Source organism: Neolewinella aquimaris, assembly GCF_014197245.1.
Classification (GTDB): Bacteria; Bacteroidota; Bacteroidia; order Chitinophagales; family Saprospiraceae; genus Neolewinella; species Neolewinella aquimaris.
Map to the genome: position 1 here is coordinate 58,250 of NZ_JACIFF010000002.1, position 115,343 is coordinate 173,592.

The window sequence follows — 115,343 nt, forward strand, 5'->3', positions numbered from 1 at the left end:
ACCCCCCCCCCCCGAACCCCCGTGGTGCGGGGGGGTGGGGGCGGCAAATAAACTACCTTCCCCCCCCACTACTGTACTGCCCGACTACCGTACTTCTAAATATCCAGTCCCTCAAACACCTCCATCACCTCCCGTACGTGGTCGGCGCTGGTGTTGAGGAGGTCCATTTCCTGGTCGTTGAGTTTGAGTTCGATGACTTGGGCGATGCCGTCCTTGCCGAGTTTGACCGGGACGCCGAGGAAGATGCCCGAGATGCCGTACTCTCCGTCGAGTTGGGCGCAGCAGGGGAAGATGCGGTTTTCGTCGCGGACGATGCTGGCGACCATTTGGGCGGCGGCGGCGCCGGGGGCGTACCAGGCGGAGGTCCCCATCAGTTTGACGAGCTCTCCCCCACCCGACTTGGTGCGGTCGACGATGGCGTCGAGGTCTTCGTCGGAGATCATTTCCGTTACGGGGATGCCGCTTACGGTGGTGTAGCGGGGCAGCGGGACCATCGTGTCGCCGTGGCCGCCGAGCAGCATGGCCTGAATGTCCTTAGGGCTTACGTCTAGTGCCGTGGCGAGGAAGGCGCGGTAGCGGGCCGTATCGAGGATTCCGGCCATTCCGAAGACCCGGTTGCGGGGCAGGCCGCTGGCTTTGTGGGCCGCGTGGGTCATCACGTCGAGCGGGTTGGACACGACGATGATGATGGGGTTTTTGGAATGCTCCATGATGGACTTCGTCACCATGGTTACAATTTTGGCATTGGTGGAGATCAGATCGTCGCGGCTCATGCCGGGCTTACGGGGGATGCCCGCGGTGATCACCACAATGTCACTGTCGGCGGTGGCGGCGTAATCTTCGGTACCGACCAGTCGGGTGCTGTAGTTGTCGATACTTGCCTGTTGCCAGGAATCGAGGGCTTTGCCCCGGGCCATGTCGCCCTTGATGTCCAGTACTACAACTTCGCGTACCAGGTCTTTGTGGGCGAGCACATTGGCTACGGTAGCACCGACATTTCCGGCGCCGACAACGGTTACTTTACTCATTATTCTGTTTCGTTTTGTTGTTTCGTTCTATTCCTAAAGGATAGGGTGTTCTGTTGAAAGATAGATTCAGGAGGTGGGCGAAAGTAGCCAAATTTGTGGTGACCCCCGCAAATGCCGTGCCTCTGACCGTTTGCCACGGCCGCTAGCGTTACTTTTACCCAACCCTAGAATTCCCCCGATGATTGCAAGGCTACTCGCTATTTTTTTCTGTTTTCTCTGTTTGGCCACGCCGGCCCTCCTGGCACAAGGATCATTCGCCACCGACGGCTGCGGCACCACGGAACGCTCCCCGTGGCTAGACAAATACCAATCGGGCAAAATCGCTCCGGTACCCAAATCCGCGGAAACACAGTACATCCCCATCCACCTCACGATCGTCGGGGAAGACGGTGGCTCGGGCTACGCCGACCCGCTGACCCTGATTCAGAGCTTTTTGCTGCTGAACCAAGACTTTCAAAACGTCAACGTACAATTCTACATCGACGGAGACATCGAGTACCTGAACAGCAGCATTTATTTTGACCACGACTTCGCAGACGGGCGCGACCTGCTCGCCAATTTTAACCGCCGCAACGTCTTCAATAATTATGTGGTCGGTAATCCGGCCGGCAACTGTGGATACTACAGTTCAGCGGAGGATGCCATCGTATTAGGGGTCGGTTGCATCAACGGCGGCGACCGCACCTGGAGCCACGAAGTAGGTCACTTTCTCGGACTGCCCCATACGTTCTACGGTTGGGAGGGGGTCGGTGACCTTGATGAGGTGGACGCCTTCAATAAACCCGCCCCGGCCACGGTGCAACTGGGCAGCCGCGCCGTCGAAGTCGAACGGGTCGATGGAAGCAATTGCGAAGATGCCGCGGATGGATTCTGCGATACGCCCCCCGACTACCTACCCGAACGCTGGCAGTGTAACGGCGCGGGCATCTTTGCTGACAGCCTGCTCGATCCGGATTCAACCCGTTTCGCCGTAAGGGGCGAGAACATCATGTCGTACGCCAATGACATCTGCGTGAATAAATTCTCCGAAGAGCAAATTACGGCCATGTCGACCAACCTCACCGGCCGGACCGATCTTGCCCGCGACGACATCCCCGAATTCCGCGCCGCCCGCGGTGAAGATCTTTCCCTGCTTTCCCCCGCTAACCGGGCCGTAGCTCCCTACTCCGATGAGGTCGAACTAAAGTGGAATTCCGTTGCCGATGCAGATTTCTACCTGGTACAACTCAACATCAGTTCCAACTTCAACGGCAGCGTGTTTACCTCCTTTTTTACGTCCGACACCAGCGCCGTTATCCGGGACATTCTTACCCCCAATCGCCGCTACTACTGGCGGGTGCGCCCCCTCAACCGCTTTGACCTCAACAGCACGTTCAGCGAAGTCAGTCAATTTCGTAACGGAGCCACCACCACCGCAACGATCGATGTGGCCCTAGATGCGGCAATTTCGGTCGCACCCAACCCCGCTACCGGTGGCCGGGAAGTAGCGATCACCGGCACTGGCGTGGGCACCGGGGAACTGAACTACCAATTATTGGATCCCAGTGGTCGGGTACTTCTGCAACGAAGCGGAATTCGCGTGGTCGGTGGCAACTTTCGGGAAAGCATTCCGACCTCCACCCTCGCCTCCGGCATCTATTTTTTACGGCTTACCCTCGACGGCAAGCTGGTGACCAGACGAATCGCCGTCACGCCGTAACCGGGCACCGCACCCAACGGGGTTAGTCGACCAGCGTCATCTCCGCCACCAAATGCGGCGCTCCACCGAATTTGTCGATCAGGAACAGCACGTAGCGAATGTCAACCATGATGTTGCGACAGATCGCCGGATCGTAGTAGACGTCCGACATCGTGCTCTGCCACGTACGGTCGAAATTTAGTCCGACCAGCTGCCCCTTCCCATTAAGCGCGGGACTGCCACTATTTCCGCCGGTAGTATGGTTGGAGCCGAGGACGCAGACCGGCATTTTTCCATTTTTATCGGCGTAGGCACCGAAGTCCTTATCCCGGTAGAGCTCACGGAGTTTTTCCGGCACGTCGAATTCATAATCTCCGGGAACGTACTTCTCCAGTACGCCCTCCAGGTAGGTCATGTACGCGTTGTCCGCTCCGTCCATCCCGGTAAATCCCTCAAACTTACCGTAGCTGACGCGGAGGCTGCTGTTCGCGTCGGGGTACATCCGTGCCTCCGGAAAGAAACGGAGCAAGCCGTCCATATAGGGACGTTGCAGGGCGTTGATCCGTTCCGCATAGGCATTGTACCGGTCGCTTACGTAGCGCTCGCTGTGGCGGTTCAGCTGGCGCACGAACTGGAAGCCCCGATCGGCGCGAATATGCTCGATAAATTCGGCCGGGTCGCGTTGTAGCATTTCCAGCAGTAACGTGCCGCGCGTCAGGTAGCTTTCCGCGAATAACCCATCCACGAGGGCATCGTACGAAGCGGCAAAACTGAGCTGATCCCGTACGTAGGTGGACTGATCTTCGGGCGGTACGGCATCGAAGTAAGCGCTCAGCAACGCCCGGGCTACTTCCCGATCGACCTCGGAGTGGTAGCCCTCGTAAAACGATTGCAGGTCGTCCACTAGACTAGGGATTCGCTGGTTGAAGGCCTCGATGCCGTTGTTATCGGCGATGCGGAAGCGGGCATCGAGCAGGTTGGCGATCCGGAAGAGGTCGACGTTGTAGTTGATCTCTCCGATGTAAGCCCGGCTTTTCTCTACGGGAAGTCGTTCGGTGTAAAGCCGATCCAATTGGGGCAACAGATCGCCGTATGCTGCCTTCGCGGTCGGTTTGGACTCCAGGCGGTGGGCAAAATCGCGTTCGAGGGCGCGACGTTTTTCCACGGCGTTGACGGCCGCAACGCCCTGGCTTTCCCCCCGCCACTTCTTCCAGGCATTAGCGATGCGCGCCTGTTTGGAAGCGTAGTCGATCCTCACCTGTGGGTCGGATCGCATGGCACTGTCGATGACGGTCAGGCTGCGGTCACGCATGCCGATACGGATGGGATTGATCACTTCCGTCCGCTGGGCCATCGCGGTAGCTGGCAGATAGAGATCGGTGGTGCCAGGAAAGCCGAAAATCATCGAGAAATCGCCCGGCTTGACTCCCGCGGTACTCACTTCCAGATGACGCTTGGGTACCAGTGGAACATTATTCTTTGAGAATTCAGCCGGACTACCGTCGGGTGCGGTATAAATGCGGAACAGGCTGAAATCTCCCGTATGCCGGGGCCATTCCCAGTTGTCCGTATCGGCACCGAATTTTCCGATGGAAGATGGCGGTGCACCCACCAGGCGGATGTCGCGGTAGGTTTTGGTCACGAATGCGTAGTACTGATTCCCTTCGTAAAATGGCTTGATTAACAGCTCGGTAAAGGGGGGCAAGTCGTAATTGCTCCGCAGGGCCTCGGTGTTTAATTGAATCAGCCGCGTACGTTCCCTTGCTGATGTCGTGTCGCTTACCCCTTCCAGCATACGGTCGGTCACGTCCTCGATGCGATCGATAAAGGTGACGAACAGGCCAGGGTTGGGCAGCTCTTCGCCGGCGTTCATTGCCCAGAATCCATCGGCCAGGTAATTATCTTCGAGGGTAGAGTGGTCCTGGATCGCGCCGAATCCGCAGTGGTGATTCGTCAGCACCAGCCCCTGGCTACTGATCACCTCCCCGGTGCAAAAGCCGCCGAAGTGGACGATGGCATCCTTCAGGCTGCCTTCATTGATGCTGTAAATGTCTTCGGCGGTGATCTCCATTCCCATCGCCCGCATCTCTTCCTCATTGAGGTTTTCCAGGAGAAGCGGCAGCCACATGCCTCCCCCGGCAGACAGGCCATTCGATAGAAATCCAAGGAAAACCAAAGAAAAGAATAAGCGCATGTAGTTAAATTTTGGTAGGTATTAAACGAAGGCCTCGGTGATCTTCCGGTACAGGGTACGGGCGTGTCCTTCTTCCGCTTCGTAGCTCCAACCCGCAATGTGGGGCGTCAGTACGGTGCGATCGCTTCTCCGTAAATACTGGTAGGGCCCGGGCAGTTCGTCGGGATTTAGCTTAACGAAACTTTGTTCCTCGTATTCGTTCACGTCGAGCGCCGCTCCGAGGATGCGATGCTGCTCCATGGCCCCGACCAGCTCGGCGGTGTTGACGACTTGTCCGCGGGCCGTATTGATCAGGTAGAACGGTTTCGCGAAGCGGTCGATCCACTCGCGGTTTACGTAGTTGTGGTTGCCCTCCAAAAAGATGTGGAGGCTCACGACATCCGCCTCGGCCTGCAATTCCTCCAGGCTCGCCTGGGTGGCGTACTGATCGCCGTAGTTTTGACGGAATTTGTCGTGGGCGATCACCCGGCAACCGAAGCCGGATAAGCGTCGTGCCGTCATCTGCCCCATGTTGCCGTACCCGATCAGCCCTACGGTGAGGTACTGGAGCTCGGTCCCGGTGTTCTGACTGCGCACCCACTTTCCCGCACGAACTTCACGGTCGGCCCGTCCGAGGTGGTTCAGCAGCATCAGCATCATGCCCACAGTGTGCTCGGCAACCGTATGCTTACTCCCCTCTGGACTATTAAAAACGGTGACGCCCAATTCTCTGGCATACTCCAGATCGATGTGGTCGGTACCGACGCCCCACCGTGCGACGAAGCGCAGGCGGGGGCCTGCCGCATCCAGCAATTCGCGATCGACGTTAAAGCGGGAGCGCAACACAATGCCGTCGTATTCGGCCAACAACGGCAGTACCTGGGCGCGGGCGCAGGAGCTGTAAATATCTACCGAATGCCCGGCAGCTTCTAGGGCTTCTTGCAGGAACGGGTGAGCTGCTTTATCAAGAAAAATGATTTTCATAGCAGCCAAGGTAAATCACTCTCCGAGATACACTCGGTGTACGCGCGGACCGATGCCCGTAAGTATCTCGTAAGGAATGGTACGGGCCGCGTCGGCAAGCTCCTCAATCGGATGGTCGGGGCCGAATATGATCACCCGGTCACCAACTTTTACGTGGGCAATTTCGGTTACGTCCACCGTAGTCATATCCATACAGACCGACCCGATCGTCGGTGCCAACTGCCCGTGAATCAGCACGGCGAACCGGCCCTCACCGGCCAGGCGGGGCAGGCCATCCGCGTATCCGATACTGAGTACGGCAATCCGGCGATTACGGTCGATGATGCCCCGCCGTCCGTAACCGATGCTGTCACCGGAGGTGCGATCCGTGATCGCGGTAACCGTCGTGGTCAGGCTAAGTACCGTATGCAGTTGTGGCTTCAGGACCGTATCCCCGATTCCGAAAAGCCCGATCCCCAGGCGAACCATATCGTACACCCCACGGGGAAAACGGGTGATGCCATTGCTGTTCAGGGCATGACGTTGCACCCGCGCGCCGCCGCCCTGTAGGTAGTCCTGATAAAGTCGGTCGAAAAGGTCGAGCTGGCGGTGGGTGTATTCGTCCAGTAGTTGATCTTCCGAAGCGGCTAAATGGGTAAAGATGGAGCGCACCACGGTGCCGGCCACCAGCGAAGTTTCGGTGTAGAGCTTCCTGAATTCCTCCGGCCGAAATCCGAGTCGCCCCATCCCGGTGTCGAGTTCCAGGTGGGCCGGAAGGCCGAGGGCCGCGGCAAGACGAAGCTGCTCGGGGTTGTGAACGACGGGTTCGAGGCGCTCCTCGACGAGCAGGGGATAACTGAACGCCTCCGCATTCAGCACCATGATTGGCAGCGTGATGCCCCCGCGACGCAAGTCCCTCCCCTCTTCGGGATAGGCGACGGCGAGGTATTCGGCCCCCGCGTCCTGTACGGCCTGGGCTACGGGCAGCGCACCACTGCCGTAAGCGGATGCTTTGGCCATCACAATTACTTTGGTGTGCGCGGGTAGCCTACTGCGATAGGTCCGGAAATTGTGGCGTAGGGCGGGCAAATTTATTTCCAGCACGGTACGGTGTACCTGCCCGGTCAACAGGTCCGCGACGCGTTCGAAATGCTCGTAGCTCGCACCCTTTATGAGGGTGGTTTGTCGGTGAAAATCCAATCCGGGAAGCACCTGGATCAAATCCTCCACGCTAGAATAATACTCTGCGCCGGGGAAAATTTCCTTCAGTTCCCCATTTGACTCCCCCACCAGAATAAGGCGGTGGATGCGACCTTCGAACAGGGCCTGCAACCGGGTGGCCAACTCCGCGATGGGCTGAACGGTGCCCAGGATGAGGGTCACGCTGCCGTAAGGATCGTGAGTATTCGCAAACTGGATGGCGGCCGCTAGCGCGCTAAAGTCGTTGCTGTAGCTGTCGTTGATGACCGGACCGCCGTCCTTACCCTCCCTTCGCTCCAACCGGTTTGTGAGGGGAACGAGGTGCTGGACACGCGTGGTAAGCACCTCCGCCGGCACACCCAAGCGATACGCACAGGCTACGGCGGTGCGGGCATTGTCGAGGTAGGGAGCCGGCCAATCGGGGAGACTGATGTCGATCGAAACCCCGTCGGTAGTGAGTCCGTGCCTCCCCTCGCCGCTCCACCGCAGCACGTTTAAATTTTCGCCTTCCGCCGCTGTCGGAGAATCGGGAAACAGAGCAATCGGTGCCACGAGCCATTCCGTATCCCGGAAGAGGGCAAGTTTTTCCTTTCGCAGTTCTTCCGGCGAAGTGAAATTTGCGAGGTGAGCCGTGCCTAAACTCGTAAGTGCGCCGCAGGTAGGTTGAATGACGTCACGGAGCAGTTCCATCTGCCCCGGGCGGCTGATTCCGGCCTCGAAGACGGCTACCTCGTGGGTATCGTCCAATTGCCAAACGGAAAGCGGCACGCCGATGGCTGAATTATAGGACCGGGGACTCGCGCACACACGGAAGGTGCCGGAAAGCAACTGGGTCAGCCAATCCTTGACGATCGTTTTGCCGTTGCTGCCCGTGATCCCCATCACCGGAATAGAGAACTGCCTACGGTGGTATGCAGCTAGCCGTTGCAACAACTCGAGTGGCTGCTGGACGATCAGAATGGTCACGGAACTTCCGGATTGCGATTTCTCAACGGCCTTCGCTACCGCTTCAATTTCCGTACGATGGGTATCCAGTTGGTCCGCCGCCACCGCGAAATGCCGCACGCCACGGTGCAGAAGCGGGGCGATAAATGCGTGACCGTCACGGCGTTCGCCAGAAAGTGCGAAGAAAAGTACGCGGTCGCCCTGTCCGACGAGCCGGCTGTCGACTACCAGTTCGTGCTTCCGATAGGTCCGGTAAAGTTCGGGCAGCTGACTACGGATATTGGGAATATGCCACTCTCGCATTGTCGAAGATCGTAAATTTGGCCGATGCAAGTGCCCAAGATTCAGAAAGCCGTAGCGGAATTCAAACGTTGGATGTTAACCGAGGAGGCCGGTGAGCTTCTTCCCCTCTGGGAGACACAGAAGAACTGGCAAGATCACTTCTATGTGGAGTCCAAACAGCTCGCGAATGCCTACGACGATGCCCTAGACAGCAAAACCAATCGCCGCCACTACCGCCGCGGTGGGTATGATCCGAAGCGCAGCATGCAGGCCATTATGGAGTGGGAACCCGACTTCGTACGGGATGCCTTCCGCGACTTGTTCAGCGAGGACCGGGACCTGGAAGGCAGAATTCAGCGCTTCGTGTTCTACATCAACGAGCTATTCAATCGCTACCGCGACGCTAAGCCAAAGGCACGGATACCCACTCACTACCACAACGACGACTACAATATGGTATCGCTCTACCTGATGGGGCAGTATCCGGAAAAGTACGCGCCCTACTCCACCGAATTGCTGCAGACGGTATGCCGCAAACTGGGGGCAAAGGATGTACCCCCCGCCGCAGATTTTCCGCGGTACACCAAATTGTTACAGACGCTTCGTCCGTTCCTCGAGAAAGATCCGGAGGTAATGGAGAATTACCAACAAAGGCTGCGGGACATCGATTATCAGGGTGAGAGCGCCCTTCTGGTGTACTGGTTCTTCCGCTACGTAGAGTCGACTACGCAGCAGCCCGTTGCAACTGCCGGATAAGCTCAACGTCGGCGGGGGTGGTGAATAGTCCTTCCCCCTGGCGGTCGTCGGTTACTTCCAGCCGCATCGTGTTAGCGAGCTCACGGGCTAGTTTGCCCAGTTCGAGTGCGTAGGGAATGCTATAGCCCTGGGCCGCGTAGTGATCGACGATCCCGACGCGGATGCACTCTACCGGATCGAAGCGCATGAGAAGTTCACGTACCCGGTGGTTGCGGTTAAAGGGAATGTTGCGATCCCGCAGTTTGGCCCGAAGCTCGTCTACGGTGATCTTAACCACGTTATCGACGCGGTATCGGTTCCAGTAATCTGCCGAACCGGTGCGGCGGGTATACTGCTTCAGGTGACGCTCTTCGGCGGCGGCCTGACAACTGAAGCGGGTCATGGCTTTGGTCTGTTCCAGTAATTCCATGGTTTGCTCCGCCGTAAGCTGTACGTGCTCGGGATATACTTGCTCTTCCTTGCTCAACTTGGTAGCGATGGCCTGCTTCACCTTCGACTTGGTAGCCAGGGCGACCAGCCGGGCCAACTCAAGATTGAAGTAATACTCGTGGACTACATCGGTTTTCGTATTCGTGGAACGGGCATAGTCCTGCATTCCGACGGGTTTCCGGATACCGTCAGCAAACTGATACACGTCCTTGATCCAAACCCGCACATTGGCCTGGTAGTGGTGATCGGCGAGGCCCAGCGCGCGGTGCAGCTCGGAAGCCTTGACGACTCGTGTTCCTTTTTTACTTACCCTGATTGTGAGGTCCATGTTTGAAACCTGATGATGATGCAACAAATTTACTGCTTGTTGGAATACAAAACAAGTTTAAAACAAATTATTTGTAATTATTTTGCTAAATATGGTCCTGCATTTGCTGTTTACCAGACAATTAACTCCACCATAGTAGCAAATAGGTTACACCTACTGCCACTCCACGACTGTCCTTGCCCGCCGAACGTGTGTTATAAACAGGATGGTTTGTTGTTATAGGCTTATCTTCGTAGAAATTCAATTCCCGTGTTCCGGACATTATTTAAGCTTGGCCTGCTGTTGGTGATCGGTCTCGTTGCCTACAACTACTTCTACGGTACACCCGAGGAGCGGGAGCAGAGTCGCGCGATCGTAGACAAGGCCCGCGACCTCGGCAAGGACGCCTGGGACCTGCTCCGAAGCGAACGGGAGAAAGTCAGTGACGGCAAGTACGATGAGGCGCTGAGTCGACTGGAATCCCTCTATACGGACCTTAAGGGGTCGGCGGCAAAGCTGAATAACACGGACCTGGACCGAGAAATATCCCGGCTGGACGACCGCCGACGGGCCCTCGTCGATGCGCTGAACGACGACAATGAACTAAGCCGCAGTGCCCGACGTAAACTCGAAGAACTGACCGCCGACACCGAAGCGCTCATGCATGAAATGGAAGCGAAAAGCCAACCGGCGGCCCCCTACTGAACTGAGAAAGATCATCCACATCGATATGGATGCCTTCTTCGCGAGCGTAGAGCAGCGGGATAATCCGGAACTCCGCGGTAAGCCCATTGCCGTGGGTGGCAGTAAAATGCGGGGAGTGGTAGCCGCGGCAAGTTACGAGGCCCGGGTGTTTGGCGTACGTTCGGCCATGCCCAGTGTAACGGCTAAGCGGCTCTGCCCCGACTTGATTTTCGTCAAATCGAGCTTCGATAAGTACCGGGAAGTATCGGATCAGATCCGGGAAATCTTCTACTCCTATACGGACCTGGTCGAACCCCTGAGCCTCGACGAAGCCTACCTCGACGTCACGGAAACCAAGCGTGGCCCCGCCTCCGCCACCCTGGTCGCCCAGGCCATCCGCCAGGAAATTTTCGAAGCAACCCAGTTAACCGCATCGGCGGGAGTAAGCTTCAATAAATTCCTCGCCAAGGTCGCCAGCGATATCAATAAACCCAATGGCCTGAAGGTAATCATGCCCGATGATGCCCCGGCCTTTCTCGCCGCGCTACCGGTAGAAGACTTTCACGGCATCGGCAAGGTCACGGCCGCGCGTATGCACAAAATGGGCTACCGAAGTGGTGCCGATTTGCTTACACTATCGGAAGTGGAAATGGCCCAACGGTTCGGAAAGGTCGGCCGGCACTACTACCGTATCGTCAGGGCACTCGACGACCGTCCGGTGAACCCAAACCGGAACCGCAAGAGCGTCGGAGCGGAACGTACCTACAGCGAAGACGTCACTGCCCTCTCGGAAATGAAGGACAAACTGGACTGGCTGGCGGAAAAGGTCTTCGACTATCTCGTGGAACGCGACAACTTCGGCCGCACGGTCACCCTGAAAATGAAAAGCCCGGAGTTCGTCATCCACACCCGGAGCCGCAGCTTCAACGGAGAAATCAGGAAACTAGTCGACCTGAAGGAAATCGCCCACCAGCTCCTAACGGAAAATATCGACGACGTACCGGTTGTCCGCCTACTCGGCCTTAGCGTCAGCAATCTGGAACGGGAGGGGGGTGAGGGGCTGCAGTTGCTGTTACCCTTTGAGGAGGAGTGAGGTGTCGGGTTGTTGAGTTGGTGAGTTAATGCAATATCATCATCCAATTAATTCAACAACTCAACAATCCAACATCTCAACAACCCATCAACTCAACAATCCAAACACCCAACAACTAACCCCTTAATCATTCATCTTCTGGAACATCAAAATCCCCCAGTCCAGACAGCCATCTTCGGCCAGGCGGATGAAGTTCTTGTAGGTTGAAATGCGGTCGTCAACGAAGCGTTTGCTGCTCTGCTCCACCAGCTTTTCCTTGTTGGCCTGCAGGGTGTAGAGGACTTTGGTGTAGTGGTGTACGAGCTGGTCGGATAGCTCTATGCTGTAGATTTGCTGGAGGAATCCGCGTTTTGCGTCGCTGCCGTACTGTTCTTCGGTGATCAGTTCTTCGAGGGGGAGTTTCTTGATGAGCTTTTCGGCTTCGGGCTCCTCACATACTTCACTGCGCATGAGGGCGCTGATGATGAGTCGGCCTTCCGGTTTCAAGACGCGGTGGATGGCACGGAACGTCTCGCGCTTTTTCCCGGTAAGACTGAAGGCGTCCTGGGCGATTACGAAGTCGAAAAAGTCGGGATCGTACGGCATATATTCCACGAAACCCTTGCTGACCTTTACCTTTTTGCTCAGTTCGAGTTCTTCAATCTTGCGTTCGTTGTATTCGTTCTGCTTCTCGTCGTCGTTGAGGCACCAGACCTTGCAGCCGTATTTTTCGGCGATGTAGCGGGCCGCGCCACCGAAGCCCGATTGCACCACCAGCACCTTGGAGGCGCGCTTGATGCGGGGCAGCAACTTGAGCATACGGTCGGTCGTCTTCCGGTTGGCTTCGTACAGGCTCAGGCTCTTGGGGCGATAAATTCCGATGTGCAAATCGTCACCCCCCCACACATTATGGTAAATGTGTTGGCCTTTTTTCTCTTCGACGAATAGGGGGTTGGGATTGTTAGACATAGGTATGGTTTACCTAATTCAACCGGAAAACACCCACATTGTTCGCAATTTGATTATGAATTGCTAGTCCCGTTTCGTCAATTCTTGTTGCCAGGTGCGCACCTCTCCGAGTCGAAATCGAACGGGGAAACGGGTGGCTTCCTCGATGTGCAGCTCAAATCGGCAGAAAAAAGCTAGGTACGGCTTCGCCGAAGCAAAATCAAAGCGGGGAGCATTACTGTCGATCGCAAAAGCGGCGGGGTCGCGGGTGCCGGGCAAACTAGGCGAAAGCAAGGTCTTCGGGTCATCCACCAGCAGCAAGGGTCGGACCAGAAGCACCGGCTCTGTTTCTATATTCATTGCACCTGCGGCCCCGCCCACCCGGAGCTGTGCGGTAGCCAAAGACGAGACGTACAACAGCAAAAAAAGAAGCAGTACGCGCATCATTTTTTCTTGTTGCGCTTGTAGTCGCGGAAGACGAAATCGCCGAGGCCCTTGAGGCCGCTGTAGTAAGCTTTGCCGCCGTTGGTTTCGGTAAAACTTTGGACGAACTGGACAAGGTAGGGGTCGCGGGCGATCATAAAAGTGGTGACGGGGATGCTAATTTTGCGGAGGCGGGCGGCGAGATTGAGCGTGCGGTTGACGATGGTGCGGTCAAGGCCCATGCTGTTTTTGATGTAGCGCTTACCGCGTTTGATGCAGGTGGGCTTGCCGTCGGTGATCATGAAGATCTGCTTATTGGGGTTGCGACGGCGGCGGAGGATGTCCATGGCGAGCTCGAGCCCGGCTACGGTGTTCGTATGGTAGGGGCCGACCTGGAGGTACGGAAGGTCCTTGATTTCGACCGGCCAGGCGTCGTTGCCGAAGACGATGATGTCGAGGGTGTCCTTGGGGAAGCGAGTGGTGATGTACTCGCTCAGGGCCATGGCGACCTTTTTGGCCGGGGTAATGCGGTCCTCGCCGTAGAGGATCATCGAGTGGCTGATGTCGATCATCAACACCGTCGACATTTGGGCCTGGTAGTGGGTTTCGTAGACTTCTAGGTCGTCGGTCGTGAGGCGGAATTCATCAATGCCGTTGTTGATCTGGGCGTTGCGGAGGCTTTCGCTGACGGCCATTTTATCGAGGGCGTCGCCGAATTCGAAGGGGCGGCGTTCGCTAGTGGTTTCGTCACCGCGACCGCTGTAGCGGGTGGAGTGATTGCCGCGTTTGGTCTTTTTGATCTCGCCGAAAATGTCCTTCAGGGCCTTCTGGCGGAGTTCGCCCTCCATCTTGGCGGTGGGGACGTAGCCGGGCTTGCCGTTGCCGTCGCCGGGTTCGATGTAGTTTTTATCGATCAGTTCCTGGATGAAGTCGCCGATGCTGTAGTTGTCGTCGGTGAGTTCGTACTGGCGATCGAGGTTGGTGAGCCACTGCAGGGCTTCGCCGACGTTGCCGGAGGTATGGGTGAGGAGTTCCTGAAAGAGTTTGAGGAGCTTTTCGAAGGGGGTTTCGTCGCCCTGTCCCGCGATGTAGTTTGAGAATTTCCAGCCGATCATACTGGGGGAACAGGTGGGGGTGGGGATGGTTTTGGAGAAAGCGGTGGGTGAAGCGGTCGGACCACTATAGCCGTCGGACCACTATAGCCGTCGGACCGCTATAGCCGTCGGACGGGGTGACCCCGTCGGTAAATTCAATTGGTGGACGGGGTATAGGTGATCCTGTTAAATTCTGCCAAAACCAAAATTTTAACATTATTCCACCCCCAGTAGAGTGGTGAGCTATTTCTTGCGGCCATGTACGAATCCAATACCATTTATCACGTCTACAACCAAAGCATTAATTATGAAATCCTCTTTCGATCGGATGGAAATTACCGATACTTCATGGAAAAAGTACGGAAGCACATCTGCCCGTACGCTGATATCCTGGCCTTCTGTTTGATGCCCGATCACTTCCATTTTTTACTTAAACCGAAGGTGATCGGCTGCGAAGAGAGCACGAGTGGTCGCTACCTCAACAATAGCGAAGTCCCTTCAGGCATAGTGTTTCAACAAAACCTAAGTAATGGGATCAAAACCGCGTTGAGCAGCTATACCCAAGCTTACAATCGGATGTATAGCCGCCGTGGCTCTCTATTTAAAGCTAAAACCAAAGCGAAACCAGGGTACCACAACTTCTTCCCAGATGCGGCAGCACTCGAAGGAGTCGAACCCTTTACGCGATTTATTCCCTATCTGAAGGTTTGCTTCTTCTACATTCACGATAACCCGGTAAAGGCCAAACATGTGAACTTCGCAGAGGAATGGGAGTTTTCGTCCGCATTGGATTACGCGGGTTACCGGGATAGCGGCATTTGCAATTTTGCGGCGACTGAACAGCTGCTTGGTATTACGAGGCAGAAACTTGGGGGACTGACTGATTCGGCCGGTTTAGCGCCAACGGGATGACCCCGTCGGTAGATTCAATTGCCGGACGGGGTGACCCCGTCCGACCGCTTAAGCCGTCCGACCGGTATTCCCCCCCTACCCCAGCAACCCCACCAGCCCCGCCTCACTCGCCTCCTCCGGCCACCGGCAATCCACCCCGCGACGCAGCAACTCCGCACCAGTGCTCGGGCCAATGGCAAAGACCCGCGCACCCGGCCGCAGGGGCCAGTGATCGAGGTAAGCCGCGACGTTGAGCGGACTGGTAAAAATGTACGTATCCGCGTCGATTGCTGCCGCCGGGGGATTCGGGCGGTTGTCGTAGCACACCGCGTCCAGCACCTCGATGCGGTCTTGGAGGGAGCGCTGGATACTGAGCCTGGACTGCCCGGCCCGGGGAAAAAACACCCGTAAGCCCTCCCCCACCACGAGAAAATCTTCCGCTACGCGGTCCGGATGGCCGTTGCCGCAAAAGTCGACCCGGCCGCAGGCTTTCAGCAGGGCTGCCGCAGTGCTGGTCCCGATGGCAGCGACCCGCACGTCCGGTGGAATGTCGCCGGCAAACTGTACGGCACGTTTGCTGTAGAAAAACCACCAGTCGGCCCGCTGGGGAGCGGTAAAGGCTACCGGAGCGAAAGTGAGTAGCGACCGCCCCACGATCTCCTGACCCCGATCGGTGGCCCAGCGCAGCAAGGGGCTATCGGGTGCAAGGCGGCGGCTGATGAAGATCATGGTTACTCCTGTTCGGAAGCCTCTTCTTCGAGTTCTCCCAGAAAGTAAACCTCCTGGGCGACGAGCTTGCCTTTATCGCTGTGGGTGAGCATGAATTCCACCGGATCACCCTCCATAAGGTCCTCGAAGCGGACGTTCTTGACGTTGGTGTGGTGAAAGAAGAGATTGTTGGGCGGGTAAACGATGAAGCCGTATCCCCCCTTCAGGCTGAAGATCTCACTTTCCATCATCTCCCCGATCTGGCCGTCAATGGGTTCTTCGAGCACGACCTTGTCGGTTTTCGCTTCGGGGACCGGCGCCTCCTTTTTCTTTTCCGAGACAAAGAGGTCATCCACCAGTCGCGACTCGATTTCGGAAGAGGGGTGATCGATGATGTCCGACATCATAAGCGGGTAGCTGGCCTCTCGCAGGAGATCCTGACTGGTGCGGGTAACCATGCCACTTCCGCTGTCGGTGGTAAATTCAAAATCCCACCCGACGACCATCACGCGGCTGCCCAGGGAGCTGAGCTTCCTTACGAGCGGTACGTAGTCTCCGTCACTGGCAATGAGCACCACTACATCGAATTTCCGCAGCACCGTCTGCTCGTACGCCTCGAGTGCGTACCACACGTCGATACCTTTCTCGTGCCGCCGACCGCTGTTGGTACGGAGGGGAGAATAGTGGGTCGTAATGCCGCTGGACATCAGTATGTCGTCGAATACCCGGTCGTAGTAGAGCGCGTTGCCCCGCTGCTGGGCTTCGGTCGCATTGAGTCGGCCCCGAAAGTAGTGGCTGTCCACGATCTTGGCCCGACTCAGGGGCACGCCCTCCTCGCGGGCCACCCGCGCTTCGATGAATTGGTGCAGTCCGGTGATGCTGAGTCGCCGACGCTGCGGGTGATCGTAATTGTAGTAATTGCTGACGTGCAGGAAGTAATTGCCGTCGTAAAAGACCCCTATTTTCGTGAGTTGTGGCATTTGCTATGTGGTATTCTATTCGGCAAACTTACGCTCGCTGGGGGAACCTCTCCGTCCGGCACCCGCACCAATGAGAAAGCCCCATCCACGCTAAGCGCGGACGGGGCTTCAAACCGTGAGCCCCCAGGGGCTCGAACCCTGGACCCCCTCATTAAAAGTGAGGTGCTCTAGCCAGCTGAGCTAGGGGCTCTGGAGGTCGCTCTATTTCTAAAGCGACGCAAAGGTAAGCACGGCGTTTCTACTTATGCAAACGCCGTGCGAATAATCTTTGCAACTTCCTACTTACGGATGCCCAACTTAGCGATCAGCGAGCGGTACCCTTCCAGGTCCTTCCGCTTAAGGTAGTTGAGCATTTTACCGCGGCTGCCCACGAGGCTCAGCAGGGCCTTGCGGCTGCTGTGGTCCTTGGGGTGGTTGCGGAGGTGGTCCGAAAGGGACTTGATGCGGTAGGTGAACAGAGCGATCTGTCCTTCGGTGCTTCCGGTATTCTGAGCGGAGCCGCCGTATTCGGTGAAGATTTCATCCATCTTCTCCTGTGGGAGATAAACTGGCATAGTAAAGGCCTTTAGTAAATAGCCTCCCACGCGGGAGACCAATCAGTTAAAGCGAAAAATTTCGGGACGCAAAGGTAATGATTATTTAGTTGCTGATCACCGCCGACAAAGAAGACGGGAAAATGCGCCGCGCTTTTCCTACATTCAACCGTATGAAACACCTGACTACCCTGCTATTAATCCTGTTTGCCTGCACCTGCGTCCCCGCCCAAACCTACGTCAGCGTGGAGGAGCAAGAAACGGTGACCGCCGCGCAACTGGGACTCATCCTGCCCATCGCCACCGAGTACGACGTAGTGAATTATAAAGTGCGCTACACGACCCTAGACGCGTTCAACCAACCGGATACGGCAAGCGGGCTGCTCTCCATCCCCAAAGATCGCACCCTCCGCTTCCCCATGGCCGTCTACATGCACGGCACGGTCACGAATCGCGATGCGGTACCGAGCCGGCAGGGGACCGGAGAACGAACCCTGGTCAGTGCCCTGACCACCAGCGGCTACATCGTGGTGGCCCCGGACTACATCGGTCTGGGCGACAGCGACGGCTTCCACCCCTACGTCCACGCGGCCAGTGAATCTTCGGCCGGCCGCGACCTCATCCTGGCCGCGCAGCAGTGGATGGAGGAGCAGGAGATTGCCTTCAACGATCAGCTATTCGTCACCGGCTACAGCCAGGGGGGACACGCCGTGCAGGCCCTGCACCGGGACATTCAGGCCGATCCGGGCCCTGACTCGCTGGTCGTGACCGCCGGCGCTCACCTCTCGGGCCCCTACAGCATCAGCGGCGTGATGCGGGAGGCAACCCTCTCCGAAGACCTTCCTACCCTACCGGGATACATTATCTATACCTATCTGAGCTACAACAACGTCTACGGCATCTACGACAGCCTGGGCCAGGCCTTCGTGCAACCTTACCTCGACGTGATCAAGCAGTACAATGCCGAGGAGATCGACGGCAGCAGTTTCAACGCTGCACTGACCGACCTGCTGGAAGAGAGGGACGAGCGGTTGATCGATATGTTCCGGGATTCGATCGGCCAGCAAATCGCCGACGACGATGACGACAGCCGTATCGTGCAGGCACTCCGCGAAAACGACACCTACGAATGGGCTCCCTCCGCTCCAACCCTGCTGTACTACTGCACGGCCGACGAACAGGTACCCTTTCGCAATGCCATCGTAGCCGACAGCGTAATGCGTGCACTGGGCTCCACTACGGTGATCATTCAGTCGGGAGGAGAACGGACCCACGTCGGTTGCGTCCCCTTTGCTCTGCTCACCACCCTAAACTTCTTCGATCAGTACGCTACCCGGGATGTGATCTCTTCGGTAGGGCGGCCGGTTCAACTTAACTCCTTCGGCGTCAGCCCGAACCCGGCCGGGATCGGCACTCCCCTGCGCCTCACGGGACTATCCGCCGATGGCACTTACCCTTACGAGCTTTACGATGCGACCGGCAGAACCGTCCAACGTGGTTCCCTCGGATTGTCGCGCAGCCTGACCGTCGACGGGGGCGCCCGGACGGGAGTTCACCTGCTGCGGGTGACCCTGCCCGACGGAAATTTCGTGGTGCGCAGGGTGATGCTTCGGTAGCGGGGCCCTTACCTTGGCCCGCATGAACGTACAGATACGCCAGGGTACCGCCGAAGATTTGCCCGCCGTCCACCACCTGGTGGGCGAACTGGCCCGCTTCGAACGTGCTTTCGACAGCTTTACCGCCACCATCGAAGATTACCGGGCCGACTTTGAGGAAAAGTTTTTCCACATGATCGTCGCCGAAGACATGGGCAGCGGCAAGATTATCGGGATGGCACTCTATAACTTTGTCTACAGCACCTGGAAGGGACGCATGATCTACCTCGAAGACTTCGTCGTCGACCCGGACTACCGCAGCCACGGCATCGGGCGGCGGCTGTGGGACGTACTAAAGGAACGCGGGCGGGAACGCGGGTGCCGGCTAATGAAGTGGCAGGTGCTCGACTGGAACACCGACGCCATCCGGTTCTATAAAGCTCAGGAAGCCACCATCGAAGACGAGTGGCTGAACGGAAAGCTGACCCTCTGACCTAATTATCGCGGCTGAGCAATTCCTCCGTTAGCTGACGTAGGGCATCTTTCCACGCGGCGTCGCCATTCACCGCGGCCAGGTGGGCGTAGGCTTCCTTCTGGAATTGATCGCGCAACTCGGCCACGAGGCGGGGAATATCGCGCAGGCGCATCAGTTCCGTCACGCGGGCCACTTTGGGTGCGGGATCCTCGGGTGAGTGACTGAACCATTCGACCAGTTCGCCCCGCTGCGTCTCGTCGAGACTTTCCAGGGTCTTGATGTACAGGAAGGTCTTCTTGTTTCGGATGATGTCGTTGCCGGTGAGTTTACCGGTCTGCTTACCGTCGCCGAAGGTGTCGAGCAGGTCGTCGTGCAACTGAAAGGCCAGCCCGGTGAGGCGACCGAAGGCGTAGAGGTGATCGGCATCCTCGCGACCGGCACCGGCGGAGAGCGCACCCATTTCCAGGGCACCGCCGAGGAGAACGGCGGTTTTTAACTCGATCATGTCAAGGTACTCCTCGATGGTCACGTGGCTGCGCAACTCAAAATCGACGTCGAATTGCTGCCCCTCACAGACGCCCGTCGCGATCCGGTTAAAGGTGCACAACAGATCGTGGGTACGTCGCTTGTCGGGGGCGCCGCAGAGGTGAGCGTAGGCCTGGATGAGCATTAGGTCGCCGCTGAGAATGGCGGTATTGACGTCCCACTTTTCGTGCACCGTGGGATTGCCCCGCCGCAGGGGACTGGCGTCCATAATATCGTCGTGCAGCAGGGTGAAATTGTGGAAGGTCTCTACGGCCAGGGCGACCGGCATGCCGGCGGTGAGTTCCTCGTCGTCGCCGAACATGCGGGCGGCGATCAGGGCCAGCAGGGGGCGCACCCGTTTGCCGCCGATGCCCATGATGTAGGAGATGGGTTCGTACAGTCCGCGGGGTTCACGGCTCGTGGACGATTCCCGTAGGCGTTGGAGGAAGCGGTCGCGAAGCTCGGCGACGGGGTGGCGGGTTGGCGGGGGCATGCGGGGCTTAAATTATTCGGTCCGGCAAACATACGAAGAAGGCGCTCCGGGCGAAATGCGCGGCGGCATGAACCAAGCCCCTCCCTCCAACGTCCTACTACCTGATTACCCGATTTGAATCACCTGCGATCCGCACCGGCTTCCACCTAAGTTGTTATGTACGACCTCATCATCATCGGCGGCGGCCCTTCCGGCATCAATGCCGCCATCAGCGCCAAACGTGCCGGCCTGGAGTACCTCATCATCGAGAAGGGGGTGATCGCGAACAGCCTGTTCCACTTCCCCATCAACATGACCTTCTTCAGCACTTCGCTGAAACTCGAAATACAGAATACCCCCTTCATCAGCCACCTCGACAAGCCCACCCGCACCGAGGCGCTGGAGTATTACCGCCGGCTGATCCAGCACTTCGACCTGCAAATCAAGCTGTACGAAACCGTGGAGAGTATGGACCAACTAGTGGACGGGGGGTACCGGGTGCATACCGACAAGGGCGACTACGCCACCCGCAACGTGGTAGTGGCAACGGGCTTTTACGACACGCCCCGTAGCATGGAGGTTCCCGGCGAGGACCTGCCCAAGGTGCTCCACTACTACAACGATCCCCACGCTTACATCGGACAACGCGTGCTGGTGGTGGGAGCGGCGAATTCAGCCTGCGACGCCGCCCTGGAGTGTTACCGCAAGGGAGCCAAAGTGACCATGGCCGTGCGCGGAAACGAGATCAACGACCGCGTGAAGTACTGGATCAAACCCGACATTGAAAACCGCATTAAGGAAGGCAGCATTACCGCCTACTTTAATACTACGGTAAGGGAGATCCGCGCCACTGAGGTCGTGCTCGACACCCCCGACGGTCCCATCACCCTGCCGAACGACTTCATGCTGGCCATGACCGGCTACGAACCGAACTACGCCCTCTTCGAGCGGCTCGGCCTACCCGTGGAGCCTACCGATGCCTGCAAACCGGTCTTCGACCCCGATACGTTGGAAACAATCCTACCGGGGGTGTACATGGCGGGCGTGGCGTGCGCCGGCAAGCAAACCAGCAAACTTTTTATTGAAAACACCCGGGACCACGGGGACATCATCGTGGAGGGTATCACCAAGCGCACCGCTTCAGCCCATTAATTTGGGCGGGAACGCAGGTGCAGTGCATACGTAAATTAGCAAAGAATGTCAACTAAGGAGTACGATGTAATCGTTGTCGGAGCCGGCAATGCAGGGCAATCCGTAGCCACTGCCGCGGCGGAAGCGGGAAAATCGGTCGCCATCACCGAAGGCCGCGACTACGGCGGCACCTGTCCGCTCCGGGGGTGCGATCCGAAACTCGTACTCCACGCTGTCGCGGAAACCGTCCACCGGTTCCACAACCTACGGGGCAAGGGCTTTACCGACGAGCCGGGCTTCTCCTGGCCCGACCTGATGGCCTGGAAGCGAACCTTCACCGAACCCATTCCGCCCAAGAGTCAGGAAAAAATGCGGGAGAACGGCGTAGAGGTATACGAGAGCTACGCCACCTTTACCGACGACCACACCCTCCGGCTCGAGGACGACCTTAGCATCCGGGGTAAGACCATCGTCCTGGCTACCGGAATGCGCCCGACGCCCCTCGATTTTCCCGGCAGCGAGCACCTGCTTACCAGCGACGACTTCCTCGACATGGATGACCTGCCGGAAGAGATGATCGTCATCGGCGGCGGCTACATCGGTACCGAAACCTCCCAGATCAGCCACGCGCTGGGTTGCCGGGTAACCGTGATCGTCAGCGATGAGGTGCCCCTCAGCAAGTTTGACCACGACCTGGCCGATATGCTACGGAAGGCATCCGAGGAAAGGGGCATCAAGTTTCACCTCAACAGCAAGGCCGGAGCCGTGCGCAAGGTCGGAAACCGCTTCGAGGTGGACATCGAAAATAAGGAAGGGCAAAAGTCCACCCTAACCACCGACCGGGTGATCCACTGCGCGGGGCGCGTCCCGAACATCGACAAGCTCGATCTGGAAGCCGCCGGCGTGAAGTACGACAAGAAAAAAGGCATCGCCGTGGACGGCAAGCTGCGGACGAATCTGCCTCACGTATACGCCCTGGGCGACTGCGCCGACAGTGGCCTTCCCCTCTCCCCGGTAGCCAGTTATGCCGGGAGCGTGCTGAGTGATATGCTGTTCGACGATCGGGAACGGGAGATATCCTACTTCCCCCTGCCCACTGTCGCCTTCTCCCTGCCCGGCATGGCGGCCGTGGGCATGACGGCCGACGAGGCAAAAGAAGCCCGGAAGGAAGGACGCGAGATTACCGAACGCTTCGCCGATGCAACGGACTGGTACCACGCCCGTCACCTCGGTAGCCCGGTGTTTGCCTATAAAATATTCATCGATGAGAAGGAAGACCGGATTCTCGGTGCCCACCTGCTCGGTCCGAACGTCACGGAACTGATCAACCTGTTCTACCTCGCCATCAGCGAAAAAACCCGTATTTCCGCGCTGAAGCAGCTGATTTTTGCCTATCCTACGGCCGCCTCCACCCTCAAATCGATGCTTTAAGGCCTATGACCAACCCCGAAATCGCCCGTCACTTTCGCGAACTGGGTAAGCTGATGGAACTGCACGGAGACAATCCGTTCAAGATCCGCTCCTACACCAATGCCTACAACAAACTGCGCAAGGACGAGCGCGATCTGGCGGGGATGTCCGAAGCGGAATTGCAGAAGCTGGAGGGCGTAGGCAAGGCCATCGCCGGCAAGATCCACGAACTGGCCACCACGGGGAAGATGGAAACGCTGGAAAAGTGGCGGGAAAAAACCCCCGAGGGCGTCCGTGAAATGCTGCACATTAGCGGCTTTGGCCCCAAAAAAGTGAAGGCAGTCTGGGACGGACTGGGGGTTACCACCGTGGGCCAGCTGCTCTACGCCATCAACGAAAACCGGCTTATCGAGCTAAAGGGCTTCGGACTTAAAACTCAGGAAAGCCTCAAGCAGAAACTGGAATTTCTGCAACGCAGCCGCGGCCGCTTCCTCTACCCCACGATGGCTTTGGCCGCGACGGCCCTGTTGGAACAGCTTCGGAATATCTTCCCTGACGAACGCTTTGAGCCGACGGGTGAGTTGCGGCGCTGTGGTCCTACCCTATCCGCCTTGCACTTGCTGACGACCCTTGCGCCCGCGCGTGCCGCCCAAATTCCCGGCCTACAGGTGCGCGAAGCGACGGACGACCGGACGGTGGCCGAAGTGGATGAGATACCCGTAATTCTACAGCACTGTAGCCCGGAAAATTTTGGGAGCAAGCAGTTTCGGTACACGGGGAGCAAAGATTTTTTGCGCTCCTTCGTAGCGCGGTTTCCCGGCCTAGATTTTTCGGGCCTGCCCGACGAAAGTGAGGTTTTTGCGCGGGCGCAGGTGCAGTGGATCCCACCGGAAATGCGGGAGGGTGAATGGGCGATCGATCTGGCCCGGGAGAATTCCCTGCCGGTGTTGATCGAGGAGAGCGACGTGCGTGGGGTGGTACACAGTCACTCTACGTATAGCGACGGCATACACAGCGTACGCGAGATGGCCCTGGCGGCCCGGGAGCGCGGCTACGAGTACCTGGTGATGAGCGACCACTCCCAGGCGGCCTTCTACGCCAACGGACTGAAGGAAGATCGCGTAAGGGAACAGTGGAAAGAGGTCGACGCCCTAAACCGGGAGCTGGCCCCCTTCCGTATACTGAAGAGTATCGAATGCGATATTCTGAGCGACGGTAGCCTGGATTACGACGACGAACTGCGAAAGGGGTTCGACCTGATCATTGCTTCCGTTCACAGTACCCTTAATATGGATGAGGAGCGGGCCACCGAGCGACTGCTGGCGGCGATCCGGAATCCGGACACCGATATTCTCGGCCACCCGACCGGGCGACTGCTGCTGAGCCGGGAGGGTTACCCGATCGATCACCGGCGGGTGATCGACGCCTGTGCCGAACACCGGGTGGCGATCGAGTTGAACGCCAATCCGTACCGGCTTGACCTCGACTGGTCGTGGATCCCCTACGCCGTTGAACGCGGCGTGCTGATCAGCATCAACCCCGATGCGCACGCCACCGGGGGCATCGACGACATCCGTTTCGGCGTGCTGGCGGCACGTAAGGGGGGGCTTACGGCGGCAAATTGCCTCAACGCTTATGGTTGCCAGGAAATGCTGGCTAAACTTGGTCGTTTGCCGTCATAATCTTCGGATGGTGCCGTAGACTCGATTGATCTGCCTATATTTGCGCCCCGGTCGTTGTTCCGACAATTATCTTCTCTATCCGTAAGTGCGGGCAGCGAAAAGATGGCCAATTCAGTTTTAGGGGAAATCGAAGACAGAATAATCAACTAGTAGACCAATTTTTCGCCCTTTCGGATGTCGAACCCGGTCCACCAAATCACCAACTTTTTTTTCAACAATCCATAGTATGAAGTCATTTAAACTTATTGTTTGGGTGCTGCTCCTTGGGAGTTTTAGCGCCCTGCAGGCCCAGCAGGCCATCACCGGTACGGTGGTGGATGAGAGTGGGGTCGGCCTCATTGGTGCCACCATTCTGGTGGACAATACCACCACCGGAACGGTCACCGATATCGACGGCAACTTCGAACTCGAAACGCCCGCGGGTGCAACGGGACTGACCGTATCCTATACCGGTTTCACCACCCAGCGCGTGCGCCTGACCGTCGGTCAGACCGTCTATGACATCGTTCTGGCGGAAGACGGCATCGGCCTCGACGAGGTTGTGGTAGTAGGTTATTCTCCCGTACGCCGGAAGGATCTCACCGGCGCCGTGAGCTCCATTAGCACCAAAGATGTGAATGCCGAAGCCGGTGCAACCGTACAGGGTGCCCTGCGTCAGGCTGCCGGTGTAGTCGTACAGCAGAGCAACGGTGCCCCGGGTGCCGGCTACAATATCCGCGTCCGCGGGGTAACCTCCATCAACGCCTCCAACGAGCCGCTTTTCGTAGTTGACGGTGTTCCGGTCATCTCCGGCGACTTCTCCCAGCAGGGTGTAGGCGGCCAGGGAACCAACGCCCTCGCCGACATCAACCCCGCCGACATCGAATCGATGGAAGTACTTAAGGACGCCTCGACTACCGCTATTTACGGTAGCCGCGCCGCCAACGGTGTAGTTCTGATCACCACCAAGTCGGGAAAATCCGGCAAAACGAAAATCAACTTCAACTCGTCTTACGGCTTCAACGAACTGCCCAATACGATTGACGTAGTGGACGGTGCGACGTACAACGATTACCTAGGGGAGCTCTTCGGACGTACTGCCAATTTTTTTGGAATGGATTCGACCGTCAGCAGCAACTGGCAGGACCTGATCTTCGCCAGCAACCCCCTCACCAGCCAGCAGCTGAGCATCAGCGGCGGTGACGTGAAGACCAAGTTTTACGGCTCACTCGGCTACGACGACAACCAGGGTGCCCTGAACGGCACGCGCTTTAAGCGCTACAGCGGTCGCCTCAACCTCGACCACACGGCTTCCGACAAGCTCGCGCTGAACATGAACCTCGGGTACACCAACTCGGACAACAAACGTATCCAGGGCGACAACAACATTTACGGTGCGGTTTCCGCGGCCATCCTGCTGCCCCCCACCGTTCCTGTCCGCAATGAGGATGGAACGTACGGTTCCGCCTTCGGTCTGGAGAACCCCGTAGCTGCTACCGAAGTGTACGACAACCACGCTCAGACCAACCGCATCATCGGTAACGCTTCTGCCACCTTCTTCCCCATCGACGCCATCGCGCTGAAGGCTAAGTTGGGCGTTGACAACGTCAACTACCGCGAGAATGTATTCGAGCCCAGCAGCCTGCAGTCGACCTCACAGGGTCAGATCGTAGAGAGCAGCAACGTACGTACCCGAATCATCAGCGAGTACACCGCCACCTACAACGGAAGCGTCGGTGCGTTCAAGCTGAACTCCACCGTAGGAGCTATTTTCCAGCGCGACGACGTTCGCCGCAACTACTTCGAGACCAACGACCTGCCGAGCGACAACTTCCCCAGTGCGGACGCCGCGGCTTCCCCCGCGACCGTCTCTGGTGACAAGTTTGGAAGTACGCTGCAGTCGTACATCGGTACTGTAAACGTTAACAACGGTGGCCTCTACGTTACCGCCTCCTTCCGCGCCGACGGTTCGAGCCGTTTCGTCAACAACCGCTGGGGTTACTTCCCCGGTATCGCAGCCGGATACGACCTGGCTTCTTCCGAGAAGGTAGGACCCTTCGAACAGCTGAAGCTTCGTGCCAGCTACGGACAGACCGGTAACAACAACATCGGTGATTTCCAGACCCGCCCCCTCTTTGCCGGTGGTGCCTCTTACCTGACCACCCCCGGTATCTCCCAGTCGCAGCTCGGTAACCCCGACCTCGTATGGGAAACCACGACCCAGTTCAACGCCGGACTCGACATCGCACTGCTGACCAACCGCATCGGTGCCTCCTTCGATTTCTACGTAAAGAATACCGATGACCTGATCCTGAACCGCCCCATCCCGACTACTTCCGGATTCGGTACCGTCGTTTCCAACGTCGGTAGTATGCGGAACACCGGTGTGGAAGCTTCGTTGACCTTCGTGAACGTGCAGCAGCCCGACTTCACCTGGAATACCACCCTGACCGGTGCCTTCAACAAAAACGAAGTGACCGCGCTGTTCGACGATCAGCCCCAGGACTTTGGTTTTGCTACCCGCCTTGCGGTAGGTCAGCCCGTTGGTTCCTTCTTCGGACTGGTAACCGATGGTATTTACCAGAACCAGGCCGAGATCGATGCTGATAATGCCCTGAACGACGACCGCGACTACATCGTTGGTGCGGGTCCTGGTGACTTCCGTTTTGTAGATCAAAACGACGATGGTATTATCAACGACGATGACCGCACCTTCATCGGTCAGGCACTGCCCGACTTTACCGGTGGAGTAAACAATAAGCTAGCTTACAAAGGTCTTGAACTTGATTTCTTCTTCCAGTTCAGCTTCGGCAATGATGTCTACAACAACAACCTTGGCTTCGCGGAAGGCCTGAACTCCGTCTTCGCTCCTACTGTCCGCTCCTACGAGGGCGCATGGCGCATGGAAGGCGACGGTGATGATTTTCCCCGGATCGTCGGTGGTGCTCCTTCCGACAACAACCGTCAGGACTCCGATCGTTACGTCGAAGACGGATCGTTCGTTCGTCTGAAGACGGCCACCCTGGCGTACAACCTGCCCCGCTCGGTCCTTGACCCCGCCGGAATCGACCGCCTGCGCATCTTCGTATCGGGAACCAACCTGGTTACCTGGACCGATTACAGCTGGTTCGACCCCGAGGTCAACGCCTTTGGCGACAGCAACGTAGCGCTCGGCACCGACTTCCTGACGCTGCCTATTTCACGTACCGTCGAGTTCGGTATCAACCTGGGATTCTAAGCCACCCCCCAAAAAATGAAAATCATGATTAAGCAACTATTTCGCATAACCTCGGGAGTGGCTCTCGCCGCCCTGACCCTGGGTTGTGACACTTTCTCTCTGGACGCAGTTCAACCCATTGACTCCGTTCCCCTTAACCTGGCCGTCACCGACGCAAAATCCGCCGGCGCCGCCCGTGCCGGTGTGTACGATGAGTTGCAGGATGCAACCCTGACCTTCGACGGGTACATAGCTTCCTACACCTACTTCAGTGACGACAGCGACTGGACGGGTACCTTCCCGACCCGCGCGCAGTTCGACAACTACAACGTGCTCCCTTCAAACAGTACGATGGCTGCCGTTTGGGCTGATTACTACGACGTCATCAATACGGCCAACAACCTGCTGGACGTACTGCCCGGTGTAGAGGACGCCTCCCTTACCGATGCTACCCGCAACAGCCTGCTTGCCGAAGCTCGCTTCGGACGTGCCATCGCCTATTTCCACCTCGTTACGGGATGGGGAGGTGTACCGATCGTCCTGACTCCTACCGTAGGTGTTGGTGAGGAACTGAATGTTCCTGCCTCCAGTGAGGCCGACGTCTACAGCCAGGTCATCCAGGACGCACAGTTTGCCGCCGACAACCTTGGCGCAGGCACCCTGGGTATGAATCCGGAAGCCGCTAACGCACTGCTGGCCCGCGTGGCCATGATGCAGGGTCGTTACGAGGATGCCGGACGCTTTGCCACCCTGGCAATCGGTGCTGACTATGACCTGACCGCCGTTCCTTACCTGGAAGATGAGATCTTCTACCTGAATTTCAGCTCCACCGACGGACAGAGCAACGCTTTCTTCTTCGGTGCCAGCGGCGTTGGCGCGAGCCGTTACTCCATCGCACCGAGCCAGGCCCTGGACGATGCTTACGAAGAGGGTGACGAACGTCGCGACCTCTCCATTGCTTTCACCGATGACGGTGTTCGTTATGGTATCAAGTACAATGATTTCGCCGCTGCCGCCGGTTCGCAGGATGATCCAATCTACTTCTTCCGTGCCGCCGAGCAGGTGCTGATCCTCGCCGAGGTAGCCGCCCGCAGTGGTGACTTCGACACGGCCGACAAGTGGATCAACCAGGTGCGCAACCGCGCCGGACTCGACGACATCGAACTCGACGACAGCAACTTCGAAGACGCGATCCTACAGGAACGCTTTGTCGAACTGGCTATGGAGGGTGGATTCCGTCTCTGGGACCTGCGTCGCACCGGACGTGCCGTAGAAAAGCTTGGAGCCGACGGCTACGATCCCTGTGACTCGGTATGGCCTTTCCCCCAGGACAATATCGACACCAATACCGCACTGCAGCAAAACGGTTGCTGTAACTGCTAATCCGGTCCTAGATCCGGTACTCAACGCCCCGCTTCCTCACTGGAAGCGGGGCGTTTTATTTACATTTATTTTATGGGCATACGTCAACGGCAGGCTGTACTAACTCTAGCCGGAGTACTGGCGGTTGCCCTTCTGGTGTACGGAATGGCTAAGAGTGAGATCGATCACGAAAATATAATCGGTAGCCACGGCAGCGGCTATATTGCGAGCTACCAGATATCCACCGCCCTCCCTTTAGGAATTTTCGGGTTGGTTGTCGTAGCGTTGGCCTACCGGTTTGGTTCGGCTCGGGGCTGAGTTGTCACTGCTCCCGCGCTCCCGCCCCAAAATTCGTTGTACGTTTGTGGGCCCCTAAAGCCACACCATATGATCACCGTCATCTCCGGAACTAACCGACCCGACAGTCGTACGCTGCTCTTCGCGACTCACTTTGCCGAAGCGCTCCGGGAAATGGGCCAGGAAGTGCAGTTGCTGGACATGCAGGAACTGCACCACGGGTACTTCGCGGGAGAGATGTACGATCCACTCGCCAACGACGAGCAGTTGGTGGAATGGCAGCGCCGCTACATCGAACCGGCCAGTAAGTTTGCCGTATTTGTTCCTGAATACAACGGCAGTTATCCGGGCGTAGTGAAATTATTTATTGATGGCATTTCGGTGATCGACTATGCCGGCAACTTTTCCGGGAAGTACGTGGCACTGGTGGGCGTGTCCTCCGGGCGGGCGGGCAACCTGCGCGGAATCGATCACCTGGCCGACGTTTTTTCCCACATGGGTGCGTGGGTACTGCCCAACCGACTGCCCCTGTCGAGCGTAGAAGGTCTGCTGACGGACGACAAGTTGACCGACGAGGAAACTAAAAGGACGCTTAAACTGCACGCCGAACAACTTATTGCCGCCTAGAATCGTAACCACAGAGGAACTTAAGCACCTATGACGAAGCATTTACTCATCGTTGAGTCCCCCGCCAAAGCGAAAACAATTGAAAAGATCCTGGGGAAGGAATACACGGTAAAATCCTCCTTCGGACACATCCGCGACCTGGACAAGGGCGACGGAGCCGTCGATGTCGACCGCGATTTTGCCACTAAGTACGTCGTCTCGCCCGAGAAGCGCAAGGTGGTCAAAGACCTTAAGGCCGCCGTAAGCAAAGTAGATACCGTCTGGCTCGCAACGGACGAAGACCGCGAAGGGGAAGCCATTAGCTGGCACCTGTGCGAAGTGCTGAAACTGCCGGTAGACTCCACGAAGCGCATCGTATTTCGGGAGATCACCCCGCCGGCCATCAAAGCAGCCATTAACAACCCACGTACCGTCGACGTCAACCTGGTCAACGCCCAGCAGGCCCGCCGGGTACTGGACCGCCTGGTCGGCTACGAACTTTCCGGGGTACTCTGGAAAAAAGTCAAATTCGGTCTTAGCGCCGGCCGCGTACAGTCGGTGACCGTAAAACTGGTCGTCGAGCGGGAACGCGAGATCATGAACTTCGAGGCGTCGCCCTTCTTCCGGGTCAATGCCATTTTTACGGTGCGCAACGAACAGGGTAAGGAAGTAGACCTGAAGGCCGAAAGTCCCGATCGCTTCAGCGACCGCCAGGGAGCGGAGGCTTTCCTGAAGCGGTGCATCGGTGCCGAATTCAGCATCAGCGATATCGAGGTCAAGCCCGCCAAGCGCAAGCCGGCCCCGCCCTTCACCACCTCCACCCTGCAGCAGGAAGCCAGCCGCAAGCTCTACATGAACGTGGAGCGTACCATGCGGGTAGCCCAGCGCCTGTACGAAGCCGGTCTGATCACCTACATGCGTACCGACAGCATCAGCTTGTCGGAAACCGCCCTGCAGGCCATCGAAGCCGAAGTAACCAAGGAATACGGCGCGAAGTACAGCAAAGTACGCCGCTTCAAGAGCAAGAAAAAGGATGCCCAGGAGGCCCACGAGGCCATCCGGCCGAGTTACGTCGACCGCCATACCATCAACCAGGGTGACCGCGACGAGCAGCGGCTCTACGAACTCATCTGGAAGCGTACCGTAGCCAGTCAGATGGCGGACGCCGAGTTGGAGAAAACGACCGTCAACATTGCCATCGACAAGGCACCGGACGCCCGGCTACGTGCCCAGGGCGAAGTGCTTAAGTTCGACGGATTCCTCAAGCTGTATATCGAGAGCGACGACGACGACGAAGAGGACGAAACCACCGAGGGAATCCTGCCCCCACTCACGAAGGGACAGATCCTGCCCCTGAGCGAGATGACGGCCATTCAGCGGTTTACCCGCCCGCCCGTCCGCTACACCGAGGCTTCGCTGGTGAAGAAATTGGAGGAGCTGGGCATCGGTCGCCCGTCCACTTACGCACCGACGGTATCCAAAATTATGGACCCGAAACGGGGATACGTAACCCGGGAAAACCGGGATGGGGAGGAACGCAGCTACGACGTGCTGACCCTAAAGGAGGGCTCCATTACCGCCGAGAAGAAGACCGAGGTGACAGGAACGGTAAAGAACCGCCTATTCGCCAGCGATATCGGCATGGCGGTGAGCGACTTCCTCGACGAGCACTTCGAGGATGTGATGACCTACGCGTTCACGGCGGAGATCGAAGACAAATTCGACGAAGTAGCGGACGGCAAGGTAACCTGGACGCAGATGCTACAGGACTTCTACCACCCCTTCCACGAAACCGTAGAAGAAACTACCGAGAGTGCCGACCGGGTGACGGGTGAGCGTATTCTCGGCGTCGACCCACTGACGAAAAAGACCGTACTGGTCCGACTCAGTCGCAACGGCCCGGTTATCCAGTTGGGTGCCCCCGACGAACTGGTCCCCGAAGAAAAACCCCGCTACGCCAACCTGCCGGCTAACACCAGCATGGAGGAGATCGATCTGGAAACCGCCCTACCCCTCTTCGACCTGCCCAAAGTACTGGGCGAAATCGAGGGAAAAGAAACCGTAGTGGGTATCGGCCGCTTCGGACCCTACGTACGGTGGGGGGAAACCTTTATCAGTCTGCCCAAGGGCGGAGATCCCCACAGCGTGACCATGAAGGACGCCCGGGAACTGGTGACCGAGAAGAAGAAGGCGGATGCGCCGGTCATGACCTACAAGGGTCAGGATGTTACCCAGGGTGCGGGCCGCTTCGGTCCCTTCCTGAAGTGGAACGGCATGTTCATCAACATTCCCAAGCGCTACGATCACGAAAACCTGAGCAAGGACGATATGATCGAGCTCATTCAGGCGAAGGAGGAGAAGGAAGCCAATCGCTACATCCAACGCTTCGAGGCGGAAAAGATCGACATCGAGCAGGGACGCTGGGGCCCCTTCATTCGTTTCAAGAAGAAATCGCTGAAACTCCCGACGGTGGAGGGAAAGAAGATGAGCCGCGAACAGGCCGCCGAGCTCTCCCTGGAGGAAGTCAAGGCCATCGTGGAGGAGCAGGTGCCAAATGCCTTTAAGACCAAGGCGAAAAAGGCCCCGGCGAAGAAGAAAGCGCCCGCCAAGAAGAAAGCGGCGGCGAAGAAGAAATAGCGGACCGCTCCGACGGACGCGCCAACTACATCGAGATGTCAGACGACAAAAAGAAACAAGCGCAGCAGAACCAACTCAGCATCGACCTGCCGGAAGATATTGCCGAGGGGGTGTATTCCAACCTGGCTATAATCACCCACTCCAGCTCGGAGTTCGTGGTGGACTTTGTCCGGATCGTACCCAACGCGCCGAAGGCAAAGGTAAAGAGCCGGGTGATCCTCACCCCGGAGCACGCCAAGCGTCTGCTGGCCGCCCTGGCCGACAACGTGCAGAAGTACGAGCGGCAGTTCGGGGTGATCAACCACAGCACGGGGGGAAACGGACCGCAATTTCCGCCGACGAGTTTCACCCCAACGGCCCAGGCCTAAGAAGGTGGAAAATATGCGCCCAGAACTTTTGCGCTACAGACCGTAGTTGTATATTTGCAGCCGCTTAGATAGTGACGGTCGATTAGCTCAGTTGGTTTAGAGCGTTGCATTGACATTGCAGAGGTCACTGGTTCGAATCCAGTATCGACCACCGTTAAAGAAGTATTCGGGATGTGGCGCAGCCCGGTAGCGCACACGCCTGGGGGGCGTGGGGCCGCTGGTTCGAATCCAGTCATCCCGACCACACCCATAAAGGTCAGCCTGCTTGCAGGCTGGCCTTTCGTGGTTTAACCAGCAGTAGTGTCCGGAATTCTTCAAACAGCATTTCGCACAAATTACTTACTGCTAAAGGGTTATACATTTTTAAGCGTCCGAACGGCGACGATTCTGTCGGAACAAAGTGGTGAAAACTGTCCTTTTTTCTTTCAAATTCAGGCCGCATCTTTGTAGTATCATTAAGCGAATTACCGCAAGCAGCCCGCCGCAAATCACTTTTCCGACGAGCAGCTTCCGCACCAGCATACGATTTTGACTATCCGTAACCCATTAAAATGTCAACACGTATGATTGAGGATGAAATGATTTGAGCGACACACCCAACCCGAACAACGCTCAGTGGGCGAAGCGGCATTTAGCCGCTTCGCCCTTTGCCTTTTTTCGCTTTTCCTACAAAATGTTTTGTAACTTGTGGTCGATATGAATCAGCATTTAGACCCCTCCTCCGCTAAGCTCAGTCCCGAAGACGGCGCCATGGAACGCGCCCTCCGGCCGGACAGCCTGAGCGAGTTCAGCGGGCAACCCAAGATCGTTGCCAACCTCAAGGTATTCATCCAGGCAGCCGTGCAACGGGGCGATTCGCTCGACCACGTCCTGCTCCACGGCCCCCCGGGACTGGGTAAAACCACCCTGAGCCACATCATCGCCAACGAGCTCGGTGCGGAACTCAAGCTCACCAGCGGCCCGGTACTCGAAAAGCCCGGTGACCTCGCCGGCCTGCTCACCAACCTGAACGAGGGCGACGTACTCTTCATCGACGAGATTCACCGCCTGAACAACGTCGTAGAGGAGTACCTCTATTCCGCCATGGAGGATTACCGCATCGACATCATGATCGACAGCGGACCCAACGCCCGCTCGGTGCAGATCAACCTCAATCCGTTTACGCTGGTGGGGGCAACCACGCGGATGGGTCTGCTCACCGCCCCGATGCGCGCCCGCTTCGGCATCAATTGTTTGCTGGATTACTACGACGTGCAGACATTGGTCAACATCATCAAGCGCTCCTGCGAGATCATGGCGGTCCCCATTACCGAAGAAGGGGCCCAGGAGATCGCCCGCCGCAGCCGGGGCACCCCACGGATCGCCAACGCCCTGCTGCGCCGCATCCGCGACTTCGCCCAGGTAAAGGGTACCGGAACCATCGATAAAGAGATCGCCGACTACGGCCTAGCCGCCCTGAACGTAGACGAAGGGGGGCTCGACGAGATGGATAATAAGATCCTTGACGCCATCGTCCACAAATTTAAGGGAGGGCCGGTAGGCGTTTCGACCATTGCTACCGCCGTCGGGGAGGAAACCGGCACCATCGAGGAGGTACACGAGCCGTTCCTTATCATGGAGGGCTACCTGATGCGTACGCCCCGGGGCCGGCAGGCAACGGAAAAGGCGTACCACCACATTGGTGCTACGCCTCCCGGTACGGTCAATACCCTATTCGAATTTTAGCAGCCTTCCATTAAGGCTTGTTTGCTATTCCTCCTCTCCGATCACCTGGGCGGTGGCCTTCACGGTGTCCACTACCTGCTGAACGGTGTGCTCCACTTCGTCGATGGCCTGATCGACCTTAGCGGCTGCCTGTCCGAGTAGAGACGGTGCTGGCGTACGCTGCTTTTTGTCCTTCCGGGGCGGGTCTACCTCACCGGCCAGCACCGCGCTGAAGGCGGCGAAGTTGGCAACCACGTCGGAGGGAGCGGCGTCGCGTAATTCCTTGCGGTTGGCCTTCGACTGTTTTTTGCCGGCTTTGATGGCGGCGGCCGCCGCGGCGAGTTTGGCTTCTTCTTCGGGCGATAGATTGCGGCTGGCCATGTCGGCGGCAATTTTTGCGCGCGCGGCCTCCTTAGCCTGACGTTCGGCCTGTTTGCGGGCCTGCTTTTCGGCACGCTGCTTGTCCTTCTCGATCCGGCCTTCCAGCATCGATTTGGTTTTAACCATGTCCGCCAGCTTTTCGTTCTTGCTGCTTACGCGGCTTTCGATCATGAGGATCTTGGCCTGGCGGATCTGGGCTTCCAGCTGCCCGTCGGTGCGCTCGATGCGGCGGCGTTCGAACTTCAGGTCCTCCTCGTCGCGGGCGATGCTTTTCTGCATTCGCTCCATGGCCTTGAGCAGCCCCTGGTAGCGTGACTCATTGCGGCTCATTGCCGCGGCGGCACCCGTGGAAGTACTGGCTCCCCCACCTTGTCCGCGCTTCTCCTTCACCAGTTTGAAGGCGGAGTCGATGCGTCCGTAGACTTCGTCGCGATCCTGTTTGGTGAATTTTACTCCGTGAAATTTGCGCTGCAGCTCCCGCAGTTCCTGAAAGACTTTATTGAGGTGGGTACCCTCCCCGATGCGCTTTTCGACGTCTTCGAGCAGGGTGGCAAATTTGGCTTTCTGTTTTTTTGATTCTTCCTCGTACTGGGCGTTGACGGCCTGCCGCAGTTCCTTCAACTTTGCGAATACGGCGTCGGATCGCTTGCGCAGTTCGTTGCCCTGTTCCCGCATGAGGGTTTTATCCTGTAGCTGAGATTGCACTTTCTGCCAGAAGGCCTTCGCCTGGTTCCAGAGGTCGCTGCTGTAGGCCCCGGCCCGCTCGATGCGGTCTTCCATCTCGGCCAGTTCGCTACGGTAGCTCTGGGCCAGTTTCTCGCTGAGGACATTGAAGTGCCACTCGGTCTGGGCGCGCACGATCATGTCGGTTTGCTCCGCGCGCAGGTCGTCAGGGAGTAGCGATTCAGTTACGCTCAGTTCGCGGGCGATGACGCGATCGGGCTCCGGAAGCTCGGCTTCCTCTCCCTTGCGCCACTTTTCCATGAAGGCGTTGTAGACTTCGTCGGTCACCACCTTCTCGGGGAAGGTATGGATGCGTACAATGTTGTCCTCTACCTGTAGTTCGATGGTAATTAGGACGCGTTTTTCCTGGGCGTCACGCCCCCAGACGGCAATTCGGTTTCGCATGGCGATGGTCGTCTCCACCGGGTGGAATCGGTGATCCGCCCCTTCCGGTGAGTATAGTGATGTAGTAAACGAAGGTACAACGTGCCCCCCGACTTAGTGTTTTGGCGGCAGGGTAACTCAGGCAGTCACCGCGGTACCGATCAGTTTATTCTCCAGTAGGTATTCGGCAATCTGCACCGCGTTCGTGGCGGCTCCCTTGCGGAGGTTGTCCGCTACGACCCACATATTCAGTCCGTTCTCGATGCTTTCGTCGCGGCGCAGTCGGCCAACAAACACTTCATCGCGGTGCTTAGCCAGTAGCGGCATGGGGTAGACGTTGTTGGCGGGATCGTCCTGTAGTACCAGACCGGGAACTTCCGCCAGCAACTCCCGTACCGCCGCGATGGTAAAGGGGCGCTCGAACTCTACGTTGATGCTCTCACTGTGGCCACCGTGTACGGGCACCCGTACGGCGGTAGCGGTGATGGCAATATCGTTGCTGCCCAGTATTTTGCGGGTCTCGTGCACCAGCTTCATTTCCTCCTTGGTGTAGTCGTTGTCGAGGAAGACATCGCAGTGCGGGATGCAATTTTCGAAAATTGGGTAATGGTAGGCGGGTTCTTCGCTCTTCCCACCGTCGCGCTCGGTTTCGTACTGCCGCACGGCCTTCACGCCGGTACCCGTAAACGACTGGTAAGTTGAAATAACCAACCGCTTGATCCCGAAGGCTTTATGCAGGGGAGCGAGGGCCACTACCATCTGGATGGTGGAGCAATTGGGATTTGCGATGATGAGATCCTCGGCCGTCAGTTGATCGGCGTTCACTTCGGGGACGACCAGTTTTTTTGCGGGGTCCATCCGCCAGGCGCTGCTGTTGTCGATCACCACCGTACCGACTTCGGCGAACTTAGGGGCCCATTCCAGGCTGGTGGATCCACCGGCGGAGAAGATGGCCACGTCACAACGGGCATCGACGGCATCCTGCAGGGATATTACGGTGTGTATCTTCCCCCGGTACTCGATCTCCTTGCCCACCGATCGCTCGGAGGCAACCGGCAGCAGTTCGGTGATCGGAAAATCGTGTGCTTCGAGCACTTCAAACATTACGCCACCGACCAGTCCGGTAGCTCCCACAACGGCAACTTTCATATCGCTTTGATTTCGCAGGTAGCAAAAGTAATACACGGGGCGGGGACGCAGGAGCCACGCCCTTCCAAACAGCAAACAAAAGCGGCCCCGAATTACAACTTCGGAGCCGCTCGATTAAACGATTGAAGTGGGGTAATTCCGCAGGTGGCTTAGCGCTTGCCCTGCAGCGCTTCGAGGTCAAAGCCTTCGGGAATCAGCACCTGATCGATGAGGTACACCTGGCCATTGCTGGCGGACAGGTTCTCCCCGATGGTGACTTCATCCCCGTTTAGCACACTGGAAAGCAGTTCGTTCGAGGCTGAATCGGAACTGTCGATCAGGTGATGCTGTAACAGGGTGACCAGGGCCTCCCCATTCTCCGGCAGGAGTAAAGCGTCCAGGACGCCGTCTGGGAGAGCAGCGAATGCTTCGTCGGTGGGAGCGAGCAGGATGAAACTGCCGTCGGCGTCGAGGGCGTCGGTCAGACCGGCGGACTCCAGCGCGGTAGCCAGGGTAGTCGTTTCAGCGTGTTGGGCTACGGCTTCTCCGATCGTATGATCACTGGTCATAGGAGCAGTCTCCTCAGTGGTCATCTCATCGGTTTCGGGCATGTCTTCCTGGGCGTGCAAACCGGAGGAAAACGTAAAGATGCTGGCAAGCAGCAGCAGGAAAAAAGATAAGGACTTCATACTCGGTTGGTTTAATGAAGAATAACGCAACCGGGGCTCGGGCCTCCCGTGATGGGATGCCAGTATAGTTCGCGGGATTAACGGCCCGGAATCGGGAATTGTTTGCTCTATTTTCGGGGTCGAATGTTAAATATTTACCCAAATGCTCCGCACTACTGGAATTGCTCGGCTCCTGCGCGCCGCCGCCCTAATATTTAACAACCTTCATGCTGCGGGAATGGCCGAACGATGTTATAGTCGATTTCCCTCGCCCGGAAAGGCCACCTTCGGTTCAAAAGCCAGTGCTTCCTCCGTGGTCATGTATCCGTAGGCAATGATGATGACGACATCTCCGACCTGGCACCTGCGCGCCGCCGCCCCGTTGAGGCAGATGATGCCGGTGCCCTCCTCCCCGCGAATGGTGTAGGTCTCGATCCGCTCGCCGTTGTTGTTGTTGACAATCTGCACCTTTTCGCCCTCGATGATTCCGGCCGCGTCGAGCAGCAGGCCATCGATGGTGATGCTGCCGACGTAGTTGAGGTTGGCCTCGGTGACAGTAGCGCGGTGAATTTTTCCTTTAAAACGTTGAATGAGCATGGTCGGGGGTAAGATTGGGCTAAAATGAGTGCCGGCTTGGAAACGCACGGCTAAGGCTAAGGGTTGGCGGGGCCGATGATGCGGTTGTCGATGAGTCGTACCCTGCCAACCTGCACGGCGGTGGCCACAATAAGTTCTTCGGCGGAATCGCCGTCCTGGTATGGCAGCAGCGTACGGCCGTCTACGACTTCGACGTACTCCGGCTCGAGCAGGGGTTCGGACCGCATGTTCAGTACAGCTGTTTTTTCCAGTTCGCGGGCGGGCCAGCCGGCCCGGATACCCGCGGCTACGGCGGCCAGATGCAGGTTAATGCGGCCGGCGGCGGTGCGTTCCTGCGGTTGGAGCAAGCGGTTGCGGCTGCTGAGTGCCAGACCGTCGGCTTCCCGGACGGTGGGAACGGTCACGACCTCGATGCCTAACCCGAGCAGTTCGATCATTCGGCGGACTACAGCGACCTGCTGGTAGTCCTTCTGACCGAGATAAAGGACATCAGGACCGACGATCTCCAGCAGGCGACTGACCACCTGGGCTACTCCGGCGAAATGGCCCGGGCGGTAGGCTCCCTCCATCCGGGCGGTCAGGCTGCCGAAATCGAGGTTCGCCGCCCGGTTTTCTCCGGTACCCGCGGGGTATACGTCCTCTATGCCAGGCATGTACAGCAGGTTACAGCCGTGGGCCGTGAGTAAGGCAGAATCCGCTTCGGGGGTCCGGGGATAGGCCAGCAGGTCGGATCCTACGTTGAACTGAGTGGGGTTGACGAAGATGCTGGCGACCGTGACCGCCTGCTCGGCCGCGCTGCGTTGGATCAGGGCGGCGTGACCGGGGTGGAGGGCTCCCATAGTAGGGACGAACCCGATGCGTTCTCCCTTCTTCCTGGCGGCGGAGAGGTAACCGGAAAGCTCGACGGCGGTGGTGAACGTTTGCAAGTCAGGCGCTGATTGGGGAGCGGGCAAGCCCGCTAAGGGCGGGCGAAGATAGGGGGTGTCCACAATATTTTGTAACTTTGCCACCCTTGGAGCCGGCGTATAGGCTCCCGTGCCGGGCCGCAATGGCGGTCCGACCCGTCAATAACCTGCAACGCGATCATAAGATATGAGCAAAACTAAGGTGCTGATTGTTACCCAGGAAATGGATCCCTATACGGAGCTGACTGAAATAGCAACTACCGTAAGGGCCCTGGCCCCCTACCTACAGAAAAACCAGATGGAAATTCGCGTGCTGATGCCACGCTATGGCACCATCAACGAACGTCGTCACCGGCTGCACGAGGTCGTGCGTCTGTCCGGCATGAATATTATTGTGGACGACGACGACTATCCGCTCATCATCAAGGTGGCTTCCCTGCCCGACAAGGGAGTGCGGATGCAAGTCTATTTCCTCGATAACGAAGATTTCTTCAAGCGCAAGTTCGTCCACGTCGACAAGGCGGGCAACCCCTTTGACGACAACGCCGACCGCGCCGTGTTCTTCAGTAAGGGCGTGATCGAAACGGTCCGCAAGTTCGGCTGGCCGCCCGACATCATCCACGTGCACGGCTGGATGACCAGCCTGATCCCCTTCTACCTGCGCACGGCCTATAAGAACGAGCCCCTGTTCAAGAACAGTAAGATCGTATACAGCCTGTACCAGAGCGGACCGGAGGATCACATCACCGACGACTTCGCCATGAAGGCCAGCATCAACGCCCTGAGCGAAGACGACCTAGCGCCCTACCTGGAAGACGGTAAGCCCGCCCTCCACCGGGGTGCGATCAAGTACAGCGACGCCGTGATTCGCGGCAGCGCGGAGCTGGACGAATCCCTGGAAGTTGCCCTGACCAGTTCTGATATCCCCGTGCTGAACGTCCAGGGTGAAGAATCACCCAAGGCAAGCGTGGAATTCTACCGGGAGCTGCTCGCCGCCGAAGTAGAAAAGTAACCAACCATACCGCAGTTCGGGCCCTCCCTTACCTCGAGACACGAGTCCTTCCCTTCACCGGGGAAGGACTCGTTTACTTTTTCCTAGACCAAGATTGTTGTCCCCCTCCGCCTAACTACCGTCTACAGATCAGACTAAATGAAGACTACGCTTAGCCTTTTTTCCCTCGCTATCCTACTGCTTGCCGGCTGTACGGATCCCATCACCGTGGGTTCCGAGCTCCTGGACGCGGACCGCGCCGACACCGGCGAAACCACCGACGTCACCTTCACCACGCGGGTGGTGCGGGAAGACAGTCTCTTTACCTTTAACGGATTGAATCCGACAGCACCGAGCACCTTCACCTTTGGCCAGATTGAGGACGCAAACTTTGGAGCTACGCGACACAGTGCCTACCTGGTCCCCAGACTTCCACGTAGCACGGCCAGCGGTCTGCCGCTCGTTCCCCTGTTCGCCCAGCGGACCGACATTACGATCGACTCGGCCGTTTTGATCCTCCCCATCGATACCGCGCGGGCGTTCTACGGCGCGGGCCGCACCTTTCCGGTACGGGGTACGGAAATCATCACCCCCATTCCCTTCGACGAGGATGCCTACAGCACCTTTACGACACCGACCAACATGGTCAACCTCCTGGCGCAGAGTAGTTTTACCGGTTCGCTAACCCCGACCGAGGTCAGAGATACCTCGATCACCGGCCGCTCCTTTCGCCGCGCCCATATCCGGATCCGGATGGCTGAACCCTTTATTGACTTGATTCGCAATCTTCCGGCAACGGCCTACGATGCCGATTCCACCTTCCGCGACAACTTCGCCGGGATCTACCTCGAGCCGGACGGAGTCAGCGACGGGCTGATTACCCTGCTGCCCGCAGAGGTAGCCTCCACTGCCGCCGATACTCTCTATAACGGCTTCAACATTTATTACCGCGACACTACCGGTGCGCCTTCGGAATATCGCATCAGTTTCCGGCAGATCCTGCCGAATTACGCCTTCGACTTCAGCAATTCGCTGGTGGGTGAACTCCTGGCCGATGGTGCCGACAACGACCTGACCGCCCTGGTCGGTCAGGGTGGCCTGGTCACTCAGCTCGACTTCACCGACCTGGCTTCCCTTAGTGATCGGGTGATCAACCGCGCCGTACTGGAAATTCCCATTGCGGACGTGGAGGGAGTAAGCTACACCGACTATCCGGTTCCGAGCCGGGTCGAACTGTGGTACCGCCCGAGCAGCGATGCGGAGCTGGCGTTCATCACCGACCGCGTCGAGCTCACGCGTACCGGTGCGGGAGCCACCGGATTCAATAGCTTTCTCGGTGGGCGCTTAAATACCGAAGACGGCATTCAGCTGTATTCCCCCGCCTTCACCGTCCACATGCAGCGCATCGTTGATGGAGAGGTGCCCCCTACGGTTTACCTTCGCGTTACCCCGTTGGCAAGTACCGAATTCCGGTCGGCGCGGGTGTTCCTTAACGGTCCCGATAGCGCCGAACATCCGGCCCGCGTCCGGCTGACCTTCACTAAGTTGGATTAGATAAAACAACTTACAATACTTATATTTCGTTTAATTTAACGGAACCGCGAGTACACCACCCACTCACCCTGATTATACGTCCGGGTTCCGTACCCATGAACACCCTTTAACACTCTCTTTATGTGTGGAATAGTTGGATACATCGGCCACCGCCAGGCCGACGCGCTCATTATTAAAGGATTAGAGCGCCTGGAATACCGCGGATACGACAGTGCCGGTATCGCCGTCCTCAGCGATAAGCTGTCAATCTGGAAGAAAAAAGGGAAGGTTGCCGCCTTACGCAAGGAGATTGCTAAAAACGATACCTCGGGTACGGTAGGCATCGGCCACACCCGTTGGGCCACCCACGGCGAGCCCAACGACATTAACGCACACCCCCATACGGGTGGAAACGGACGACTGGCCCTGGTGCACAACGGCATCATCGAAAACTACGCCGTGCTCAAAAATGCCCTTATCGCGGAAGGCCACACCTTCGAAAGCGATACGGATACCGAAGTGCTCGTGCACCTGATCGAAGAGATTCAGGACGAAGGTGACCTTGCCCTCGAAGAAGCCGTACGGCTTGCCCTCAACCGGGTCGAAGGAGCCTACGCGATTGCCGTAGTCGACAGCAGAAATCCGAGTGTCCTGGTCGGTGCGCGTAAGGCGAGTCCCCTGGTCGTCGGCATCGGTGAAGGAGAGTACTTTATCGGCTCGGATGCGTCTCCGTTTCTCGACAGCACCCGACGGGTCGTTTATTTGGACGACAATCAGATCGCCACCATCAATCTGGAGAACGGACTACAGATAAAGAATACGGAGAACGAAACCCAACCTCCCTTCATCCAGACGCTCGACATGCAGATCGAAGCCCTGGAGAAGAACGGCTACGAGCACTTCATGCTCAAGGAGATCCACGAACAACCGACCACCATCTACGACGCGATGCGGGGCCGTATCAGCAGTAAGGAAAATCGGGTTACCCTCAGGGGGCTCGAGGAGTACGCCAATCGCTTCGTGCGGGCCAACCGAATCATCATCGTAGCCTGTGGTACCAGCTATCACTCCGGCCTCATCGGCGAGTACCTCATCGAGGACCTGGCCCGTATTCCCGTAGAAGTGGAATACGCCAGCGAATTCCGGTACCGCAATCCGATCATCAACGAACGGGACATCGTGATCGCCCTCAGCCAGAGTGGTGAAACGGCCGACACCATGGCCGCGCTCGAACTCGCGAAGAGTAAGGGGGCCATGATCTACGGTATCGTGAATGCGGTCGGCAGCAGTATTGCGCGGCTTACCGACGCCGGAAGCTACATTCACGCCGGCCCCGAAATCGGAGTAGCCAGCACCAAGGCCTTCACCGGACAGGTGACCGTACTTACCCTGCTTGCCCTAAGCATGGCGCAGAAGCTGAGCACCATCAGCAAAACCACCTTCCAGACCCTCGTCACCGAACTGGAGCGCATCCCGGAAAAGGTCAAGGAATGCCTCAGCGCAAACGATCACATTCGCTACATTGCTAAGGAGATCAAGCACCACCACAACGCTCTCTATTTGGGACGTGGGTACAACTTTCCTGTAGCCCTCGAAGGCGCGCTCAAACTCAAGGAAATTAGCTACATTCACGCCGAAGGATATCCCGCGGCGGAGATGAAGCACGGACCGATTGCACTCATCGACGAGACGATGCCCGTAATCGTAACCGCTACCAACCGTTCGGCCTACGAGAAAATCGTCAGCAACGTACAGGAAGTACTCGCCCGCAAGGGAATGGTGATCGCGGTGGTGAACGAAGGCGAAACGGCCATCAGTGCGATCGCTAATCACGTCATTACGGTACCGAACACGGAGGAACAACTTTCTCCCCTACTCTCGGTGATCCCGCTGCAGCTCCTCAGTTACCACATTGCCGTGGAACTCGGGCGCAACGTGGATCAACCCCGCAACCTGGCCAAGTCGGTCACTGTTGAATAAGTAACGCCGGCAAGGCGTACAAAACTATAACTACCAAGCATGGAATGGGACATTGATTATAACACCAGCAACGCCGAACTCATCTACAGTGAGTACGGCCGTACCGTGCAGGAGTTGCTGCAGAAGGCCAACGAGATCGAAGGCGACGAAGACCGCCAGGCCTACGTCGAGCGAGTCCTCAAGCTCATGCTCCAGATGCAACCGAGCGTAAAGCAGCAGGAGAACTACGAAGAACGTCTGTGGAAGCACGCCTTCCGCATCGCCGGCGGTGAGCTCAACGTCACCATTCCGGAGGGAATCAACGCCACGCCGGACCCCGAGGGAGTCACCCCCGAGCCGCTCCCCTACCCCGATACCAACAAACGGATGCTTCATTACGGCAAGAACGTACTGGCACTGATCGAACAGGGCAAGCAAATGGAAGACGGGCCGGAACGCGACCTGGTAACCTATACCGCCGCCTACTACATGAAAGTGGCCCTGTCGGACTGGCGGGACGGGAAGTTCTACAACGAAGACATGATCCGCAAGGACCTGTACGAACTCAGCGACAAAGTACTGATGCTGCCCGCCGACGCCAAGATCGGTGAGCCGAACTCAAACCAGCCTTCCCAGGACAACGGTTCCCGGCGCAAGAAGAAAAAGAAGAAAGGCGGCGGAGGCGGTGGCGGCGGCAGCAGCAACAACCGCAGTAGCGGCAGTCGCAACTCCAGCCGCAGCAGCCGCAATCGGCGGCGTCGGTAAACGGATCCGTCCCCTACCGATTCCCACGAAAAAGCCCCGCTACATTCACTGTAGCGGGGCTTTTTATTTCCTTGGATGGGCGGTTAGCTCATCTGATTGACGTGAAGGGCCAAACCACTCTTCAGGTTAGCAGCCTTGTTGGCGTGCCACAGGTTGCGCTTGGCCAGACGATCGATCATGCTAAACAGGCGCGGGAGTTGCTTCTCGGCCTCGGTGCGATCCTCCAGGTCACGCAGTTTGCGGATGGCCGTACGGGTCGACTTCTTATAGTAACGGTTGTGCAGACGCTTTCTCTCGTCCTGACGAATGCGCTTCTTAGCAGACTTATGGTGTGCCATTGGTATAATTTTATTTCGTTTTACTCCGCCAGATGGATAGAGCTCAATCAGTCCGCAAAAGTACGCCTTTTAATTCAGCTTACCAACTGTAGGAGAGGCGAAAATTTATGCTCCGCCCGGGTGCATCCGCAAAATATCGCTGGCGATCGAGGTAATCGCGGTAGACCTGGTTCAGGGCGTTATCTACCTCCAGCGCAAGGTCTAAGGTATTCGTTCCAAGGGATAAGCGCTTGGACAGCCCGATGTCAAACAGGGCGTATGCCGGAGGCGGGGGCAGCAGGTCCTGTTCCGGTACCACGTTCGACTGTTTTTCGACAACCAGAGCAGCAAGGTTGAGCACCATCTCCCCTGGAAAAGGATACTGCAGACTGGTCCGCCAGTTGGTCGCAGGCAGGTAGATCAGCCCCTGGTCATCCGAACGATTATACCCCCTCAGGATGGCCAATCTACTGTCCACTTCCAAATCACCCAGCTGGCCGAACAGGTTCAGCTTGGCCCCGTAGAGTTCCGCGTCGATGCCACGGTAGCGAAATACGGGAAAGGCTCCGCGCAGGGTCAGGCGAAAATCCGGTTGCGGCTCGAGGTTAATGTAGTGGGCAATGCGCTGGTAAAATGCGCTGACCCCGATGGATAATCTACCACTGGCGGCGGTGAAGCGAACTCCTCCGGTAAGCTTCGCGCTTCGTTCGGGCACGAGGGAGCTATCCCCCTCCTCGATTCCGCTAACGCCCTGGTGCAGTCCCTGGCTGTACAATTCGTTGATCTGAGGTGCGCGTTCGCGGTAGGTGAGCTCGAGGTCGGTACGGATCCTTGCACTTATCCTATGGCTTGCTCCCGCGGCCCCGCCCACTGCATTAAAGTTGTGCCGGTACCGCAAAATGCGGCGGGGAAGGTCGCGACTAATGGTTATCGGCTCGTAAAACTGGTGATCGAAGCGCAGTCCAAGGTGATAGCGCAGTGCATCCACCTCCCTGCGGTACGTCGCGAAAGCGCCCGCCCGCTGCGCGTTGTAGTCGGGAATCAGGGGCAGAATGCCGGTGCCGGGTTGATTTTGGTTATCGACCCGTTCGTACTGTAGGCCAGCCTCCACCCGCTGCCGTCCGGGCAGGGTGCGCTGGTAAGTAGTCTGAACGTTGTGGGTAATCTGCACCAGTTTGAGGGCGGCACGGTCATCGTCTCCCCGCCGTACGTCAAACTCCTTGCGGTCGTCCAGTTGCCCCCCGTACAACAGGGTAAAACGGTCCTTTTCGTTGAGCTGGTATTCCAGTTCCGCCTTCGCCAGGTGGTGACTGACGGTCTGCCGGGGAGAAGCAATGGTGTAGCCGAAGCGGTCCTCGGTAAAGAAGGGTTCCGACCGCCCGATGGCCTCCTCCAGGTCACTGAGGTTGCCGATGTGGGATCCGCGAAGGACACCGATCTCCGCATTGAACAGGCTGTAATAGCCCCGGAGCGTGAGCCGTGGATTAAGGTACTTTGCCACCTGTAGGGCCAGGTTGGCCTCACGGTGACCGGTATTGGTGAGAAAGTAGTCGGGGGTACGTTGATCCCCGGCGTACTTAAGACTACCACTCAGGCGATAGGCGACAAAGGCTGAGTCCGTGACGCGGGCATTAAGGGTATGCCCCAGCCCATTGGAACGAAATCCGTAGGCAACCTTGCCCCCCGACTTGGTTCGCGGGCCCAGTTCCGCCGGCTCGATCAGGACGGTCGGTCCCAGGGTGCTACCCCCATACTGCAGGGCATCCACGCCTTCTACCACCCGGACGTACGCAGCTACCCAGGGGTCGATTTCGGGAGCGTGGTCGTTGCCCCACTGCTGGCCGGCCTGGGCCACGCCGTTGTTCTGAATGCTGAGGCGGTTACCGAATAGCCCGTCGAAAACGGGTTTTGCGGCGGCGGTCCCGGTTCTGAGGCTGCTTAGTCCGTTGATTCCCTCGAGCACGTCGCTCAGCTGGCGATCCGACTGCCGGTCCAGCCGCTCTTCGTACCCGACGTTACCGGCCGTGGAGGTGATGGTGACGGTCTGGGTGTAATTTTCGTGGTGGTGTAGGTAAACTTCCAGTACGGTATCGGTCCGAAAAGTAAACTTCATCTCCTCCGGGTCGCAGCCGATGTGGCTGAAGCGAAGGGTAACCGGCCCGGGACACTGGTTTTCAATGACAAAACGCCCGGTTTCGTCGGCTTCGACTCCTCTACCCTGTTCGACCAGGTACACATTCGCGAAGGCCATTTCCTCGGTCCCGTGGGCATCCTTCACGATTCCCGCAATACGGCCGGAGCAAGTTTGGGCGGGGACGCGGGAGCTGAGTAAACACAGAACAGCAAGGACGAAAAAAACGTAGGGCAGTGGCCGCATTTAGTTGCTGATCGATACGGGGAAGCTGATTTCGATGTCCGTCGCCCCGCCGGCACCAGCGGGATCGGAAATGCTGACACCGGTTGCCGACTTATCGGGTTCGTGCCGTAGGATGATGACGAGGTTTCCACTGGACGGATCGTTGGCCCGCAGTTCCGTGCGCAAACCTACCGGATTGCCGTCGCCGTCCGAATCCAGGTACGACAGGTCGACATTCAGCCCCTGACCGGGCACGAAGAAAAACTGGTGATCCCGGGCCTCCGCCTGTACTTCGGCAGTAACGTCCACGGTAGTATTATCGGAAAGATTCTTGATCGTGATACTTCCTTCGTAGGTCGTATTTGCGACGAGGTTGCGATTCACCTGGATAGCCGGATTGAGCCCGCCGTCGCCGTCGGGATCGCTGAAGGCCATGATCACCTCGTCTCCACCACCGACAGGCTGTAGGGTGTACACGAGTTCGGTGATCAGTTCTTCCTCATTCTCGATGACGGGGTCGTCGTCGCTACCGCAGGCCGACAGCAGTATCAGGGATAGGAAAAGGGGCAGATAAATACGGATCATGAATGCGGCATTATACACCAAAGGTAGCCTCAATCTTGTTAATGCGACAAATTTGCATTAACTTTATTCCATGTCCAGACGAAACACCGCCTCCCAGTCCGCCGTGCTGCAGTTGCTGCGCGAAAGCGATTGTGCGCTGAATCAGGATATGGTAGCGGAACGGCTGGATTCGGTAGTGAATCGATCGACGATCTACCGCATCCTCAATCGCTTTGTCGAGGACGGACTCGTACACCGTATCGTGGGAGAAGACGGGCGGCAGTACTTTGCGAAATGTAGCGACTGCACGGCCGAGGCCCACCATCACGATCATCCCCACTTTCACTGTGTGAGCTGCGAGCGCGTTGAGTGCTTGTCGGAACCCCTCCGCATCGGCGTCCCGGCCGGCTACCTCCCCCAACAGTTAAACGTAACCGTATCGGGCTACTGCCGGGACTGCAATCAGAATAGTTAGAACCTACCTAGCCGCCAGGGCTGGCTTTTGCCGGGCGAGGCGGTCCATGACGGCGCCGAGATCACGGATGATCTGCTCGCCGCTGGGATCTTCCACCAAGGCGGTCATGATGTAGTTCCGGCGAGGGCCCTGTACGAGGGCGCAATCGGCGTGGTAGACGCTCCAGGAGCCGGACTTGCGGTACACCTTCGCGTCCGGTGCGACCCGGTTGAGGGTATTGACGAACTTGTGGTGCAGTTCGGGGTCGACCAAATAGCTCATCATTTTGGCGCTGCTTTTTTCGCTCACCAGCTGGCCGTTCGCCAGTAGGTAGAAGTAGCGGCAGATCTGGTCGGTGGTGGCGGCGTGGCTGATGCCCTTCATGGGATCGGGGTAGCGGCGTCCGCCCGCAGCGTAGCGCTTACCTACCCACAGACCTCCGCCGAAGCTGGGATCGTATAGTTTATGCTTGGGATCGCGCATGGTCCGCTCGATGTGCTCGAAGCTTACCCGGTCGATCATGCGGGTGGTCGCGGCGTTGTTTGATTTGGCGATCATGAGCCGCATATCGCTTTTGATCTCGGCGGTCTCCTTCAGTTCGCCCCGCTCGATGGCATCGTGGGCGGCGGCGAGCACGGCGATCTTGGGCAGGCTCGCGGCGTACATCATGTTTCTGCCGTTGAGGGTTGCAAAGCGGGGGTTGTCTTCGTCCGACATGTCGACCAGCCCGACGGAGAGTTTTTTGTTGCGGTAGAGCTTGGCCCATACCGGGTTGGCCAGAATGACGGCCTTTAGCTGGGACTCAAACGTCTTGTCTTCGAAGTCGCGCAGGCGGAAGGCGGGTGCGGTGGCGGCTGCTTCAGCAACCGGGTCTTCGGTGGCGGGGTCTTCAATGATTACTGCTTCGGCATTCTCCGCTTCCAGATTGATGGGAACGAAAAAAGCGGAGGCGGTGGTGAATTCTCCGTTTACGTAACGGGAGATATCGAACTCGGAGCTACTGGTAAATAGGGCGGCGGCTACGGAGAGTAGGAGGAAAAAAGACTTCTTTAGCATAAGTTAGAAAGCGTGCTCGTGAAGAGATCCAGACCCTCCTCGAGGAAGATCAAATAGGGCTAAAGTCTTGTGTTGGTTTCTGGAAGGTCGCTCAATACAGGCCGGCGACAGGGCAAATCTACAAAACCCCGCAGGGTCGTTTGGCTAAATACAATACAAATATAGACATGGTTGGCCTGTAAGCAGGTAAAATGCGGACTTTCGCCCGTTTAACAGAATCTTAACGGCAGCCGGTCCGCCATTCGTATACCTCTTCTTCCAGAAAATTTTCGGGGGTCTCAGTGCTCCGAGGTAAGGTGGAACGCGATCTCGGGGTGGTTGTCCCGCGCCATCTGCAGGGTCCAGGCGCTGTCGGCGAGGTAGACCAGACGCCCCTCCTTATCGACGGCGATCTGTTGACGGCGGCGCTCCGAGAAGGCGCGGAGGGCGTCCTCGTCGCTAGAAGTTACCCAGAGTGCCTTGTAGAGGTTGATCGGTTCGTACAGTACCGTCGCGCCGTATTCGTGCTCCAACCGGTACTGAATGACATCAAATTGCAGGGCGCCGACCGTACCGATGATCTGAGCGTTGTCCACCTCACGGGTGAACAGCTGGGCCACTCCCTCGTCCATCAATTGGTCGATGCCCTTGGCGAGTTGCTTGGATTTGAGCGGATCGCCGTTCATCACGCGCCGGAATTGCTCCGGGCTGAAGCTGGGAATGCCCTTAAAGTGCAGCTCCTCTCCCTCCGTGAGGGTGTCACCGATCTTGAAGTTGCCCGAATCGTACAGGCCCACCACGTCGCCGGCGTATGCCAGGTCAATGACCTCCTTGCGATCGGCCATAAAACTGGTTGGGTTGGCGAACTTAAGCTTGCGCCCCTGGCGGACGTGCAGGTAGTTAGTGTTGCGCTCGAAGGTGCCCGCACAGATGCGCAGGAAGGCAATACGGTCGCGGTGCCGCGGGTCCATGTTGGCGTGAATCTTAAAGACGAATCCGGCAAACTGGTTCTCATCGGGCTTCACCTGCCGCTCTTCCGTAGGCCTGGGCTGGGGAGCGGGAGCAATGCGGACGAAGCAGTCCAGCAATTCTTTCACCCCGAAATTATTGACCGCGGAGCCGAAAAAAACCGGACTCACCTCACCGCGCAGGTAGGTATCATGGTTAAATTTTGGGTAAACGCCCCGGATCATTTCGATCTCTTCCCGCAACTCTTCGGCCGCGTCCTCCCCGATAAGCTTCTCCAACTCCGGATCCTGCAGGTCGGTAAATTCAATGGTTTCCTCCGGGCGCCCCTGCTTATTGTCGGGACGAAAGAGGACGATGCGCTCTTCGAAGAGGTTGTACACGCCCTTGAAGCGGTCTCCCATCCCGATCGGCCAACTCAGGGGTACCGCTTTGAGCAAGAGCTTTTGTTCTACCTCATCGAGCAGATCGAAGGCTTCCTTACCCGGTCGATCCATTTTATTGATGAATACGATGACCGGCGTTTTGCGCATGCGGCATACCTCGACCAATTTTTCGGTCTGCTCTTCCACTCCCTTCGCAACGTCGATGACTACGATTACGCTATCGACGGCCGTAAGGGTGCGGTAGGTATCTTCGGCGAAGTCCTTGTGGCCCGGGGTATCGAGAATGTTTATCTTTTTCTCCGCGTAATCGAAGGCCATCACCGAAGTGGCCACCGAAATTCCGCGTTGGCGTTCGATCTCCATAAAGTCGGAGGTCGTGCTTTTTTTGATCTTGTTGCTCTTTACCGCACCGGCTTCCTGGATGGCTCCGCCGAAGAGCAGCAGCTTCTCGGTGAGGGTTGTTTTACCGGCATCCGGGTGGGCGACAATGCCGAAGGTGCGTCGGCGCGCAATTTCTGAAGTTTGCTTGGTCATATTCGGCCGCAAAGATATATCTTTGCCGGCCAAATGCCATCCTAGCTCAGTTGGTAGAGCAATTCATTCGTAATGAATAGGTCGTCGGTTCGAGTCCGATGGATGGCTCCATAAAAAGCGCGGCTTCCCGGAATCGGGAAGCCGCGCTCGTTTATCGTAGTGGCCCCGGGAACCGTTACTGGTTCTTCTTCTGGTTACCGGGCGTCACGCCACCTTCCACTTGATTTTTTGGATTCGTCGTGGAGGTAGAGAAAGCCGCCTCGTACTCATCGTCGGTGTACTTCGGATCGACCAGGGTATCACGCGCAATGCGGAGTGAGTCCGCCCGGTTTGCGTAATTGGTAGTCTGGGTAGTGATTGAGCTGCGGGGCGATTGTTCCTCGTAACTCACTTCTCCGTCGCCGTCCTGGTCGCCGTCTTCGTAGTCCGGCTCGGTTGCAATCACTTCATTCGCATCGATTTCCCCCTCCCGTTCGTCGGTAGAAGAGCAGGAGTACGCGCTGAATGCAGTCAGAAAAAGCAGGATCGCTGCTAAATGGATTTTCATCTTAGGTAGCTTAGTTAGATTCTGAATTGGTTGGATCGGCATCGAGGGTGTACCGATAGATGGCACACAACCCGCCTTCGTCTGCGGGAAGTTCCTCGACCGCAACGTTGTATACGCGGGCACCCGATTGAAAAGCCCGAACTGCCGCGAGATTAAACAGCTCGGTGGCGTTCTTGTCCTCGTCGGTCATCACCTTGACGTCATTGGTATCTGCCCGGTATGCCCCGTAGGTGTAGCGATTCCTGTCCAGCCAGAGCGCGGCGACGCGGCCGTTGATTGCGGCGGGAACGATATCGTGAATGTCCGTACCGGCTTCCCGGCGGGCGAGGTTGTCTCCGTAGAGCTTGCGGTCGCGGTCCCGTTGCTCGTCGAAGTGCTTTCCAATCACCGACCAGGCTCGCTCGTGAATCATTGCTATGTTCGTTTCCTCCAGGTTGCCGGCCACGAAACCGTCCCGGTAAAGGTGGGCATACGTGTTAGCCTCCTGGTAGATCGGGATCAGTTCTTCTACCCCTCCGAGAAGTAGGGGCGCCTTATCGTCGCATAGGTAGTCGGCAATTCCCTTATCCACGCGGTCGAGGTACGTTTTCACCTCTTCCACGTCATTAGATTGCTCGCCCCCGCGATCAAAGTAGGCCTGGTTGTTTCCTCCCCGACTGCCTTCGGGGCCGCCGGCGCGCGACCGCCCGGAGTCGAAGGAATCCTGGAGCAGGGCTGCATCCATATTGACAGGGACCAGGCCTTGCAGATCCACCTCGCTAATGCTATACCGGTTAGCGGTGTACAGCTTTATGGCTCCTTTGCTCAGCGCCAGGATATGGAACCGGTTTTCGGTACCCAGTAGCGGCAACAGTGGGCGGAGATAATACTCTGGCGCCACGTACACCATCGGCTCGAAGTCGATCGGGCACACGTAATAGTCAAAGCGATCCGGGCCGATAAAGATGGCCAGTCCGTCGCTCAGGTTGCTCCAAATCGCACCATTGCTCTCCAACTCGTAGCCGGCGGCTAAAAATTCCTCTGCCTGACTTTCCCGAAGGTCATAGCGGTGCACGAGTTTTTCCCGGGCTTTCTTAAGGGCATTCTTTAGGCGAATACGGTCTTCCTGCCGATTTCCTACGCGGTAAGTAGGCAGGTAGATGCTGATGGAATAGTCATTCGTTGCAGCGGCGAGGGTGTCGAATTGGGTTCGGTTGATCATAAACGTGGATTAAGGCACTTACGTGCTAGGCGCGCCGCCGTCCCTTCAGTACTACAAATAGAATCAGCAGAAAGAAGATCAGGGCAGCAACGATCACCAATCCATTATCGGCGAAAAAACTACCTCCCGTTGGCGTATCGACGGTAGAAGAACTATAGGGACTTTCCCCTTCGGCCTGAGCGAGTAATCCGGAGGCCGAAGCGATGATCGTTGCGAGGATAGAATAGATACGATTGGTCATGCGCACCATGGTGAAATAGATAATTAAGTGAAAGGCCGCGAACGGGGGAGTCCCGAACGCGGCCTTATTTTTACAGTTGGTCGAATTCCTACGCCCGGTTGAAGAGCCTTGCGATGAGGCTGATCACGAGCAGTACGAGGAAAATGTAGAAGAGTATCTGTGCGATACCTGCAGCAGCGCCACCGATTCCTCCGAATCCGAGCAAGCCGGCTACGATGGCGATGACGAAGAAGATAAGGGCATAGCGTAACATAATGTTGGCGTTTGGTTTAGTGAATCGAAGGGTAAGCCTCCTGACAATCAAGGTGTTGCCGAAGAACTTCGCTAATTATAACGGAGCGGTGACATTCGATGTTCGTTGGCTTAAAAATTTTCGCCGCCAACTTCCGCCGGGAACTTCCGTTCCACCGGATATGCCGCTCACCGATCACACCCCCGTCTACCAAAACGTTCAGAGCGAACACCTCCGGGCCTGGTTTGCCGAAACGCTCAGTCACTATCCCGAACTGCTCGACCGCCCCATCTACCTCCGCAAGATTTCCATGCGGTACAGTACCATGCGCGCCCAACCCGTGATCAACTGGCGCTTTTTTCGCAGGAAGTACCGCCATTACCGGGTCGACTTCAGCAACCACCTCGAGGTGACCGCTCACGTAAAGGTGCGGGAACTACCCCGCGACGTGGTGGTCGGCTGGTTCGCCCACGAGCTCGGACACATCGTCGATTACCTGGATCGGCCGTGGCGGGGAATGATCGCCTTCGGTCTCGGATACGCCCTCTGGTCCCGCTACATGCGCGAAGCGGAACGCCGGGCCGACTCGATCGCCGTAGACCACGGTTTCGGAAGCGAAATAATCGCCACCAAGCACTACCTGATGGAGCACGCTACCCTCCCACGCCACTACAAAAAGCGCCTGAAGAAGTATTACCTCTCCGCCGATGAGATCGAAGCCCTGATCACGGCCTACGAGGAGCGCGGGGAAATGCCCGACATCGTGGATATTTAACGGCATCTCACGCGCACCCTACCTCCTCTTTCAACCGTGGCTTGCTCACACCCACCAAAATTTCCTCCGCGTTGCGCATCTTCAAGTTTTTCGGTCAACTGCTCCTCTGGATACTGGGCCTGGTGCTCCTTTACGTAGCCGTTGCCGTTGTCTTTTCGCTCATTCCCACCCGACCGGATCCCGTAGCCGGAACTCCCGACCGGCAGTTGTACATTTCCAGCAACGGGGTACACACCGATTTTATCATTCCGGTAGAGCTGGTTCCCGACCAACTCCTGGACCAACTGGGCTACCTAGCCGACTACCCCTACCTAGCCTTCGGTTGGGGCGATAAGGGCTTCTATCTGGACACCCCGACCTGGGCGGAGCTAAAGGTCAGTATCGCCGTAAAGGCCATGCTACTCCCCAGTCCGACCGCAATCCACGTCACCGGCTACAAAAGCGTTGGCTCCGACTGGGCAAGTCTGCCCCTCACCCAGGAGCAGGTCGATACCCTGAACCGCCACATATGGGACACCTTTCGCCTGACGGACGGAGACAAACTGCAACACATCGATAGTGCCGGATACGGCGACGACGATGAATTTTACGAAGCGCTCGGCTCCTACAATGCCCTGTACACCTGTAACAACTGGGTCAACGCCGGCCTGAAGAAAATGCACGTGCGTACCGCCCTCTGGGCCCCCTCCGAATGGGGAATTATGCGGTGGCTCTAGGAATGTGGTCCCCACCGGAAGGGTGTTATCTTTAAGGCTTTCGACAAAAAAACCGTATGCGTACCCTAACCCTTTGCTTTACCCTATTACTCTGCACCTGCGTCCGCGCCCAGGAAAAGCTCAATTACCAGGAGCCACCCCGGGAAATTCTGGAACTGGTCGACGTAACCGCCGCCCCCACCGTGCTCATGGATCACGAGCGGGAAACCATGCTGCTGCTCTACCGTGACCCCTATAAGCGCATCGCCGAACTTTCCGAGACGGAACTGCGGCTGGGCGGACTGCGCATCGACCCGGCCACCAACATCGGCAGTCGGACCAACTACTACAACGACGTAAAAATCCGGGCCGTAGCGGCCGATCCGGGATCCGAACGCGCACTGGCCGGACTGCCCGCCGACGCCCGCATAGCCAACCTGACCTGGTCTCCGGATCAGTCCATGGTAGCCTTCACGAACACCACCGACCGGGGAGTGGAAGTGTGGCTTGCCGACCTAACATCGGCCACCGCCCGCCGCCTTACCGAAGCCAGCGTCAACGCTAACCTGCGCGACGTGATCAACTGGCAGGAGGACGGACGATCCATGCTGATTAAAATGCTGCCTACCGATCGTCAGCCCCTGGTCGATGTCGGTACCGCGGTACCCTCAGGGCCTACCATCTCGGTCGCGGACGGCAAGAAGGCCCAGAACCGCACCTATCAGGACCTGCTGAGTAACCCCAACGACGAATTTAACTTCGAGCAGCTGGCCCGCTCCACCCTGTACCGGGTAACGCTCGACGGAACGGCCACCGAATTTCTGCCGGCAGCGATGTACGACGGCGTGAGCTTTAGTCCGGACGGTTCTTACATTATGGTCGAGACCATCAACCGGCCATTTTCCTACCTGGTGCCCTACTACCGCTTTCCCTCCACGACCACGATCTATACGCGCGACGGAGACAAGATCAGGACCGTAGCGGAGCTGCCGCTCGTGGAAGACCTGCCGAAGGGCTTTATGGCCACCACTACCGGCCGCCGCAGTATCCGCTGGCGAAGTGACCGGCCGGCAACCCTCACTTACGTAAAAGCGCTGGACGGCGGAGACCCGGCCAATGAAGCAGCCCATCGCGACGAGCTGTTTGAGCTTGCCGCTCCCTTCGACGGCGAGGGGCGTAGCCTGATTAAACTGGTCAATCGCTTCGCCGGCGTGGAGTGGGGAGACGAGCATACCGCCGTTGCTTATGATCGCTGGTGGGATACGCGCAACCAGAAAGCCTACGTGTTCGACCCGGCGGAAACGGAGGGTACCCCACGCATTCTTTTTGACCGAAACTATCAGGATCGGTACAGCGATCCGGGCAACTTCGTAACCACGCGCAACGACTTTGGCAGCGAAGTACTTGCCCTGCAAGGCCAGAATGGGTTTCTCATCGGAGAAGGCTTTACTGAGGAGGGACAATTTCCTTTCGTGAACCGAATTAATCTAGGGACGGGAGAAACGGAAAATGTGTACACCTCCTCCTACACCGATCGACTGGAAAATTTACTCGACTTCGATCCGGAAACCGGAAAATTGCTCGTCCGCCTCGAATCCCCTACGGAATACCCCAACTATTACATCCGAGACCTCAGGGCCGATCGGATGGTTCAGCTCACCGCATTTGACAACCCCTTCAGGAGCCTGCAGGACGTGCACAAAGAGGTGATCACTTACCAGCGGGAGGACGGACTGGAGCTTTCCGGCACCCTCTACCTGCCCGTCGGCTACGATACCCTGAAGAAGGAGAAGATGCCTATGATTCTGTGGGCTTACCCGCGGGAGTTTAAAGACAAGGCCAGTGCCGCCCAGTCGACATCGAATCCGAATCAATTTACCTATCCCTACTACGGCTCTCCCGTTTACTGGGTTGCCCGGGGCTACGTGGTGCTGGATGATGCGGCCTTCCCCATCGTTGGTGAAGGCGAGGAGGAACCCAACGATTCGTTCCGTGACCAGCTGGTAGCCAATGCCCGGGCGGCCATCGACGCGGTGGATGAGCTCGGCTACATCGATCGCAACCGGGTTGCGGTCGGCGGCCACAGTTACGGGGCTTTCATGGTGGCCAACCTACTTTCCCACAGTGATCTTTTCGCGGCGGGGATCGCCCGGAGCGGGGCCTACAACCGAACGCTAACGCCCTTCGGTTTTCAGAGCGAACAACGAAATTACTGGGAGGCTCCCGAAATTTATAACGGGATGTCACCCTTCATGCACGCCGATAAAATGAAGACGCCCCTGCTCCTCATTCACGGAGAAGCCGACAACAATTCGGGTACCTACCCCCTGCAGAGCGAACGCTACTTCAACGCCCTCAAGGGTCTGGGTGCCACCGTGCGACTGGTTATGCTACCAAAGGAGAGCCACGGCTACCGGGCCAAGGAAAGCATTCTGCACCTGCTGTGGGAGCAGGATCAGTGGCTGGAGGAGCACGTCAAGAATCGGGAAGTAATGCGGCGGTAGCCACCGTCACCGGCCCAACCACTGCTTGCGCAGCTCAGACGTTTTCGCATCACGTTCCCCATTTAAAGAGGAGACAAAGGTAGGATCGGTCCCCGCCGTGAATGTTCCGGTCCTGTCCTCTCCCAGCTGGCGGAAACCAATGGTGTAGCTCTTACCGGCTTCGAGCCTTCCGACTATGTCAGTCCATTCACCTACCGTAGTCACCTGCGTGCCGTTCAGCGAGAGGATGATGCTGCCCCGGTCCAGCCCGGCGTCGAATAAAGGATTGGTTTCGAAGACGGGAGCAGCCACGACGGGCCCCTCCTCCCCATCCTTCAACCGCAGTGCAAAAAAGCCTACGCTATCCGGGCGGGCCTGGAGCAGATCGATCCCGTAGGGGCGCAACAGCGCGCTAAAGTCCGGAAGCTTGCTGTCGTACACATGGTCCGCAAACCAGGCGGCGGCAAAGCTGCTGTCCTGGCTAACTTCGGCCAGGGCCAGCTGAATATCACGTACGTGGTAAGGAATTTCGGGAATGCCATAGCGGCGCCACATTAGGCGCATCAGCTCGTCCAGGGTGTGGTCCCGCTGGCGCAGTTCGAGGTCAAGACCGAGCGCCAGAACGGTACCGTACGTATAGTAGCTGACGAAAGTGTTGTCAAAGTTGTCCGGATCGTTCGCCGTCGCCGCATCGACGAAGGGTGCCTGCTGACTCATCTCGATGGGACTGCGGTGGTTGCGGCCCGGACGGTTAATCACGTAGTTGAGGGGCCCGGCGATACCTGCCGCGTAATCGGCCGGATCGAGAATTCCTCCCCGCACCAGCGCCAGGTCATCGTAGTAGCTCGTGAATCCCTCCGCGAACCAGAGCTCACCGCTCATATTTACGTGGTCGAAGGAGAAGGGCTCCAGCGTGGCCGGTCGGATCCGTTCTACGTTCCAGCAGTGAAAGAACTCGTGACTGACCGTGCCGATGAGTCTCCGCTCGTTCCCTTCGAGACCGATGGGGGCGGAGCAGATGGTGGAGTTGCGGTGTTCCATTCCATCTCCACTGATCCAGGGATTGTAGGAGCACAGGAAGACGTAACGGCCGTAGTCGAAGGCGGGCAGTTCCCCAAACACCCGCTGCTGGGCGTGCACTACGCTATCGGTCCACGCCACGTACGCGTCGAATGCCTGGCGGCTCCCTTCGTGCATCATGGCTACCTCAATGGTATCTACCCGTTCTCCGCTGGTCACGGTAAACTCGTCGCGCATCATCCGGCCCACCATCATGGGTGAGTCGTAGAAGTAGTAATAGTTCGGAGCGGCGAAGCGACGGTCACCTAAATTGACCAGCTGGGTAGCCACTTCCCATTCCGGTTGCTGGTCCGCGGCCAATCTCACCATGACCGGACGGTCGTTGAGCCGGTCGCCGTACGGGAAGCTGGCCGGCATATTGAGGTGCAGCTTGCGGCCGTCGATGCCGGAGTAGGTTCCGTCGCCGTCGTTGGCGAACAGGGTGTAGCGAAACGTGACCCGCCCGTCGTGCCCGGTCACCGCCCAGGTGTCGGGATCGATCCGATCGACCCGGAGTTGTTCGCCGCCGGCCGAAGCGCTCACGTCGTATACGTTCTTGGCAAAATTGTGCTGGGCGTACCGGCCGGGGCTGGCCTGGGGCATGCGCACGAAAAACACCCCGGAGGGAACGGCCGGAAAAGTAACCGTGATCCGCAATTCGTGCTGTTGCACTCGCGAAAGGTCAAGGTCGTACACGATGGTCCCCGGGTGTTCGGCCACCCACTCCAGTTGGGCGCAGAGCAGGGTGCTGGAGAGGAGGAAAAGGAAAGAAAGAACGTGACGCATTCGGTTGCCGGGATAATTGTACCCGCCAATATAGCACCTTACCCTATCCCGGTGAGCTCGCGTACGAACGGCCGGTAGCCCGCTGCCCGCAACCGATCGATGTTGTCGCGGGCGAGTTCAGCCGTTGCAAACTGACCTACGAGTACCCGGTAGACCGTGCTGCCGTTTGTCTCTACGGGACTGATTGCAACGGGCAGATTGAACTCCGACTGCAGCTTTGCACTAAGATCGGCTACCGCAGCGTGGTTGCTCAGGGCGCTGACCTGAAGGCTATACGTTCCGGCTTGAGGGAGCGTCACGGCAATGGGCGGGGGCGCAGGAGCATTGCCATTTCCACGGTAGCGAAGGGCTTCGGCAACCGCCCGATCGGCATTGACCCGCCCGTAGCCATACCGGTCGCTGTATCCGCCGGCATCGTAGTCGGAGGGGGTACCGATTTTATCGGCAGTACGTTGCAGAATGGCTTTGACCTCCGCACTGGTCAGTTCGGGATTAGCGGACAGCATCAGCGCGCAAATGCCGGCCACCAGCGGAGTAGCACAGGAAGTACCCCCGAAGTGCTTATGGTAGGGGCCGCGGTCGCGTCCGTCGGCATAGTACTTCTTCTCGGGAGACACCCGGGGTACCCCCGGATCCCAACTGGCGCGTGCCGCCAGTATCGGCCAGCCGCCGTCGCTGGGCGCTACGACGGTGAGGCCGGGGCCGCGGTTGGAATAGGAGGCGTGGGTGTCGTTGCTCGTCGAGGCCCCCACCGCGATCACGCCGGGTAGCTGGGCGTAGTAGTTGATCAGGTTCTTCCCCTCGTTACCGGCCGCGAAAACGACGATACATCCCTTGCCGCCACGGCCCCTGGTCAGGGCGGAGGTGACCGCACGTTCGTGAAGCGCGCCGGGTCGATAAATAGCTTCGACGGTACCCCAGGAGCAGGAAATAACATCGGCACCCGAAGTTACGCAGTGGTTAAACATCCGTTCGGTATAGTAGGGCGAATAGGTAAGTCCGTGCAGGGGCATCAACCGGGCATTGGGGGCCGCACCGACGATCCCGGTTCCGTTGGCCGCACCGAGGGCGACACTCGCGCAGGGCGTTCCGTGGGTGCCGGCCGCCGCCCCGACGGGTAATTTGGTCTCGTTGGAATTAATGTGGAGGGGGTGAACGCTTTTACCCGCCAGGTCGGGGTGGTTGAGGTCGAATCCCTTGTCGATGACGGCGATGGTGACGGCCGACGAGCCCAGGCTGTTGAGCCGCTTCCATGCGGCACGCACCCGGGCATCGGCACCCCGCTTGAGGGGATAATTGGGTACGCCCGGTATACTCCCCTCGTTTTCCAGGTGCCACTCTTCGGGAAACAACCCGTCCCGCGGCTCGGAAAAATACTGATCGAGCGGTACATCGAGATCGGGAATTGCGGTTTCAATTATCGGCAATTCCTGGAGGGCTGCAGCAACTTTCAGCGGATTGCGGCTGCGCCGGGTGACAGACAACAGGATGGTTCCGTCCGGCCGGTCTTCCTCGATGGTCAGGTTTAGTCGTTGAAAGATCAGCCGGACCTCGTTGCGGTCGGCGTTCTCCACCGGCGTACAGTAGATCAGTCCGGTGGGCACCACGGGACGGTTGTCGTTTTCGGCAAAATAAACGTGGGTGCCGACGCTGACTCCTTCACTCTGCCGCACCTGATCCAGGGCCCGGTCGATATTCCGACCCGGATCGAGGGCAACCACCTCGAATCCACCAAGCTCGGGCATGACTTCCTCCCGGACTTCGGGCGGCTTTTCTTCGCCGCTGATTTTGAGGCCGACCAGGGCCTCGCTTTTGCGCAAGTTCAGGTTGCCGTTGCTCGTCCTGACGTTGATGGTGCTCATAAGATCAAGGTAGCCAATTTACCCATCTTGCGGTAGGGGCGACTAATTTAACCGTCGCTGGCAGCACATTCTTCCCGAGAACCGTTTACCTTACGGTTATTCCGCACGCGTGGTGGGTGGTTCCTTTCAGGACTCAACCGTTGCGCTGGTTTAACCCGCAGAAATCGTTATGGATTATACGATATGCCTGGAGAATGATGAAGAACGCTTCGTAGCCGCCCTGCGACGGGGTGACCGGGAAGCGCAACGCGTACTCTACGAGACTCACTTCAGCCCACTGATGGCCATCTGCCAGCGGTATACCGGCAATGAAGACGAGGCCATGGACCTGTTGCACGAAAGTTTCATCAAGATCTTTGGCAAGATCGGCCGGTACGAAAGCGGTACGGCCTTGTTGGCCTGGATGCGGCGCATCACGGTCAATACGGCGATCGACTACTACCGGAGGTCCGTTCGACGACGTACCGAAGACCTGGAGCGTGCTTACCACATAAGCAGCGACGTGCCGGATGTCATTGCCCAGTGTTCCGCCAAGGAAATACTGGCTGCCGTTCAGCAACTGCCGCCCACCTACCGCACGATCTTCAACCTGTACGTCATCGAAGGATATAGCCATAAGGAGATCGGCGAACAGCTTAATATTACTGATTCTACCTCACGTTCTAACCTGGTCAAGGCAAGGAGTAAACTCCAAAAGTCCCTTACCGCACCGGGCCGCTAGTAATGAAACAAGAAAAACACCTCTTTGACGAACTGATCCGGCAACGGATCGCCAGCCTGCCGCCGCCGCCGCCGCGCGGCTGGGACGAGTTGGAGCGTAAACTGGATGCTCCCGCGCCCGTCGACCAATCCGTAGCCAGTAAGCTGGCGACGCTTGCCCCCGTAGCTCCGAGTGGAAGCTGGGACGCGTTTGAAGTCAAACTTGCCGCCGCCGAGAAGCAGGTAGATCAGGCCATCGCCGATGGCCTGCACCATTCCGCCCCGTCCGCCCCCTCCGGCTGGGCCCTCCTCGCCGCCCGCCTCGAACTCATCGGCCAGCGCCGGGAAATGGTGTTCTGTCTCAAAGTATCGGAAGCCGCCCTGCTGCTAAGCGCACTGCTCCTGTTCCTGCGGTTTGGTGACCAATCCCCCACGCGGCCCCTGGCACTCGATCCGAGCCTCACCCCCGCCACCGCCTTCCCAATCAGCCAATCTGCACCATCTGCTGCCACAGCTCCTCTAGCATTCCGGGAAAAGGCGCTCGGCACCACTGCCCCCACTAATAACGCATTGGCGACCGATCTTTCACGAGCACCCTCGGTGGAAATGCTTCCCCAAGGATCCCCCAGGCCGGTTCCGACCTCGCAAACAAGCAGCACCAATTACCGGACGAAGAACGGATTAAGCTCAACTGCGGCAATCGAACGGTTTTCTCATTCCGCCAACGTCCTGCCGCTGAGCGTGCAACCCGCCCTGCAACTCCCGCCCCTGGTTACGGGCGAGGCCATCCGGTATTACCTGAACGTCTTTACCTCCCCCATCGACTTCAATCAGGTGGTCACCCTGGAGAATCCCTCGCTCGGTATTCAGCCACAGTCGACGCTCTCCACGGGCCATAGCTTCGGCGTTCTGGTCGACATCACTCAGGGAGACAACGCGCTACAGACCGGCCTGATTTACGGCTACCGCTCTTACGTACCGACTGAAATTCTTAGCCTCGAGAACGTACGCAATCAGCAGGAGGACGCGGACCGCATCCGCTTCGGTCGCCTTACCTACAAGTCCGTTTCCATTCCCCTGAACTACGAACGTGAACTGCACACGACCGAGCGGTGGCGTTTTGCCGCAGGCTTGGGTGTATCGATGAACGTCATCCTTTCCTCGGAATTCAAGCTCGGTGATGGCTTTACCATGGAAGACCTCGACCGGCAGATTCGTGAGTTCCGCGAACAGCGCCGCACCGCGGGCAACATTCCCTTCGAAGGTCGGGAACGCGGCACCAACACCATCCTCTCCCCCGAAGCCGGCTATCTGGAAGGCGGTTCCCTACTCGATAACAGTAGCCTCTACCTCAGCGGTAACTTTAGGGTCGAGCGCCTGTTGACCGATCAATGGAGCCTGTACTTCTCGCCCACCGTTACCCGACTAATCACCGTCAGAACCGACGACGGTGGCAAGGGGCCCCTCGAAGATCGCATCCACAACACCATGCTCCGGTTGGGAACCCGCATCCGGCTAACCGATAAATAGCCGTTAAACTTACCTTAGCGGTTCAACCTCCCGTAGTCCCGGTCACGTTACCCGCTCATGAACCGTCTTTCCGTCCTTGCGCTCGCACTGCTCTGCGCCCTTCCCGCTTTTGCCCAACGTGCCGCCCTGCCCACCACCGATGCCGAGGCACGGGCCCTTGCCGCCACCATTACCCCCACCGATCTCCGACGTCACCTCACGGTGCTCTCCGCCGACGACATGGAAGGACGGGAAACCGGAGAGCCCGGTCAAAAAAAGGCGGCGGCCTACCTCCAATCTCAACTGGAAGATCTGGGTTTCCCGGCCGTCGGAGAGAACGATGGGTACTATCAGACCATTAAATTCAGTCGTCAGAAATGGGAAGACGTCTCAATGGTCCTCAACGGCAAGGAATTGCGGCACCTGTGGGACTTTTACTCCGCCCCAAGTCAGAATAACAGCCGCGACCAAACCGTCATCGACGAGATCACCTTCCTGGGCTATGGCATCGACGATGGGACCTACAGCGACTACCGCGAGCACGATCTTAGGGGAAAATCCATCCTCATTTTCTCCGGTGAACCCCGCAACGCTAAGGGTAATTTTTTGCTGACCGGAACCAAGGATCCCTCCGACTGGAGCCTGAACGATGGCCAAAAACTACGCCTGGCGCGGGAGCGCGGTGTCGAGACGGTATTCGTGATCGACCCCTCCTTCAAGCAGAACGTGCAGGAAGTACGCAAAGAAACCCTCGACGGCCGAATGCGCATGGCCGAGCAAACGGAGGCGGAGCGGCGGGAGGCAAACAGCGTCTACCTCACACCGGAGGTGACCCGGAGACTGTTGGGTGACCAATACCGGAAAGTAATCAAGGCACGCAAGAAAATAGAAAAATCCGGCAAATCGCGGCCCGTTACCGTACCCACCGACATTGTGCTCACCCAACGTAAAGAAGTCACCGAACTCATCGGTGAAAACGTACTCGGATTCCTCGAGGGAACCGACCCGGTGCTGAAGGAAGAGATACTCGTCGTTAGTGCCCATTACGACCACATCGGCCGCCGGGGCGATGCTATCTTCAATGGGGCGGACGATAACGGTTCCGGTACCAGCACCGTGCTGGAAATCGCCGAGGCCTTCGTACAGGCCAAGCGGGAGGGAAAGGGGCCCCGTAGAAGTGTTCTCTTCCTCTGGGTAAGCGGGGAAGAAAAAGGACTGCTCGGATCGGAGTACTACTCTACCCATCCGGTGTTCCCCCTGGACCAGACGATAGCGGACATCAACGTCGATATGGTGGGCCGCGTAGACGAAAAACACGCGGACAACCCCTACTATATCTACGTGATCGGAAGCGACCGCCTGAGTTCCGAGTTGCACCAGATCAACGAAACGGTCAATAAGGACTTCACGCAACTCGAACTGGACTATACCTACAATGCGGAGGACGATCCTAATCGGTACTACTACCGTTCCGACCACTACAACTTCGCCCGTAATGGCATTCCGAGCATCTTCTTCTTCAACGGAAGCCACGCCGACTACCACCGCGACACGGACACGATTGAGAAGATCGATTTCGAGAAGATGGCGCGCATCGGCCACCTGGTGTTCTTCAATGCCTGGCAACTAGCCAATCAGGATAAGCGAATCGAAGTTGACGTCAAGTAATCGGGCTACCGCTAGAAACCGAAGATCGAGCTGCCGGGATTGACCTCGGTCTGCTGGTTGTAGTACATGGCCGCCGCCACGAACGAAAGCACCGCGATGATGATCCCGAATAGAAATACGTTATAACAAATCCTGAGGTAGGTGTACTTCTTTGCCAACACCACGCCCAGGTAGTAGATGTCGCGGGTCATGGTGGAATACAGGAAATCCTCGTCGCGAATCATCTCCATCATTCCGTAGTGGAAATCAGCGAGCTTCATGTTATAGAAGTTGCCAAAAAACAACAGGTTGCTCCGTTTGGTCTCGATGTCCTCCAGACTCACCTCACCCTCGGTCACCTTTGGGCGGGTGGCCTGAATAGCGTAGAACAGTGACACCAGGCACACCCCTACCAGGATAATCGTCGGCGCGGTAAGGTGGGGATTCGAATCAAGCTTGGGAAACAAATTGGCCGCCGAGATACTCAGGATGATCGCATTGACCGAGAGCATAATGTTTGCCTTGTTATCGGCAATGCTGCTGAGGTTGACGTGGGTACGGTAAGTGGCCCGAAACATCGTCTCCACTCCCCTACCCGGCCGCAGGTCCTTTGCCTTGCCTGCCTTGCCCGCCGTGTCGTCCTTGCGTTTCTTGAACTGCTTCTTTTTTGTTTTTGCCCGCTCGAGTTCCTCGAGCGTAGTGGGGGTCTGATCGGGATAGAGTGCTTTTTTACGTTTGTAAAGTTGCCTGACGTGCTTCTCCTTTCGCTCACCGAAGAGCTCCCGGGCGGCCTCCGTATGGTATTCGTGATCGACCATAAAGGCAAGTTCAAAATCGATCCACTCCTGGTCCGACATGACCGCATTGCGGGTTAGGGCGAATTCCTGACGTACCCGTCCGCAACGGTCCCAGTAGCTGGCCTCTCCCAGGTGACTTAGGTCGGCGTCAGCTACGATCTCCTCCAGAAAGGTATTCGGCTGTTGGGGGATGCGGGTAGCCATGATAGCTCCACGGATGTCCGTGATGAGTGCCTCGTCGTCCACGCCCTTCTCGCGCAAGAAGGCTTCGGCGTTCTCGGCACTGCGCACCTCATGGTCCGGCCACCCCTGAGCGTAGCCGGTATCGTGAAACCAGGCGGCGATGCGAATGACCGTTAACTCCCGCGGCGTCAGTTCGTAAAAGGTAGCCAGCTCTCCGGCGGCCTCCACTACGGCACAGGTGTGCTGAAAGTTGTGGTACACGAACTTTGGATCAATCTTCTCCTTGATGTATCGCTCAACGTGGGCTTTCACCTGGGGAAGCAAATCGGCCGGTATGATCACTGTGTCCATGCTGTAAATATAATCACCCGCCCCCCCGCTCCGTGCGCCGCTCGGCGGAAGAAGCGATAACCCCAATGCGGTCTCGTGCGTTTCTGTATAAAATCACGGTATTCCCATGAATCTCCTACCCTACCGTCGCTTTTTTAGTCCCGGACGTTTCTGGGCAAAACTGGCCGGATTCGCCAGAACGGCCGGTACCAAGACCGTCTATACGGCCCTGCTGCTGTACTACGCTTACGAACGGGACGATACGCCAGGCTGGGCAAAAAAGACCGTACTGGGCGCGCTCGGCTACCTGGTGATGCCCCTCGATGCGGTGCCCGACCTTACCCCGATCCTGGGTTATACGGACGATGTCGCGGTACTCGGTGCCGGTCTGATCACGGTGGCCGCCTACATCAACAAGGACGTCCGCAGCAAAGCCCGGAACAAGTTGCACAAGTGGCTGCCCAATCCTAGTGAAGCCGACATTCGCGACGTCGAGTCCCGTCTGGGAGATCCGCCCGACAGTGATCCGATTCAGTAAGTGGGCTTCCCCCCAAATTCGGGCTGCTTACATTTGTCACCTGCATAAACTCCCCCCCAATGTCCGGCACCAATAACCGATTCGCCAACGCCCTGATGAAAGCCCTGGAGAAAAGAAACCTCGAAGGCTTTGACTACTTAGAATTCAAACAGTCGGTGGGCCGCCTGACCGATATCGGCATGGACCTGGATACCGCCATAAACTCCGCCTTCATCACGGGCTCGAGCGTTGGCCTGACGAAGGAGAAGCTCATCAAAACGGCCGGGTACTACGCCGAAGTACTCCAGGACGAGAAGGCGCAGTTTATGCGTAGCCTGGAGAAACACCTGGTCGACAATGTGGAGGGAAAAGCCAAGCAGACCGGCGAACTGAAGAAAAAGATTGCCAATTGGGAAACCAAGATCGAGCAACTCCGGCAACAGGTCGAGGCGGCCCGCCAGCAGATCGACGCGGCAGACGCCCAGATCCAGGCCGCCCGCACCAAAGCGGAGGAAAACCAGAAAGGATTCGAAGAGGCCCTGGAAGTCATCACCACCACCATCAACCAGGACCTGGACAACATTCGTCGCGTAATCTCTTAACCCCCTCTCCGATGACTCCACCGGCTCCCAATAAGAAATCCTTCTGGCAACGTCCGGAAGGGGTAACGGGTCTGATCTTCCTCGTTGCGCTTCTAGCCGGTGCCGGCTTGTTGATCACGACCTTCTCGGGTGTTATCCTTCCCTTCCTCTCGACGACCATCGGAATCGTCGTCGCCGGCATCGTACTTCTTTCGGTGGTATTCGCCATCGCCGATCCGCGCACCCGCACGCTACTGGGCTATATGTACAAAAGCGCCATGCGTAAGGTGACCGGACTCTTCGTCAACATCGACCCCATCGGCATTCTAAAGTCCTACGTCGAGGAACTCGAGCGCAACCTCCAGGAAATGCGAAAGCAGATCGGCAAGATCCGCGGACAAATGCGTCACCTGACCAGCCTCATGGAAACCAACGAGACGGAGGTCAAAAAGCAACTTAAACTGGCCGCCCTCGCCAAGGAGAAGGGGAAGAACCAGCAAATGATCCTCAGCAGCCGCCGGGCCGCCCGCCTGCGGGAGAGCAACCAGAAGTACCAGGTCTTGCTGACCAAAATGGAGGTGCTCAACCGGGTGCTCAACCGCATGCACCAGAACAGCGAAGTGCTGCTGGAAGATACCCGCGATCAGGTAGACCTGCGCATCCAGGAACGCAAGGCCATCCGGGCCAGCCACGGTGCCATGACCTCCGCCATGAGCGTCATCAACGGTGACCCCGATCAGCGCGCCATGTTCGACCAGGCCATGGAGGCCATCGCGGAAGACGTAGCCAACAAGGTCGGAGAAATGGAACGCATGATGGAACTGAGCAACGACTTCATGGCCAGCGTTGACCTGCAGAACGGTGTGTTTGCGGACGAGGGTCTGCGCATGCTCGAAGAATGGGAGCAAAAGAGCGAGCTACTCCTCAGTGAAGGCCATATTCAGTTCGACCTCAACGATGCCCCCACCGCCCGCAGTGAGGAAAAACTTGACCTCGACGAGCTTGCCCGCAAGCGCCCGGATCCCCAAAAGAGGACCGATAACACCGGATACGACCAGTTTTTTAACTGATCCGTCCCTACCAACCTGCCCCAAACTCATCGACCAGTACGTTATCGTAAGCGTCGGCGTGCTCAAACAATCGTTCGAATCGGGGCAGTGCAGTCTCCACGGTCAGGTAACGATCGTAAATAAGCAGCGACAGGATGATATCCTTGCCGTAAGTCGAAAATGTAAGCTGGTGGAGCCGCGCATTTTCCCGCAGTAGGTAGGCGAACAATTCCGGTCCGGCCCCCTCGGGTATTTTACACAGGTAGGCGTCGCCGGTGACCAGCCCGCTGTCCTCGTGGTAAGCCAGTTGGATCGTAGCACTTCCCCGGCGGATGTTCCACAAGTTAGGCCCCCGGCGGGCCAGCCGTGGATCGTGTCCTCCGGCAGTAATAATTTCTTCAATCGTCGCATTCACGCCCGTCGGCTCCGGATCATCCACCATCGACGGCAGGGTTAGCCCCATACCACACCCCGGACAGAATCCCCGCGGATTGCGCTCGGTTTCGAAGGTCACCGCCCGGCAGTCGAAGCAGCGGGCCGCCGTCATTCCGCCCCCACTCTCAAAGGCTTCCACCACTTCCCTGAGGGTCTCGGCGGGCAGCGTCATCGTTTTCGTGCCGTCCTCGGGCAGATCCATCATGTTGATCCCGAGCAGCTCTCCGCCGGGGGTGAACAAGGGTCCCCCGCCGTAGGTGAGCTCCCGCCGGGCGTCGTGCACGAGGTAGTTGATTCCATTGTAGTCGCGGTCCGTTTCCATCACTCCCCCTTCCAACTGTACCAGCTCCCCGCCAAAGTGCTGTCCGAAGGACACCACCTCATCCCCCACCTGTGCCGGACCGCCGAGCACCAGGGCCGGCAGGTCGGAGGGCCGGTCGATCCGAAGAAAGGCCAGATCGTAGTATGCGTCGAGGTAGACCACGTGGGCCAACTGCTCCTCGACGTCGGGTGAACCCACCACCACCGAGGCATTGTCCCGAACCACGTGTTCGTTGGTAACGATGATCCCACGGTGCGGCAGGTAGGTGCCGGTACCGGTACTGTAGGGCGTGGCGACCTGAATAACGTAGCGATGCATCACGGAGCTGGTTAGTGAATTCGAAGGTACGGCGTACATCAGCGGCATCCTTCGCATATTTGTGCCCGTGAATGCACCCGAAACCTACTACACCGAGCTGGCCCGGACCCAACTGGACCGCGCCCGGCGGTTGCAACAGTGCTATGATCGGCTCGCGATCGTGCGGTTGCTGTTCGTTGTCGGCTTCGTGGGCTTACTCATTTTCTCCTGGTCTACCGGCTTCTGGGCGGGAGCGTTGACCACCCTTACCGGAACCGTCCTGCTTGCCTTCGGCGTGCGCTACCACCAGCGTATCGGACAGGCGGCGGCGGGTGCGCGGGTGCAGGGTCAACTGGCCGAAGCGGAGATCACTGGCTTAGCCCACCAATTCAGTCAGTGGCCTGACGGCAGGGAGTATGCGTCTCCCGATCACCCGTATGCGGGCGACCTGGACATTTTCGGGCCCCACTCCCTCTTCCAGTACCTCAACCGGACCGTTACCGCCATCGGTAGCCACCGACTGGCGGAACAATTATCGATTCCGGCACCCCATCCGGTTTCGGAAACCCGCCGTGCCGCGGGCCGCGAACTGGCCACTCGCCCCGATTGGTGTATGGAATTCCGCACCCGCGGCAACGAACTCGCCGACGACCCCGCCTACGCCCGCAGGCTGCTGGAGTGGGCGAACCGGCCGGCGGTCGTCACCGGAGCTTACGCACGGGCAATGCGGTTTGCCGCACCCGCCCTGAGCGCGATCGGCATATGGTTCTCCTTTACCCAGCAACCCTGGCAACTGGGACTGTTGTTTTTCATTCCCGCCTTTCTGCTGCTGCGGCGCTATTCGGAGGCAGCGGCCACCGAACACGCCTATACCGCCCAGGCGGGCCGCATACTGCAGGGCTACCAGCGGCTGTTCCAGCATATGGAAGCCGAAGCAAGCGAGCTCCCCACCGCGTCCGCCGCCATCGGGCGGTTGTCCTTTTACGTTAGCCAGCTGGACGTTCGCTATAACCCCTTCGTATTCATGCTGGAGATTACGGGGCTCTGGAGCATTCAGTGGCTGTACCGACTCGATAGCTGGCGCACCGCCCACCGGGACGACCTTCCCCGCTGGCTCGAGGCGCTCGCCGAGACCGATGCCCGGGTGTCGTGGGCTACCCTGCGCTTCAATCAGCCCACCTGGACAGAGCCGGAGCTGACGGACGAAAAAGTACTACAGGCCACGGGACTCGCCCACCCCCTGCTGCCGCCCACCGGGAGGGTGACCAATGACGTCAGCATGTCCACCGACGGGCATATAGATCTGGTAACGGGCAGCAACATGGCCGGCAAATCCACCTGGCTGCGTACGGTCGGCATCAATATCGTACTTGCCCGTGCCGGTGGCCCCGTATGTGCACTGCGCCTGCGCACCGCCGCCCTACAGGTTTGGACCTCCATGCGTACCCACGACGACCTGAGCGAGAGCACTTCCAGTTTTTACGCCGAACTGAAGCGGCTCAAGGCGATCATCGAGGCCGTAAGCGATTCCGAACAGCAGGTGTTTTTTCTGCTCGACGAAATCCTGAAGGGGACCAACAGCCGCGATCGACACACCGGCTCGCGTGCCCTGATCCGACAGCTGATTCGCGAGCGGGGTGCCGGCATTATTGCCACCCACGACCTGGAACTTGCCGCCCTCGAAAACGAGCCCGGCAGCCGGGTGGAAAACTACGCGATGGAAGTGCAGACTAAAAACGGAGAACTGGTGTTCGACTACAAGTTGCACCGGGGTGTAAGTCGTAGTTTTAACGCCACCGCGCTGATGGCCCGGATGGGCATCGACATCGACCCCGAAGACATAAAATTGACCCACGACTAATCCACCCATACATGAGTAAAGGAAAAATATTGGTAACCGGCGGCACCGGATACATCGGCAGCCACACCGTAGTGGACCTGATCGAGAACGGCTTCGAAGTTGTCAGCGCCGATAATTACCACAACAGCAAGGCCAGCGTCCTGGACGGCATCGAGGCGATCACCGGCGTGCGGGTGGTGAACCACAACATCGATCTGGCGGACCAGGCGGCTACCGAAAAGCTCTTCGCCAGTCATAAATTCGACGGGGCCATCCACTTTGCCGCCTACAAAGCGGTGGGGGAAAGCGTCGATAAGCCGCTGGAGTACTTCCGCAACAACCTGAACAGCCTGATCAATGTGATCGACGGACTGCGCAAACAGGGCAACAGCAACCTGGTGTTCTCCTCCAGCTGCTCGGTGTACGGCAACGCCGATGAGCTGCCCGTCACCGAACACACCCCGCGGAAGGACGCCGAAAGTCCCTACGCCCGCACGAAGCAGGTAGGAGAGGATATTCTGTACGACTTCTGCGCCAAGCACAAAGATTTCTCCGCCATCCTGCTCCGTTACTTCAATCCCGCCGGCGCCCACCCCAGCGGCAAGATTGGTGAGGATGCCTCGAACGCAGCCAGCAACCTCGTGCCCGTGATCACGGAGGTCGGTGCGGGCAAGCGGGAAAAAATGACCGTCTTCGGCGACGATTACGATACCCGCGACGGCAGTTGCGTACGCGATTACATCCACGTGTCCGACCTGGCACACGCCCACACCCTGGCCCTGGAATACCTCATCGGCGGCAAGGCCAGCGAGAATCCCGCCCTGTTCAATCTGGGTATCGGAGAGGGTCTCACTGTCCTGGAGGTGATCGAAGCCTTCGAGAAGGTCAGTGGCCGGAAATTGAACTACGAGATCGGTCCCCGCCGCCCGGGCGACGTGATCGCCGTATTCGCCGATCGCAGCAAGGCAACGAATGAGTTGGGTTGGCAGCCCAAGTACGGCGTCGAGGAAATCATGCGCACCGCCTGGAACTGGGAAGAGAAACGGTAGCGGATGTACTTACGCCTACTCGGAACGGCCACCTCCCAGGGTGTTCCCGTCATCGGTTGCCGGTGTGCAGCCTGCACCTCCAGCGACCCGCGCGACAACCGCCTGCGGACCGCAGCCATCGTATGCGCTGATGATGCCCGTATCGCCGTCGATGCCGGCCCGGACTTCCGCGCTCAGATGCTCGCCGCGCGCACCGACCGCCTCGACGGCATCCTGCTGACCCACGAACACAACGACCACACGGCCGGCATCGACGACGTACGTCCGTTCTGTTTCATGCAGCAAATCGATATGCCGGTGTACTGCCTGCCGAGGGTGGCCAGGGAACTAAAGGAACGCTTCGCCTATGCGTTTACCGACTACCCCGGCGTGCCTAAACTTGACGTACGTGAGGTAGCTTTCGGCGACCGCATTCCCCTGGGCAGTACCACGATCGAACTGCTCCGGGTCAACCACGGCAAGCTGCCCATTCTCGGATTTCGGGTCGGTGACCTGGCCTACCTTACCGATGCCAAGGTGCTGCCGGAGGCTAGTCTGGACCGCCTGCGCGGACTGGAAACGCTGGTCATTTCCTGTCTGAACTTTCACGGGACCCACAGCCATTTGTCGGTGGAAGAGGCTCTGGCGTACGTAGACCTACTACAGCCGCGGCGGGCCGTACTTTTCCACCTGAGCCACCGCCTCGGACCCCACGCGACCTTTGCCGCCCAGCTTCCGGCCGGCGTAGAGCTGGGATACGACGGAATGAAGTTAATGCTCCGTTAAAGCAATACAACCATTTCGTTCTGCTCCTAGTCCATTCGTTACCTGAGCTACTATCTTTGCGGCCCCTATGCACCACCCTTCCTTTCTCGTTGTCGCACTGCTGTGCTTGCTGCCGGTAGTAGGCTGGAGTCAGGAAGCCCCCGCGCCCGAAAAGCAAGTGGTCAGCATCGACCACGCGAATGAACTACGGATGCTGCAACGGGCCAGCGTACAGCGGCTGATCGGTGAAGTAGAGCTAAGCCAGGACAGCATCTTCATGTACTGCGACAGCGCCGAACTGGTCAGCGAGGTGCAACTGTACGCCTACGACAATGTGGTGGTCCAGCAGGGCGACAGCATCGCCGCCTTCGCCCAGTACCTCGACTACAATGCCGAAACCCTGCTGGCCAAGCTCCGGAACGAGGTGGTACTCAAGCGGGGACAGACCGAACTGTTTACCGATCGGCTGGACTACAACCTGGCGACCAAACTGGCGACCTACCATACCGGGGGGCGGGTCACCAACGCCGGCACGGAACTAAGCAGTACTCATGGGTACTACTACGCCGACAACCGCAACGTGTACTTTCGCGACAGCGTGCTCGTGGTCGACGAACGCTTTGAAATGCGGGCGGATACCCTGCGCTACGACCTGGCCAACGAGCGGGTCTATTTCCTCGGCCCCACGGTGATTCGCAGCGATACCCACAACATCTACTGCGAGAGCGGCTACTACGACGTTGCGCTCGACGAGGCCGTCTTCCGCACCAACGCACAGTACCGCAGCGGCGAACGGCTGGCCGCGGCCGACTCGATCCAGTATTTCGGCAACCGGCAGTTGTACGTCCTGGAGGGTGATGCCTACGTCGCGGAGGGAAAATTTCAGCGCGCCACCGCCGAACGGATCAACTACTTCCGGGCCGAAGACCGCTACCAGCTTGCCGGCAATGCAACCGTGATCGACTCCGCCCAGACCGTCAGCGGAGACTCCATCGACTACAATGCGGTGACCGCCAGTTACGCGGTGTCCGGCGGAAGGCCCAGCGTCTCCAATCCACCGATGATCATGACGGCCGATCGCATGTACTCGGACGAGGTCAGCGGACTCGGACGGGCGGTGGGTAACATCGTCTGGGAAGACACTACCGCCAAGCTGAAGATCGAGGCGGATGAGGCGCGGTACGATCAATCGACCGGCTACCTCAAGGCCTCCGGGGGCCGAAACGGACGTGCCCTGCTCACCACCTTTCTCGATCAGGACACCCTGTTTATGGCCGCCGATACGCTGCTATCCGTTCGCTCGGACGACGTTGATGCGCAGGGAGATACGGTACGCTACTTATCGGCCTACCCCGACGTGCGGATTCTGAAGAGCGACCTGCAGGCCGTTGCCGACTCACTGGGCTTCAACACCGTCGATTCGGTGCTTACCCTGTACCAAAACCCCGTGCTGTGGCAGGATACCAGTCAGCTGACCGCGGACACCATCGACCTGTATTTACGTAACGAACAGCCCGATAGGGTACATCTGCGCAGGAACGCTATGGTGATTACCTCCCCCGACCTCATATTCTATAACCAGGTAAAGGGGAAGGACATCGTCGCACATTTTGACAGCAGCCAGTTGAAGCGAACAGAGGTGAAGGGCAATGCCGAAGCCATTTATTACGCCCAGGACGATCAGGGTGCCTACATCGGGGTGAATAAAACGGCGTGCAGTATGATGGTCCTTTACTTCGCCCGGGGGGGCGTGGAGCGCATTAAATTTCTGAGTGCCCCCTCGGGCCGGCTCGACCCCATGGATGCCGTCAATCACGAAGGATACCGCCTCGACGGATTCCGGTGGGAGGACCGCCGGAGACCACGGCGCTTTGAGGATCTCTTTGCTCGCCCTCCCGAACTTCAATAGCTACTTTTACGTGATGCGGAACCGGCCGATTGTTTTCTTCCTTCTTTTGGCAACTTCACTCTGCGGAGCTCAGGATACCTATACACTTGCCAGTGCTCAACAGGAACTAGAAGCGGCCGACTACCTCCATGCCGTAGAAATTCTGGACAGCATCGAACGTACGGGAGTGGTGAGTGCAGACTTTTACCACGCACTTGGCAATGCCCGCTTCGAAAGCGGGCAGATCGGACCCGCTATTCTAGCCTACGAGCGCGGGCTTCGCCTTCGTCCGGGAAATAAAGACTTACTCAATAATTTGCGGTACGTGCGGGAGGAGGCGGGGCTTACCTTACCGGACATACCCGATTTCTTCTTGCTGAGGTGGTGGAAGGTGGCCGGCGCGGCTATGGGCACAACGACCGCCTACGCCCTGAGCCTGGTCTTTTGGTGGCTGGCGGTGGCGGGAACCGTGTGGTGGTACCTGCGGCGGCGGCAGATGGAAGAGAAGCGTCGGTTCGCCCTGCTGCCCCTCTCGGTAATCGGCATGGTACTTGCCGCCACTTTCTTTCTGCTCGGACGGAGCCGGTATGCCTACTTACACGCTACGGAGGAGGCGGTACTTACGGCACCCGCAGCTACCCTGCGCGTCTCCCCTACCGCGGCGGGATCCGTGGAGGCCGAGTTGGAGGCCGGCCACAAGGTGCGCATTGTCGACGAGGTAAACCGCTTCGTTAAGGTGCAGCTGGTCGACGGCCGTCAGGGCTATTTGCTCCGGGAAAGCCTGGATATTATTTAGGTAATGGAAGCCGGATTTCCGTCCGGTCAGAGCAGGTCCTTGACGCTTACCCAGAGTCCGCCAATTACTCCCACCAAACTAAGCAGAATGGTTATCCAGGGGTTAGTACCGAGCTGGCCATCTAACCAGATGCCGATGAAGATGCACACGCCGATCGTCCCGATCAACTGCGCACCGATGCCCATGTACTTCGTCCAGGCGCGGGCATCGTTCTTTCCATTAGTTGGTGAAGGCAACGGGAGGTAGTTTATCCGGTGAAAGCAAACGCCGAAAACCGAAACCTGTAACGATGGCCCACAATTGCTAAGGGCCCGCAGTGACGATCCAGGGCGTCTGGCTAGAACTGCGGACAATATACGCCCCGACGCTGGTTGCCACAGATCTTGTACTGCAGCGACAGTTCGAAGCCGCCGTTGCCGTCCGTTGCCACCTTCAGGTCGCTGGTGTTGATGTCGTAGCTGAATCCGAGGGCGAAGTTTTCGTAGTCGAACCGCGTGCTGAGGATCAGCGCATCGGTCAGCACGCTGCTGTCCAGCCGATTGCTGATACGGGTATAGAGACCGACCTGAAAGGCCTGGGTTGAGGTATTGCGGCCGCCGTCGAGCAGAAACTTGACGTTCGTACCGGCATTCACCTGGAAGCTAGGGCCCTGGCTCATCAGAATGACACCGGGGACCAGACCGACACGGTCGTTCATCATAAATTCACCACCGGCGTGGGCGGTGTAGCGGCTGTAGAGTAGGTCCTCTCCATCGTTGGAGAAACTCTGATTCGCCCGATTGAGGTGGTGAAAAGCACCACCTACGTACAGGCTATTGTTTTCGTCGAAGACCATAAACCAGAGCAGTCCTCCGGCAATGTCGGCGAACAGAAACTGGTCGCGATCCAGGCCACTCTCCCCACTCGGTGCGCCGGGATCGAATCCGCCGTCGCCATCGTGCTGGGATCCCCACCGCAGGGCAAGGAAGTTGAGGCTCCGCTGGGCGGCACCGAATTCCGCACCGGCTACGAGGTAGTTGCCGAACTTGCGGCTGCCCCCCATCTTTTTGGAGTAGCTGGCGGATGCCTTAGCGGTGGTGGTGGCAAAATCCGCTTCTCCGGCGCGGTCGCCCCAGAAGGTACCGCCGAATCCGAAGAAATCATTACGCCCGACTGCGACGCGTTGGTCGTAGCTTACGCTATACGTTTGAAAGGCGTTGCTGCCGAGCACCGAGGCCCACTGGCTGCGGTAGTTGATCGCGATGCGGCTGTTGCAATTCATCACCCCCGTCATGGCCGGGTTGAGGTTGAGGGGTGACATGTAAAACTGCGAAAAGTGGATGTCCTGCGCCTGCAGGCCAAGGCCACAGAGCAGCAAAAACAGGAGGGTATGGACTAGCTTCATAATCGTAGAGCGGCGGTTTAAACTTTGTTTTTGAGAGACGTCGGGCTAAATCAGAGCCGTGGACAAAATACGTATATACACCGGGTCAGCGCCCGTGCAGAGGTAACGCGATCCACAACCGGATTAGTCTATAAACAAAAAAAAGACCGGTTGCGCAAGCGCAGCCGGTCCGGAAATAAACACCTAAAACCCTATTAATACCTTTAGGCCTCGTCGGAGGCCAATGTCTTTACCCGCTGGCGTGCAAATTAATTAGTTGTAAGTGAGCCGACACAACTAATGTTCTGGGCGTGCCACAAAAATAGAGGGAAAATTCCAAATGGGAAAATATCAACCGTAAAATGATCGACATCCTGATCACCATTGTACTGGCCCTGATTATGTTCTCGATTGGCTTGAGTCTCAAGACAGTGGACTTTCGTCACCTCTTTATTGCTCCTCGTGTCCTTTCTTATGGATTGTTCCTACAATTAATGGTGTTACCGGCATTAGCGTTTACCGTGGTCGGACTGGCCGATCTGCCGCCCGCATTTTCTATCGGATTTTTAATTCTTTCGGCCTGTCCGGGCGGACTTTCCAGCAATTTTATTTCTTTCCTCCTGCGTGCCAATACGGCGCTTGCCGTCAGCCTCACGATTTGCAACTCTACGGTAGCCATGTTTTCCGTGCCCTTCATCATCAATCTGGCCCTGGAAATCTACCAGCCGGGCACCGGCGCGACACATTTGCCCATGGTGCCCACGGCACTCCGTCTTTTCGCAATTGTCTTGCTGCCGGTCCTCGCCGGAATGGGGGCTCGCCACCTCTTCCCCCGGCGGAGTGAAGTCATCCAGCCGCACCTAAGGCGCTTGGCAATGGTACTCCTCGGACTGGTCTTCACGCTCAAGCTACTGGCGCCCGCCTCTCACGGGGGCAGCGCGTTTACCCTTACGGAGGTAGGTCAGATCCTTCCGGTTGCCCTACTCATCAACCTGCTCGCGCTGTCGACGGGGCGCATCGGGGGCGCGCTGTTCGGTCTGGACACCAACAATCAGATCACCCTCGGGGTGGAGATCGGTATTCAGAATACGAGCCTCGCCTTCCTGATCGCCGGCAGCTTTCTCGGCAACGATGAGGCGATAAAGCCCGCCCTGATTTATGCCATGTTTACCTTCTTCACCGCGCTGGGCTACGGCCTCTTGCTCAAACCCCGCATGTACCGGCGTATCCGCAAGGACCTTACCGGTTGGTGATGAGCTCTACGTAGCCACTTAACTGTGCCTCGCTCACGGTGATGCCTTCCAGTCTCCGCTCGTAAACCTGACCCACGTAGTAGTAAGTTCCCGATGGCAGGGCGTCTCCGTTGAGGTTGCTCCCGTCCCAGTTGATCGCGGGATCCTGGGTTTCGAAAACCAGTTGCCCCCACCGGTTAAAGATTTTCAATTCCACCCGCTCGACAAAGCACAGCGCCAGGGGCTGAAAGATCTCGTTCTGCCCGTCTCCGTTCGGCGTGAAGGCGTTGGGTAACTCGTAGATCGGGCAGTTGGTTACACAAATTCGGTTGCTCGCTTCGCTCTCGTTTCCGTTGTTGTCTATGGCGGTGATGGTATAGCATCCTACGATTCCGTCCGGCGGAGTATGGTCGATGGTCAGCACGTCGGGACTGTTAATTTGGTCGACGAGCGCAGGAGCAGTGCTGCTATCGGAAGCAAAGTAAATTCGGTATCCAGCGATGTCGTCGTTCCCGCAGATATCTTCGGGTGACCGCCAACGCAAGATGTTGAAGAGGTTTTCGGGGATGGTACAATCCACGGCGCGGTCGCATACGCTTTCCACCGTAAGGTCGGGCGGACAGGGTGCCACATTATCCACCGGGATGACGCACAATTCCTGACTTCGGTTCAGCAGCGGCGATGGAATATCGGTAATGTTGTAGCTGCCGACCGATCGGATGTAGTAACAGTATTCGAGGCCATTCTGCAATCCCGTATCCGTATAGGTCTGATCCGTTACCGTAGCGACCAATTCAAAAGATGTTGCTCCCGGCAACTGACGGTACACTTCGTACTCCAGGTTGGTCCAGGGCACTACTTCCGTCCAGTTCAGATCGACTGCCCGGTCGGTGGGCGCGCCGTTCAACCGAACGCTGCTGGCGGGCTGTGCCTCCCCGATCGGTTCGGTTTCGTTGTTCACGAAGAGTTCGATGCGGTAAGAATAAGCGCTGCCCTCCGTATTGAGTCCGGTATCGGTGAAGCAGGTATCCACCGCCGTGGCAAAAAAGTCCGTCTGGTAAGTAGCGATCGTCTGGAAAGCAGTAGGGTCAATGGTCTGCCCCGGTGCACGGCTGAGTACGTAGCGATAGGGCCCGGTATTGGCCACCGTGTCCAGACTGCCGGGATCGGGAAGGATCCAGCACACGTCGATCTCACCATCCGCCGCACTCGTGGAGGTCACGTCGACCCTGGTCAGGAGGGGAATATCCCGCGCCAGTTGCACGCAGATTTCTTCGGAGGGGATGGACTCGATCTCCTCGAAGATGAGTCCGGTAGTAGCCGTTCGGCGGGCCATCACGGCCACGACGCGGTAGCAGTACGTGCGCCCCCTGATGACGTCGTCGTCTTCAAAGAAGTACCGCCCGTCGGCCTGGTCCGTAATTTCCGTATCGGTGATCTGTACGTAGCCCCTGCCCGACAGTCCGGTTTCGCAGGTATCGGGGGTGAAGTTGTTGCTTCCCTCCCGCCTCCAGACGGTAAAACCGAGAAAATCGGGATCCGGACTGTCCTCACAACGGTACGGACTGGCCCAGGAAACGGTAATGAGTTCCTCCTCGACGGCTGCCTGAACATCGGTCGGCGGCGGCGCGACCACCTTGATCGATACGGTACGGAGCGTTGCCAGTCCGGACGGTTGGGGAGGCCCGTTATCCACGGCCCGCAGCACGACGAAGTATTCTTGGTTGCTGATGTCGGCACAGCTGGTCTGCCACCGGAACGTCTTGCGCACCGGGTCCGCCTGGGGACCGCTCGTGCCGGGCAGGAAAGTGGCGGGATTATCGACCAGCCCGAAGGGCCTGCCGCTGGCGGAAAGGGTGACCAATTGGTCGGCATCGGTGAGTGGGGCCGTGGCGACGACGTCGAATTCCACGACCTCTCCGGCAACGACGCAAATCTCCTCGCGGGCAATGTCGATCACGGGAGGCTCATTGAAGCAGTCGTCGACGAACACCTGCATATCGCGTACCACGGTGTCCAGCGGAATGCCGTTGCGGAACGACTTAATCAGAAAGGCAAGGTTGTACTCTCCCGGGGCGGAGGGAGAATCCCAGGTGATTTGTCCGGTACGCGGATCGATTTCCAGGCTGCCCGTCGACCCCGTTACCATGTTGGGTAGGACATAGTTTGCAATCGGAACCCGGGGAGCAAAACTCGGCACCGTAAACTCAAACGCCAAGCTGTCGCCGTCTACGTCGAAGGCACCGGGGTTGTGCGTCCAGACCGAGCCGATACAGGCGTTGTCAATCGGGTTCTGGGTAAGCTCGGGGGAAGAGTTGCATCCGTTGAGGATCGGATTGACCAGCGTAAAGGAAGTAAGTACGCTAAACGGAATGTTGACCGATCCGGGAATGTTGCGGACGTTCCGGACCCGGTTGACATCCTGAAAACTCAGTACGTAGCGTCCGAAGGCGGAGTACCGGTGGCACAAGGTGTATTCGTTGCGCTGAATGCCCGGGGTGGACGTCGGGATGATGGCCGTCCGCCCGATCATTTCGGTGGTGCCGTCTCCCCAATCGAGCAGCAGGCTGTCGCGATCGACGTCCGTCTGGGCGGTTTCCGTGTAGGTAATGATGGTCGCGCAGGCGCGCAGCTGATCGTCCAGGTTGCCACAATCGCCCGCGGCCCGTACGATGATTTCACCGGCCCGGTTGTGGGTGGCGAAGGCAAGCAGGGGCAGGAAGGTAAAAAGGGCAAGTAAGAGTCGCAGACGCATGGGCCAATCGGTTGTTCTGGTTACGACAACGGATGCCGCTACCGGAAGTAACGTATAATCAAGGAAATTGCTTGAACCCGTGGCAGGGGTAAACCCCGAATTGTCTTAGGGCACCCCAATCGGAGAAGAAGCACTAGCTAAGCAGACCCTGCAGTTTCATGGCCAGCCCCATGTCTCCCTTGATTTTCACCTTGCCGCTCATCATGGCCATCATGGGATTTATCTTGCCGTTCCGCAGCTGATCCAGCACGTCCACCGTGGTCGTGACCGTCGTGTCGGCCTCCTTGTCTTCGTTGCTTACCCTGGCCTGGTCGCCGGTCATGTCGATGAAGATGACGCCTTCGTCCAGTTGAAGCTTAATGCTCTTACCGAGATTGGGGGCATTGGCCGCAGCTTTGGTCACGCCGTCGTTGAGTTCCTGAAAGGTCATGTGGTTGGAATTTGCAGCAAGGTAACCCTTACCGCTTGTACGGGGCGCCAATTAAGTACAGGGCGGTAAAAACCTGGAAGGCAGCGTTCACGGTTTTCGCCGCTCCGGGAAGGGCGTTCCGAATAGCTGACTCCAACTGGGCGGGTAGATCCGTAGCCCCGTAGGCCGTCCGGAGGGCAGTCCGCAACGGTCGCTCGGACAGCAGCATCTCTGCAAGTTCTCCCGGTTTCATGCTCACCGTTATTAGGTCGCACCGGGATTCTCGATGGCGCAAAACGACGGGTTGCAGATTGTCAAAAGTCACGGTATGATCGTAGCCAGCACTATCCGTTGCCGGCACCCGGACCCCCAGCAGCCGGTCGGCGAGTTCCGCGGAGGGGGTCAGGAAATCGTAAACGACCACTGCCCCACCCAGACGCCCCACCCGTTCGACCTCCTCCAGCAGTTGCTGCGATTTACCGTAAAACAGCGAGCCGGCAAAGGTGAGGACGTCGAAACTACCGGCGGGAAAGGGAAGGCGGCGGCCATCGAAAAGCCTGTAGTCTATGCCCTCCGATGTTGGGACACGGGCGAGCATTGCCGCACTCGGATCGATGCCCGTCACCCGGTCGCAGTACTCCCGCAGGGCCCGGGTAGAGTGACCCGTTCCGCAGCCGATGTCGAGTCCGGAAGCATACCGCCCCTCCAGGCAGCGCCCAAGCAGTAGACCGTGTAGGGGAGGTCGATAGGCCGCGTAGTGCCGGGCAGTGGAGTCGTCGTAGTCCGGGTCGGCCACTTAGGAGGCCGCTAACTTGCCCATCATCTCCCGGGCACCGGCGAGTGCTGCCGGTATTCCCGAAGGGTCCTTTCCGCCCGCGGTGGCGAAAAAGGGTTGCCCTCCCCCACCCCCGCGGATGTGCTTGGCCAGTTCCCGGATCATTGCTCCCGCGTTCACCGCCCCGTTCTCCTTGCCGGCCAGTCCCTTGCTGACGGCCAGGGTAAGGAGTGCCTTGCCGTCCGACTCGCTCGCCAGCAGAACAAAGGCGTTGTCGTTTTCTCCGGTCAGCTGGAAGGCCAGGTTTTTGATGGCGGCGGCGTCCGAAAGCTCGACCCGCTGGGCTAAAAACTGAACGTCGCCGACCGTTTCCATCGCCTGCTGTAAGTCGCCCTTCAAATCGCCGGCCTGCCTGGCCTGCATCTTTTCGAGCTCTTTCTTCAGACTGCGGTTTTCATCCTGTAGGGTGGCCACCGCTCCGACCGGGTCGCCGGAGTTCTTAAGCCGCTCGCGTACCTGCTGCAGGGTGTTCAGGCGATCGTTGACGTAATCCTCGGCCGTAAGTGCGGTCACTGCCTCCATCCGCCGAATGCCGGCGGCCAGGGAGCTTTCGCTGGTGATCTTGAACAGGCCGAGCTCGCCGGTATGCTTGACGTGGGTACCGCCACAGAGCTCCGAACTGAAGTCGGGGTCGAAGGTGATGATGCGCACCGTGTCGCCGTACTTCTCCCCGAACAACATCATGGCACCCGACTGACGGGCCTCGGCAATGGGCACGTCGCGCCGTTCCTGCAGCGGAATGTTCTGGCGGATGCGGGCATTGACTAATTTTTCGATGGCATCCAGCTGTTCGTCGGTCGGCCGCTCGAAGTGACTGAAGTCGAAGCGCAATTTTTCCGTCTGCACGTCCTGTCCCTTCTGCACGGCGTGCTCGCCGAGTACTTCCCGCAGGGCGGCGTGGAGCAAGTGAGCGGCAGTGTGATTGTTGCTGATGGCCAGGCGCAGTTCCGGGTGGACGGCAGCATAAACGTCGGCGTCCGGTTCTTCGGGCAGCTTGTTTACTACGTGTACCGTGAGGTCGTTTTCCTTCACCGTACCCAAGACTTTAATGGATTCCTCCCCTACCCTGAGCGTGCCGGTGTCGCCGGCCTGTCCGCCACTCTCGCCGTAGAAGGGCGTGCGATCGAGCACCAGTTCGTACTGCGGCTTGTCCTTCACCTTCACCGTGCGGTACTTCGTGATGCGGGCGCCGGCATCGGACAGCACATCGTAGCCGATGAATACCGAAGGCTCGTCGCTTAGCACGGTCCAGTCGCCTACCTCCTTGGCGGCATCGCGGCGGCTGCGGTTCTTTTGTTCCTGGAGCGCGCGTTGGAAGCCTGCTTCGTCAACAGTTAGTCCCTGCTCTTCTGCGAGCAACCGGGTCAGATCGATGGGAAAGCCGAAGGTGTCGTAGAGCTCGAAGGCGTCGTTGCCGTTGATGGTCCCCCCATCCGATTTGAGGCCGGCAAAGCGACTGAGTCCGTTCTCCAGCGTCTGCAAAAACGACCGCTCTTCACTCTGAATGATCCGGGCGATCTGCTCCTGCTGCCGAGCAAGTTCCGGAAAAGCTTCGCCCATATCGCGCACCAGCACCGGCATCAACTGGTACATAAAGGGCTCCTTGCGGTCGAGAAAGGAGTAGGCGTAGCGGACGGCACGGCGTAGGATGCGACGCACCACGTAGCCCGCGCCCCCACTGCCCGGCAGTTGTCCGTCGGCAATGGTGAAGGCCACCGCCCGCAGGTGATCGGCCACCACCCGCATGGCCATATCGGCCTTCGCGTCGGGTGCGTAGCTGCCGCCGTAGGATTTTCCGGTGAGTCGTTCGATCTCGCCGATGATGGGCGTGAATACGTCGGTATCGTAGGTGGCTTCCTTGTTCTGCAGGATCATGCACAGCCGCTCGAAGCCCATGCCGGTATCGACGTGGCGTTCGGGCAGGTTGACGAGGCTGCCGTCGGCCCGGCGGTTGTACTGGATGAAGACGTTGTTCCAGATCTCGACTACGCCGCTCCCGTCGACGTTTACGCCGTCGCGGCCCGGAGATTTCCTCCGTTCGGCTTCCGGCCTGGTGTCGACGTGGATTTCGGTGCAGGGGCCGCACGGACCGGTTTCCCCCATTTCCCAAAAGTTGTCCTTCTTGTTGCCGTAGAGGATGCGCTCCTCGGGCAGGTAGCGCAACCAGAAATTCTTGGCCTCGTCGTCGACGGGGATGTCCTCGTCGGGGGCTCCCTCGAATACGGTGGCGTAGAGGCGGTCGGGTTCAATGCCGAGGCGGTCGGTGAGCAGTTCCCAGCTCCAGGCGATGGCCTCGTCCTTAAAGTAGTCGCCGAAGCTCCAGTTGCCCAGCATCTCGAACATGGTGTGGTGGGTGCCGTCGCGGCCCACGTCGTCGAGGTCGTTGTGTTTTCCGCTGACGCGCATGCACTTCTGGGTGTCCGCGATCCGGCGGCTGACGGGCGTTTTGTCGCCGAGGAAGTAGTCCTTAAACTGGTTCATGCCCGCGTTGGTGAACATCAGACTGGGGTCGTCCTTGTTGACGATCGGGGCGGAAGGGACCAGTTTGTGGTTCTTTTCGCGGAAAAATTCCAGAAAGGCACGGCGGATTTCGGTAGCGGTCATCGCGCAAAGGTAGTATGGCCGGGGGGAGTATGGTAGCGACAACCCGCAGCTTCGGGGCGGGGTCGCGGGTGCTGGCTTTTCGGGAAATGCGTTGCTCCTGCGGCCCCGCCCGAACGAGTTTTGCGATCCGACACATTAGCCTTATTCTGACTACCTCCTTACCGGTTTGCCAAACTACCTTTGCCAACCTGATATCCACGGGACCGCAGCCAGGTCCACAACTTAGGGGAATGCGCTTTTTGAACTTCTTTAAACAAGAGCTTGCCGTCGATCTCGGCACAGCCAACACACTCATTATACAGAACGGAGAGGTCGTGATCGACGAACCCTCCATCGTAGCCATCGACCGCAAGTCCGAGGAGACCATCGCGGTCGGCCGCCGGGCCATGCAGATGCACGAGAAGACCCACGAGAACATTCAGACGGTCCGCCCGCTGAAGGACGGCGTAATTGCTGATTTCCGCGCCGCCGAGCAAATGATCAAGGGGCTGATCGATATGATCGGTCCGCGACGGGCCTTCTTCTCCCACCTCAAGATGGTCATCTGCATTCCTTCCGGAATTACCGAAGTGGAAAAGCGCGCCGTCTTTGAAAGTGCCGCCCGCGTCGACGCCAAGGAAACCTACCTCATCTACGAGCCGATGGCCGCCGCCCTCGGTATCGGATTGGATGTAGAGGAGCCCGTCGGCAACATGATCATCGACATTGGGGGAGGTACCACCGAGATCGCGGTTATTGCCCTGTCGGGAATCGTGAGCGATCAATCCATCCGCATTGCGGGGGACGAGATGACGCAGAACATCCTGAACTACATGCGCAAGACGCACAACATCCTGATCGGCGAGCGTACCGCGGAGCAGATCAAGATCCACGTCGGCAGCGCCCTACCCGAACTGGACGACCCCCCGGCCGATTTTGCCATCAACGGCCGCGACCTGCTTAACGGCATCCCGCGGCAAATCACGGTCACCTACCAGGAGATCGCCGGCGCCCTCGATGAGGCCATCACCCAGATCGAGGACGCCGTCATTCGCGCCCTGGAGACCATCCCGCCCGAGCTGGCGAGCGACATCTACTCGACCGGGCTCTACCTCACCGGTGGCGGAGCCATGCTGCGCGGCCTGGACCGCCGCTTGAGCAAGAAGACCCAACTGCCCGTCCACGTTGCGGAAGACCCCCTGCTGGCGGTCGTGCGCGGCACCAGCAAGGCCTTACAGGACACCAAGCGTTATAAGGCGATTTTAGTACCGGCAAGCAGCGTTAGCTAGATGGGGAGACTGCTGAGACTCATCATCAACAGCGGTGGCTTATTCACCTTTGCCATCCTGGAGTTGGTCTGTCTCTACCTGATCGTCAACCACAACGATGGCCAGCGGGCCATCTGGATCGAGACGAAGACGGTTTACGGCAGTTACCTCACCCAAAAAGTAAACGAAAAGCTGGCCTTCCTGGACGTTGCCCGGGAGAACGAGGTACTGCGCCGGGAAAATGCCGCCCTACTTGCCCGCATCCCGGGATCGGAATACGACACTACGGTAGATACTACTTCGGTGGTAGATTCCGCCTTTCAGCAGCGGTTTACCTACCTGGCCAGCCGCATCGTCAACAAATCGCCGTACAGCCCCTACAATACCCTCATCATCGACCGCGGCTCCAACTTGCAGGTAGAGCGCGGACAGGGCGTGGTAACGGACGGCGGGCTGCTGGGCATCATCAGCGAAGTAACGCCGCGACACGCCCGGGTGATCAGCATCCTTCACGTAGATACTCGTATCAGTGCCGGGCTGGACAACAACGCCTTCGGAACCCTGCGGTGGGACGGAAAAGACCCCCGGCGGGTAACCATCACCGACATGCCCGACTACGTGCCCGTAGCGCCTAACGATACCGTTTACACGACGGGCTACTCCAACGTCTTCCCGTCGGGGCTACCCATCGGCATCGTCGAATCCAGTGAGCCGCTGCCCGGTACCGGATCCCAGGATCTTACCGTGGTGTTGCTTAACGACCCCCTTACCGCCTCCAACGGGTACGTGGTGCGCGACCTCTTCAAGGAGGAGCTGGAACGACTAAACTTAGTGCGATGAATACAGCGGCGGCCATCAATAGCGCGGTCCGGTTCGTGGCACTGCTCATCGTACAGGTATTCGTATTTAACCAGGTGGCATGGGGCTGGGGCGGAAGGGATTACCTCTTCGTGTTCGTCTATCCCTTGTTCGTGGCCATGTTGCCCCTGCGTACGCCGCGCCCGGTGGTTATTTTGCTGTCCTTTTTGCTCGGCCTCGGGATTGATTTTTTCAGCGAGACGCTGGGGCTGCACGCCGGTGCGCTGGTCTTTACCGCCTACGCCCGGCCGCTTATCCTGCAGCTCGTCCAACCGCGTGACGGCTACAACATAAAGGCCCAACCGACCGTGGCCGATCTCGGCAGCAGCTGGATGCTGAGGTACCTGGCGCTGATCTTGATCGTACATCTGCTGGTTTTCTTTTTACTGCAGACCTTTTCCATCTTTTTCTTTACCGATATCGTTCTAAAGACCCTGCTGAGTTTTCCGGCCAGTATGCTGGTCGTGGTTATTCTCATCCTTATCTTCAATCCCAAAGCTTAGTTGATCTTACATGGCCGCCGATACCCTTGACGTACGGACCCTTAGCATCCGCATCGTAATGATCGCCATTCTGGTGCTGCTACTGGGGAAGGCCTTCCACCTCCAGGTGGTCAGCGACACCTGGCGCACCCGCGCCGATGGGGTCGGCAACAGTCAGATCGATCAGTACCCGGCGCGGGGCCTCATGACCGATCGCAACGGGAAGTTGCTCACGATCAACGAACCGATCTATCAGGTCGAGCTTACTTACAATCAGTTTGAGCGGCGGGCGGCGGAGTTCGACACGACGAAATTCTGTCAACTGCTGGGCATCACCCGCGACTACTTTGAGGGCGCTATCCCGGAAAAATGGGGAGGCAAGTACAGTCCCTCAAAGCCTTTCACCTTTCTGGCCAACGTGTCTCCCGATGTATACGCTACGTTTCAGGAAAACCTGTTTCAGTTTCCCGGATTCTCGGCCAGTCTGCGCTCCTCGCGTAATTATCCCCATACGGTAGCCGCTCACTTACTGGGCTATATGGGTGAGGTGAGCCAGCGGACTATCGACCGGGGCGGGGGGCGGTACACGGGTGGAGATTACCACGGCATCTCCGGACTCGAGTACCAGTACGAAGCGGCGCTGCGCGGGGAGAAAGGCAGCCGGTTGGTGTACCGTGACCGCCTGGGCCGCGAGGCGGGAGAAGTGCTCGACGGCGCGCTCGATGTGAATGCCACGGTGGGCACTGACCTGATCACGACCATCGATCTGGACCTTCAGGAGTACGGCGAGGAACTGATGGTCAACAAGATCGGAAGTATCGTCGCCCTGGAGCCGTCTACCGGTGAGATCCTATCGATGATTTCCGCACCGACCTACGACCCCCGCTCACTGCGTATCGGCCGCGACCGGGGCAGGATGTTCACCCGCCTGCAGAACGACACCCTGCAGCCCCTGCTCAACCGGGCCATCAACGGCAAGTATCCGCCGGGTTCTCCCTTCAAAACGCTAGTCGCCCTGATCGCGATGCAGACGGGCACGCTTACACCAGACCGGGGGATTTCCTGCGCCGGTGGATTCACCAGCGGAGGAAGGGTACTGCTCGGCTGTCACAGTCACCCCTACTGCACGAACGTCGAGGATGCGATCGCCCAGAGTTGCAACGCTTACTTTGTAACGGCCTGGCTCGAAAACATCAATCGGTACGGAAGCCTCACTCCGGAAAAGGGCCTGGATGAATTTAACCACTACCTCTACCAGTTCGGCCTTGGCAATAAACTGGGAGTCGATTTTCCCGGTGAGATCGCCGGGAACGTACCTACCTCGAAGTACTACACCGACCGGTTCGCGGAAGACCAGTTCTGGCGGGCCATCTGGATCAGGTCGCTGGCCATCGGTCAGGGGGAATACGAACTGACCGCCCTGCAAACCGCAAACTTCGTAGCCGCAATCGCTAACCGGGGACACTGGTACACGCCCCACCTCGTCAAGCAGGTGCAGGAAGGCAACGAAGGCCTGGCGCGCACCGTCACCGCGCAGCGCCACGATATCGACATCGACCGGGAATACTTCGAGACCGTCGTGCGCGGCATGCGTAAAACCGTTACCGAAGGCACGGCCCGCGTAGCGGATGTGCCGGGGATCGACATTTGCGGCAAAACCGGAACCATCCAGAATACCCACGGCGATCACTCCAGCTTCGTGGCATTCGCCCCCGCCGACGACCCCAAGATCGCCATAATGGTCTACGTGGAGAATGGAGGTTTCGGGGGTTCGGTTGCCGCTCCCATTGCCAGCCTGATGATCGAAAAGTACCTCAACGGGGAAATTGCGGAAAACCGCAAGTGGGTGGAGACCCGCATGCTCGAGAAGGACATGACCCGCCGGGGCGAAAGCACGATCCGGGTAAAGTAATAATTTGGGGGGACCAACGAACGTCTGTTAATTGGACTGCGTTGTAAACGTAGGGACTTGGTGAAGACCGGCTCCCGCACCTGAATTCTTACCTAACCGGAGGGTTTCTCTCCGCACTAAAATTACCCACACATGGACAGTACAAACAAAGATCAAGTAAAAGGACTCAACAAGCTCATCACCACCCTCTACGACGGAGAGAATGGATACAAGGAAGCCGCCGAAGAGGTGGACAGCGTATCGCTCGCAACCAAATTCCGTGAGTTGAGCCAGCAGCGCTACAACTTCGGCCACGAGATCAAACCATTCATCACCCGCCTCGGTGGTGAAGTAGACAAGGGCGGCAGCGCCGGTGCCGCACTTCACCGTGCGTGGATCGACATTAAGTCCGCGCTCTCCACTCAGGACGAAGCCGCCGTACTCAAGGAGTGCATCCGTGGCGACGAGAGTGCCATTGAGACCTACCGCGAAGTATCCGCCGACACGGCCCTGAGTGCCGATGCCCGTCAGACGCTTCAGCGCCACCTTCAGACATTCGAACGCACGGTAGCCGAACTCAAGCAGCTCGCCCGTACGTACGAGAATGCCTAAACTCACTGATGTGGCCTACGTGCCACGCATCAGACCCAAGCCTCCCTTTCGTTTCGAAGGGGAGGCTTTTGTTATCTTGCGGCCGCTCTCAACGCCCCTCCTCCTTGTCCAATAGTGCCATCCTGCTGATCCATTGCCCCGACCAGGCCGGCCTGGTGGCGGAAGTGACCGAATTCGTACACAAAAACCGGGGCAACATCCTGGACCTCGATCAACACGTCGATCGCGAACTCAATCACTTCTTCATGCGGGTGGAGTGGGACCTCGACGGCTTCCTGATCCCCCGAGAAAAGATCAACGATTACTTTGAAACCCTCATTGGCAAGGCCTACAACATGAAGTGGCAGCTCCACCTCACCGAAAGGAAGCCACGAATGGCGATTTTCGTAAGCAAGGCGAGCCACTGTCTGTACGATTTGCTGCAGCGCTACGGCACCGGAGAATTCGATTGCGAGATCACCGCAATCGTGGGCAACCACAAGCAACTCGAGTACATCGCCGATCGCTTCGAAATCCCCTTCCACTACCTGCCCATTACCCGCGACACCAAACAAGCACAGGAGGAACGGACCGACGCCTTGCTTCGGGAACTCGGCACCGATTTCATCGTACTGGCCCGCTACATGCAGATCCTTTCCGACAACTTCTGCCGGCAGTGGCCCCACCGGATCATCAACATCCACCACTCTTTCCTCCCCGCCTTCAAGGGGGCTCGCCCCTACCACAATGCCTTCGAAAGGGGCGTCAAATTGATCGGGGCAACGAGCCATTACGTAACCGCCGATTTGGACGAGGGGCCGATCATCGCCCAGGCCGTGGAGCCGGTCAACCACCGCCACGGCATCGAAGACCTGAAGCGAATCGGTAAGGACGTCGAAAAACGGGTACTGAGCCGTGCCGTATACCTGCAGTTGCAGCACCTGATACTGCCCTTCGGAAACCGAACCATCATTTTCAACTAGCATGCTGCAAGCCACGAATATTAGAAAAAGCTACGGCGACCTGGCCGTCCTACGCGGCGTGGACCTCAGTGTCCAGTCCGCCGAAGTGGTAAGCATCGTCGGTAAGAGCGGTGCGGGCAAAAGCACCCTGCTCCATATTCTCGGCACCCTCGACCGGCCGGACGCAGGGCGCCTTACCATCGGGGGTGAGGATGTATTCGAAATGGGCAACAAGCGGCTCGCGGCCTTCCGCAACGAGCGGATCGGCTTCGTCTTTCAATTTCACCACCTGCTTCCCGAATTTACCGCGCTGGAGAACGTCTGTATTCCCGGCTACATTGGCAAGCGCGACCAGCAGGCGACCGAGCGAAGGGGGATGGAACTGCTCCAGTACCTGGGCCTGGCCAACCGTGCCTCCCACAAACCGGGGCAAATGAGCGGAGGAGAACAACAACGGGTGGCCGTGGCCAGAGCCCTCATTAACGAACCAGCCATCGTCTTTGCGGACGAGCCCAGCGGCAACCTCGACTCCGCCAGTTCTCAGGAGCTGCACGACCTTCTCTTCCGGCTCCGTGCCGATTTCTCCCAGAGTTTCATCATCGTGACCCACAACGAGGAACTGGCCGAGATGAGCGACCGGCGCCTGGAGATGTGCGATGGCATTCTAGTATAAGCGACGGCATGGAAAAGATGCAGGAAAAAAAGGGCAGTACCGAGGTTAGTCCGGGTGAGGGAGGCATCAAGCGCTGGTTCCGGGAGTTCATGGACCTGCGCGAGGGCAGCGACCGGGAGGGGGCGGTGCAGTCGATCGTCAGCGGCAAGCTCATGCGCGGCAGCAACGCCTGGATGCTCGTGTGCTCCATCATGATCGCCAGTCTCGGCCTTAACCTCAACTCAGGCGCCGTAATCATTGGCGCGATGCTCATCTCACCCCTCATGAACCCAATCCTGGGCATCGGTCTCGGGGTAGGCACCAACGACCGGGGAATGCTCGGCATCGCCCTGAGGAACTTCGGCGTAGCCATCGCTATCGCCCTCATAACGAGTTCGGTGTACTTTTTCTTTACTCCCCTCGATCTCTTCACCCCGGAGATGCGCGCCCGCACGGAGCCCACCATTCTCGATGGCCTCATCGCCGTGTTCGGTGGACTGGCCGGCATTATCTCCGTCACCCGGGCCGACAAAACCAACGCCATTCCCGGGGTAGCCATCGCCACCGCCCTGATGCCGCCCCTCTGCGTAGCCGGCTACGGACTCACGGTGGGCATAAAGACGGGCGGTGACTTCACCATCTTCTGGCGGTCCTTCTACCTGTTTTTCCTCAACTCTTTCTTCATTGCCGCGACCGCCTACCTGATCATTCGGCTGCTGCGCTTCCCCTTCCGGAAGTACATGAACAAACAGGAGAATCAGCGCAGCCAACTCATGATCGGCGTCATCAGTGTTCTCATGATCTTGCCGGGATACTACATCCTGCGCGACGTGCTGTCCCGCCAGCGGGAAAACCGTGCCGTTGAAGAATTTACCTCCCGCTACTTCCCCACGAGTGCCAGTTCATCCATCTTCGATCGCCGCAATCCCCAGGAACCGCTTCTGATCTATCCGGTGACCAATCGACGGGTGCCGCCCGATAGCCTGCCGATCTACAGTGAAATGCTGCAGTCCGACCCCTACCGGATCACCGGCGCCCGGGTGGTGGTCGATACCAGCTACAGCCCGTCGGAGATCGCCGGCATCAAGGGGGAGCTGGCCACCCTCGACGACATCAACACCCGCCTCCAAACCTTGGAGCAGGCGGAGATCGTCTCCCAGCGCGAACAGCAGCACATCGTGGAGGAGCTGAGCCGGTACCGAATGGACAGCCTTGACTTCATGAATTTCTCCCGCCAATTTATGCTGGCTTTCCCGCGGGTTCAGCAAGTGAGACTCGCCCGCGCCCAGAGCACGCATCGCTACGGTCCGGATGACGATGTGCCCTACGCGGACAAACTACCGATGGTCGCGATTCGTGAAACACCGGTACCGGCCGATGCCCAGGAAGAGGAGCGGATGCACCAATTCATCAAGCTCCAGCTCGGAGTGGATACGCTGCTGCTTATCCACGAGGCCAGGTAAGGAAACCTAGCCGCCCAAAGCCGGGTTCAGGATGGCATGGAAGATCAAGTAAAGAGCCTGGGTACGGTATTCGTCGATTACTGGAACCAGTTTTTGGAGGCCGTACCCGGATTGGTCCTGGCGCTGATCATCATCGTGGCCGGCATTTTCATTGCCCGTCAGATTGCCAGTTTCTTCGGTACCAAGATTTTAGGACGTATGGAGGACCCCCTCATGGGACGCTTCCTGGTCACTTCCCTGCGCCTGCTGATCATCATCGGGGCGGTACTGCTGGCCCTGCGCGCCGCCGGCCTGAGCGGCATCGCCGGAGCACTCTTCGGAGCACTCGGTGCCAGTGCGGTAATCCTCGGCTTCGCCTTCCGGGACATCGGGGAGAATTTTATCTCCGGTATCATCCTGGCCTTCAACCGACCCTTCGACATTAACGACACCATTCGCGTCGTGGACCACTTCGGCAAGGTGAAAAGCCTCCAATTCCGCTATACCCACATCAAAACTTTCGATGGCAAGGACGTCTATATTCCCAACTCCGACGTCCTCACTGAACCGGTACAAAATTATACTGCCGACGGCTTCATCAGGTATGACTTCGTGGTGGGTATCGCCTACGAGGACGATATCCAGGGAGCCAAGGACGTCATCCAGCAGGTACTCGATACCAACGAGCTCATCATTCGCGACGAGGACCACATTAACTTTGTCGCCGAAGACGAGCTGGCCGCCAGTACGGTCAACCTTAAGGTGTACTTCTGGGTCAACACCAAAGATTTTCGGGCCGGCGCACTTCAGGTAAGGGGGGCCATCATTCGTGACATTAAAAACGCCATCGACGCCAACGACTACAGCTTACCCGCCGACATTACCGAGATCAAACTTTACGGCAGCGAACGCGACATCCCCATTCGCGTCGAATTCGACGACACCCCCAACTCGGAAGCGGAAAACCTTCCCCCCGAAAAGAGAAAGAAAGCGGGCTAGGCTCTCTTCGATGGGAAAGCGCAGCAGAAAAAACGCACCGGGCGGGCACGCAGGTGCCGTGTAAACCAACAATGCCGTGCCTACAGGTGTGTAAGCACGGCACTGACTGGCAATGGTTTGTGACTATACGTCCGCGCTGCGGCCCTCCGGAAACGGAATGGTCAATTCCTGACCGGGGAAAATCTTGTTCGGGTCGTCGAGCGTATCGGTGTTTGCGGCAAAGATCGCCTTATACGCCATGGCGTCGCCAAGGTATTCCTTAGCGATCTTGGACAAGCTGTCGCCCTTCTTTACCGTATGCTTGGCGTAGTACGACCGGTTGCTCACTTTGATGTCGGCCTCGATGTCCCGCGGGTTTTCCCCACCGACTCGCTTGATCTCGTCCCACATCAGGTCTTTCTGCCGCTGGGTTTCGACGATCCCGCCTACCCGGAGCCGGCCGTCGGCCTCTTCCACGTAACCGTTCTTCGCGTTAAACTTCTCGCCCATATCCAGGACGCTGCGGTACTTATTCTGTAAGCTCATAGTTGCGTAGGTTAATGTTTTTTGGCAACGGGCCGTTCAGTTAGTTGTTCTCCAGGTCCACCGTTTTTTCGACTTCCCAATTTGCCCGCAGGGGCTCGATCTCGAACCTGCTCACCACTTCGGGTTGGCGGCCAAACCGCAGGTCCCCGGAGTCGTAGCGGCCGTTGTTGTTGCTGTCGTAGACCAGCTCAAGGCGGTAAGTGCCCGGTTTCATGCTGCGGTAGCGAACGGTATAGTCGAAGCGTTGATCGATGTACCGACGGCTACCTACGATCACCTCGCCCGAATCATCAACGAGACGGAGGATATAGCTCAGGGTGGGGTTCAGGTTAGTCAAAATTATGGTCAAGTCACCGAATGTTTCGCTGTCGTCCACCTTCACTGCGCGAACGATCGAGTCCTGGTTAGCCGATCCGTACCAATCGGTGACCGCGCCCGGGAGCAGCTCTACCCGGTACGGGTCGGCTCCCGCCCAGCCGGTAAACAACCGCAAACGCGCCGGATCGAGGGAGTCGATTTCGTACCTCACGCTTAATCGGTCGACCAGGGTGTCGCGGTACAGATTGATCAATGAAGTATCAACGGACTCAAGCGGTTGGCTAAATACCAGGTTGATGCCCTCGCCGGGGTTGACCCGTCCGACGGTCCTCCCGATCGGGGTCAGGGCTTGTCGCGGCACCTCTCCCGCAGCAGTCGCGGAGACAAGCACGGTATCGGTATAGATTCCGTTACGCCCCAGCAGCAGCGTATCGGCGGCAGCTTCCCGGTAATACAGGCGAATGGTGTCCCCTACGTCACTCCGCAGGTAGTCGCGACTACTGCTGAGGTCGACGTTGACGGCGGCCTGATTCATACCGATTTTGATCACGCCATAGCGATCGGTTTGTACGTCGGTGCTCCGCGCGATTACGGGTATCGGAGAAATCCTGACGGTCCCCACCCTGTTTTCCGTATCGGCAACCGTAATTATACTGTCCAAATAACCGGCGGAAACGGGGGGAAACACTCCGTCAAAGTCGGCGAAGTAATTGGTCGAACCTGGGTTACGGACGAGGGCCACTGCGCGGTAGCGGCCCGGCTTGACGTTGCTCACGGTGAACGTTCCCTCCTCGCCCGTCTTTGCGAAATAGGTAGGGTTTTCGGTAAACACGGCGGAATCCGCCAGATTCCCGTAGAGCGTAAAGTTCGCGCCATCCACCGGTTCGCCGGTAAAGGCATCCACCACGGTACCGCTGACGGACGCCGTATCCAGGTTCGGGCCCGTGGCAAAGACAAAGCGCAGGTTCTCGGTGGGGTTTCCCTCATTCAGGTCCTTAATGGCGGCACCGATATTTACTACGTAGGTAACACTATCGCGAAGCTCGACGTCCGTAAGGGGAATGACCAGACTGCGACGCTGCAGTACCGGCCGGTTGTCGCCGCGAAGATCGAGGGGTGGGGATACGAGTATTTCCTGTTGCGGATCCAGTTGTACCCACTCGTCGAAGGTCAGTTCAATTCGGTCGGGCCGGAAGTTGGTCTGGAAATTGGGCGTCGACTTTTCGGTCACCAGCCGCGGACCGATGGAATCAACATCCCCGCCACGGGGGGGCGTCGGCGTCGCGCAGTGCTGCAGGGTAAGCAGTTGCGCCAGCAGGGCCAGCAAAAAAAATAGGGCGGCAAGCAGCTTGCGCATCGGGGTATTCGGTTCGGATGGGGTTGGAAGGTAGACGCTACACGGGCGGAGAAGGTTGGTTGCCGGCAGCGGTTTACCGGATGACTAAAAGCCCACCCGCTTCCACCGAATGACTTCCGTTGCGAAAGGTAGCTTCCATAACCCAAAGGTAGCTGCCGATCGGTGCGGGTTGTCCATCTACCTGCCCATCCCAACCGGCCCTGGGTTCGTTTGGCGGGATATCGACGGCATCAAAGATCAGCCCGCCCCAGCGGTTGTACACGGAAAACCGGGCGATGCGCACGATGTCACCGTTGTCCTGGGGGTAGTAGTAATCATTCCTTCCGTCACCATTTGGGGAAAATGCGGTAGGCAGATAATATTCTCGGCAACTACCAAAACGCAGGTCTACCTCATCGTAGGTGGTTTCACAGGGATGGACAAACTGAAACCGGTAGAAGCCACCCCGACGAAGATCGAGGGTATCAAAGGGCAAACCGCCGTCCAGTGAAGCCTGCCCGATGGGGTAACCCGCGATAATCCGCAGGGTATCGCCAATGCACAGACTCGTATCGGCCGGACCAACATCGAAAACGGGCACCTCGTACAGATCCACCCGGACACGATCGGCGGCGGTACAGATAATGTCCGTGCGGGTCGCCGTCACCGAGTACACCCCGGCCTGACTAATCTCTGCCGTAGGGCCACGCAGGGAGTCTTCGCTCCAGGTATACACGGCGGTGGGAACGGCTACATCGAGCAAGAGTGGCTCACCCGGACAGATGGTCGTATCGGGCCCGAGGTCAACGAAGGCGCTATCCCCCGCGACCTCGATCCGGACCGTATCGAACAGCGGAATTCCGCAGCCATCCAAGATCTTGACCGAATAAATAGTCGTCGAATCGGGGCTGGCCTCTACGCTGGCTGCGGTCGTGCTGCTGAGTCCCGCTGAGGGAGACCATTCGTACGATTCTCCGCCGGATACATCCAGCAGCACCTTTCCCCCCGGGCACATCGTCACGTTGCTCAGTTGTTTCTGAAAAGAGTTGAACGTGAAGCATATTTCCTGGCGATTGGTCAGTCCACCCGTCGCAGCGGCAAAACCATAATAGACCATCGGGTCTCCACCGAAGATCGTACTGACGATGTCTTCCGTGTAAGTGAGCCGCAGGCTGCAATCGAAGTAAACCTCCAGGGTGGTCGTGGCCGCATCCCAGGTCACCCTCAGGGGGAAGTCGCTGCAGGTTTCGATGTTATCGCTGTCCGCACGGGCCCGTACCGGTCCGGCAAGGTTGTCCGCTCCGGAATGGGTGACGGCCCCATTGGCCATGATGGCCACGTGATCGAAGCTGGGATCGAGTCGATTGAGGTTCTGGTAGGTGTCGAACTCGACGCCCAGGGCGGGACGAATGCCGCCGATGCCGAGGCCTTCACCCGCTTGGCCGACGCTGGCACTTACGGGTTGCAGGCCAAAGACGATGCCGTCGGCACCCAGCTCGTCCAGGCAACCGAAATTCATCTCCATTACCAGATCAAAATTTTTACGCAGATCTACCTTCACCGGGTACCAAATGCTGCCGACCTGGAACGTGGCCTCCTGGGCGGTCAGTTGGAAGCAGCTGTCGTTCACTTGCCGTGCCGCACCGTTGAGAAAGAAGTCGGGGTTCTGACCGAGACACACCACCGGCAGCGCTAGAAAAAAGAGTGCTGTCACCGCTTTCATCATGTGCCCAAGGTAGCGGCTTATTCCGGTTTTCTCCGCTCCTGCGCGCCGCCGCCCGCATACGTATCGACGGCGGCCAGAACCGCATAGTAAGCGATGGTCACCAGACACACCCCCCGCCACACCGGGCTTGCTTCCGGGTAGTACCAGACATTGGCGATTGCGGAACCGATAAACCCCACGGTAGCCAGCAGCGTCAGCGGCCACCAGCGCCCGCCCCGGCTAGGATAGGCAAACAGGATCGGCAGGAAGTGCATCACGGCGAAGGTCACCACGAGGCCTACCACGGCGACCTGCGGCAGATCCGGCAGCACGAAAATCAGGAGGTACACCACCATGTTCCAGAGTACGGGAAAGCCCACGAAGTGTTTCCCGTCCGCGCTCACCATTCCTTCCATCCCGTAGTAGAGGGCCGCGGAGAGGAGCATGGCAAAGCAGCACAACAGGCGGGGCAGGTAGGGTAATTCGATCGCCGCGTAAAACAAGTAGGCGGGCAGAATAGCGTAGGTAAAAAAATCGATGACGTAGTCGATGGTTCCCCCGTTGACCCGCGGCAGCACCTCCCCCACCCTGGCCAGGCGGGCGAACGTACCGTCTACTCCGTCGATCACCAGCGCGACCAGTAGCCACATCATTGCCGTCCGGTACCGGCCTTCGGTGACCGCGAGTAAGCCCATGAAGCCCGCCAATAATCCAGTGGCGGTAAATACGTGGACCGACCAGGCCGCAAGCTTACGCATGTTGTTTCTTTTTCGCGGCCCGTTTATCGGCTTTCCGCCGTTCATTTTCGCTCATTTGGTAGCCGACCAGATGAAGATCACTCTTTTCGCGCAGTACGATGGCGGCGGCTACAGAGGTTACCAGGGGCCCCAGCACCGTACCCAGCACCGGTACTTTGAGCATCAGGAAGAGCGGCAAGCCCAGGCCCAGGCAGATACCGATGTAGTTGCGCCAGAGGTGCCGCAGGCTCTGTTCGATGGTAAGATCGAATTGCTCGTTGTAATTGTCTGCAATCGCATATCCGAGGATCAGCGACTGCACACCGACGGCGTACCACCAATGAATGAAGGAAGGCAGCAGGCTTTGACCGACATTGATGAGTACCTCCTGGAGAACAAGGGCCATGATCGACACCTTGATCATCCGCTTTTGCGCCCGCAGGAAGGGTTTAAAGGTGTGGGCCTCCTTCTCGTCGCGGTCCACGATCACCCGCAGGGAGCGCCGCATGAAGTGGTAGATGACCACTTCAAGCAGGATGAGCACCACCCAGTTGAGGGCACCTTCGGAGAGGCTTTCGTAAGCACCCACGGCCAATCGGTACACCAGGCTGTCGGCACCGATAGCCATGGCGTACAACGGATCGTCGGCGTGGTGCTGAAACCAGTCGACCACCTCCGAGATCATCGTCAGTCCTACCAGAATGCCCACGACCACGAGTGCGCGGGCGACCCATCCGTAATCCCGCAGGCCCTCCCACAGGCGGTGGTTGCGCATGAAGCGCCAGGCCCGTGGAAACGACATCAGGGTATAGAAAAACTCGTGAACGCCGTAGCGAAACCGGGTCGGGCGATCGCGCTTCATCTAACTTTCCGAAATTCCCTGACAGCGTGCGAGTTCCTGACGCAGTCGTTCGTTTTCATCCCGCAGTTCCTGAACGCTCTCGAAGGTGGCGGGAGCCTCGCGGGCGGACGAGGGCGGAACGTTCATCTCTTCCCGGGGTTCGGGATCCTGAATCCCCAACCACCCCTTTACGTTACGGACGGGATCTTCCCCGTTGTAGAGTGCGGCACCGACGTAGACGATGGGCAGAGCGATGATCAAAAATATGATGAGACGGCTGAAGCCGGTGAGTCTGGTCCTTGGCATGTTGCGATAATTTCTCCCAAAATAATGCGTCGGGGTCGCAGGCGCAAAGGTAAGTCTACGAAAGCGGTGCAATGAACGACGTATATTGTCGCGTCTCCACAAACCCCGCTTGCCTTGCCGACCGAAGCCTTTATCTACGATGCGCTACGCAGTCCCCGGGGCCGCGCCGCCTACCCCGCCGACCTCTACGAAGTAAAGCCGATCGAAATACTCTCCCAGTGCCTGACCGCGCTACAGCGGCGGTGCGGGCGGGAAGACCTCCCCACCGAGATCGATGACCTGGTCATCGGTTGCAATACACCGGCCGGAGACCAGGGGTACAACATCGCCCGGGCGGCCCTCCTCTACGCCGGCTGGGGCAGGGCGCGGGGCGGACTGCAGATCAACCGGTTCAACACCAGCGGCCTGGAGGCCATTAATCTGGCCGCGGCGCGCATTACCGCCGGCTACGGGGAGACCATCATTGCCGGTGGCCTGGAGGTAATGTCACGGGTACCGACCTACCTCAACAGCGGTCCGATGATGAACGATCCGGCCACCGTGATCAACAGCCATTACATTCCCCAGGGCGTGGCGGCCGACCTGGTGGCCAGCACCCACGGGATACGGGGCGAAGACCTTGATGCCTACGCACTGCGCAGCCACGCCAAGGCCGTTGCCGCCCGGGATGCCGGCTACTTTAGCCCCAGCATGGAGATCATCACCGACCAGAACGGCCTCCCCATCCTCACGGAGGACTCCCTACCCAACGCGGACCTCACCGCCGAGTTGCTGGCCCAGCTGGAACCCCGCTTCGCCGAAATGGGTCTGGCCGGTTTCGATGAGATGGCCCTCCACCGTTTCCCCCTCGTCGACCACGTCGATCACCTGCATACCAACGGCAACACCAGTCCGGCTGCCGACGGCTGCGCGCTCTGTCTGCTCGGCAACCGGGCGGCCGGTGAAAAACTGGGACTGAATCCCCGGGCCCGCATTCGTGCCGTGGCCATGTCTGCCGTTGACGCTACCCTCCTCACCGGCGGGGTGAACGCGAGTGACCTGGCGCTCAAGCAGGCGGGACTGAGCAAGCGAGACATCGACCTGTGGGAATTCAACGAATCCTTCGCCGCGCCCTCCATTCGGTTTCAGCAACGGCTTGACATCGACGACGACCGCCTCAACGTACTGGGGGGAAGCATTGCCCTCGGTGAGCCCCTGGGTGCGGTGGGTGGCATGATGCTCTGCCAGATCCTCGATGAGCTCGAGCGGCGGGATCTTTCACTGGGGAGCCTAACCATTGACGCGGGCGCCGGCCTGGCGGTCTGTACCATCATCGAACGACTATGATCCATTACCGGAAAGACACCGACAACATCGTAACGCTGATTCTCGACATGTCGGGTCGGTCGGGCAACCTGCTCAATCACCAAATCGTCGCGGCTTTCGCTCCGGTGATCGAGCACCTGAAGCAGGAGAAGGCGGCCGGCAAGCTGAACGGGGTCATCATCACCTCAGCCAAGCAGGACTTCCTGGAAAGCGGCGACCTGGACTACCTGTACCGGCTGGAGGAACCCGCACGCGCCTTCGAGGCCGCCCAGCAGCTCAAAAAGTTTCTGCGCGACCTCGAAGTGCCGGGCGTACCGGTAGCCGCTGCAATCAACGGAGACGCGCTCGGGACGGGCTTCGAGCTGACCCTGGCCTGCCATTATCGCATCGCGCTGGCGGACAGCAAATTACGGATGGGCCACCCCGAGGTCAAAATCGGCCTGATCCCCAGCGGCGGGGCGATCATTCGCCTGATGTGGCAGCTGGGCATCGAACGGGCTTATCCCCTTTTGTTGGAGGGCCGTCGCTACAGTCCCCAGGAAGCCGTAAAGGTGGGGATCATCGACGACCTCGCCGCCGATCGCGAGGAGATGCTGGCCCGCGCCAAACGGTGGCTACTGGAAAATCACGACGTGCGTCGCCCGTGGGACGATCCCGACGGCAGCATCCCCGGAGGTACCGCCGCCGACCCCAATCTCGGCCACCGCATCCGCCTGCTTACGGCCCGCCTTTCCGCCCACACCAACGACCTGTATCCGGCCAAGCGAGCCATCATCGATCTGCTGGCGGAGGGCAGCAAACTGGACTTCGCCACCGCCTACCGGCTGGACAGTCGCTACTATGCCCGGGTAGCCACCAACCCCGTAACCAAAAATATGATCTCCACCTTCTGGTTCGACAAGCAGGCCGTACGCGGCGGGGTGGGTCGGCCACGGGGCTACGGGAAATTCCGCGCCCGGAAAGTCGGCATCATCGGTGCCGGCCAGATGGGTTCCGGGATCGCCTTCCTGTGTCTGCGCAACGGCCTGGAAGTGATCCTCAAGGATGTAAGCCAGCCGATTGCCGACCGGGGCAAGGAATTCGTCGGTGCCAAGATCGACGAATACATCGAGCGGGGAACCTTCCAGCCCGAAGACCGGGAACAGCTCCTCGCCCGGATCACAACCACCAACCAGAGCGATCACTTCCGCGACTGCGATATCGTGGTGGAGGCCGTATTCGAGAACAAATCGGTAAAAACCAAGGTGACCCGCGAGGCGGAGGAGCACCTCGACGAATATTCGGTGTTTGCCACCAATACCCTATCCATCCCCATTACCGAACTGGGCAAGGAAAGCATGCGACCGGAAAACTACGTAGGGCTGCACTTTTTCTCGCCGGCCGAGAAGACCTCCGTGGTCGAAGTGGTCGCCGGCGATGCCACCAGCGATGAAACCGTCGCGCGGGCCTTCGACTTCGCCATCAGCATCCGCAAGCTTCCCATCGTGGTGAAGGACAGTTGGGGCTTCTTTGCCGCCCGGGTACTGAACACCTATATCCTCGAGGGCATCACGATGCTCCGCGAAGGCTACCCCGCCGCCCTGATCGAAAACATGGGCCGTCAGGCCGGAATGAAATCCGGACCACTAACCCTGGCGGACGAACTCGGGCTAAAACTCGTGTTGCGCTACGAACAGCAGGCGGCGGAGCACTACGGCCAGCGGTACCTTCAGCATCCGGCCGTGCCCGCGCTGGAACTTATGCGCGACGAACTGGAACGCAGCGGCAAGAGTAAGCGGGTCGGATTTTACGACTACGAGGAAAACAACCGCGCACGGCTCTGGACGGGCCTGGAGCAGCACTTCCCCGTTACGAAGGAAGACTACGACCGCCGCCGGATGAAGGACCGTTTCCTGTTCGCCCAGGTCATCGAGGCGGGCTGGTGCCTGCAGGAGGGAGTGATCAACCACACGGAAGCCGCTAACCTGGCCAGCGTGTACGGCTGGGGCTTTCCGGGCTATACCGGGGGAGTCATGCGGTACATCTACAGCTACGGTCACCAGAACTTTATCGACCGGTGCCTGGAACTCAAGGAACGCTACGGTCAACGATTCACCGTGCCACGCTACCTGCGGAAATTGGAACTGAGTACGCTCACGCCGACCACCTGACCGCGCTTATTACTTTTAATAAAAAAAACGGTATTTCGACCTTCTCCCGGCAATTTATTACATAGAATGAGTGTTGATGAGTAACCGTTGTGCGTTTCTGCCCATCCTTCCCGTGCAGAAGAAGCGATCGGTAGCCATTTTGACTATTTATGCCGGACACTGCTGACGTTTTAGGTAAAATTCTGGAAACGGTGCCGCTGCCGGCGTTCATCGCCCATTACGACGGCAATATCGCCTTCGCCAACAACTCGCTAACCGCCATTTCCGGTCAGCCCAACCTCGTGGCGATGGATCGCACCCTGTTCGGTCTGGGCATCTTTCATAATTCAGCCGAGTACCGTGGGTTCATTCAGAGTTTCAAGCACGGCGGAAGCACCCGGCGACTCGTACTACCGGTGGGCAGGTTAAATGCCGTAAACCGCCCCCTCATCCTACTTGCATCGCAGGTGGAGTTCGCGGGAAAGCCCGCACTCTGCGGCATCATCACCCGCAACGGCGCAGCGGGAGAAACCCTCAAAAACAACCATCCCAGTAATTCGAATGATCTGCTGGATCGCCTGGGCTGTTTCACCATGCGCGTTGATCGGGAAGGTCAGCTCCTGTTCGTCAACTTTCCGATGCAACATGAGCTGGGAATCAAGCGTGACGTGCCGTTACCCCACCTTACGCGCATCGATGCGGAGAACGATGTCCACGCCCTCAACCGCATCCTGAATACCGCCCATTCCCAGGGATCTACCACTTACGAAACGACTCTGCAGCGTGAGAATGGCACCCTGGTTCCGGTAGAAGCACTGGTAAAATCCATGCGAAAACCCGAGCATCAGGGGCAGTTCCTGATTACGGCCTTTGACATCACGGAAAAGCGCCAAACCCAACGGGAGCTGCAAACTTTACAGATCGAGAACGAAAAACTGCTGCATGAGCTAGCGCAAATCGGTAATCAGGGATCTAAGCATACGGGTGCCCGGGGAGACAACCATACCATCATCAGCATCAGCCCCGCTTACGCCAAAGTGCTGAAGCAAATCGATCAAGTAGCCCGGACCGACAGTACCGTATTGATTACCGGAGAAACCGGGACCGGAAAGGAACTGATCGCCCGGGCGATTCACGAAGCTAGCCAGCGCGCCGACCGCCCGTTGGTGATCCTAAACTGTGGCGCGCTGCCTGCCGAGCTCATCGAGAGCGAACTGTTCGGTTACCGCAAGGGTGCCTTCACCGGCGCCCGCGGCGATCACCTGGGTCGCTTCGAACTGGCTGACGAAGGCACCCTGTTTCTGGACGAGATCGGTGAGATGCCCATGTTGCTGCAAACCCGGCTGTTGCGGGTGCTGCAGGATGGAGAATTTACTCCACTCGGAGCCAAAGAGAGTATTCACACCAATGTGCGAATTATCGCCGCAACCAACCGAAACCTGCGGGAACGCGTGGCCCAGGGCACCTTTCGGTCCGATCTATACTTTCGACTCAACGTTTTCCCGGTACACAGTGTCCCCCTGCGCAATCGGCCGGAGGATATTCCCGTACTGGCGGAGCACTTCATTCAGAAGTACGCCCAACCCCACCGAACGCCTCCAGTCCTGCGGCCGCAGGACCTGGTCAGGTTAGCAGAATACCCGTTCGACGGTAACGTCCGCGAGCTGGAAAACATCATTCAGCGCGCCCTGATTGTCAGCGGCGGTGAGTTTCTGGAGATTAGCCTGGATGGGCCCGCAGTGCATCCGGAGGCCGCGGACACTTTCGGTGCTACCCGTTCATCCGCCCCCCGCATTCTCAATTTTGAAGAAATGCAGCGGCAGCACATTATGCAGGTGCTGGGCATGACCGACGGCAAGGTTAGCGGTAAGGGGGGAGCCGCGGAATTGCTTGGGCTGAATCCACAAACTTTATTCAGCAAAATGAGAAAGCTCGGTATCGACCGACGGGGGGCAAAGTCCTAATCGCCTACTTCAAAACTGATCAGGCTCAGCTTATCCTTCAGGTAGACCGGTCGGTAGATCACCTGTAACACCTTGTCGCTCTCCCGTAACTCATCGACCGGGTACTCTACCAGCACCTGCAATTCCCCGTCCTTTATCCGCTGCAGGGCTGCGCGGAAGCGTGCCAGTCCACTCGTCGTAAGAAATTCACTGAGTGGTCTCTGCAGGTAATTATCCTTTCCATCTTCAAACCGCTGGACGTTATTGACCATCACGAGGCGCTCGTTCTCCAAATTGATGAGTCCGGCTGCCCGGTGCAGGTTCGACATCATCCGCTGGTAGCGCTCGATGGTCTGGGTCGCCTGCTTCCTTTCTAGCTCCACATTGGTGATGTCGTGAATAATCAGCATGACCTGATCGACCGTCGCTTCTTCGCGGGAGTTGCCTTCGAAGTTACCGATCGGAATGAGCTCGATCTCGATCTTGGTGTCGGTACCTGCATCAGATTTTAGCGCGATGTTGACCAAATTCACCCTGGCCGTGTCGAAGGTATTGCGGAGGCTGTCGCTGAAGCGAACTTTGTCCTGGGCTGACCCGATGAGATCGGTGAAGTAAATCCCGAGCAGTGCTTCCTGGCTGTAGCCCGGCATGGGAAGATTGATGTCCTCGATGCGGCTGTTTTCCTTTACGATTGCGATAATTTCCTGAGTGTTGTGGAAAATGGCCTCGTACTTGGTGGCCATGTCGGTCAGCCGCTTGCGGGTTCGCACCAGGTCGTTGATGTCGACGAACGTGATGACGACTCCCGCTACTTCCTGACGGTCCGTCAGGTACGGGAGTATACGCAGCAGGTAGCAATTTCCGTTGCGGTCCTCGATTTCCTGATCGATGCGGGTATTGTCCTCCAGCACCTGTGCACAGAGCTGATCGATCACCAGCGTATTGAAGGGGGTAGCAAAGGCGGCAATGGGACGACCGATATCCGAGGTGTGGAGGTCGAACTGTTGCCCGATGCCCGGCGTAAATCTTCTGATCCGAAGGTCGTTGTCGACGAATATGGTGGAAATCTGAGTGCTCTTCATCAGATTGGTCACATCATTATTGATGTCGTTCAGCTCCTCGTTTTTCCGCTGAAACTCATTGTTGACGGTGTACAATTCCTCGTTGACCGACTGAAGCTCTTCGTTCGTGCTCTGCATCTCCTCATTGGAGGCCAATAGTTCCCGGTTGCTGGACTGAAGCTCTTCGTTCGTGGCTTCGAGTTCGTTGTACAGTTTGTGGGCCCGTTGTTCGGACCGCAGCAACTCGGTTTGCAGTTCCCGAATTTTTTCCTTCAGGCGATTGGTAACCGTATAGACCTCTCCGTCGTCGCCCTTGGTGGGTAGTTCGACGTCTTCCACCGGCACAAATTCTACCGTGGCCACTTCCTGACCGGCTTCAAGAAAATCCTGCACGCCAAATCGGACCTTCATCAACCGTTCGGGCTGATCCCTGCCGGCGATGTTGACCTGCTCGTAGGATCCGTTGCTTTTCGACTTCATCACCCGGTCCACTCCGGCCGTAATGACTTTCTGAGCATCGTCATTCATGACCGTCAACAGGGAGAGCCGCGCATTGTACCGCGGCATTTGCAGGATTCCGTTGAAATCTCCGTTCAGGTACAGTATGTCGTAATTCCGGTCGACGAATAAGGTGGGCGGTGCATACCGTTCCGATAAGTACCGGGCGTAGATATCCATGGTGGTCTTTCCTTTAGATGGTGTCTGCTCGGCCGTCTGTTCCGGTTGCAAACTGCTCCTTTCCTTTAATTTAGGTTGCGAACCTAACTGGGGTGTCTTGTTGATAGTGATCGGCTGGAATACCGGTGCGATCGTCTCGCCGGACAGTGTCTTGCCCCCCACCTTTTTGTGGTAGATCTTCCAGCGACGATTGACGGAAGTGAATGCCGACTTCATTGGCCCCAGGCTCTCGCTTGGCCCGAGGAAGAGGTAGCCCGTCGGGTTAAGTCCGAAATGAAAGTTTGCCAATATGCGTTGCTGAATATCCGAATTGATGTAGATCAGGAAATTCCGGCACGACAGCAAGTCGATGCGGATGAAGGGCGGGTCGTCCAGTAGGTTCTGAACGGCAAAAAGAATGTTCTCCTTCAGTTCGGTCTTCACCTGGTACCCACTCGACGTCGGCGAAAAATACCGTTGGAGGTAGCCGGCCGGCAGGTCAGCGGCAATCGTACTGTCGTATATCCCCTGTGAGGCGAAGATGATAGAATTCCGGTCGACGTCCGATCCAAAAATCCGGTAGGGGACGTTTAGATTATTCCCATCTACGTACTCCTGCATGAGAATGGCTACGGAGTATGCTTCCTCGCCGGTGGAGCAGGACGGCACCCACACCCGCACCTCCTCGTCGGTCGTTTTGTGCTCAAACAGTTTCGGTATAATCTGATTTTTTAGAATCTCAAAGGCTTCCTGATCGCGAAAGAATCGGGTGACGCCGATCAGAAAACTCTGCCGCAGCTGCTGTAGCTCTTCTTCGTTCTCCAGCGTCGTCGTAATGTACGCCCGGAGGCTCTCCGCCTCGGTGATGAGGATCCGCTTTTCAATTCGACGTAAGATGGTAGTCTGCCGGTAGTGGGTGAAGTCTATCCGCGTCGTTACCCTGATTCGTTCAAGTAAAGTGTTCAGCAACTCGGCGTCGTTAAGGTCCGTCAGTTGCGTCGTCTCCAACTGCACGGAACGCCCCTGCCGGAGAATCATCGTCAGGCGACTGGCCAGCAGGGCCGGCGGGAGAACAACGTCGGCTATGTGCTGCCGCACGACGGATCGTGGCATCCCGTTGAATTGAGCGGAGTCCGGGTGCTGAACCATGACCAGCCCCCCCCGGGCTTTGATCTCCTTCATGCCACGGCTACCGTCCGTTCCCATTCCCGACAGTACGATGCCGATGGCCTCTTCCTTGCGGGATTCCGCCAGGCTAAAGAAAAAGTCGTCGATGGGCAGGTAAAGGGCATTGCGGACCGGATCGCGTGGGGTAAGCCATAGCATGTCGCTGACGGTCACCTCGAACTTCGGCTGGTTCACGTAAATGTGATCCGGTTCCGCCAGGGTGTTTTTTTTGAGGGGCACGACGGGCATTTTCGAAGACCGCTGCAGGATGCTAGCCATCGAGCTCAGGTGATCGAGGGGCAAATGCTGTACCACCACAAAGGCCACCCCTAATTTGGCGGGCAGCTCCGAAAAAAAAGATTCAAGTGCCTGTAGTCCTCCGGCCGATGCACCAATACCAATTATTCTTACGGCCATACTTGAAAGTGTAATAAACAGCGGGTGCCCATCAGCTCCAATGGGCAATAATTCAGGGACTGAGACGCGAATGCGCACAATCTACATAACGCCCCTCTGTAGTCTAATCGAGGTCAAAGTTACTCCAAATCGACTTCCACTGATTCAAGTACTGATGATCGGGGCAAGTATCGGAGATCATCATGGCCCCCAGCCTGATCTGGTACGAGATCACTTCCGGAAGCAGGGTGGAGTGTAACACTTCGAGCTCTTCCTGTAGTTCTCCGTCGGAACGGGACAACTCTCTGCGAAAGTAAGCCAGCTTCTGTCGGGTGATCCGCCAGGTCTGGTGCAGGTGACTCTGCAGCGCAGGTGGAATGGGAAGGGCCTGAATCAGCCGGACGACTTCCGCCGATTGTCCGTCAAGGCGATCAAGGTAAGCGACGGTATTGCCCCCAAAAGTGGAGCAAGTATCCTGTAGGTTTGACATGAGATTGTAACTATAGAAAATTCAATCATATCAATCAAAAACCATACCAACTATTCAAATCACTGCTATTCAACCACAAACGCGTTAGGTAAAGTTTAATACGAATCGCTGCGGGATGGGATTATACAATATAATAATCCTTGTTACTAAATGTAATAAATTATGAAATATAACATTACTCCCCCGCGGGTTTGGTTGTGGCGTCCAGTTGAGTACCGGAATACGACGGGTCGCTGGTAATGATCATGCGTTGTACGTCCACCGCCTGGCGCTGAAATCGCAACGCGCGCTCCCGGTACTGCTGGGCAAGTTCATCGCCGAGCCCCTCCTGGATCTTATCGGCCATCCGTTCGAGCAACAACCGGGCTTCTTCCATTCCCCGCATCAGTTCCCACATGCTCTTCTCGAGGTTGTCGCGCAAGCTGTTGAGCAGGGAGTCGCCCGTATGGGCGTGGCCGGTGTGGCAGCGGTAACGGACCAGGTGGCCCTCTTCAAACTGGGTAAGGGCGCCGTGGCACTCCGGACAGGTTAGCGGCGACGGCCCGCCGTGCTCCAGCAGCCCCATCATAAGCCCGTTGTCTCCCTTTCCGATTCCAATTTCTATCTGTAACAATTTTTCGTCCGTCAACCCGGCCCCGCCCGATGTTGGTACGATCCTCTCCCGGCAGATGCTTCCCATCAACTTACCGATCTCATCGGCCCGCAAAACGTGATCCACCTCGGTATACTGCATCACACCACTGGGCATATCGGGGAAGATAGCCTCCTCAGGGTCCTGCACTATGGCCGTTCCTCCGTAGCGCTTGATCGTCCACATCCCCGAGGTGCCGTCGTTCAGCACACCGCTCAGCACGATTCCCACGACGCGTTCCCGGTAGCAAACCGAAGCGGAGCGAAACAGCGTATCGACCGCCGGCCGGAACCGGTTCTCACGCGGCCCCTTGGAGACGACGACGCGGTTGTCCTCCACGATGAGGTGGCGATCCGCACTCGCCATGTAGATTACCCCGGACCGCACGACCTCCCCATCCTCGCCCCGCTTAACCTCCAGATTGGTGTGGTGCTGGAGGATCGTGCCGAGGTTGCTCTGGGCGTAAGGCGGCATGTGCTGCACGATGAAGATCGCCGCGGGCAGATCGTCGGGCAGTGCCTTGACCATACTGATGATGGCTTCCAATCCGCCGGCCGAGGCACCGATCACGAAGATGTTCCGGTAATTTTTTTGCAGTGTGGCCATAGGTGTTTCATGAGAGCGGCGGCGCGCAGGAGCAACGAAACTACGGAAAATAGTGCAGCCGGCCGGTATACCTTCGTCGTTCTATCTACCCATACATGCTCATCCAAGAAATCGTTCTCTTTCCGCTCCGAATCCCCCTCTCCAAACCCTTCGTTATCTCGCTGGGCCCGCTTACCCACGCGGAAAACCTGTTCGTGAGAATCCGTACCCGCGACGGGCGCACGGGCTGGGGGGAGGCTAGTCCGTTCCCCACGATTCACGGGGAAACCCTGGACGGAGCGCTGGCAATTGCTGCCTTTTTGGCACCAAAGTTGCTTGGACTTGCGGCTGACACCGCACCTGCGTACACCGCCCTGCTCCGACGTACGATCCACGGAAACCACGCCCTTAAGTCCGCCTTCGACATGGCGTGTCACGATATTGCCGCCCAGGCGGCCGGCTTACCCCTGTACCGCTACCTGGGAGGCAACTCCCCGAGAACTCTCTACACCGACTACACCGTAAGCCTGGGCCCGGCACACCAAATGGCGGCCGATGCCCGGGAGATCAAAGCGGCCGGGTACCCGGTGATAAAGGTTAAACTGGGCGATGGTGCCGAACGGGACGTCGAGCGGATCGCGGCCATCTCTGCCGCAGTGGGCCACCAAATACCGCTGCGCATCGACGCCAATCAGGGCTGGACCTTCGAAGAAGCGGTAATCGCCCTGCGCGGGCTGGCCGGCTTCAATATTCAACACTGCGAAGCCCCGATCGACCGTTACGAATGGATGCGCCTCCCCGAATTGCGCCGCCTGAGCCCCATTCCGCTTATGGCCGACGAAAGTTGCTGGAACGTAGACGACGCCCGCAGGCTCACGGCCATCGGTGCCGTAGATCGCATAAACATCAAGCTGAGCAAATCCGGTGGCCTCTACGGCGCGCGCCGCATTGCCGAAACGGTCGATCTGCCGCTACAGGTCGGTGGGTTCCTGGAGTCCCGCCTGGGCTTCACCGCCGCGGCTCACTTCGCCATGAGCACGGACCAGGTGGAATACTGCGACTTCGATACGCCCCTGATGCAGGTGGAGGATCCGGTGGAGGGGGGAATTACTTACGGAAGCGGGGGACAGGTACACCTCCCCGATGCGATCGGCCTCGGCGCCCGCCTACGCCCGGAATATCAATTACCTTCGTCTCCCCAAACAGTTATATCATGAATACCCGCCAGGAAAAAGACAGCATCGGATACGTAGACGTACCCGCCGAGCGCTACTGGGGTGCCCAGACCCAGCGCAGCTTCACCAACTTCGACATCGGAGGCCAGCTCATGCCCCGAGAGATCGTACGCGCTTTCGCAATTTTGAAGAAGGCCGCAGCCCGCACCAATGCCGAACTGGGTGTACTCGACCGCCAAAAGTCCGACCTCATCGGACGCGTAGCCGATGAAATTCTGGCCGGCGAACTCGACGACGAATTTCCCCTGGTGGTCTGGCAGACGGGCTCCGGCACCCAATCTAACATGAACGTCAACGAGGTCATTGCCAACCGCGCACACGTGATCGACGGAGGAAAGCTGACCGACGCCGATCGGGTTTTGCACCCCAACGACGACGTCAACAAGAGTCAGTCGAGCAACGATACCTTCCCCACCGCCATGCACATCGCGGCCTACGAAATTCTGATCAAAACGACGGTTCCGGGAGTAGAGCAGTTGCGGGATACCCTGCGCGAAAAATCGGACAGCATGGCCGACGTGGTCAAGATCGGCCGCACTCACTTTATGGATGCTACGCCCCTCACTCTGGGCCAGGAATTCAGCGGCTACGTCAGTCAGCTGGAGCACGGCCTGCGGGCGCTGCGCAATACCCTCGACCACCTGTCCGAGCTAGCCCTCGGGGGCACGGCCGTCGGTACCGGGCTCAACACGCCGGAGGGATACGCGGACCGGGTAGCCCAGGAGATTGCCGACCTCAGCGGTCACCCTTTTCGAAGTGCCGACAATAAATTCGAGGCACTGGCCGCCCACGACGCGATCGTAGAAGCCCACGGAGCCCTTAAGACCCTGGCCGTAAGCCTCACCAAGATCGGCAACGACATCCGGATGCTGAGCAGCGGACCGCGGTCGGGAATCGGTGAGATCGTCATTCCCGCCAACGAACCCGGCAGCAGCATTATGCCCGGCAAGGTCAATCCCACCCAGAGCGAGGCCCTCACCATGGCCATGGCCCAGGTGCTCGGCAACGACGTGGCCATCAACATCGGCGGCATGAACGGACACTTCGAACTGAACGTGTTCAAGCCGATGATGATCTACAACTTCCTCATCAGTGCCCGCCTCATTGGCGATGCCTGCCGCAGTTTCGACGCCAACTGTGCCCGCGGCATCGAGCCCAATCGCAAACGGATCACCGAGCACCTGAACAACAGCCTGATGCTGGTCACCGCGCTGAATACGAAGATCGGGTACGACAAGGCCGCGACCATTGCCAAGAAGGCCTACGCCGACGATACCACCCTAAAGGCGGCGGCCCTCGAACTCGGCTACCTCACCGGCGAAGAATTCGACGCCTGGGTAAAGCCGGAGGATATGATCTAGCCGCCCCACCCCACTACACCAACTTATGTCCTTTCTCTTTCCTTCCTTCCTCTGGGCGCTCGGCCTGATCGCCATTCCGGTGATCATTCACCTGTTCTACTTCCGGCGGTTTCGCAAGGTGTACTTCAGCAACGTCCGTTTCCTGCGGGAAGTAAAGGAAGAGACCAGTATGCGGAGCCGGTTAAGGAATCTCCTGATCCTCCTGCTGCGGTGCCTAGCCGTGGCCGCCCTGGTCGTTGCCTTCGCCCAGCCCTTTCTTCCGGCCGACCGGGGTATGATCGCGGGCCGTAAGGACGTGAGCATTTACGTAGACAACAGCTTCAGCATGGGTGCCGAAAGCGACCGGGCCCCACTGCTGCAACTGGCGCGGGACCGGGCGCGGGATATCGTCAGCGCCTATGGCCCCGAAGACCGCTTCCAGGTCCTCACCAATTCCTTTAGCGGCAGCAGTCAGCGGCTGGTGGGACGGGAGGACGCATTGCTGGCCATCGACGAGATTGCCGTTGTGCCGGAAAGTCGCAAGCTTTCCCAAGTGCTGGATCGCCAGGCAGCGGCCCTCTCCTCCGCGGACGGCGACAACCGGATCGCTTACCTGATCTCGGATTTTCAGCAGAATATCACCGACATCGGGGAAGTAGATACTGCGGTCGACGTCAACCTACTTCCCCTGACCGCGGTGCGGGAGCGCAACGTAGCCGTAGATTCGGTGTGGTTCGACGCCCCCGTTCCCCAGTTCAACCAGAACAACCTCGTGCTCGTCCGCGTACGGAACTTCGGAAGCGAAGCCCAGGACAACGTTAGGCTCAGTCAGGTTTTCGAGGGGCAGAAAAAGCCCGGGGGCACCCTACGTATTCCGGCCGAGGATTACGTGATCGACAGCATCTACCTTAACATCAGCCGATCGGGCACGGGCAACGCCGAACTGAGCATCACGGATTTTCCGGTTACGTTTGACGACACCTACTATATAGCTTTCCAGACGACCGGGCGCGTGCCGGTTCTCAACATCGACGGCGACGGCACGCCGGATCGCAACCTGGCCGCCGCGCTCCGGCTGGAGGTCTTTGAGCCCACCTTCGTCGGCGCCCAGAACATCGACTACGGCAATCTGGGCGCGTACCGACTCGTGGTCCTGACCGATCTGCCGGAGATCGCCAGCGGGCTCGGAGAACAACTTCGGCAGTACGTGCGGGACGGAGGCAACCTGCTGATCTTCCCGCCCGCCGCGGCCGGCCTCACGAGCTACAACGCCCTGCTTTCCTCCTTCCCCGCCGACGAACTCCAGCCCTTCCAGCCCCAGACCCGGGAGGTAAGTACCATCAATGCGGCGGAGTTCATCTTCGACGGCGTCTTCGAGCGGGAACGGGGAGACCTCGATCTGCCCACCAGCACCGGCAATTTTCCCCTCACCCGTTACGGCAACCGCCGGCAACAGCCGCTCCTCACCTACCGCGACGGCAGCACCGCACTGGCGAAGTACGCAGTGGAGGACGGCAACCTTTACCTGATGGCGTTTCCCCTCTCCCCCGAGGTCAGCGACCTTTCGGTCAATGCCGAAATATTCATTCCCATGCTGTACAAAATGGGGATCAGCAGTGGACGCCGCCGCCCCGTGGCCTACACCATCGGGCAGGACGAAGTCATCGAAACCAGCCGGCGGCAGGCCAGCGCGGAGATCGTGTACAAGCTGCGCGGTCCGGGGGGAGAGTTCATCCCCGAGCAGCGGACGATCGGCAACCGGGTGGCCCTCGGCCTGGGCGGTCAGGTGCCGGAAGCGGGAATCTACGAACTCATCATCAACGAAGAAGTGGTGGAGTCGTTTGCCTTTAATTACGACCGAACGGAGTCTGACCTACGCTACACTTCCCCGGAAACACTGGCCGCGATCCCTAATGTTTCCGTCCTCAACCCGGAAAGCCAGGCCACCCTTACCTCCGACATAAAGGAGCGCAGTGAGGGGCGCCCGCTCTGGAGGTACTTCATCTGGGCGGCCCTGATCTTTCTCCTCCTCGAAGCGGTCCTCCTGCGGTTCTGGAAGGTCTAGAAAATGATACCTTTGGCCCACTATGCTGCTCCGTTCCGTTTCCATCACCGACACCCATAGCCCGCACCACGGCAAAACCCAGGACGTGCGGATCGCCAACGGCCGGATCGAGGCCATCGCGGACGAAATTTCCGCCCGGGACGGCGAGGAAGTATTCTCACACGAGGGTGCCCGCCTCTCACCGGGATTTGTGGATATCGGTGCCTACCTCGGCGATCCCGGACACGAGGAGCGGGAAGACATTGCCAGCCTGACCGCCGCGGCCGCCGCCGGCGGTTACGTTGCCGTAGCCGTCCTTCCGACCACCGATCCGGTCCGCCAGTCGGTCGCCGACATGACCTACCTGGCCAGTCACAACGGCAGCAGCGCGGTCGACCTGCTCCCGCTGGCGGCACTGAGCCGCGACAACGCGGGCAAGGACCTTACCGAGATGATGGAGCTGGCCGCCGCGGGTGCCCTGGCCTTTACCGACGGACCCGGTCGTT

At 58.2% G+C, this 115,343-nt stretch carries 97 protein-coding genes and 4 tRNA genes (1 of these 101 cut by a window edge); 55 read left to right on the top strand and 46 right to left on the bottom strand.

Going from position 1 to position 115,343, the window contains the following annotated elements:
- Positions 1-95: 95 nt before the first annotated feature.
- Positions 96-1,028 carry a malate dehydrogenase gene (gene mdh, locus GGR28_RS04785; protein WP_183494603.1) on the bottom strand — a complete coding sequence of 311 codons (933 nt, stop codon included), beginning with the start codon at positions 1,026-1,028 and terminating at the stop codon, positions 96-98.
- 178 nt (positions 1,029-1,206) lie between these two features.
- Here mdh and GGR28_RS04790 point away from each other — a divergent pair, with 178 nt between their 5' ends.
- Positions 1,207-2,727: a T9SS type A sorting domain-containing protein gene (locus GGR28_RS04790; protein WP_183494604.1), complete on the top strand. Its 1,521-nt coding sequence runs from the start codon at positions 1,207-1,209 to the stop codon at positions 2,725-2,727.
- Positions 2,728-2,749: 22 nt separating this feature from the next.
- Here GGR28_RS04790 and GGR28_RS04795 read toward each other — a convergent pair whose 3' ends face one another.
- Genes GGR28_RS04795 through alr form a run of 3 tightly spaced genes read right to left on the bottom strand, consistent with a single transcriptional unit; the run spans position 2,750 to position 8,290 of the window.
- Complete coding sequence (locus GGR28_RS04795; protein ID WP_183494605.1) at positions 2,750-4,900, bottom strand: S46 family peptidase; 2,151 nt, start codon at positions 4,898-4,900, stop codon at positions 2,750-2,752.
- A gap of 21 nt (positions 4,901-4,921) precedes the next feature.
- Entirely contained in the window at positions 4,922-5,863 is a 942-nt protein-coding gene (locus GGR28_RS04800) for an NAD(P)-dependent oxidoreductase (protein ID WP_183494606.1), read from the bottom strand.
- Between the two features lie 15 nt (positions 5,864-5,878).
- On the bottom strand, positions 5,879-8,290 hold the full coding sequence (alr, locus tag GGR28_RS04805) for an alanine racemase (RefSeq protein WP_183494607.1): 2,412 nt from the start codon (positions 8,288-8,290) through the stop codon (positions 5,879-5,881).
- A gap of 24 nt (positions 8,291-8,314) precedes the next feature.
- On the opposite strand from alr, the gene GGR28_RS04810 reads away from it, so the two are divergent.
- Positions 8,315-9,025, top strand: a complete 711-nt coding sequence (locus GGR28_RS04810; RefSeq protein WP_183494608.1) for a hypothetical protein — start codon at positions 8,315-8,317, stop codon at positions 9,023-9,025.
- Here the strand turns inward: GGR28_RS04810 and GGR28_RS04815 are convergent.
- Entirely contained in the window at positions 8,994-9,782 is a 789-nt protein-coding gene (locus GGR28_RS04815) for a hypothetical protein (RefSeq protein WP_183494609.1), read from the bottom strand. The genes GGR28_RS04810 and GGR28_RS04815 overlap by 32 nt on opposite strands.
- Before the next feature lie 249 nt (positions 9,783-10,031).
- On the opposite strand from GGR28_RS04815, the gene GGR28_RS04820 reads away from it, so the two are divergent.
- Complete coding sequence (locus GGR28_RS04820) at positions 10,032-10,466, top strand: hypothetical protein (RefSeq protein WP_183494610.1); 435 nt, start codon at positions 10,032-10,034, stop codon at positions 10,464-10,466.
- Positions 10,426-11,538, top strand: a complete 1,113-nt coding sequence (gene dinB, locus GGR28_RS04825; protein WP_183494611.1) for a DNA polymerase IV — start codon at positions 10,426-10,428, stop codon at positions 11,536-11,538. Before GGR28_RS04820 ends, dinB begins: the two co-directional genes overlap by 41 nt.
- Positions 11,539-11,661: 123 nt before the next feature.
- On the opposite strand, the gene GGR28_RS04830 is transcribed toward dinB, so the two are convergent.
- The 3 genes from GGR28_RS04830 to GGR28_RS04840 all read right to left on the bottom strand — a co-directional run bounded on the left by GGR28_RS04830 (position 11,662) and on the right by GGR28_RS04840 (position 14,003).
- On the bottom strand, positions 11,662-12,486 hold the full coding sequence (locus tag GGR28_RS04830; RefSeq protein ID WP_183494612.1) for a methyltransferase domain-containing protein: 825 nt from the start codon (positions 12,484-12,486) through the stop codon (positions 11,662-11,664).
- Between the two features lie 63 nt (positions 12,487-12,549).
- Complete coding sequence (locus tag GGR28_RS04835; RefSeq protein WP_183494613.1) at positions 12,550-12,912, bottom strand: hypothetical protein; 363 nt, start codon at positions 12,910-12,912, stop codon at positions 12,550-12,552.
- Complete coding sequence (locus tag GGR28_RS04840) at positions 12,909-14,003, bottom strand: vWA domain-containing protein (RefSeq protein ID WP_183494614.1); 1,095 nt, start codon at positions 14,001-14,003, stop codon at positions 12,909-12,911. Before GGR28_RS04840 ends, GGR28_RS04835 begins: the two co-directional genes overlap by 4 nt.
- 237 nt (positions 14,004-14,240) lie before the next feature.
- On the opposite strand from GGR28_RS04840, the gene GGR28_RS04845 reads away from it, so the two are divergent.
- Positions 14,241-14,894, top strand: coding sequence for a transposase (locus tag GGR28_RS04845; RefSeq protein WP_183494615.1), 654 nt, complete (start codon positions 14,241-14,243; stop codon positions 14,892-14,894).
- Positions 14,895-14,969: 75 nt separating this feature from the next.
- On the opposite strand, the gene GGR28_RS04850 is transcribed toward GGR28_RS04845, so the two are convergent.
- The 4 genes from GGR28_RS04850 to rpsO all read right to left on the bottom strand — a co-directional run bounded on the left by GGR28_RS04850 (position 14,970) and on the right by rpsO (position 17,115).
- A complete protein-coding gene (locus tag GGR28_RS04850) occupies positions 14,970-15,602 on the bottom strand; it encodes a uroporphyrinogen-III synthase (protein ID WP_183494616.1) in 633 nt (210 codons plus the stop codon).
- A gap of 2 nt (positions 15,603-15,604) precedes the next feature.
- A complete protein-coding gene (locus GGR28_RS04855; protein ID WP_183494617.1) occupies positions 15,605-16,561 on the bottom strand; it encodes an NYN domain-containing protein in 957 nt (318 codons plus the stop codon).
- 116 nt (positions 16,562-16,677) lie between these two features.
- Positions 16,678-16,751, bottom strand: a tRNA-Lys gene (locus GGR28_RS04860).
- Positions 16,752-16,839: 88 nt separating this feature from the next.
- Complete coding sequence (gene rpsO / locus GGR28_RS04865; protein WP_183494618.1) at positions 16,840-17,115, bottom strand: 30S ribosomal protein S15; 276 nt, start codon at positions 17,113-17,115, stop codon at positions 16,840-16,842.
- 152 nt (positions 17,116-17,267) lie between these two features.
- On the opposite strand from rpsO, the gene GGR28_RS04870 reads away from it, so the two are divergent.
- Entirely contained in the window at positions 17,268-18,710 is a 1,443-nt protein-coding gene (locus GGR28_RS04870) for a T9SS type A sorting domain-containing protein (protein WP_183494619.1), read from the top strand.
- Between the two features lie 22 nt (positions 18,711-18,732).
- Entirely contained in the window at positions 18,733-19,182 is a 450-nt protein-coding gene (locus GGR28_RS04875; RefSeq protein ID WP_183494620.1) for a GNAT family N-acetyltransferase, read from the top strand.
- Between the two features lies 1 nt (position 19,183).
- On the opposite strand, the gene GGR28_RS04880 is transcribed toward GGR28_RS04875, so the two are convergent.
- Positions 19,184-20,182: a polyprenyl synthetase family protein gene (locus GGR28_RS04880; RefSeq protein ID WP_183494621.1), complete on the bottom strand. Its 999-nt coding sequence runs from the start codon at positions 20,180-20,182 to the stop codon at positions 19,184-19,186.
- Positions 20,183-20,338: 156 nt separating this feature from the next.
- Here GGR28_RS04880 and GGR28_RS04885 point away from each other — a divergent pair, with 156 nt between their 5' ends.
- The 11 genes from GGR28_RS04885 to ruvB all read left to right on the top strand — a co-directional run bounded on the left by GGR28_RS04885 (position 20,339) and on the right by ruvB (position 34,575).
- Entirely contained in the window at positions 20,339-21,313 is a 975-nt protein-coding gene (locus tag GGR28_RS04885; protein WP_183494622.1) for a YpdA family putative bacillithiol disulfide reductase, read from the top strand.
- Between the two features lie 45 nt (positions 21,314-21,358).
- Positions 21,359-22,723, top strand: a complete 1,365-nt coding sequence (locus GGR28_RS04890; protein ID WP_183494623.1) for a dihydrolipoyl dehydrogenase family protein — start codon at positions 21,359-21,361, stop codon at positions 22,721-22,723.
- 5 nt (positions 22,724-22,728) lie between these two features.
- On the top strand, positions 22,729-24,384 hold the full coding sequence (locus GGR28_RS04895) for a DNA polymerase/3'-5' exonuclease PolX (protein ID WP_183494624.1): 1,656 nt from the start codon (positions 22,729-22,731) through the stop codon (positions 24,382-24,384).
- A gap of 226 nt (positions 24,385-24,610) precedes the next feature.
- Positions 24,611-27,601 carry a SusC/RagA family TonB-linked outer membrane protein gene (locus GGR28_RS04900; protein WP_183494625.1) on the top strand — a complete coding sequence of 997 codons (2,991 nt, stop codon included), beginning with the start codon at positions 24,611-24,613 and terminating at the stop codon, positions 27,599-27,601.
- Positions 27,602-27,625: 24 nt separating this feature from the next.
- A complete protein-coding gene (locus GGR28_RS04905) occupies positions 27,626-28,963 on the top strand; it encodes a RagB/SusD family nutrient uptake outer membrane protein (protein WP_183494626.1) in 1,338 nt (445 codons plus the stop codon).
- Positions 28,964-29,329: 366 nt separating this feature from the next.
- Positions 29,330-29,866 (top strand): NADPH-dependent FMN reductase, encoded by a 537-nt coding sequence (locus GGR28_RS04910; RefSeq protein ID WP_183494627.1) that lies wholly within the window; start codon positions 29,330-29,332, stop codon positions 29,864-29,866.
- 30 nt (positions 29,867-29,896) lie between these two features.
- Complete coding sequence (gene topA, locus GGR28_RS04915) at positions 29,897-32,482, top strand: type I DNA topoisomerase (protein WP_183494628.1); 2,586 nt, start codon at positions 29,897-29,899, stop codon at positions 32,480-32,482.
- 35 nt (positions 32,483-32,517) lie between these two features.
- Positions 32,518-32,850 carry a DUF3467 domain-containing protein gene (locus GGR28_RS04920; protein WP_183494629.1) on the top strand — a complete coding sequence of 111 codons (333 nt, stop codon included), beginning with the start codon at positions 32,518-32,520 and terminating at the stop codon, positions 32,848-32,850.
- A gap of 76 nt (positions 32,851-32,926) precedes the next feature.
- Positions 32,927-33,001: transfer RNA gene (locus GGR28_RS04925), tRNA-Val, on the top strand.
- Between the two features lie 16 nt (positions 33,002-33,017).
- A tRNA-Pro gene (locus tag GGR28_RS04930) sits at positions 33,018-33,094 on the top strand.
- Between the two features lie 452 nt (positions 33,095-33,546).
- The gene (gene ruvB / locus GGR28_RS04935; RefSeq protein WP_183494630.1) at positions 33,547-34,575 is read left to right on the top strand and encodes a Holliday junction branch migration DNA helicase RuvB; all 1,029 of its coding nucleotides are present in this window, start codon (positions 33,547-33,549) and stop codon (positions 34,573-34,575) included.
- Positions 34,576-34,599: 24 nt separating this feature from the next.
- Here the strand turns inward: ruvB and GGR28_RS04940 are convergent, their stop codons facing one another.
- From GGR28_RS04940 to panC, 5 genes are all read right to left on the bottom strand, one after another.
- Positions 34,600-36,063, bottom strand: a complete 1,464-nt coding sequence (locus tag GGR28_RS04940; protein ID WP_183494631.1) for a hypothetical protein — start codon at positions 36,061-36,063, stop codon at positions 34,600-34,602.
- A gap of 117 nt (positions 36,064-36,180) precedes the next feature.
- Positions 36,181-37,191: an aspartate-semialdehyde dehydrogenase gene (locus GGR28_RS04945; RefSeq protein ID WP_183494632.1), complete on the bottom strand. Its 1,011-nt coding sequence runs from the start codon at positions 37,189-37,191 to the stop codon at positions 36,181-36,183.
- 149 nt (positions 37,192-37,340) lie between these two features.
- Complete coding sequence (locus tag GGR28_RS04950; RefSeq protein WP_183494633.1) at positions 37,341-37,859, bottom strand: fasciclin domain-containing protein; 519 nt, start codon at positions 37,857-37,859, stop codon at positions 37,341-37,343.
- Positions 37,860-38,090: 231 nt separating this feature from the next.
- Positions 38,091-38,435, bottom strand: a complete 345-nt coding sequence (gene panD, locus GGR28_RS04955) for an aspartate 1-decarboxylase (protein ID WP_183494634.1) — start codon at positions 38,433-38,435, stop codon at positions 38,091-38,093.
- A gap of 56 nt (positions 38,436-38,491) precedes the next feature.
- Positions 38,492-39,361, bottom strand: a complete 870-nt coding sequence (gene panC / locus GGR28_RS04960; protein ID WP_183494635.1) for a pantoate--beta-alanine ligase — start codon at positions 39,359-39,361, stop codon at positions 38,492-38,494.
- Between the two features lie 166 nt (positions 39,362-39,527).
- Between panC and GGR28_RS04965 the strand changes: the two genes are divergently transcribed.
- From GGR28_RS04965 to GGR28_RS04980, 4 genes are all read left to right on the top strand, one after another.
- A complete protein-coding gene (locus tag GGR28_RS04965) occupies positions 39,528-40,352 on the top strand; it encodes a glycogen/starch synthase (RefSeq protein WP_183494636.1) in 825 nt (274 codons plus the stop codon).
- Between the two features lie 138 nt (positions 40,353-40,490).
- Entirely contained in the window at positions 40,491-41,885 is a 1,395-nt protein-coding gene (locus GGR28_RS04970; RefSeq protein ID WP_183494637.1) for a DUF4270 family protein, read from the top strand.
- A gap of 120 nt (positions 41,886-42,005) precedes the next feature.
- Positions 42,006-43,844 (top strand): glutamine--fructose-6-phosphate transaminase (isomerizing), encoded by a 1,839-nt coding sequence (gene glmS / locus GGR28_RS04975; protein WP_183494638.1) that lies wholly within the window; start codon positions 42,006-42,008, stop codon positions 43,842-43,844.
- Between the two features lie 39 nt (positions 43,845-43,883).
- A complete protein-coding gene (locus GGR28_RS04980) occupies positions 43,884-44,588 on the top strand; it encodes a DUF4290 domain-containing protein (protein ID WP_183494639.1) in 705 nt (234 codons plus the stop codon).
- A gap of 83 nt (positions 44,589-44,671) precedes the next feature.
- On the opposite strand, the gene rpsT is transcribed toward GGR28_RS04980, so the two are convergent.
- The 3 genes from rpsT to GGR28_RS04995 form a co-directional block, all read right to left on the bottom strand.
- Positions 44,672-44,926, bottom strand: coding sequence for a 30S ribosomal protein S20 (gene rpsT / locus GGR28_RS04985; protein ID WP_183494640.1), 255 nt, complete (start codon positions 44,924-44,926; stop codon positions 44,672-44,674).
- A 79-nt stretch (positions 44,927-45,005) separates the two neighbouring features.
- Positions 45,006-47,282 carry a TonB-dependent receptor gene (locus tag GGR28_RS04990; RefSeq protein ID WP_183494641.1) on the bottom strand — a complete coding sequence of 759 codons (2,277 nt, stop codon included), beginning with the start codon at positions 47,280-47,282 and terminating at the stop codon, positions 45,006-45,008.
- Positions 47,283-47,846, bottom strand: a complete 564-nt coding sequence (locus GGR28_RS04995) for a type 1 periplasmic binding fold superfamily protein (protein WP_183494642.1) — start codon at positions 47,844-47,846, stop codon at positions 47,283-47,285.
- Between the two features lie 70 nt (positions 47,847-47,916).
- On the opposite strand from GGR28_RS04995, the gene GGR28_RS05000 reads away from it, so the two are divergent.
- Positions 47,917-48,300 (top strand): Fur family transcriptional regulator, encoded by a 384-nt coding sequence (locus GGR28_RS05000; protein ID WP_183494643.1) that lies wholly within the window; start codon positions 47,917-47,919, stop codon positions 48,298-48,300.
- Between the two features lie 3 nt (positions 48,301-48,303).
- Here the strand turns inward: GGR28_RS05000 and GGR28_RS05005 are convergent, their stop codons facing one another.
- Together GGR28_RS05005 and GGR28_RS05010 are read right to left on the bottom strand one after the other, a co-directional pair.
- The gene (locus GGR28_RS05005; RefSeq protein WP_183494644.1) at positions 48,304-49,335 is read right to left on the bottom strand and encodes a serine hydrolase; all 1,032 of its coding nucleotides are present in this window, start codon (positions 49,333-49,335) and stop codon (positions 48,304-48,306) included.
- A gap of 278 nt (positions 49,336-49,613) precedes the next feature.
- Positions 49,614-51,200 carry a peptide chain release factor 3 gene (locus GGR28_RS05010; protein ID WP_183494645.1) on the bottom strand — a complete coding sequence of 529 codons (1,587 nt, stop codon included), beginning with the start codon at positions 51,198-51,200 and terminating at the stop codon, positions 49,614-49,616.
- A 35-nt stretch (positions 51,201-51,235) separates the two neighbouring features.
- On the opposite strand from GGR28_RS05010, the gene GGR28_RS05015 reads away from it, so the two are divergent.
- Positions 51,236-51,311 (top strand) — tRNA-Thr (locus GGR28_RS05015).
- 64 nt (positions 51,312-51,375) lie between these two features.
- Here GGR28_RS05015 and GGR28_RS05020 read toward each other — a convergent pair.
- The 4 genes from GGR28_RS05020 to GGR28_RS05035 form a co-directional block, all read right to left on the bottom strand.
- Positions 51,376-51,747 carry a hypothetical protein gene (locus GGR28_RS05020; protein ID WP_183494646.1) on the bottom strand — a complete coding sequence of 124 codons (372 nt, stop codon included), beginning with the start codon at positions 51,745-51,747 and terminating at the stop codon, positions 51,376-51,378.
- A gap of 10 nt (positions 51,748-51,757) precedes the next feature.
- A complete protein-coding gene (locus tag GGR28_RS05025) occupies positions 51,758-52,948 on the bottom strand; it encodes a baeRF3 domain-containing protein (protein WP_183494647.1) in 1,191 nt (396 codons plus the stop codon).
- A 25-nt stretch (positions 52,949-52,973) separates the two neighbouring features.
- A complete protein-coding gene (locus tag GGR28_RS05030) occupies positions 52,974-53,189 on the bottom strand; it encodes a hypothetical protein (RefSeq protein WP_183494648.1) in 216 nt (71 codons plus the stop codon).
- 88 nt (positions 53,190-53,277) lie between these two features.
- Positions 53,278-53,442 carry a DUF1328 family protein gene (locus GGR28_RS05035; RefSeq protein WP_183494649.1) on the bottom strand — a complete coding sequence of 55 codons (165 nt, stop codon included), beginning with the start codon at positions 53,440-53,442 and terminating at the stop codon, positions 53,278-53,280.
- A gap of 160 nt (positions 53,443-53,602) precedes the next feature.
- Here GGR28_RS05035 and GGR28_RS05040 point away from each other — a divergent pair, with 160 nt between their 5' ends.
- From GGR28_RS05040 to GGR28_RS05050, 3 genes are all read left to right on the top strand, one after another.
- The gene (locus tag GGR28_RS05040; protein WP_183494650.1) at positions 53,603-54,196 is read left to right on the top strand and encodes a hypothetical protein; all 594 of its coding nucleotides are present in this window, start codon (positions 53,603-53,605) and stop codon (positions 54,194-54,196) included.
- Between the two features lie 71 nt (positions 54,197-54,267).
- Positions 54,268-54,912 carry a TIGR02117 family protein gene (locus GGR28_RS05045; protein WP_183494651.1) on the top strand — a complete coding sequence of 215 codons (645 nt, stop codon included), beginning with the start codon at positions 54,268-54,270 and terminating at the stop codon, positions 54,910-54,912.
- 56 nt (positions 54,913-54,968) lie between these two features.
- Positions 54,969-57,395, top strand: a complete 2,427-nt coding sequence (locus GGR28_RS05050) for a S9 family peptidase (RefSeq protein WP_183494652.1) — start codon at positions 54,969-54,971, stop codon at positions 57,393-57,395.
- Between the two features lie 6 nt (positions 57,396-57,401).
- On the opposite strand, the gene GGR28_RS05055 is transcribed toward GGR28_RS05050, so the two are convergent.
- The gene (locus tag GGR28_RS05055) at positions 57,402-59,219 is read right to left on the bottom strand and encodes a M61 family metallopeptidase (RefSeq protein WP_183494653.1); all 1,818 of its coding nucleotides are present in this window, start codon (positions 59,217-59,219) and stop codon (positions 57,402-57,404) included.
- A gap of 38 nt (positions 59,220-59,257) precedes the next feature.
- Positions 59,258-61,081 (bottom strand): S8 family serine peptidase, encoded by a 1,824-nt coding sequence (locus GGR28_RS05060; protein ID WP_183494654.1) that lies wholly within the window; start codon positions 61,079-61,081, stop codon positions 59,258-59,260.
- A gap of 169 nt (positions 61,082-61,250) precedes the next feature.
- Here GGR28_RS05060 and GGR28_RS05065 point away from each other — a divergent pair, with 169 nt between their 5' ends.
- Genes GGR28_RS05065 through GGR28_RS05075 form a run of 3 tightly spaced genes read left to right on the top strand, consistent with a single transcriptional unit; the run spans position 61,251 to position 64,957 of the window.
- Positions 61,251-61,802 (top strand): RNA polymerase sigma factor, encoded by a 552-nt coding sequence (locus GGR28_RS05065; RefSeq protein ID WP_183494655.1) that lies wholly within the window; start codon positions 61,251-61,253, stop codon positions 61,800-61,802.
- 2 nt (positions 61,803-61,804) lie between these two features.
- Positions 61,805-63,310 carry a porin family protein gene (locus GGR28_RS05070; RefSeq protein WP_183494656.1) on the top strand — a complete coding sequence of 502 codons (1,506 nt, stop codon included), beginning with the start codon at positions 61,805-61,807 and terminating at the stop codon, positions 63,308-63,310.
- 57 nt (positions 63,311-63,367) lie between these two features.
- The gene (locus tag GGR28_RS05075; RefSeq protein WP_183494657.1) at positions 63,368-64,957 is read left to right on the top strand and encodes a M28 family peptidase; all 1,590 of its coding nucleotides are present in this window, start codon (positions 63,368-63,370) and stop codon (positions 64,955-64,957) included.
- An 11-nt stretch (positions 64,958-64,968) separates the two neighbouring features.
- Here the strand turns inward: GGR28_RS05075 and GGR28_RS05080 are convergent, their stop codons facing one another.
- On the bottom strand, positions 64,969-66,267 hold the full coding sequence (locus tag GGR28_RS05080) for a Pycsar system effector family protein (protein WP_183494658.1): 1,299 nt from the start codon (positions 66,265-66,267) through the stop codon (positions 64,969-64,971).
- Between the two features lie 106 nt (positions 66,268-66,373).
- On the opposite strand from GGR28_RS05080, the gene GGR28_RS05085 reads away from it, so the two are divergent.
- From GGR28_RS05085 to GGR28_RS05095, 3 genes are read left to right on the top strand one after another with little or no spacing between them, the layout of a single operon-like run.
- Complete coding sequence (locus tag GGR28_RS05085) at positions 66,374-66,784, top strand: YkvA family protein (RefSeq protein WP_183494659.1); 411 nt, start codon at positions 66,374-66,376, stop codon at positions 66,782-66,784.
- 59 nt (positions 66,785-66,843) lie between these two features.
- On the top strand, positions 66,844-67,365 hold the full coding sequence (locus GGR28_RS05090) for a hypothetical protein (protein WP_183494660.1): 522 nt from the start codon (positions 66,844-66,846) through the stop codon (positions 67,363-67,365).
- Positions 67,366-67,376: 11 nt separating this feature from the next.
- Positions 67,377-68,414 carry a PspA/IM30 family protein gene (locus GGR28_RS05095; protein WP_183494661.1) on the top strand — a complete coding sequence of 346 codons (1,038 nt, stop codon included), beginning with the start codon at positions 67,377-67,379 and terminating at the stop codon, positions 68,412-68,414.
- 7 nt (positions 68,415-68,421) lie between these two features.
- Here GGR28_RS05095 and GGR28_RS05100 read toward each other — a convergent pair whose 3' ends face one another.
- On the bottom strand, positions 68,422-69,468 hold the full coding sequence (locus GGR28_RS05100) for a trypsin-like peptidase domain-containing protein (protein WP_183494662.1): 1,047 nt from the start codon (positions 69,466-69,468) through the stop codon (positions 68,422-68,424).
- Positions 69,469-69,535: 67 nt separating this feature from the next.
- On the opposite strand from GGR28_RS05100, the gene GGR28_RS19295 reads away from it, so the two are divergent.
- From GGR28_RS19295 to GGR28_RS05125, 5 genes are all read left to right on the top strand, one after another.
- Positions 69,536-71,308, top strand: a complete 1,773-nt coding sequence (locus GGR28_RS19295; RefSeq protein WP_183494663.1) for a MutS-related protein — start codon at positions 69,536-69,538, stop codon at positions 71,306-71,308.
- 11 nt (positions 71,309-71,319) lie between these two features.
- On the top strand, positions 71,320-72,336 hold the full coding sequence (galE, locus tag GGR28_RS05110; protein ID WP_183494664.1) for a UDP-glucose 4-epimerase GalE: 1,017 nt from the start codon (positions 71,320-71,322) through the stop codon (positions 72,334-72,336).
- Between the two features lie 3 nt (positions 72,337-72,339).
- A complete protein-coding gene (locus tag GGR28_RS05115; RefSeq protein WP_183494665.1) occupies positions 72,340-73,101 on the top strand; it encodes an MBL fold metallo-hydrolase in 762 nt (253 codons plus the stop codon).
- 67 nt (positions 73,102-73,168) lie between these two features.
- Entirely contained in the window at positions 73,169-74,989 is a 1,821-nt protein-coding gene (locus GGR28_RS05120) for an OstA-like protein (protein WP_183494666.1), read from the top strand.
- A 13-nt stretch (positions 74,990-75,002) separates the two neighbouring features.
- A complete protein-coding gene (locus tag GGR28_RS05125; protein ID WP_183494667.1) occupies positions 75,003-75,764 on the top strand; it encodes an SH3 domain-containing protein in 762 nt (253 codons plus the stop codon).
- A 26-nt stretch (positions 75,765-75,790) separates the two neighbouring features.
- Here GGR28_RS05125 and GGR28_RS05130 read toward each other — a convergent pair whose 3' ends face one another.
- Complete coding sequence (locus GGR28_RS05130) at positions 75,791-76,000, bottom strand: AtpZ/AtpI family protein (protein ID WP_183494668.1); 210 nt, start codon at positions 75,998-76,000, stop codon at positions 75,791-75,793.
- A 101-nt stretch (positions 76,001-76,101) separates the two neighbouring features.
- A complete protein-coding gene (locus tag GGR28_RS05135; protein WP_183494669.1) occupies positions 76,102-77,148 on the bottom strand; it encodes a PorP/SprF family type IX secretion system membrane protein in 1,047 nt (348 codons plus the stop codon).
- Positions 77,149-77,489: 341 nt separating this feature from the next.
- On the opposite strand from GGR28_RS05135, the gene GGR28_RS05140 reads away from it, so the two are divergent.
- Positions 77,490-78,380 carry a bile acid:sodium symporter family protein gene (locus GGR28_RS05140; RefSeq protein WP_183494670.1) on the top strand — a complete coding sequence of 297 codons (891 nt, stop codon included), beginning with the start codon at positions 77,490-77,492 and terminating at the stop codon, positions 78,378-78,380.
- Here the strand turns inward: GGR28_RS05140 and GGR28_RS05145 are convergent.
- The 4 genes from GGR28_RS05145 to alaS all read right to left on the bottom strand — a co-directional run bounded on the left by GGR28_RS05145 (position 78,367) and on the right by alaS (position 84,962).
- The gene (locus GGR28_RS05145; RefSeq protein WP_183494671.1) at positions 78,367-81,114 is read right to left on the bottom strand and encodes a gliding motility-associated C-terminal domain-containing protein; all 2,748 of its coding nucleotides are present in this window, start codon (positions 81,112-81,114) and stop codon (positions 78,367-78,369) included. The genes GGR28_RS05140 and GGR28_RS05145 overlap by 14 nt on opposite strands.
- Before the next feature lie 133 nt (positions 81,115-81,247).
- Positions 81,248-81,544 carry an SCP2 sterol-binding domain-containing protein gene (locus GGR28_RS05150; protein ID WP_183494672.1) on the bottom strand — a complete coding sequence of 99 codons (297 nt, stop codon included), beginning with the start codon at positions 81,542-81,544 and terminating at the stop codon, positions 81,248-81,250.
- 28 nt (positions 81,545-81,572) lie between these two features.
- Positions 81,573-82,319, bottom strand: a complete 747-nt coding sequence (locus tag GGR28_RS05155; protein WP_183494673.1) for a class I SAM-dependent methyltransferase — start codon at positions 82,317-82,319, stop codon at positions 81,573-81,575.
- A complete protein-coding gene (gene alaS, locus GGR28_RS05160; protein ID WP_183494674.1) occupies positions 82,320-84,962 on the bottom strand; it encodes an alanine--tRNA ligase in 2,643 nt (880 codons plus the stop codon).
- A gap of 230 nt (positions 84,963-85,192) precedes the next feature.
- Here alaS and GGR28_RS05165 point away from each other — a divergent pair, with 230 nt between their 5' ends.
- From GGR28_RS05165 to GGR28_RS05205, 9 genes are all read left to right on the top strand, one after another.
- Complete coding sequence (locus GGR28_RS05165) at positions 85,193-86,230, top strand: rod shape-determining protein (protein WP_183494675.1); 1,038 nt, start codon at positions 85,193-85,195, stop codon at positions 86,228-86,230.
- The gene (gene mreC, locus GGR28_RS05170) at positions 86,231-87,049 is read left to right on the top strand and encodes a rod shape-determining protein MreC (protein WP_183494676.1); all 819 of its coding nucleotides are present in this window, start codon (positions 86,231-86,233) and stop codon (positions 87,047-87,049) included. It begins immediately after the preceding gene.
- Positions 87,046-87,570 carry a hypothetical protein gene (locus tag GGR28_RS05175; RefSeq protein ID WP_183494677.1) on the top strand — a complete coding sequence of 175 codons (525 nt, stop codon included), beginning with the start codon at positions 87,046-87,048 and terminating at the stop codon, positions 87,568-87,570. Before mreC ends, GGR28_RS05175 begins: the two co-directional genes overlap by 4 nt.
- Positions 87,571-87,580: 10 nt before the next feature.
- Entirely contained in the window at positions 87,581-89,461 is a 1,881-nt protein-coding gene (gene mrdA / locus GGR28_RS05180; RefSeq protein ID WP_183494678.1) for a penicillin-binding protein 2, read from the top strand.
- Positions 89,462-89,593: 132 nt separating this feature from the next.
- On the top strand, positions 89,594-90,052 hold the full coding sequence (locus GGR28_RS05185) for a ferritin-like domain-containing protein (RefSeq protein ID WP_183494679.1): 459 nt from the start codon (positions 89,594-89,596) through the stop codon (positions 90,050-90,052).
- 104 nt (positions 90,053-90,156) lie between these two features.
- Complete coding sequence (gene purU / locus GGR28_RS05190) at positions 90,157-91,014, top strand: formyltetrahydrofolate deformylase (protein ID WP_183494680.1); 858 nt, start codon at positions 90,157-90,159, stop codon at positions 91,012-91,014.
- Position 91,015: 1 nt separating this feature from the next.
- Positions 91,016-91,666: an ABC transporter ATP-binding protein gene (locus tag GGR28_RS05195; protein WP_183494681.1), complete on the top strand. Its 651-nt coding sequence runs from the start codon at positions 91,016-91,018 to the stop codon at positions 91,664-91,666.
- An 8-nt stretch (positions 91,667-91,674) separates the two neighbouring features.
- A complete protein-coding gene (locus GGR28_RS05200; protein ID WP_183494682.1) occupies positions 91,675-93,108 on the top strand; it encodes a DUF389 domain-containing protein in 1,434 nt (477 codons plus the stop codon).
- Between the two features lie 36 nt (positions 93,109-93,144).
- Positions 93,145-94,086 carry a mechanosensitive ion channel family protein gene (locus tag GGR28_RS05205; RefSeq protein WP_183494683.1) on the top strand — a complete coding sequence of 314 codons (942 nt, stop codon included), beginning with the start codon at positions 93,145-93,147 and terminating at the stop codon, positions 94,084-94,086.
- Between the two features lie 123 nt (positions 94,087-94,209).
- Here GGR28_RS05205 and GGR28_RS05210 read toward each other — a convergent pair whose 3' ends face one another.
- From GGR28_RS05210 to GGR28_RS05235, 6 genes are all read right to left on the bottom strand, one after another.
- Positions 94,210-94,611 carry a LysM peptidoglycan-binding domain-containing protein gene (locus tag GGR28_RS05210; protein ID WP_183494684.1) on the bottom strand — a complete coding sequence of 134 codons (402 nt, stop codon included), beginning with the start codon at positions 94,609-94,611 and terminating at the stop codon, positions 94,210-94,212.
- A 40-nt stretch (positions 94,612-94,651) separates the two neighbouring features.
- Positions 94,652-96,286, bottom strand: coding sequence for an Ig-like domain-containing protein (locus GGR28_RS05215; RefSeq protein ID WP_183494685.1), 1,635 nt, complete (start codon positions 96,284-96,286; stop codon positions 94,652-94,654).
- Positions 96,287-96,359: 73 nt separating this feature from the next.
- Positions 96,360-97,991 carry a lectin-like domain-containing protein gene (locus GGR28_RS05220; RefSeq protein WP_183494686.1) on the bottom strand — a complete coding sequence of 544 codons (1,632 nt, stop codon included), beginning with the start codon at positions 97,989-97,991 and terminating at the stop codon, positions 96,360-96,362.
- Between the two features lie 17 nt (positions 97,992-98,008).
- Positions 98,009-98,728: a CDP-alcohol phosphatidyltransferase family protein gene (locus GGR28_RS05225; protein WP_183494687.1), complete on the bottom strand. Its 720-nt coding sequence runs from the start codon at positions 98,726-98,728 to the stop codon at positions 98,009-98,011.
- Positions 98,721-99,569: a hypothetical protein gene (locus GGR28_RS05230; protein ID WP_183494688.1), complete on the bottom strand. Its 849-nt coding sequence runs from the start codon at positions 99,567-99,569 to the stop codon at positions 98,721-98,723. The genes GGR28_RS05225 and GGR28_RS05230 overlap by 8 nt, the downstream gene beginning before the upstream one ends.
- Entirely contained in the window at positions 99,570-99,854 is a 285-nt protein-coding gene (locus tag GGR28_RS05235; protein ID WP_183494689.1) for a hypothetical protein, read from the bottom strand. It lies immediately after the preceding gene.
- 114 nt (positions 99,855-99,968) lie between these two features.
- Between GGR28_RS05235 and GGR28_RS05240 the strand changes: the two genes are divergently transcribed.
- The 3 genes from GGR28_RS05240 to GGR28_RS05250 all read left to right on the top strand — a co-directional run bounded on the left by GGR28_RS05240 (position 99,969) and on the right by GGR28_RS05250 (position 105,252).
- The gene (locus GGR28_RS05240) at positions 99,969-101,180 is read left to right on the top strand and encodes an acetyl-CoA C-acyltransferase (RefSeq protein WP_183494690.1); all 1,212 of its coding nucleotides are present in this window, start codon (positions 99,969-99,971) and stop codon (positions 101,178-101,180) included.
- Positions 101,177-103,309, top strand: a complete 2,133-nt coding sequence (locus GGR28_RS05245; RefSeq protein WP_183494691.1) for a 3-hydroxyacyl-CoA dehydrogenase NAD-binding domain-containing protein — start codon at positions 101,177-101,179, stop codon at positions 103,307-103,309. The genes GGR28_RS05240 and GGR28_RS05245 overlap by 4 nt, the downstream gene beginning before the upstream one ends.
- A gap of 149 nt (positions 103,310-103,458) precedes the next feature.
- Entirely contained in the window at positions 103,459-105,252 is a 1,794-nt protein-coding gene (locus tag GGR28_RS05250; RefSeq protein ID WP_183494692.1) for a sigma 54-interacting transcriptional regulator, read from the top strand.
- Here the strand turns inward: GGR28_RS05250 and GGR28_RS05255 are convergent.
- From GGR28_RS05255 to GGR28_RS05265, 3 genes are all read right to left on the bottom strand, one after another.
- Positions 105,249-108,533: a chemotaxis protein CheB gene (locus tag GGR28_RS05255; protein ID WP_183494693.1), complete on the bottom strand. Its 3,285-nt coding sequence runs from the start codon at positions 108,531-108,533 to the stop codon at positions 105,249-105,251. The genes GGR28_RS05250 and GGR28_RS05255 overlap by 4 nt on opposite strands.
- A gap of 103 nt (positions 108,534-108,636) precedes the next feature.
- Positions 108,637-109,002, bottom strand: a complete 366-nt coding sequence (locus tag GGR28_RS05260) for a hypothetical protein (protein ID WP_183494694.1) — start codon at positions 109,000-109,002, stop codon at positions 108,637-108,639.
- Between the two features lie 175 nt (positions 109,003-109,177).
- Positions 109,178-110,239: a chemotaxis protein CheB gene (locus GGR28_RS05265; protein WP_183494695.1), complete on the bottom strand. Its 1,062-nt coding sequence runs from the start codon at positions 110,237-110,239 to the stop codon at positions 109,178-109,180.
- Between the two features lie 95 nt (positions 110,240-110,334).
- Between GGR28_RS05265 and GGR28_RS05270 the strand changes: the two genes are divergently transcribed.
- The 4 genes in view from GGR28_RS05270 to GGR28_RS05285 are tightly spaced (at most 25 nt apart) and all read left to right on the top strand, a layout consistent with a single transcriptional unit that may run on beyond the window.
- The gene (locus GGR28_RS05270) at positions 110,335-111,435 is read left to right on the top strand and encodes a mandelate racemase/muconate lactonizing enzyme family protein (protein WP_183494696.1); all 1,101 of its coding nucleotides are present in this window, start codon (positions 110,335-110,337) and stop codon (positions 111,433-111,435) included.
- Positions 111,432-112,814, top strand: coding sequence for a class II fumarate hydratase (gene fumC, locus GGR28_RS05275; RefSeq protein WP_183494697.1), 1,383 nt, complete (start codon positions 111,432-111,434; stop codon positions 112,812-112,814). Before GGR28_RS05270 ends, fumC begins: the two co-directional genes overlap by 4 nt.
- 25 nt (positions 112,815-112,839) lie before the next feature.
- Entirely contained in the window at positions 112,840-114,858 is a 2,019-nt protein-coding gene (locus tag GGR28_RS05280; protein ID WP_183494698.1) for a vWA domain-containing protein, read from the top strand.
- A gap of 22 nt (positions 114,859-114,880) precedes the next feature.
- On the top strand, positions 114,881-115,343 hold the 5' end (the start) of the coding sequence (locus tag GGR28_RS05285) for a dihydroorotase (RefSeq protein ID WP_183494699.1). 809 nt of this gene lie beyond the right edge of the window; 463 of the gene's 1,272 nt are visible here — the first part of the coding sequence; it begins with the start codon at positions 114,881-114,883; its stop codon lies off the right edge, out of view.

Bases quoted from the DNA above. Each gene is read 5' to 3' on its own strand.
- GGR28_RS04995 (WP_183494642.1), bottom strand. From the start codon at position 47,846: ATGATCCGTATTTATCTGCCCCTTTTCCTATCCCTGATACTGCTGTCG.
- GGR28_RS05205 (WP_183494683.1), top strand. From the start codon at position 93,145: ATGGAAGATCAAGTAAAGAGCCTGGGTACGGTATTCGTCGATTACTGG.
- GGR28_RS05270 (WP_183494696.1), top strand. From the start codon at position 110,335: ATGCTCATCCAAGAAATCGTTCTCTTTCCGCTCCGAATCCCCCTCTCC.
- GGR28_RS04990 (WP_183494641.1), bottom strand. From the start codon at position 47,282: ATGCGGCCACTGCCCTACGTTTTTTTCGTCCTTGCTGTTCTGTGTTTA.
- panD (WP_183494634.1), bottom strand. From the start codon at position 38,435: ATGCTCATTCAACGTTTTAAAGGAAAAATTCACCGCGCTACTGTCACC.
- GGR28_RS05185 (WP_183494679.1), top strand. From the start codon at position 89,594: ATGGACAGTACAAACAAAGATCAAGTAAAAGGACTCAACAAGCTCATC.
- GGR28_RS05135 (WP_183494669.1), bottom strand. From the start codon at position 77,148: ATGAAGCTAGTCCATACCCTCCTGTTTTTGCTGCTCTGTGGCCTTGGC.
- GGR28_RS05095 (WP_183494661.1), top strand. From the start codon at position 67,377: ATGACTCCACCGGCTCCCAATAAGAAATCCTTCTGGCAACGTCCGGAA.
- GGR28_RS04835 (WP_183494613.1), bottom strand. From the start codon at position 12,912: ATGATGCGCGTACTGCTTCTTTTTTTGCTGTTGTACGTCTCGTCTTTG.
- GGR28_RS05145 (WP_183494671.1), bottom strand. From the start codon at position 81,114: ATGCGTCTGCGACTCTTACTTGCCCTTTTTACCTTCCTGCCCCTGCTT.
- GGR28_RS04850 (WP_183494616.1), bottom strand. From the start codon at position 15,602: ATGATCTTCATCAGCCGCCGCCTTGCACCCGATAGCCCCTTGCTGCGC.
- GGR28_RS04800 (WP_183494606.1), bottom strand. From the start codon at position 5,863: ATGAAAATCATTTTTCTTGATAAAGCAGCTCACCCGTTCCTGCAAGAA.
- GGR28_RS05115 (WP_183494665.1), top strand. From the start codon at position 72,340: ATGTACTTACGCCTACTCGGAACGGCCACCTCCCAGGGTGTTCCCGTC.
- GGR28_RS05100 (WP_183494662.1), bottom strand. From the start codon at position 69,468: ATGCATCGCTACGTTATTCAGGTCGCCACGCCCTACAGTACCGGTACC.
- GGR28_RS05065 (WP_183494655.1), top strand. From the start codon at position 61,251: ATGGATTATACGATATGCCTGGAGAATGATGAAGAACGCTTCGTAGCC.
- GGR28_RS05245 (WP_183494691.1), top strand. From the start codon at position 101,177: ATGATCCATTACCGGAAAGACACCGACAACATCGTAACGCTGATTCTC.
- GGR28_RS04900 (WP_183494625.1), top strand. From the start codon at position 24,611: ATGAAGTCATTTAAACTTATTGTTTGGGTGCTGCTCCTTGGGAGTTTT.
- GGR28_RS05020 (WP_183494646.1), bottom strand. From the start codon at position 51,747: ATGAAAATCCATTTAGCAGCGATCCTGCTTTTTCTGACTGCATTCAGC.
- GGR28_RS04790 (WP_183494604.1), top strand. From the start codon at position 1,207: ATGATTGCAAGGCTACTCGCTATTTTTTTCTGTTTTCTCTGTTTGGCC.
- GGR28_RS05175 (WP_183494677.1), top strand. From the start codon at position 87,046: ATGAATACAGCGGCGGCCATCAATAGCGCGGTCCGGTTCGTGGCACTG.
- mreC (WP_183494676.1), top strand. From the start codon at position 86,231: ATGGGGAGACTGCTGAGACTCATCATCAACAGCGGTGGCTTATTCACC.
- GGR28_RS05125 (WP_183494667.1), top strand. From the start codon at position 75,003: ATGCGGAACCGGCCGATTGTTTTCTTCCTTCTTTTGGCAACTTCACTC.
- GGR28_RS04875 (WP_183494620.1), top strand. From the start codon at position 18,733: ATGAACGTACAGATACGCCAGGGTACCGCCGAAGATTTGCCCGCCGTC.
- mdh (WP_183494603.1), bottom strand. From the start codon at position 1,028: ATGAGTAAAGTAACCGTTGTCGGCGCCGGAAATGTCGGTGCTACCGTA.
- mrdA (WP_183494678.1), top strand. From the start codon at position 87,581: ATGGCCGCCGATACCCTTGACGTACGGACCCTTAGCATCCGCATCGTA.
- GGR28_RS04965 (WP_183494636.1), top strand. From the start codon at position 39,528: ATGAGCAAAACTAAGGTGCTGATTGTTACCCAGGAAATGGATCCCTAT.
- GGR28_RS05265 (WP_183494695.1), bottom strand. From the start codon at position 110,239: ATGGCCACACTGCAAAAAAATTACCGGAACATCTTCGTGATCGGTGCC.
- GGR28_RS04830 (WP_183494612.1), bottom strand. From the start codon at position 12,486: ATGTCTAACAATCCCAACCCCCTATTCGTCGAAGAGAAAAAAGGCCAA.
- GGR28_RS04815 (WP_183494609.1), bottom strand. From the start codon at position 9,782: ATGGACCTCACAATCAGGGTAAGTAAAAAAGGAACACGAGTCGTCAAG.
- GGR28_RS05080 (WP_183494658.1), bottom strand. From the start codon at position 66,267: ATGGACACAGTGATCATACCGGCCGATTTGCTTCCCCAGGTGAAAGCC.
- GGR28_RS04840 (WP_183494614.1), bottom strand. From the start codon at position 14,003: ATGATCGGCTGGAAATTCTCAAACTACATCGCGGGACAGGGCGACGAA.
- alr (WP_183494607.1), bottom strand. From the start codon at position 8,290: ATGCGAGAGTGGCATATTCCCAATATCCGTAGTCAGCTGCCCGAACTT.
- GGR28_RS05010 (WP_183494645.1), bottom strand. From the start codon at position 51,200: ATGACCAAGCAAACTTCAGAAATTGCGCGCCGACGCACCTTCGGCATT.
- GGR28_RS05035 (WP_183494649.1), bottom strand. From the start codon at position 53,442: ATGTTACGCTATGCCCTTATCTTCTTCGTCATCGCCATCGTAGCCGGC.
- GGR28_RS05085 (WP_183494659.1), top strand. From the start codon at position 66,374: ATGAATCTCCTACCCTACCGTCGCTTTTTTAGTCCCGGACGTTTCTGG.
- GGR28_RS05120 (WP_183494666.1), top strand. From the start codon at position 73,169: ATGCACCACCCTTCCTTTCTCGTTGTCGCACTGCTGTGCTTGCTGCCG.
- GGR28_RS04885 (WP_183494622.1), top strand. From the start codon at position 20,339: ATGTACGACCTCATCATCATCGGCGGCGGCCCTTCCGGCATCAATGCC.
- galE (WP_183494664.1), top strand. From the start codon at position 71,320: ATGAGTAAAGGAAAAATATTGGTAACCGGCGGCACCGGATACATCGGC.
- alaS (WP_183494674.1), bottom strand. From the start codon at position 84,962: ATGACCGCTACCGAAATCCGCCGTGCCTTTCTGGAATTTTTCCGCGAA.
- fumC (WP_183494697.1), top strand. From the start codon at position 111,432: ATGAATACCCGCCAGGAAAAAGACAGCATCGGATACGTAGACGTACCC.
- GGR28_RS05050 (WP_183494652.1), top strand. From the start codon at position 54,969: ATGCGTACCCTAACCCTTTGCTTTACCCTATTACTCTGCACCTGCGTC.
- GGR28_RS05235 (WP_183494689.1), bottom strand. From the start codon at position 99,854: ATGCCAAGGACCAGACTCACCGGCTTCAGCCGTCTCATCATATTTTTG.
- GGR28_RS05040 (WP_183494650.1), top strand. From the start codon at position 53,603: ATGCCGCTCACCGATCACACCCCCGTCTACCAAAACGTTCAGAGCGAA.
- GGR28_RS04870 (WP_183494619.1), top strand. From the start codon at position 17,268: ATGAAACACCTGACTACCCTGCTATTAATCCTGTTTGCCTGCACCTGC.
- GGR28_RS04810 (WP_183494608.1), top strand. From the start codon at position 8,315: ATGCAAGTGCCCAAGATTCAGAAAGCCGTAGCGGAATTCAAACGTTGG.
- GGR28_RS05230 (WP_183494688.1), bottom strand. From the start codon at position 99,569: ATGAAGCGCGATCGCCCGACCCGGTTTCGCTACGGCGTTCACGAGTTT.
- ruvB (WP_183494630.1), top strand. From the start codon at position 33,547: ATGAATCAGCATTTAGACCCCTCCTCCGCTAAGCTCAGTCCCGAAGAC.
- GGR28_RS05060 (WP_183494654.1), bottom strand. From the start codon at position 61,081: ATGAGCACCATCAACGTCAGGACGAGCAACGGCAACCTGAACTTGCGC.
- GGR28_RS04940 (WP_183494631.1), bottom strand. From the start codon at position 36,063: ATGCGAAACCGAATTGCCGTCTGGGGGCGTGACGCCCAGGAAAAACGC.
- GGR28_RS05000 (WP_183494643.1), top strand. From the start codon at position 47,917: ATGTCCAGACGAAACACCGCCTCCCAGTCCGCCGTGCTGCAGTTGCTG.
- glmS (WP_183494638.1), top strand. From the start codon at position 42,006: ATGTGTGGAATAGTTGGATACATCGGCCACCGCCAGGCCGACGCGCTC.
- GGR28_RS04905 (WP_183494626.1), top strand. From the start codon at position 27,626: ATGATTAAGCAACTATTTCGCATAACCTCGGGAGTGGCTCTCGCCGCC.
- GGR28_RS05195 (WP_183494681.1), top strand. From the start codon at position 91,016: ATGCTGCAAGCCACGAATATTAGAAAAAGCTACGGCGACCTGGCCGTC.
- dinB (WP_183494611.1), top strand. From the start codon at position 10,426: ATGAAATGGAAGCGAAAAGCCAACCGGCGGCCCCCTACTGAACTGAGA.
- GGR28_RS04950 (WP_183494633.1), bottom strand. From the start codon at position 37,859: ATGAAGTCCTTATCTTTTTTCCTGCTGCTGCTTGCCAGCATCTTTACG.
- rpsT (WP_183494640.1), bottom strand. From the start codon at position 44,926: ATGGCACACCATAAGTCTGCTAAGAAGCGCATTCGTCAGGACGAGAGA.
- rpsO (WP_183494618.1), bottom strand. From the start codon at position 17,115: ATGCCAGTTTATCTCCCACAGGAGAAGATGGATGAAATCTTCACCGAA.
- GGR28_RS05200 (WP_183494682.1), top strand. From the start codon at position 91,675: ATGGAAAAGATGCAGGAAAAAAAGGGCAGTACCGAGGTTAGTCCGGGT.
- GGR28_RS05250 (WP_183494692.1), top strand. From the start codon at position 103,459: ATGCCGGACACTGCTGACGTTTTAGGTAAAATTCTGGAAACGGTGCCG.
- topA (WP_183494628.1), top strand. From the start codon at position 29,897: ATGACGAAGCATTTACTCATCGTTGAGTCCCCCGCCAAAGCGAAAACA.
- GGR28_RS04970 (WP_183494637.1), top strand. From the start codon at position 40,491: ATGAAGACTACGCTTAGCCTTTTTTCCCTCGCTATCCTACTGCTTGCC.
- GGR28_RS05220 (WP_183494686.1), bottom strand. From the start codon at position 97,991: ATGATGAAAGCGGTGACAGCACTCTTTTTTCTAGCGCTGCCGGTGGTG.
- GGR28_RS05255 (WP_183494693.1), bottom strand. From the start codon at position 108,533: ATGGCCGTAAGAATAATTGGTATTGGTGCATCGGCCGGAGGACTACAG.
- GGR28_RS05280 (WP_183494698.1), top strand. From the start codon at position 112,840: ATGTCCTTTCTCTTTCCTTCCTTCCTCTGGGCGCTCGGCCTGATCGCC.
- GGR28_RS05140 (WP_183494670.1), top strand. From the start codon at position 77,490: ATGATCGACATCCTGATCACCATTGTACTGGCCCTGATTATGTTCTCG.
- GGR28_RS04920 (WP_183494629.1), top strand. From the start codon at position 32,518: ATGTCAGACGACAAAAAGAAACAAGCGCAGCAGAACCAACTCAGCATC.
- GGR28_RS05030 (WP_183494648.1), bottom strand. From the start codon at position 53,189: ATGACCAATCGTATCTATTCTATCCTCGCAACGATCATCGCTTCGGCC.
- GGR28_RS05210 (WP_183494684.1), bottom strand. From the start codon at position 94,611: ATGAGCTTACAGAATAAGTACCGCAGCGTCCTGGATATGGGCGAGAAG.
- GGR28_RS05070 (WP_183494656.1), top strand. From the start codon at position 61,805: ATGAAACAAGAAAAACACCTCTTTGACGAACTGATCCGGCAACGGATC.
- GGR28_RS05075 (WP_183494657.1), top strand. From the start codon at position 63,368: ATGAACCGTCTTTCCGTCCTTGCGCTCGCACTGCTCTGCGCCCTTCCC.
- GGR28_RS05260 (WP_183494694.1), bottom strand. From the start codon at position 109,002: ATGTCAAACCTACAGGATACTTGCTCCACTTTTGGGGGCAATACCGTC.
- GGR28_RS05150 (WP_183494672.1), bottom strand. From the start codon at position 81,544: ATGACCTTTCAGGAACTCAACGACGGCGTGACCAAAGCTGCGGCCAAT.
- GGR28_RS04855 (WP_183494617.1), bottom strand. From the start codon at position 16,561: ATGCCACAACTCACGAAAATAGGGGTCTTTTACGACGGCAATTACTTC.
- GGR28_RS04945 (WP_183494632.1), bottom strand. From the start codon at position 37,191: ATGAAAGTTGCCGTTGTGGGAGCTACCGGACTGGTCGGTGGCGTAATG.
- GGR28_RS04880 (WP_183494621.1), bottom strand. From the start codon at position 20,182: ATGCCCCCGCCAACCCGCCACCCCGTCGCCGAGCTTCGCGACCGCTTC.
- GGR28_RS05005 (WP_183494644.1), bottom strand. From the start codon at position 49,335: ATGCTAAAGAAGTCTTTTTTCCTCCTACTCTCCGTAGCCGCCGCCCTA.
- GGR28_RS05055 (WP_183494653.1), bottom strand. From the start codon at position 59,219: ATGCGTCACGTTCTTTCTTTCCTTTTCCTCCTCTCCAGCACCCTGCTC.
- GGR28_RS04895 (WP_183494624.1), top strand. From the start codon at position 22,729: ATGACCAACCCCGAAATCGCCCGTCACTTTCGCGAACTGGGTAAGCTG.
- GGR28_RS05090 (WP_183494660.1), top strand. From the start codon at position 66,844: ATGTCCGGCACCAATAACCGATTCGCCAACGCCCTGATGAAAGCCCTG.
- GGR28_RS04795 (WP_183494605.1), bottom strand. From the start codon at position 4,900: ATGCGCTTATTCTTTTCTTTGGTTTTCCTTGGATTTCTATCGAATGGC.
- GGR28_RS05025 (WP_183494647.1), bottom strand. From the start codon at position 52,948: ATGATCAACCGAACCCAATTCGACACCCTCGCCGCTGCAACGAATGAC.
- GGR28_RS04980 (WP_183494639.1), top strand. From the start codon at position 43,884: ATGGAATGGGACATTGATTATAACACCAGCAACGCCGAACTCATCTAC.
- GGR28_RS05215 (WP_183494685.1), bottom strand. From the start codon at position 96,286: ATGCGCAAGCTGCTTGCCGCCCTATTTTTTTTGCTGGCCCTGCTGGCG.
- GGR28_RS04845 (WP_183494615.1), top strand. From the start codon at position 14,241: ATGTACGAATCCAATACCATTTATCACGTCTACAACCAAAGCATTAAT.
- GGR28_RS04910 (WP_183494627.1), top strand. From the start codon at position 29,330: ATGATCACCGTCATCTCCGGAACTAACCGACCCGACAGTCGTACGCTG.
- GGR28_RS04890 (WP_183494623.1), top strand. From the start codon at position 21,359: ATGTCAACTAAGGAGTACGATGTAATCGTTGTCGGAGCCGGCAATGCA.
- GGR28_RS05165 (WP_183494675.1), top strand. From the start codon at position 85,193: ATGCGCTTTTTGAACTTCTTTAAACAAGAGCTTGCCGTCGATCTCGGC.
- GGR28_RS05225 (WP_183494687.1), bottom strand. From the start codon at position 98,728: ATGCGTAAGCTTGCGGCCTGGTCGGTCCACGTATTTACCGCCACTGGA.